Consider the following 115,343-nt stretch of genomic DNA (forward strand, 5'->3'; position numbering starts at 1 on the left):
AACCAGCGCCGGTCGCGAAACCGCTCGATACCTCGCCCCAGCCACCAGTTGAACAGCGAGCCGAGGACATTGCCCAGGGTCGCGACCGCCAGCAGCGACCAGAGCCAATACTGCTTGTTGAGCAACAACCCCACCAGCAGTGCTTCGGACTGCAACGGCAACAGGGTCGCCGCACCGAATGCGGCGAGGAACAGGCCGATGTACGCACCGAACATCAATGGGCAGCGTAGTCCGCCACCACCACATCAGTGCCGTCCTTTTTCAGGCCGATGACCTGATAAGCATCGCTCATGCCGTCCATTTCCATGCCCGGCGAACCCATCGGCATGCCCGGGGCCGCCACACCTAACAGGTCATCGCGCTTGCCCAAGGCCAGCACCTGATCGGCCGGGACATGCCCTTCGACGAATTTGCCATTGATCAAAGCGGTGTGGCAGGACGCCAGGCGCGGTGGCACGCCGTGCTGTTGCTTGAATTCGCTCATGTTGGCTTCAACGTGATCCTCGACCTTGAAGCCGTTGGCCTCCAGATGGCTGATCCATTTTTTGCAGCAGCCGCAGTTGGCGTCGCGATGGACTTCGATCGGGATCAGGTCGGCGGCCTGGGCCAGGGAGGAAATGAACAGGGCGCTCAGGGCGACCAGACGCAGGTGGGTTCGCATGGGCAATATCTCGACTCGGAGGATGGTCAAAAAAAGAGGCATTTTGACTGCTTTAGCCAGTAACGAGGCAAGAGATTGTTTCGAAGTGATACCGCCAGGCGGGCTTTTGTGGCGAGGGAGCTTGCTCCCGCTCGCCTGCGCAGCAGGCGCAAACCAGGTTGCGCGATTTAACTGCTAGCACCGCGTTGAATGCCAAGGCGGCCGCTTCGCAGCCCAGCGGGAGCAAGCTCCCTCGCCACAGGGAGCTGCGTTCACCCATCAGCGGACTTTGAACCGCCCCATAATCGCACTCACGCGACTATTGGCCTCCAGCAACTGCCGGGTATTGAGCTCACTCGCCTGACCGCTTTTCACCAATTCATCCACCATGTGGCGGATTTGCACCATGCTGCGGTTGATCTCTTCGGTCACGGCACTCTGCTGTTCTGCGGCGGTGGCGATCTGGGTGCTGAGGCTGTTGATGTGGCTGACAGAACCGGCCATTTCATCCAGCCCGGTGTTGACGCGAGCCGTCGCATCGGCCGCCGACTGGCAGCTGGCCTGAGTGTTTTCCATGGCACTGACCGACGAGCTCACGCCTTGGGTCAGGCGGGTGAGCATCTCGTTGATTTCCGACGTGCTGGCCTGGGTGCGAGCGGCGAGGGCGCGAACTTCATCGGCCACCACCGCAAAACCGCGTCCCTGCTCACCGGCGCGAGCGGCTTCGATGGCGGCGTTGAGGGCCAGCAGGTTGGTTTGCCCGGCGATGGCGCCGATCACCCCGAGAATCTCGGTGATGCGCTGGGCGTCCTGTTGCATGCTTTCGACTTTATGCGTGGCGCTGGCCACTTCGTCGATCAGCGCGATCACACTGCTGGAGGCTTCGCCCACGACCACCCGTGAACGGTCGGCGTTTTCGTTGGCGCGTTGGGTGAACGCAGCGGTTTCAGCCGCATTCTGCGCCACGCTTTCGGCAGTGGAACTCATCTCGGTGATGGCGGTGACAGTCTGGTCGGTTTCCGACGCGTGGCGCACCAGGATCTGGCTGGTGTGCGCGGACGTGCGTTGCAGGTTATCGAGGCTGGACGCCATGGCGCCGGTGGCCTGGGTGACTTCGCCGATCATGTTTTGCAGGTACGCGATGAAGGCATTGACCGAGTGGCCGATGGCGCCCAGTTCATCTTCGGCGCGGATGGTGATGCGTTTGGTCAGGTCGGCGTCACCGGCCGACAGCGCGTCGATATTGGCCTTCAGCGCTTTCATGCGCTGGATCAACTGGCGGATCGCGTAGATTTGCAGCAACACCAGCAGGATCACCATCGGGATTTGCAGCAGGCTTAGCGTGCTGAGCACGTCGTCGCGCTGGGCGGTGATCAGTTTGGTCGGCAGGGCGGTGGCAAGGAACCACGGCGTGCCTTCGATCGGGCGCATGAAGAAGGTGCTGGCTTCGCCGTTGTTGTCGAACTCGACGCGCTGCGATCGATCACGGTTTTGCAGGCCGGCCTTCACTTGGCTGGCGAAGGGCGAGTTACCGGCCAGTTCGCTGATGTTCTTCAGCACGATCGGCCCGCTGATGCGCGAGCTGTTGCTGATGATCTTGCCGTCGGACTCGACGATCAGCATTTCCGCGCCCAGGTCTTTTTCCTTGCGTGCCACCAGGTCATTGAAGAAACCGAGGGTCACGTCAATGGTTGATACGCCATACGCCGCGCCGTTTTTCTGAATGGCCATGGCGCAGTTGGTGCGCGGCTCGGCGCTGGCATCATCCTTATAGGCCGCGGCCCAGGCGCATTGTCCGCGCGGGGTCTGCATGCCGCCCTTGTACCAGGTCTGGTCGTAATAGTTGGGCGCCGCGTCACTGTTCCAGAAGGTGTTCACCGCCAGCTTGCCCGAGGCATCGCGGTGCCAGAAGGTGCTGAATTTGTTGCGCCCGGCTTCACGCTGGCCGGGCAGGGGCCAGATGCCGCCGCCGAAGACTTTCAGCTCCCCGTATTGATCGACCAGGCCCGGCAGAACGGTGTCGATGGCGGCGCTGTCGAGCAGAGGAATGGTCTGGGTAATGCTGCGCTGCTGCGCCTGAACCTTGTTCAGTTCGCCCTGGATTTGCTCGGCGACTTCAGCGATGCGATTGAGGGCCACTTGTTCTTCGGTGTGGCGAAGTTTCGGCGCTACCAATTGGCTGATGCCGACTACGGTGAGAATAGACAGCAGCAAAATGAACAGGACCAGAAACAGTGTGTAGCGAGCCTGAATGGTGCGGAATGCGGGCATGGAGCCGGGTCCTTTTTAGCAGCGTTCTTATTGGGAAATTTCGGCGCTTCAAAGGGCTATCGGCCTGCATATGCGGAGCTTTAGGTACGATCGTGCAAGCTAGGGGCGAGGTGACGGGCGGTGGAGTGACTGGCCCGTTCAGGCAACCGAACGGGCCAGGTGCAGATCAACGGTCCAGCAACTTCATGACTTCTTCGGGATAACGCAAACCGGCCGTGGCATTCGCCGGGAAGATGGCTTCCAGCGCGTGCAACTCTTCGCGGCTCAGTTTGACCTCCAGCGCCGCCACGTTCTCCTCCAGGTACTTACGTTGTTTGGTCCCCGGAATCGGGATCAGGTAATCCCCCTGAGCCAGCACCCACGCCAACGCGAGTTGACCCGCCGTCACGCCTTTTTCCGCCGCCAGGTCCTGAACCTGCTGCACCAGCAATAGATTTTTCGCAAAGTTGTCGCCCTGGAACCGTGGACTGAAACGACGGTAGTCGTCTGCCGCGAAATCATCCGGGCTTTTCAGTGCGCCAGTCAGAAAACCGCGGCCCAACGGGCTGTACGGGACAAAGGCGATGCCCAGCCGCTGACACGTGGCCAGACAGCCGTTTTCTTCCTGGTCGCGGCTCCACAACGAGTACTCGCTTTGCAGTGCACTGATCGGATGGACCTTGTTCGCCCGTTCCAGTGTCGCCGCCGAGGCCTCGCTCAATCCCAGGTAACGCACCTTGCCGGCCTTTACCAGTTCGGCCATGGCACCGACCGTTTCCTCGATAGCCACTTGCGGGTCGATACGGTGCTGGTAATACAAGTCCAGGGTCTCGACACCGAGGCGCTTGAGGGTGCCGTCGATTGAGGAGCGAATGTAGTCCGGACGGCCGTTGACCCCGCGGGCGCTCGGATTCGCCGGGTCGCGCACGATGCCGAACTTGCTCGCCAGGAACACGTGATCGCGCTTGCCGACGATGGCTTTGCCGATCAGTTCCTCATTGGTATGCGGGCCGTACATGTCGGCGGTGTCGAGCAGATTGATGCCCAGTTCCAGCGCCCGGTGCAGGGTGGCCGTGGCCTCGCGGGTGTCGACGCCCGTCGTGTAGAAATCGGTCATGCCCATGCAGCCCAGGCCGATGGCACTGACCTGTGGACCGTTCTTGCCCAGTTGACGTGTTTGCATGAAATCAGCTCCCTGTGAATGTGACGTCCATTGTCGACCTCGACAGAAACGAGATAAACCGGCTAAAACTGCTATCACTATTCATGATTTCTAAATAATCAGTCGGTGCAAACAACAATGGATCGTTTCAACGCCATGCGCGTGTTCACCCGAATCGTCGAACTGGGGGGCTTTGCCAAAGCGGCGGACAGCCTGCAAATTCCCCGTGCCTCGGTGACCGTTCTGATCAAGCAACTGGAAAGCCATCTGGGGGTGCAACTGCTGCAACGCACCACGCGGCAGATCAGCCTGACGCTCGACGGTGCCGCCTATTACCCGCGTTGCGTGCGGTTGCTGGCAGACCTTGAGGAAACCGAAGCGGTGTTCTCCGCCGCGCGGCACAACCCCAAAGGTCTGTTGCGCGTGGACATGCCCGGGGGCATCGGGCGGTTGGTGGTGATCCCGGCATTGCCGCAGTTCACCGCCCGCTATCCCTTGATCGAACTGGAGATCGGTTTGAATGACCGGCCTGTCGACCTGATTCGCGAAGGTGTCGATTGCGTATTGCGCGGCGGCGCGTCGCTCGATGATTCACTGGTGGCGCGGCCGCTGGTCATGCTGGACCAGGTCACCTGCGCCAGCCCCGATTACTTGCAGCGTCATGGCACGCCACAGGGTTTGGCCGATCTGGCGGGGCATCAGATGGTGGAGTACGTCGCCAGCAACGGCAAACGCTATGGGCTGGAATTTGTCGTCGATGGGCAGGTACAACCGGTCAGTCTGCCCAGGCAGGTCTCGGTCAACAGTGCCGATGGTTACCTGGCGGCGTGCGAGGCCGGATATGGGCTGGTGCAGGCGCCGTACTATCACGTGGCCCGGCGTATCAAGGAAGGTGGTTTGATCGAGGTGCTGAGGGAAGTGCCGCCACCGGGGATGCCGCTGACGGCGCTTTATCCTCCCCACCGTCAGTTGTCGCGGCGGGTAAGGGTGTTCGTTGACTGGATGATCGAGCTTTGCGCGCAGCCGGGAAATGACTTTTTCAGCCATCCATCAGCTCGCTGAAAATCCTCAGCGATGCTGGTAGTACCCCGGTCCGCCACGGCCGTCGTAATGGTGGCCGCCGTGCCAGCCGCCGTGGGGGAAAATAATGCAGCCGCTCAGGGAAAGCAGGGCAAGCAGGGGAATCAGCAGTGTGATTCGACGGAACATTTCGAAATCCTCATGGTTATCGCCGCTATGAAGCCAAAAGGCTTCATCGGCTGTAACATGAGACCCCGTTTGCAGCGCCGCATCCCCGAAAAACGGTAGGGGCTTGGCATGCATCCGGATACAAACCGGATACATTTTCAGGTTCACGTTCAGGCTTATGTTTAAGCTTTTTGTTAAAGGAAAAGGGCAATGACCCAGTCGCAACGTTTGAAATACTCGATTCTGATCTCCCTGGTGGTGCTGGGGATCATGTTTGGCCTTTCGTATTTGCAGAATGCCGGCGTCATCAGCGAAAAGCTGTTTCAGTACATCGCCATTGGCGTGGCGGTGATCGTGGTGGTGATCAATGGCGTGATGCGCCGCAAGGTCAAACCCTGAGCGACGCCCGCCGAAACGATTATTCGCCGTGCAGAGCGGCGGCAGCCTGTGGATGCAGGCTGTAGCTCTTGTCCGCGTTCAGCGTAATCACGCCTTCGCTGCACAAGCGCTTCAACACTTCGCGGACACTGAGAAAGGACAGGGGAATATCCAGCTCCAGCAAGTGGCTGTGTACACCGCGCACCCCCAGGCTGCGGTCGCTGTCGGCGGCGGACAGCAAGGCATCGATGACTTTCAGGCGGATCAGGCTGGTGCGCAGGCCAAAGCTCTTGAGCAGAACCCGGATCCGTTCGTTGCCGTGACGTTCGGTACGCTGAGTGAACAGGCTCGAGCCCATGGAAGTGCCCATTGGTGCAGTGCTACCGTCCGTTGGCAGTTGCGAGTTGTACATGCAAAAACTCCTTTTCAGAGCCTGAACCGGAAAGATGTGTTGGGTGCTCTTACTCAATAAGACGTACGAGCTACGCAAATCATGAAGGCTCGAATGTAGAAATTTTGTCGCCATCACGTCAGAAGCCTGTAAAGCCCTGCAGAAACACCCTCCAGCGCTCTAAATTTTTGTCCTGAATTTCGTTCCTGTAAACAGGCCTATCGCGTGTGACACGCTGGGTGTGACCTTCGTTTATTCGATCAGGAGCGAGCGTGATTATTACCAGGCAATTAACCCGATTGAGCCTTGCCGGTGTGTTGGTGGGCTTGAGTCTTGCGGCAAACGCACGCAGCCAGCCGGACCAGGCGACGGCCGAAATCCGCCGGACGAGCTTCGGCGTGCCGCACATTCGCGCTGAAAACGAACGTGGCCTGGGCTACGGCATCGGCTATGCCTACGCTCAGGATAATCTGTGCCTGTTGGCCAATGAGATCACCACGGTGAACGGCGAGCGTTCACGGTATTTCGGCCCGGAGCAGTTCACGGTCGAAGAGCGCGAAAACCAGGTCAGCGATGTCTTTTTCAACTGGCTTAATACGCCGCAGGCCGTCTCCGCGTTCTGGCAGGCACAAACGCCGGAAGTCCGCGACCTCATGGAAGGGTACGTGGCGGGCTACAACCGCTCGCTGGCGGAGCGTCGCGCGCAAGGTTTGCCGCAGCAATGCCAGGGTGAGTGGGTGCGGGACATTACCGCGCAAGACCTGGTCAAGTTGACCCGTCGCCTGCTGGTCGAAGGGGGCGTCGGGCAATTTGCCGAAGCACTGGCCGGCGCCATGCCTCCCAAAGCCGTCGCTCGCAACGCAAACGCGCCCGCGTCGTTCCAGGTCGCCGATGCACGCCGGCAGCGCTTCGCCCTCGATCGCGGCAGCAACGCCGTCGCGGTGGGCAGCGATCGCTCGTTCAATGGCCGCGGCATGTTGCTGGCCAACCCGCATTTTCCTTGGGTCGGCGGGATGCGTTTCTATCAAATGCATCTCACCATTCCCGGCAAACTGGACGTGATGGGCGCCGCGTTGCCCGGCCTGCCGATGATCAACATTGGCTTCAACCAACACCTGGCCTGGACCCACACCGTGGATTCATCCAAGCATTTCACCCTGTATCGCCTGCAACTCGATCCGAAGGATCCGACCCGCTACCTGCTCGACGGCAAGTCGTTGCCGATGAAGCAGCAGACCGTGACTGTGAACGTGAAACAACCTGGCGGGCAGACCCGTGCGGTTTCGCACGTGGTCTACAGCTCCCGGTTCGGCCCGATTGTGCAATGGCCTGGAAAACTGGATTGGGACAATCAGTTTGCCTACAGCCTGCGCGACGCCAACCTCGATAACGACCGCGTGCTGCAGCAGTGGTACGCGATGAACCGCGCGGTCAGCCTCGAGGAATTGCAGGCGTCGGTCCACAAGATCCAGGGCATCCCGTGGGTCAACACCCTGGCGGCGGACGATCAGGGCCAGACGCTGTACATGAACCTGTCGGTGGTGCCGAACGTCAATGCCGACAAACTGGCCAAGTGCAGTGATCCGCGAGCCGGACTGGAACTGATCGTGCTCGACGGTTCCAACAGTGCCTGTGCCTGGGACATCGACCCGACGGCGGCACAAAAAGGCATCTATGCGTCGGACAAGTTGCCGCAACTGTTGCGCAAGGACTTCGTGCAGCACTCCAACGATTCGGCATGGATGGCCAACCCGGCGCAGCCGCTCACCGGTTTCTCGCCGTTGATCAGCCAGGACGGTCAGCCGTTGGGCCTGCGTTCACGCTTTGCCCTGGATCGCCTCGGCACGTTGAACAAGGCCGGCCCGATTGCGGCAGCGGATCTGCAACGGATGGTGATGGACGATCAGGTGTATCAGGCGGCGCAAGTCATGCCGGACCTGTTGCAATTCTGCGCGCAGGACCTTGGCGCCGATGCGCCGCTGCTGACTCCGCTGTGTGCGAGCCTGAAGGCCTGGGATCGCAGTGCGAATCTGGACAGCGGTCTTGGTTTTGTCCATTTCCAGAACGTCATGGAATCAGTGCAGGACACGCCGGATGTCTGGCGCGTCGCGTTCGATCCGAAAGATCCGCAACACACCCCGCGCGGCCTGGCGGTTGATCGCCCGGCGGTTGCGAAGGCCTTGCGCGAAGCGATGCTGGCTTCGGCGGAAGTGGTCAGCAGGTCGGGGCTCAGGACCGACAGCCATTGGGGCGATATCCAGGTGGTGAGCAGCGGCGGCCAGCAGACGCCGATTCATGGCGGTCCAGGCACACTGGGCGTTTACAACGCCATTCAGAGCGTGCCGAGAACCGATGGCAAACGTGAAGTGGTCAGCGGCACCAGCTATTTGCAGGTCGTGACTTTCGATGACAAGGGGCCTCAGGCCAAAGGGCTGCTGGCGTTTTCGCTGTCCAGCGACCCGGCGTCGAAACATGCCAATGACCAGACCGTGGCGTTCTCGAAGAAACAGTTGAGTGTGTTGCCGTTCACCGAACAGCAGATCACTTCGGACCCGCAGTATCAGGCGCAGACGATCCGTGAACAGGATGAAAAAGCCGGGAAGGTGGCCAAAAAGTAAAACGCTGCTTGAGCGATGAAGAAAGGCCGCACCCCGCAAGGGTGGCGGCCTTTCAGCTTTTCGGGGGTTGTTGCGGAATGGAGTTGAGGACCGGATTGCCTTCCTTGTTTCGAGTCAGGTAGACCGGCAACACCCTGGGCAGCGTCGCCACCAGGTTGTGGAGTTCCTTGATGTTGTAGATGCCGCCGAGGCGGATCGCGCCGGTGCTGTTGTCAGCCACCATCACGGGGTTTTCCAGATAGCGATTGATCAGGGGCAGGGCTTCGGATAACGCCAGGTCATCGAGCACCAGTTTGCCGTGGCGCCAGGCCAGTGACGTGTCATTGGCGTAGGTCTGGCTGATTTGCGGCGTGAAGTCGCCGTGTTTATAGCGCGCCTGCATGGATGGCTCCAGACGCAAACCATCGCCCGGCAGGTCATCGTTGCTGCTGACCAGTACCGAACCTTCGATCAGATTCACGCGCACCTGATCCTCATACATCCAGACGTTGAATTTGGTCCCGGTGACCCGAATCCTGCCGTCCGCCGCCTTGACGACAAAGGGGTGGCTGGCGTCATGGCTGACACTGAAAAACGCTTCGCCCTTATCCAGCGAGACCCGGCGCTGGTCCTTGTAATTGCTGAAGGTCAGTTCAGTGCCCAGGTTCAACTCGACTTGGCTGCCATCGCTCAGGGTGACCTGGCGGATCGCATTGCTGGCTTCGAAATGCTGGTACGAATTGGGCAGCAAGCCCAGATTCCAGCCACTGTACGCTGCCAGTGGCAACGCCAGGGCACAAACGGCCGCGGCAATGCCGACGGTGCGCCAGGGCGTTACACGCTTGGCCCGAGTGATGGGCACGACAGTCTCGAGGCGCGGCAAATCTTCCGCGACTTCCCAAATCTCCAGCATCGCCTCGTATTCGAACGCATGCAGCGGATGAGCATCGCGCCACTGCTCGAAGGCTTGACGCTCCTCGGCCGTGCAGTCGCTGGCGTGCAGACGCATGCACCAATGCGCAGCGGCATCGGTGACAGCGTCATAGTCGGCTTGTGAGAAAGGGCTGTCGGTCATTGACTCATCCTGATTTCCTGCATTCTAACCTTGAGGGCAGTCTGCGAGAACAGGCGTCATGGCATTTACCCATCAAACGTCTGTTTATTTTCCGCCATCAAGGTGTATTGACGTGTAACTGGCGGCCGAGATGACTGATTAACCAGGCCACGCTGTCGGCATTGCCGAGTTGCACCGCCAGGCGAGTCAGGGAATCTTTTTTAAAGGTTTCGCGAGCACCGCTCAGGTTTTCTGCGCCGGTCAACGTCAAAATATGCGCTTTCACCCGATCCGTATTTTCATAAGTGGAATTTCCCGGATCTTCCCACACCCCGGTGTCTGGATCCCGGGTCATGAACAGTTGTGTGTAAGGGGTCTTGATCGACAGTGCGGTGTCCTGGATGTGGGTCAATGCATTTTTGAGGTCGGTGGCTGTCACGCTGGTTGTGCCAATCAGGTCGGCAAAGGGCCTGCCAGGGTCCAGGTAGGAAATGTCCTCGGTTTTACAGACAAGGTGCGAAAGCTCATGCAAAAGGGTCACCGCCCGAGCATGCGTGTTGATCGGGAATGCTGTATCGGAAAGATGTTGGCGGTATAGGTCGAAACCCGGATTGAAGAACCTTTCCGCCAGATAAATCTTCCGCTTGGCGTCATTCGGGACGATAAAGGCGAATGTGCTGTAGGCATCCTCGATTACCCGGCCGACGACAAAACGATTGGACTTGGTCTTTCTGAGTGTAGGGTCCAATAACGCGGTAAACAGGTCGCCCACGATTTTTTCCAGTTTCTCGACATGCGCGGGCAGCACTTGCGGCACATCGATGAAACGTTTGATGAGTCGATGCACGGGGGTTTCCGCGTCATCGGACGCCTTCAGCAACTGCAGGTTTCGAAAGCTGTTCCAGGCATAGGTCGTTGCCTGGTCCAGCGCTTCGTCGATCTGACGAACCTTCTGTGGGAAACACCGGCGTATCTGCGGCATCCCATGGGCATCGATGTTCATGCCACCCCAGGCCGCTGCCGCCGCATCCAGCCGATCCATGAGGCCGAATTGCGGAGGCGGTGCATTCCGGTCGATTACCCATTGATTCGATGCGTTTTGTCGCAGATAAGGGCCGAGGGTCTGTGTATCTGCGATGCGCCAGCGGCTGCCGCGTTTTGTCACCGGAAAAACTTTGCCTTCAACCGGCCCGTAAAGCTGTTTCGTCGTGGGGTGCGCGTAGAGCCCGGGCGTCGAGTCGGGCTTCAGCGCGTTCAGGTGGACATGGCGGCTTTCATGACGCTTCAAGGCTGTGCGCTCGGGGGCGGTGACCTTGATGTCCTGCCATTTGCAGGCGGCATCGGAGTTTGCTGGTGCCGGTGCGACTGGCGTAGCCGTCGGTGGCGCGTGGGTGTCCAACGACTGGCGCAGCGAAGCGAGCTGTGCGATCCCGCTGATGAATGCCCTGATGGCCGCGCCCCATTTGTGCGTCTGCAGGTCTTCGGCGGATTGCTTGATGTCACGGTAACTGTTCCACACCGTGACGGGGTAAGCGAGTTTACCCATGAAAAACGAGTACGCCTCGTGCAGGTCTTCACCCAGTACGTGCTTGATGGTTGCCCACTCACTCTGCTTCTTGTCATCGGACTGACAACCGAGCAATCGGCCGAGCAACGCGGCATTGTCGTTGAACAAGTGCCCGAACAGGTGACCCTTGATGGGATTCGACGCCAGGGTAACTTCCTCCTCGGGGGCGCCAGGAGTCTCCGGCGTGGCTCTCGCGACCCGGCTCGGGGGCGTCGCCATTCGGGTCTCCAGCAGGATCCGTTCAGGGTTCTCCAGGTTCATGAGGACCCAGTCGAGCAGTCCGCCCTGGGTCTTCAGTTCTGCTAGCAACTGAGTTTCGCTTTCGTATTCTTTTATCCCGTGCCTGGGGCTGTGCGGTGCGAGCAGCACCTGCGGTGCCGTGCTATCGGCCGATGAGCCGATCAGATAGACGCCAGGCACTTTGACGGTTTGCCCGCTCCTGATACCGAGGAACTCCAGGGGGCGGATGATCCCATGGGCACCTTCGACTGCCGCACGGGCGATGGCGTCGGGCATGTCCATGACCTGGCGGATCAGATCAAACCCGGTTTCGCTGAGGCGTTCCTGCAGTTTTTCTGCGTGGGCGTGGTGCATCAGTTGCCAGGGCAACTGTGTGTAAAAAAGCTTCCTGCGTTCCGCGTTCACCGAGGTGTCTGCCAGGGCGTCGCTGACTATTTGCTGTTGATGCACACCCGGTTTCAGGTCGCGTATCAGGTCTTTGATATAGCGTTCGTCCATGCCCTCTGGAATGGCTGTGTTATCCAGGGACGTCAGTTTGAGGAAGACGGCGTCCAGGTCCTTGAGGTGAGTCAAGGCAAAGTCGGTCAGGGTTTGGGTGCTGGACGCAGACCTCGGGCTCGCGCTGATCTCGACCCGGACCTTGTCCGGATCAATGTTGAAGTCGTCTGCCTTGAGTTGTTTTTCCAGCTCATGGTGCGCGGTGCGCTGCAATGAGCGGATGCCGGTGAGGTAATCCTGGTCGTCTTTGACGTTATGAAGGTATTGCTGAAGCAGTTCGCCATGCAGGATCAGGTCTTTGATTGGCGCCTTGGCCAGCCAGGCCGGGAGCTTTTGCTGGGTGGTCAGGGATTCGGCAATATCGGTTGCACGGCGCAGCCCGGTCATCGGTTCGCGCAGGGCCACCAGATTCAGCAGGCTGGCCAGCGGTGCGGGAGAGAGCGGGGTGGTCAACGCTTGGGTGACGCAGGTCTGGTCGAGATCGACAAAGGGCTTTTGCAGATAATCGAGGAAGTGCCCATGGACCCGTTGCAGTGGCGCCAGGGTGTAAGCCTTGCCTGGCGACCGCTCGCTGCGGCCGAGGTTTTCCAAGAGCATTGATCGATGATTCTCGTCCTTGAGGCGTCGCTCGAGTTGCTCCAGTAGCGGCGTCAGTGTGTTGAAGGCTTCAAATCCCAGTGCCGGCGTCCACAGAATGGCTTTGCCCGAGTGCACCGGATCCAGGCCTCCCCGTTCAGTGAGGACAAAGCAACTGGCCAGTTTCAACGGGGGCGCGGTGGCGCCGGTCTTCAATGCCAGGGAAAAGACCTCCGGAAAAAAACCGTTCAATGCCGCCCGTTGCAGGTGTATCGGGGTATCGAGCACGGTTTTGATAATTGCCTGTTCCGTTGCACCCAGGGTGCGCGAGACGGAGCGAAGCTTCAATTCACTGCGCAGTGCCGTTGACAGGGTATGGGTAAAACTCGATTGCAAATTCGCCAGGGATATACTGACGAGGCTGTGCGCATCGGTGAATGTGCGGGTTTTGATGGGAATGACCGGGTGTTTTTCAAGGAGTTGATCGAGCGCCTGTTCGACCGAGTTCAGCAGCGACAGCTCCTGTCTGGCCGACTCGGCACGCACGGTGGCCGGTCTCGCGCTGACGCGGCGGTCCGGGCGCGTGCTCCAGCGTCCTGCGGCCTCAGCCAGGAGCAGGCGGTTATCGATCAATCCCCGGACGTCCAGGGCATTGTCGAGCAAGGCGTGAGGGTCCAGCGTACCTTCGCTTTCACGGTAGCGGCTCAAGGCATGGCTGAGGTTTTGCCGTTGTTTCTCCACGATGTCGACCATCATCCGTTCAAACGCCGGGCCGATGACCGGCTCTCCCACAACGACTCGATCGTCCGGTTCCAGCCCAAGAAAAGTACCGCGTTCGTCCAGCGACATGAAATTGAGCAGTGTGTCTTCATGCCCCTCGCTTTTGAGCATGTGCAGCGCGATTTTTTTCACCGCGGGCAGGTTGCTTGTGGCCTCGATGCCTCGGGTCGGGTTGTACAGAAAACTCAGGGTGCTGGTGCCCCCGATCATCAAGGTCGAGGCAAGCTCCGCAAAATGTTTGAACGGGGCGGTGACCCGCACTTTTTCGATGCGAAGGGGATTGTTTGGGGCAGGCGCGAGGCTGACATTCATCAGTTGCAGATATTCCTGCGTCGTTAAAGTGCCCTGCTGGCGTTGATGTAAAAGCCGCGTGTGAAACGTGTCGCGCATGCAGTCGCTGAAAAAACTCAGGCGCGACAGGCCATTGCTCATGGGCGTGTTCCAGAACGTCTCAAGCAGGCTTTGCAGGTGAGGCGTAAAACTCTGCGCGATCTCCTTTATGGCGCTTTCCCATGCCTGGTTGTCGATATCGCTGCTGACGCTGTGCTCGGGATGGGTAAACACCCTGGAATCGCCTGTCGGCCACTGGTTCGTCAGGTAAAAATGCAGGAGGGCCTCGCTCAGTGACATCGAGGAAATCGTGTGCGCCTTATCACGGTCATCGAACGCGGAGCCTGTACTGACAAAACTCTTCAGCCGAGTCAGGCGCTGGTCGAGTGTGGGGAATGGCTTGAGCAGCGCATGCTTGAGGGTATCGTCGAGCATCGATTGCAAGGTGGGTATCTTGACCAGCTCACCCGCCATCGCCTGGATGTTTTCTTCTTGCTGTTGCTGAAGGACGAGTTCCTGGTCTTCGAACACCGCACCTTCGATGTCGCTGGTGGCAATGTCGAGTGCAGGGGCGGCGGCCAGGGGCAGGCGTTGTTCGATGGAGACGAAACGCAACAGTTCACGTTTTCCGCTGGCGTGCGCCAACCACTCTTTGAGCTTGCTTTTGAGGTCGTCCATGTCCGCGAATTTGATCAAGCCCTTCCACGGCGTGTAGAGCGTGACCTCGCCATCGTTGGGCCGACTCATGGCAAAAGCGCCGGCCAACGGGATGCCGGTCTCGCCCGGCAAGGACAACAGGAGCCGGTAGGCGTGCATCGGTTTTACATGCGTTTTACGGGCTGACTGGGTGGGTCGATAAACCGTCTTCAGCCAGTTCAGATCGTCCAGGCTAAAGCTCAGCGCGTTTTCCCGTTCGCCGGGTTGCCTGGCGGCGGATGCGCGTTCTGCTTCGTCAAAAAAATACGGCAGTGCAGGCGTCGTCATGATGTTTCCTCGATGGGCTGCGACGGTGTTCAGTGCAGGTCGTTGGGTCGAGGGGCAACAATAGAGGCCGGAAAAAGGCGGGGTGCGGTACATATTGCTTGCGCGAGAGACTTGACAGGACGCCGGTAAGAAAGCGCTTAATCGACCTGTCGCCCGTCTCTAAAAATAACACTGGAGCTTCAGATGACCGCTTCGCCTGAAATGGCAGTCAGTTCGGCCAACTCAACCCTGGATTTTGATTCTCTCGTCCTGTTGCTCGAACGCATTTTCGTTCGCCATGGCACCTCCGCCGAGGTCGCCAGGACACTGGCTCTCAACTGCGCGGGCGCCGAACGCGATGGCGCCCACAGTCACGGCGTATTTCGCATTCCCGGTTACGTCTCGACGTTGAAGAGCGGCTGGGTCAATGGCCAGGCCGTGCCGGTGGTAGAAGACGTGGCGTCGGGTTTTGTCCGGGTCGACGCCGGCAACGGTTTCGCTCAACCGGCGCTCGCCGCTGCCCGCGCCTTGCTGGTGGAGAAGGCCCGCAGTGCCGGTATCGCGGTGCTGGCGATTCGCAATTCCCATCACTTCGCGGCGTTGTGGCCCGACGTCGAACCGTTCGCCTATGAAGGATTGGTGGCGTTGAGCGTGGTCAACAGCATGACCTGCGTGGTGCCGCATGGCGCCGATCGCCCGCTGTTCGGTACCAACCCAATTGCTTTCGCCGCCCCGCGCGCGGACGGTGATCCGATAGTCTTTGACCTGGCCACCAGTGCCATCGCCCATGGCGATGTGCAGATCGCTGCACGCAAGGGTGAGCGTTTGCCGGCGGGCATGGGCGTGGATAGCCTCGGTCAGCCGACCCAAGACCCGAAAGCGATTCTTGAAGGCGGGGCGTTGCTGCCGTTTGGCGGGCATAAAGGTTCGGCGCTGTCGATGATGGTGGAGCTGTTGGCGGCGGCGTTGACCGGCGGCAACTTCTCGTTCGAGTTCGACTGGAAGAACCACCCCGGTGCCAAAACACCATGGACCGGACAGTTGTTGATCGTGATCGATCCGAGCAAGGCCGCCGGACAGAATTTTGCCGAGCGCAGCCAGGAACTGGTGCGGCAGATGCACGGTGTGGGGCTTAAGCGATTGCCGGGTGATCGTCGTCACCATCAGCGGGCCAAATCCAGCGTGGGTGGCATTCAGCTGGATGCGGACACGCTGGCGAATTTGCGGGAGTTGGCCGGCGCCTAAAAATTGGAACGCAGACCTGTGGGAGCGAGCAAGCTCGCCCCACAGGGATTTCATTTCACTAATGAATTATTGATAGGCGGGCTTAACGGCGGCCCAGCAACAACCCGACAACCAAACCAAAACCGGCGGAAATGGCCACGGTTTGCCATGGATGCCCGCCAATGTAGGTTTCAGTGGCTTCGACCGCCGGGAGGGTGCGGTCGCGAACGCTGGTGACCGAGTCCCGTGCCTGCTGGAGTTTCTGGGCGATCTGTCCGCGAAGCGTGTCTGCTTCTTCACCGACCAGCGACGCGCTGCTTTTCAGCAGTTTTTCCGACTCTTCGATCAGCGCCTGTAGATCGCTGAAAGCCTGGTCCTTGATTTGGTCTTCAGCGACTTGTGCGGCAGTTTTCCGGGCCATTGAGGTACTCCTTGCAAGTGAATAGGCAGTGAACAATGGAGTCTGCCACGACGGAAAAAGTTGCAGTGATTTTGCGCGGCACCGTCATCCTGTAGAAAAATCCAGCGCAGGACATTTCTTCCTACAGTGTAAGATGTCGCCTATTTACGCAGCAGGTAACTCCCCATGAGCTTCAATCTGGCCGACAAACCCCTTGCCGAGCGCGCGGCGCTTGAAGACGAGAAATCCCGTCTGTTCGAACTCTGGCAAAACAACCTGGGCAAAGCCAAGGGCGAAGCCGCACGGTTGTTCGGCGAGCGTGCCAAGCGCAAAGGCAAATGGGCCGAATGGGTCCGTTCCGAACTCGACGGCATGTCGCCTCCGGAGTTCGCGAACATGGTGCGCAGTGAAGTCAATCGCTTGATGGCGGCCAAGTAAACCCCTGCCTGACACTACCCGAGTAGGCGCTGCCTGCGGCAGCTCCTACGGGCTTGCAAAAATCGCGACAATTGCCTCACGCACTTTCAACACCACCGGATCGAGCTGAGTGCTGGTGCGCCAGCCCAGTTCGATCGGGTAACGCGGCAACGCCAAAGGGCAGGGCAGTAGCGCCAGCCCGGTGAGCGCTGCAAGGCTTCGAGCGGCATGCGCCGGAATGGTCGCCACCGCCTGACTGCCCTTGAGCAAATGCGGTAGCGCCGCGAAATGTGTGGTCGAAGCGCATACTCGCCGGCTCAGGCCCAACGCGGCCAATCCTTCGTCGGTGATCCCGATAAAGCCACCCGATGACACCAGAATATGTTCACGGGTGACGAATTCCTCAAGGTCGATGGCCTGCTGTCCCGCGACCAGGCTGATCGGGTCTACCAGACACAAATAATCACCTTCGCCCAGCACCTGACGACTCAGCAATCGCTCGGCGAACCCGCCGGCCGTGATCGCCAGATCGATGCTGCGCTCCATCAACGCCTGCGCGACGATCTGACTGTGAGTCTGGCGGAAGATCAGCCGCAGCTTCGGCGCGCAGCGGGCGATTTCCTCGATCAAGCGACGGCCGTAGGCGATTTCGAAATCATCTGACAAACCGACCGTGACCGAGCGGCCATCGTAGTGATTGGCGGTCGGATCGACCATCGCCAGGCTTTGGCGGCATTTGTTCAATGCGTCGCTGACCACCGGTTTCAACTGATTGGCCTTGAGCGTGGGTGCGAGGCCTCGTCCCGTGCGTACGAACAATTGATCGCCGTAGACCTCGCGCAGCCGGCGCAATGCCGCGCTGACCGCCGACTGCGTGACGCCCAGGCGCAACGCCGCACGGCTGGCGCTGGACTCTTCATGCAAGGCTTCGAACACTTTGAGCAGGTTGAGATCGACGGTGGCGATATTCATTTGGTTCATATCATTCAGCAGTGGATGGGGCTTTATTGATGATCCCGTGACGCCTGAGAATGAGCAACACCTGATGTGAACGGAGTGACCGCGATGCCCAAGTCAATCGTAGCTGCACTGCAAATCGGCGCCTTGCCCGGCGGCAAGGCCGAGACCCTGGAACAGATTCTCTCGTTCGAAAGCGCCATCCTTGAAGCCCGCGCGGCGCTGGTGGTCATGCCCGAAGCGCTGCTGGGCGGATACCCCAAAGGTGAAGGTTTTGGCACCCAACTGGGTTATCGGCTGCCGGAAGGTCGTGAAGCCTTTGCCCGTTATTTCGCCAATGCCATCGATGTGCCTGGGGCGGAAACCGAAGCGCTGGCTGGGCTGTCGGCGCGTACGGGGGCGAACCTGGTGATCGGTGTGATTGAGCGCGCTGGCAGCACGTTGTATTGCACCGCGCTGTATTTCGATCCGCAGGCCGGGCTGGTGGCGAAGCACCGCAAGCTGATGCCGACCGGTACTGAACGGCTGATCTGGGGCAAGGGCGATGGCTCGACGCTGCCGGTGATCGACAGCCAGGTCGGGCGGATCGGCGCGGTGGTGTGCTGGGAAAACATGATGCCGCTGCTGCGCACCGCGATGTACGCCAAAGGCGTGGAGGTGTGGTGCGCGCCAACGGTGGATGAACGGGAGATGTGGCAGGTCAGCATGCGCCATATCGCCCATGAAGGCCGCTGCTTTGTGGTCAGTGCCTGTCAGGTTCAGGATTCGCCGCAAGCCTTGGGCGTGGAAATCGCCAACTGGCCGGCGGACCGGCCGTTGATTGCGGGGGGCAGTGTGATCGTAGGGCCGATGGGCGACGTACTGGCGGGGCCGCTGCGGGGAGGGCGCGGTTTGCTCAGCGCTGAAATCGACACTGACGACCTGATCCGCGCGCGTTACGACTACGATGTCGTCGGCCACTATGCGCGCCCGGATGTGTTCGAGTTGAGCGTGGATGAACGCGCCAAACCGGGCGTGCGGTTCAACACATAAGCAAAACTGTGTGTGAGTTTTTGTGGCGAGGGAGCTTGCTCCCGCTCGGCTGCGAAGCAGTCGTAAAGCTTTTGGGGCCGCTTCGCGCCCCAGCGGGAGCAAGCGCCCTCGCCACAAAAGCTCGCTCTCACATTGGATTATCAGCGTTGGTGCATTTACCAGGTGCCGACTGTCGATCCCGGCAAACTGAGCTTGCCGCTGTCTGTAAATCGCATCGTGCCGAACAAACCGCCCGCCAGTTTGCCGCGCAAGACATAAGGCAGGTTGTTCAACGTTTGGGTCTGGCTCAGGCCCAAAGTCTGGCGCAGCACCGAGAACGCCGAAACGCTCACCGGCACGCTCAGCACTGTCTCGGAAAAGCGCCCGATCGAGCCCGACTGATCACTGACGCCGGAGGCGAGGGGCTGGCCGTTGACTGACAGGTCCAGCGCCACGCCGTTGTAGTCGATCGCGGTTTCATTGGGATTCTGTACGCGGATTTTCACTGCGAAACGCACTTCCATGTCCTGGCTTTGCAACGGCTCGAAACCGACCACATTGATGTTCAGCGGGTCGCGATTGGGAAACAGGGCGCAGGCGCTCAGGGACAATAAAAGGAGGCAAAGGACAACGGCGTGGACACTGCGCATGGACATGCTCTCTTGAAGAAAAGGCCGAACCGCCCTTGGCTCGGCCTTGAGCGTGCCTAGCGGTTCAACTGTGCGACAACCGCAGGCGAGGCGGGTTCACCTTTGGCCGGCACATCCGGGTTTTCCATGACCTGGAGTATCGAGGCTTCCGGATCGAAATCGTCTTCTTCCAGCTCGATGAATTCTTCGGGCAGGAAGATATTCAGCACGATAGCGCACAACGCGCCGACGGTGATCGGCGATTCAAAGATGTTGTGCAGCGCTTTCGGCAACTCGCGCAGCACCTCCGGCACAGCCGCCACACCAAGACCCATGCCGAGGGAAATCGCCACGATCAGCATGTTGCGCCGGTGCAGGCCGGCTTCGGCGAGGATCTTGATGCCGGCCACCGCCACGGTGCCGAACATCACCAGTTCAGCGCCACCGAGTACCGGTTTGGGCATCAGTTGCAGCACGGCGCCGATCATCGGGAACAACCCCAGCACCACCAGCAGACCGGCAATGAAAAAAGCCACGTAACGGCTGGCCACGCCGGTCAGTTGAATCACGCCGTTGTTCTGCGCGAAGGTCACCATCGGCATGCTGTTGAACACGGCTGCCATGGCCGAGTTGAGACCGTCGGCGAGCAGGCCGGACTTGATCCGGCGGAGGTAGATCGGGCCTTTGACCGGCTGCCGGGAAATCATCGAGTTGGCGGTGAGATCGCCGGCGGCCTCCAGCGGCGACACCAGGAAAATCACCGCCACCGGCACGAACGCCACCCAGTCGAAGTTGAACCCATACTTGAACGGCACCGGCACGCTCATCAGCGGCACGTCGGGCATGCTGCTGAAATCCATGTGGCCCATGAGCCAGGCGACGACATAACCGAAGGTCAGGCCGATCACGATCGCCCCGAGACGCAGGAACGGCACATCCACCCGGTTCAACACCACGATGGTGCCGAGCACCAGCGCTGCCAACCCCAGATGGCTGGCGGCACCGAGGTCGGTCGCGCCGAAGCCGCCGGCGATGTCGGTCATGGCGACTTTGATCAGCGACAGGCCCATCAGCGTGATGATCGTCCCGGTCACTACCGGCGTGATCAGCATCCGCAGTTTGCCGATGAACTGGCTCAACACCACCTCAATGAACGCGGCGAAAAAACACACGCCAAAGATCGTCGAAAGAATTTCATCGGTGCCGCCGCCGCGCGCCTTGACCATGAAACCGGCGCTGAGGATCACGCTGATGAACGAAAAACTGGTGCCTTGCAGGCACAGCAAACCGGAACCGATCGGGCCGAATCGGCGTGCCTGGACAAAGGTGCCCAGGCCTGAGACAAACAGCGCCATGCTGATCAGATAGGGAATTTCGCTTTGCAGGCCGAGGGCGCTGCCCATGATCAGGGTCGGGGTAATGATGCCGACGAAACTGGCGAGTACGTGTTGCAGGGCGGCGAAGACCGTGGCGGTCAAATGCGGGCGGTCGTCGAGGCCGTAGATCAGGTCGCTGTGGCGCGGGGCAGGGGCTTTTTCAGAGGCGGTCATGGTGGTTTGCGTGCCGAAAGGCGGGCCGGGGCAGAAAATGGAGGCGCAGGATGCCAGAAAGACAGGTATGTCGAAACATTAACTCGGGTTTACACCGGGGGATTCAGGCAAACGCTGCCAGTAGATCCTCTTCAAACGCTTTCTGTGCATCCCCCGGCACCTGCGCCCGATGGCGGGCAAGATGGAAGGCCACGTCGAAACTCATATCGCTTTGGCGCACGGCCTTGAGCAACCCTTTGTCTTCCCAGCTGCGGGCGAAATGACTGGGCAGATAGCCGACATGCTTACCGGACAGAATGAAAGCGAGGGTGCCCTCGACCTGTTCCGAGCGCGCCGAGCACCGCTTGCCCTGGAAGGGCTCATCGCTGCGTAGAAAGCGGTAAGGGTGATCCACCCGGTCGCAGGCCTGCAACGCCTGATCGTCTGGCGCATCGTCAGTGAACAGCGGATGGCCGGGGGCGCAATACAAATGCTGGGTTTCGCTGAACAGTTCGCGGTAGTCAAACGCACTCTGCACCTGTGAGAAATAACCGATCGCCAGGTCCAGCCGTTGTTGCAGCAGCAAGCGCTCCATCTCGCCGGGCATGGCGCTGATCAACTCGATGCGCACCGACTCATCGCGCTCGCGAAAGCGGCGGATCGCCTCGGCCACCCGCTGCAGCACCGATTGATCCACGGCTTCGGACAGCCCCAGACGCACCTCGCCGATCAGCCGGCCGGCCACGCCATTGGATTGATGACGGAACGTTTCGATCGACTCGAACAGCCCCCGCGTCGCGATCAGCAGTTGTTCGCCTTTAGGTGTGATCCTGAATCCGCCCTTGCCGCGACTGCACAGCCGATAACCGAGCCGGGTTTCGAGCCTGGCCATTTGCTGGCTGATGCTCGATTGACTCAGGCCCAGTTCTCCCTGGGCCGCACTGAAACCGCCACATTCCACCACGCTGACAAACAGACGCAGCAATTGCAGATCCACATCGTGAAGCTGGCCGAGCATCAAACATTACTCCGCAATAAAGTCAGGATAATTGACTTGGTATTTTTTCAATGTATCCGACGACGCATGCTGCAGCCACTTCCTCTGGTCAGGTGTTCGTCATGGGTCCTTCATTCAAGCTGTGTTTACCCGCACTGTTCCTTTCCATGGCGGTTTCGGCTCAGGCCGAGGAAAACGTCGTCAATCTCTACAGCTGGGCCGATTACGTCGCGCCGGACACCCTGCAGCGCTTCGAGCAGGAAACCGGCATTCATGTGCGCTACGACACCTTCGACTCCTCGGAAGTGCTGGAAACCAAGCTGCTCACCGGCGGCAGTGGTTATGACGTGGTGGTGCCGTCGTCCAGCGTGCTGGCGCGCGGGTTGGCGGCCGGCGCGTTGAAGGCGATTCCCCACGAAGGCCTCAAGGGCTACGCCAATCTCGATCCGGACTTGCTGGAAAAACTCGCCGCGGTCGATCCCGGCAACCGCTACGGCGTGCCCTATACCTGGGGCACTTTGGGGCTTGGGATGAATGTCGAAGCGGTGAAAAAGCGTTTGCCTAATGTGCCGCTCAACAGCCTCGATCTGTTGTTCAAACCCGAATACGCCAGCCTGTTGAAAGACTGTGGCATTGCCATTCTCGATTCGCCACAAGAGGTGATCGGCCTGGCGCTGCACTATCTGGGTAAAGATCCCTACAGCACCGACAAGTCTGATCTGTCAGCGGCCGAGGCCTTGTTGCATCAGCTTCAGCCGAATGTGCTGTACGTCGCCACCGGGCGGCAGATCAGCGATCTGGCCAATGGCAGCGTTTGTCTGGCGTTGACCTACAACGGTGACGCCAGCATGGCTGCCGATCAGGCGCGCAAAGCCGGCAAGCCCTACGAAGTGGCGTACCGGATTCCCAGGGAGGGCACGCTGGTCTGGCAGGACAACCTGGCGATTCCCAAGGATGCACCGCACCCCGAAGCTGCCCGTGCCTTCATCGAGTTCATGTTGCGCCCCGAGTCCGTCGCGGCGCTGACCAACACGCTGTTCTTCGCCACGGCCAACCAGGCCGCCACGCCGCTGGTGGATGAAGCGGTGCGCACCGATCCGGACATTTACCCGCTCGCCGATGTGCGCGAACGGCTGTACGCCGACCGCAGCATGAGCCTCAAGGACATGCGTCAGCGCACCCGTTTGTGGACCACTTTCCGTAGCCGCCAATAACTAAAACAAGGAGAAACCGATGGACGTCCCAGTGCAAAACGATCAGGCCATGACCCGCGACAGCCTTTACGGGACTGCCGCCGAAAGTACCTACGCCGGCATCACCAGTTTCATGCGTCGTCGCTACAGCCGTGACTTGCGCGGTGTTGACGTTGCCGTCAGCGGCGTGCCGTTCGATACCGCCACCAGCAACCGTCCCGGTGCGCGTTTCGGACCCCGTGGCATTCGCGCTGCATCCACCGGGATTGCCTGGGAACGCCACTGGCCGTGGGCGTTCGATCCGTTCGATCACCTCGCCGTGATCGACTACGGTGATTGCGACTTCGATTACGGCTCGCCTCATTCGGTACCGGAAAGCATTGAAGCCCACGCCGAACGCATTCTGAATGCCGGTTGCGCGATGCTGACCTTCGGCGGCGATCACTTCATCAGTTACCCGCTGCTCAAGGCCCACGCCCGTAAACATGGGGCGCTTTCGCTGATCCATTTTGACGCGCACAGCGACACCTGGCCGGACGAAGAGGGCAAGCGCGTCGATCACGGCACGATGTTCTGGCATGCGGCCAAGGAAGGTTTGGTGGACCCGTCGCGCTCGGTACAGATCGGCTTGCGCACCACCAATGACGATCATCAGGGCTTCCAGGTACTGGATGCGCGGCAAGTGCATCGCCGTGGAGTCGAGGCGATTGCCGAAGCCATTCGGGCACGGGTCGGCGGCAACCCGGTGTACCTGACATTCGACATCGATTGCCTCGACCCCGCCTTCGCCCCCGGCACCGGAACGCCGGTGTGCGGCGGTTTGAGCACGGTGCAGGCGCTGGAAATCCTCGGCGGGTTGCGCGGGATCAATCTGGTGGGAATGGATGTGGTAGAGGTGGCGCCGGCCTACGACAGTGCGGACATTACCTCACTGGCGGCGGCGACGTTGGCGATGGAGATGCTGTGTTTGTATGCGGCTAAACATAAGGTGGATCGATAGTCCGTGATCAAAATGCGGGAGCAAACCTCCGTGGCGAGGGAGCTTGCTCCCGCTGGGTCGCGAAGCGGCCCCAAAGCCTTGCGACTGCTTCGCAGCCGAGCGGGAGCAAGCTCCCTCGCCACGGAGGTTCTTTCCTGCAATCTGGTGGGTGTCAGGCGACCGGAATTATCGGCGGATCCAGGGTTTCACTCCCGCCAAACCGTGCAACAGAACCGGCAATGGACTCATGTGGCACACCCATCGCCACGGCGCTGACCCCATCCAGCCGCGCCAACTGTTCCGCGCTCACCTGCACATTCAACGCGCCCAACGTCGCATCCAGCTGCTCACGCGTACGCGAACCCAGAATCGGAATCAGCGCGGTCGTCGAGCGCTTGGCTTTTTCCCGCAGCCAGGCAATGGCTACGTGCGTCGGGCTGGCGCACAGTTCTGCCGCGACGGCGAGCAAGGTGTCGAGCAGGGCGGTTTCGCGGGCGCTTTTCTCGGCGTGCACCAGCATGCCCAGTTTAGCGGCGCGGTTGTTCTCGTCGCTGGAACGGTATTTGCCAGTCAGGAACCCGCCACCCAAGGGCGACCATAAGGTCGCGGCCAGCCCCAACGCTTCGGCCATCGGCAGTTGTTCGCGTTCGGCCGTGCGTTCGGCGAGGCTGTACTCGACCTGAATGGCGGCAATCGGCGCAAAACCGCGGACTTCGGCCAGCAGGTCGGCCCGGGCGATGCGCCACGCCGGGAAGTTCGACAGGCCGGCGTAGTGAATCTTGCCGGCGCGCACCAGATCATCGAAACCCCGCAGGATCTCTTCCATGGGTGTGACACCGTCACTCATGTGCGCCCAGAAGAGGTCGATGTGGTCGGTCTTGAGCCGTGCCAGGCTTTCTTCCACGGCGCGAACCATGTTCTTGCGGTTGTTGCCGGTGTGGGAAATGCCCGCGGCCGGCGTAGTTCCCAAGGTGTATTTGGTGGCGATGACCAGGCGATCACGCTCCGGGGCGATGAACTCGCTGAGCATGGCTTCCGACTGGCCACCCTGATAACCGTTGGCGGTGTCGATGAAATTGCCGCCGGCCTCCAGGTAGCCATCAAATATGCGTTGGGCTTCATCGCGTTCGGCGCCATGGCCCCAACCCGTACCAAAGTTACCCGCGCCCAACGCCAGTTCCGAAACACGCAAGCCGGTTTTTCGGCCGAACACTTTGTAATGCATGGGATCACTCCTGGAGGGAATAGTCGGTGACTGATTATAAATGTCGTATGACATGTATTAAAGATGATAGCTGTCATGTATTTCGTCAAGGAGCTTTTTCAAACGCGGCAATAAGGCCGGCCACCGAGCGTTTCGCTACTGCCACTTTCTGACAGGACCCTCTGCTAAGCTCCGATCACTTTTCCGGAAAGAGCTCGCCAATCGTGTCTCGCACCACGCGTTTACTGACCCTGTTGCAAGTGCTGCGCGGCAAGAGTCGCCCGGTCACGGCGGCGACCCTTGCCGGTGAACTGGAGATTTCCGAGCGCACGCTATACCGCGATATCGCTGAACTGACCGCGCTGGGTGCGCCGATTTACGGCGAGGCGGGCATCGGTTACGTGCTGCGCAGCGGTTTGTTTCTGCCGCCTTTGATGCTCAACGCCGACGAAACCGAAGCCATCGTGCTGGGGCTGCGCTACGTGGATCAGCGCGGTGATGAGGTGTTGAGCAAGGCGGCAGCCGATGCGCTGGCCAAGATTGCTGCGGTGCTGGCGCCCGAGGCGCTGGACGCCTTACGCAACCCGACGGTACTGCCGGGCCCGCCTGGTTATGGCTTCGCAGCCAATGCCGTGGCGTTGAATGTGTTTCGCCAGGCGATCCGCAATCAGGCCAAGTTGCACATCGACTATGCGGACGCCCAACAGGTGCCGAGCCAGCGGTTGATCTGGCCTTTGGCGCTGGGGTTTCTCAACGAAGTGCGAATCATCGTCGCATGGTGTGAACTCCGCGGCGCCTATCGGACGTTTCGCACCGACCGGATTTCGGCGGCAGACGAGCAGGGCGAGCGTTATCCGGGGCGCCGTGGTGACCTGTTGCGCACCTGGCGCAAGCAGATGCAACTGGATGAGGCGGGGCGTTTCACTCCTGACAAGAACTGACACAGGCATGTTTTAGCATGGCTCCAGAATCAACCAACAAGGAGTTATAAACATGTCCAGTTCCGCCTCTTCGCTGGCGCCCGCCATCGCCGCTTACCTGGCTGCCGCCAATGCCCGCGACACCTCGAGGGTCGCCAGTTTCTTCGCTGAGGATGCCAATGTGTTCGACGAAGGCCGGCATCAGATCGGCGCCCAGGCCATCGCCCAGTGGATGCAGGACACTGCCCGGCGTTATCAGCCAAAAGTCGAAGTGCTCGACGTGCAACTGCGCACGGGCAAGGTACTGGTGCATAACCGGGTGTCCGGCACGTTTCCCGGCAGCCCGCTGGAATTGCGCTACATGTTCCGTCTGAACGAGCAGGGCAAGATCGCTCGACTGGACATTTCACTGTAGAGACCGCGCCGCGATGGCATACTGCCGCGCATGAATGTCGACTCCCCGTTAAGCGCCTGGCAACACGCCATCGAACAGAAGGGCTTCGTCCAGGACGAAGCCCAGGAGCATGCTGTCTGGGCGTTGCAAAAATGCTACGAAGCGCTGCATGAAGGTCGCGCGCAGGTGATGGGCGTTTACCTCTGGGGCCCGGTCGGGCGCGGCAAGACCTGGTTGATGGACCAGTTCTACCAAAGCTTGCAGGTCCCGGCCCGACGCCAGCACTTTCATCACTTCATGGGCTGGGTGCATCAGCGCTCGTTTCAGCTGACCGGCACTGCCGACCCGCTGAAAGCGCTGGCCCGGGAATTGAGCGAAGAAGTGCGCGTGCTGTGTTTCGATGAGCTGTTCGTCAATGACATCGGCGACGCGATCATTCTCGGGCGCTTGTTTCAAGTGATGTTCGACCAGGGCGTGGTGGTGGTCTGCACCTCCAATCAGCCGCCGGATCTGTTGTACGCCGATGGCTTCAACCGTGACCGCTTCGTGCCGGCGATCGAGGCGATCAAGCGCCATATGCAGGTGATTGCAGTGGATGGCGGCGAAGACCATCGCTTGCATCCCGGCGCAGGTTTGCAACGCTATTGGGTCGCCGCGCCCGGTCAGTCTGGCGCGCTGGGCGATGTGTTCAAGGCGTTGACCGCCGGCCAGTCGGTTTTCGTCGAGCCGGTCAAGGTCGGCTACCGTTCGCTGAAGGTGGTGCAGGCCAGTGAAACCGTGCTCTGGTGCCGTTACGCCGACCTCTGCGAACAACCCTTTGCCGCCATGGATTTCATGGCCCTGTGCGACACCTACAAGGCTATTCTGTTGAGTGAAGTGCCCAACCTCAGCGCGCAAAAGCGCGAAGGGCGCATCGCCCGTGGTACCGAAGACGGTGTCGAGCGGGTGGTGGCGGGCGATCGCGAATTGCCGCAATTGTCGGTACACGACGATGGTGTGCGGCGTTTCATCGCGTTGGTGGACGAATGCTACGACCGCAAAGTGCCGCTGTACCTTGAGGCGCAGGTGCCGATGGAATCGCTCTACACCGAAGGCTATCTGGAATTCCCGTTCCGTCGCACTCTCAGCCGCTTACAGGAAATGCAGCTGCAACGTTTCGCCGACGCTTGAACCCAAGGAGCCGCGAACATGAATCAGCCCTTGTCCCATCATTTGCTGACCATGGCCTATCAGAACGCCTGGGCCAATCATCGACTGGCCAAGGCCTGGGGGCAGTTGAGTCCGCAGGACCTGGTGGCGCCGCGAGTCAGTTTCTTCCCCAGCCTGCGGGCGACCCTCAATCACATCCTGACCTGCGACTGGTTTTATTTGGATGCGCTGGAACGGGAGTTGCGCGGGGATGCGCCGCACCCGGATTGCTACGTGTTTTTCACTGACGACGAGCCGTTCACCGCCGCTGCGGACCTCAAGCGCGAACAGGCCCAGGTGGATCGTCGGTTGATCGCTTACTGCGAACAGATGCGCGACGCGGACCTGGGCAAGATCGTGACCATCGCCCGGGACACGCCGCAACACGAGAGTCGGCTGCGCATGCTGTCGCACCTGTTCGAGCACCAGATTCATCACCGTGGGCAGATTCACGCGATGCTCAGTGGAACGTCGATCGCACCACCGCAGCTGGACGAGTTTTTCTGTGTCGGTGAGTCGGGCCTTCGGGCCGCGGACTTCGCCGAACTGGGCTGGACCGAAGCGCTGATCTGGGGCACTTCCGGTTAAAGATTGCAGGATGAGCAGCACTCGCGATAGGGTCGCTGGACCTTGCGGTGCGGTCTGCGCGCCGGGGCTTTTTATGTGTGATCGAGGATGGAAATGGAATCCGCAGAAATTCTTGTGCTTCAGGCCAGCTACACCAACCCGGTGCATGCCGAGGCTGTACGCCTTGTGTTGAATCATTACGCCGAAGATCCGATGGGTGGCGGTCATTCATTGCCCGCCGAGGTGCTGGAGCACCTGCCGGAAGAACTGGCCAAGCGTCCCCATGCGTTCAGCGTGCTGGCTTTTGTCGGTGGAGAACCGGCCGGGCTGGTCAATTGCTTTGAAGGCTTTTCGACGTTCGCCTGTCGTCCGTTGGTCAACGTGCACGACGTCGTCGTGATGAAGGCGTTTCGTGGATTGGGCCTGAGCCAGAAGATGCTGCAGAAGGTCGAGGAAATCGCCCGTCAGCGTGGCTGCTGCAAAATCACCCTGGAAGTGCTGGAAGGTAATGCCGTGGCCCAGTCGTCCTACGCCAAATTCGGCTTCAGCGCCGGCATGTTCGATCCGGCGCACGGCCGGATGCTGTTCTGGACCAAGGCTCTGTAGCATCGCGCTCTGCTTTTTGCGGGAGCCGGCTTGCTGGCGGTTGCGATCTTCAAAACGCCGTCGCCAGCAAGCCGGCACCTACGCCTCCGAGTCTTGCCTCGCTCGGTTCATTGTTTGTAATGCTCCGTCACCTGCGCCGTCTGATCGTCCGGAACCCGGACTTGAGCGGTTTGCTGGCTCTGATTCTCCTGCTGGCTCAGCCGCAGGCTCTCGTAGTAATAGCGCATGCGTTCCGCGCCGCCTTCAGCAAATGCGCTGGCCGAAACGAACGTCATCAGGCCGGCAACGATCAAGGGTGTACGTTTCATGGTTCGCCTCCCACATCGGATATCGGGTGCCTTTCTTCCATGAAGCAATGTCGCGCGACCATTATCTGCCGATTTCGTTAATTGGGAATTAACTGCACATGGGCTTCCCCGTCCCGGTTTGGGACGGGCAAGAAAAAGGGGCCGGAAACGGCCCCTGAAAGGTTTACTGCAAAACGACGTTCGCGGGGTTTGGTTTCGCCTTCGGTTTGATCAGGCTGAAGTCGATCAATGCCTTCTGCTCGCGCTCATAGGGATTGCCGATCATCAGTGGGCGTGGTTTGAAACTGTCGCTGACCAGGCTCTTGCTGCGATCGAGCTCATCGAAATTCAACCCCGCCAGATCGGCCCAGGTATGGATCAGGTGCGAGCTGCTGTACGGCCGCCCGAGGTCTTCGGCGAAGCGCCAGTCATGGCTTTCGCGCCACTTCGGCGAAGCCCAGGCCATGAACGGAATGGTGTACATCGGCGCCGTCGGCTTGGCCTCGTTGCGACCCAGTGTGCTGTGGCCGGGCGAGTCGAAAACGTCTTCACCGTGGTCGGAGAGGTACAGCAGGAAACCGTTCGGATCGGACTTGGCATAGTCCTTGATCAGGCTCGAGACCACGAAGTCGTTGTACAGCACCGCGTTGTCATAGCTGTTGTAGGTCGGCAGTTGATCGTCACGCACGCCGGCGGGCACGCCATTGCGGTCCTTGAACTTGTCGAATGTCGACGGATAGCGGTACTGGTAGCTCATGTGGGTGCCGAGCAGATGCACGACGATCAACTTGCGTGGCGCCGCATCAGCCAGGGCCTTGTTGAACGGTTCGATCACATCGCCGTCGTACTGGGCGGCGTTCTGGTTACGGTTGTTGTTCAGGTACACCTGCTCGTCGGCCTGCTCGGAGAAGGTCGTGAGCATGGTGTTGCGTTTGGTCATGGTCTGCTGGTTGGTGATCCAGAACGTTTTGTAGCCGGCCTGTTTCATCATGCTGACCAATGACGGGGTGGACAGGTACAGGTCCGGGTTTTCTTCGTCGGCGAAGGTCAGCACCTGCTGCAGCGCCTCGATGGTGTAGGGGCGTGGGGTGATGACGTTATCGAAGACCGCCAGCTGATCCTTGAGCTTGTCCAGTTCCGGCGTGGTTTCACGCGGATAGCCATAGAGGCTCATGCGCTGACGGTTGGTGGATTCACCGATCACCAGCACCAGCGTGGCCGGCTGGTTGGCCGTGGCATCCTTGAGGTTGTGCAGCGGAGGAATCTTGCTCGCACTGGCGAGCATGTCCTGCATGCCGGCGAGGGTGTCGAGGTAACGGTGATAAGCCACTGCCATCTGCCATGGCACTGCCGGTTCGATACGGGTTTCGAATTTTTCGAAACCGCCGGCGAGGCTGCCGGTGCGGGCGGTCTGTTTGATCATCGGATAGCCGACCACAGCCACCAGAATGGCCGTCGCCGCCACCACCGCGCGACCGCGGGGCATGTATACCGGGCGCAACCGTGTCCACAGGAAATACGCAAAAAGGGTGTGGGCGAGGAACGCTACAATCATCCACCAGGCGAAATACTGGGTCATGTACTCGCCAGCTTCAGAGATGTTCGACTCGAACATGATGAAGATGACGCTCTGGGAAAATTCCTGCTGATAGATGAAGAAATAACCCAGGCTGGCCATGGAACAGGCCCATAGCACCACGCCTATCAGTGCGGCCAACACACGGGTTTGCCGGGGAAACATCAGCATCGGGGCCAGCCAGATGGCGCTCATCACAAAGGCCTGGCGGAATCCGCTGAATCCGGAAGTGCCCGTCAACTGGATCAGCAGCTGGGTGATGCCGGAAAAATACCAGAAGAACACAAACAGCCACAGAATCCCTGCCCAATCGAATCCTTTCGCAGACAAACTGCTGCTGCGTTGAAACAAAGCCATTGCGCGCTCCAGCCAGAATCACTTTTCACCGCCGGGACTAAAAAGTCGCCGACGAACGGGGGCCGCGCGGACACCGAGCGGCCATATTGGGGCCGGAGTATCAACAAGGGGGTGTGAAAGTTTTGTGAGCTGGGAACGCTGGCGAATCGAAAAGACATATCGGAAACAGCGCAGGGCTGCTTCCGAATCAGGCGAGGGTCAGGCGTGGGGAGCTCGCAACGTGACAGGCTTCGGCTGAGCCTGGATGCCTTGAGTCAGCAGGCGCAATTGCTCGACTTCCTGCTTCAGTTGGTCGCGCTCGTCTTTCAACTGGCGCAATTCATCGCGACGGATCGTGACGTAAAGGGTTTGTGCTGGCCGTGCTGCTTGTACTGTGCCCATTGCTCACCTCGCAAATGGCTGTCTCAACTGTAAATCCGCCCCGACATCGGTGCTTATTTACTATCGGCACCGATTTTGATTTCTTTTGCCCCGCAAGGGAACTTTTTTATTTTTCATGGTCGTTGTGTCTTTGGCACGATTCCAGACGTTATCAGTCTGGATCGGGCACAATGCCCGGAAACTTCACGCCAACGCTCTGGACTAACCCTCATTAGTCGCGTTGGGCTATAACCTTTGACACACATTTATTTGTAGTAGGGAGCATCAGCACATGCAACTCGGGATTATTGGACTGGGCCGCATGGGCGGCAATATTGCGCGGCGCCTGATGCTCAACGGGCACACCACCGTTGTTTACGACCGCAATACCGCCTTCGTCGACACCCTGGCTGCCGAAGGCGCCAAAGGCGTCATCGACCTGCCGGCCCTGGTCGCTGGCCTGGCCAAGCCACGAGCGGTCTGGGTCATGCTGCCGGCCGGCGCACCGACTGAAGACACCATTGACACCCTGAGCACCTTGCTCGAACCCGGTGACACCATCATCGACGGCGGCAACACCTTCTATAAGGACGACATCCGCCGGGCGAAAACCCTGTCGGAAAAAGGCCTGCACTACGTCGACGTCGGCACCTCCGGCGGCGTCTGGGGCCTGGACCGCGGTTACTGCATGATGATCGGCGGCGAAGCCGAAGTGGTGAAACGCCTTGATCCGCTGTTCGACAGCCTGGCGCCGGGCATGGGTGATATCCCGCGCACCAAGGATCGCAAGTCGGACGACGATCGTGCCGAACGCGGTTACATCCACGCCGGTCCCGCAGGCTCTGGCCATTTCGTGAAGATGATCCACAACGGCATCGAATACGGAATGATGCAGGCCTTCGCCGAGGGCTTCGACATTCTCAAGACCAAGGCCAGCACCAACCTGCCGGAAGATCAGCGTTTTGATCTCAATGTCGCCGACATCGCCGAAGTCTGGCGCCGCGGCAGCGTCGTGTCGTCCTGGCTGCTCGACCTGACGGCTGACGCCCTCGCCAGCGATCCGAAACTCGACGGTTACTCAGGCTCGGTGGCTGACAGCGGTGAAGGTCGCTGGACCATCGAAGCCGCCATGGAGCAATCGGTGCCCGTGCCGGTGCTGTCGAACTCGCTGTTCTCCCGCTACCGTTCCCGCGGGCAAGGCACCTTTGGCGACAAGATTCTCTCTGCCCAGCGCTTCGGCTTCGGCGGCCACGTGGAGACTGCGAAAAAATGACCCGCTTGATCCGCAATAAATCCAAGGCAGAACCCGCACCACCGACCACGCTGTTCCTGTTCGGTGCCCACGGAGACCTGGTCAAGCGCTTGCTGATGCCGGCGCTGTACAACCTGAGTCGCGACGGTCTGCTTGGCGATGGACTGCGGATCATTGGCGTTGACCACAACGCCATCACCGATGAGGCCTTTGCGCAGAAGCTCGAAGATTTCATTCGCGCTGAAGTGGCGAGCAAGGTCGGCAAGGGCGATCAAGCCCTTGATCCGCAGCTGTGGGCCAAACTCGCCAAAGGCATCAGCTACGTCCAGGGCGATTTCCTGGACGACAGCACCTATCAGGCGCTGGCGGCGAAAATTGCCGCCAGCGGCACCGGCAACGCGGTGTTCTATCTGGCCACCGCGCCACGTTTCTTCAGCGAAGTGGTGCGTCGCCTCGGCGCCGCCGGTTTGCTGCAAGAGACACCGGAAGCCTTCAGGAGGGTGGTGATCGAAAAACCGTTCGGTTCCGATCTGCACACTGCCGAAGCCTTGAACGCGTGTTTGCTAAGGGTCATGACGGAGAACCAGATCTACCGGATCGATCACTATCTGGGCAAGGAAACCGTGCAGAACATTCTGATCAGCCGGTTCTCCAACAGCCTGTTTGAAGCCTTCTGGAACAACCATTACATCGACCACGTACAAATCACCGCCGCGGAAACCGTCGGTGTGGAAACCCGTGGCAGTTTTTACGAGCACACCGGCGCTCTGCGGGACATGGTGCCCAATCACCTGTTCCAGCTATTGGCGATGGTGGCCATGGAACCGCCGGCCGCCTTTGGCGCCGATGCGGTTCGCGGCGAGAAAGCCAAAGTGGTGGGAGCGATCCGGCCCTGGTCCACCGAAGAGGCGCGAGCCAATTCGGTACGCGGCCAATACACCGCCAGCGAAATCGAGGGCAAGCTGCTGCCAGGTTATCGCCAGGAAAACAACGTAGCGCCCGACAGCACCACCGAAACCTATGTCGCGCTCAAAGTCATGATCGACAACTGGCGTTGGGTCGGCGTGCCGTTCTACCTGCGCACCGGCAAGCGCATGAGCGTGCGCGACACCGAGATCGTCATCTGTTTCAAACCGGCGCCTTATGCGCAGTTCCGTGATACCGAGGTCGATGAGCTGCAACCGACCTACCTGCGGATCCAGATTCAGCCCAATGAAGGCATGTGGTTCGATCTTCTGGCCAAGCGGCCTGGCCCGGCGCTGAAAATGGCCAATATCGAACTGGGTTTTGCCTACAAGGATTTCTTTGAAATGCAGCCGTCCACCGGCTACGAAACCTTGATCTACGATTGCCTGACCGGCGATCAGACGCTGTTCCAGCGCGCTGACAACATCGAAAACGGCTGGCGCGCCGTGCAACCTTTTCTCGACGCCTGGCAGCAGGACCCGAGCCTACAGACCTACGCGGCTGGTGAAGACGGCCCGGCGACGGCAGAAGACCTGCTGGCTCGCGACGGCCGCGTCTGGCATAGCCTCGGATGAGTGGTGAAACGCAACAACTCATTCGCTTTTTGCTCAGTGACATGGACGGCACGTTGTTGCTGCCGGACCACAGCCTAAGCCAGCGCACCATAGAAGCCGTTCGTTCGTTGCGCGACGCGGGTGTTCTGTTCAGCCTGGCCACTGGCCGGCCGCCGAAAGCCATGTTGCAGCAGATCGAAGCGCTGGGCGTGGACTTGCCGACGGCGGCCTTCAATGGCGGCACGATCGTCCATCCCGATGGCAGTTTGCTGGTCGCGCATTATTTGCCGGCCACGGCCGCACTGACCACGCTGACGCTGTTTGCCGATCTGCCGGACATTGAGGTGTGGGTATTCAGTGGCGGCGACTGGCTGGTGAAAGACCCGACCGGGCCGATGGTGCCCCGGGAACAGCATGGCCTGGGCTATCCGCCAGTGGTGGTGGAAAGTTTTGAACCGTATCTGGAACACATCGACAAGATCGTCGCGGCGAGCAATAACGCGCAGCTGTTGATTGAGCTGGAGGCGCAATTGCTGCCCATGGTCGAGGGTCAGGCGCAGGTCTCGCGATCGCAACCGGTTTATCTGGATGTGACCGCGATGCAGGCGAACAAGGGCTCAGCGCTGGCGACACTGGCCGAGTTCCTGGGTGTGCCGATCGAGCAGACGGCGGCCATGGGCGATGGCGGCAATGACCCCGCCATGTTTCACCGCGCAGGCCTGTCGATTGCCATGGGGCAGTCGGAAGAAGCGGTGAAGCGTCAGGCTGACGTGGTGACCGGGGCCAATACCGAAGACGGTGCGGCGCAGGCGATCGAGCGGTATATCCTCCCTCGCTAGCGACACAAAACCAATGTGGGAGCGAGACCGGCTTGCTCCCACATTGTTTATCGGGTGTTTATAGCCAGTAACTCACCGCGTACCACCCGAGACCACCCATCACCACCGTATAAGGCACCGCCATCCACACCATCCGCCCATACGACAGGCGAATCAGTGGTGCAATCGCCGACGTCAGCAGAAACAGAAACGCCGCCTGACCATTGGGCGTCGCCACACTCGGCAGGTTGGTGCCGGTGTTGATCGCAATCGCCAGTGTCTCGAAATGTTCACGGCTCATTTGCCCGGAGATGAAGGCCTGTTTCACTTCGGTGATGTAGATGGTCGCGACAAACACGTTGTCGCTGATGGCCGACAGCAAGCCGTTGGCAATAAACAGCATGCCCGGTTGTTGATCTGCCGGCAGCGCCAGCACCCAACGGATCAACGGGGTGAATAACTGCTGATCGTGAATCACCGCCACCACCGCAAAAAACACCACCAGCAGCGCTGTGAACGGCATGGCGTCCTTGAACGCACTGCCGAGGCGATGCTCGTCCGTAATGCCAGTGAACGCGGTGATCAGTACGATCACCATCAAGCCGATCAGGCCCACTTCAGCCACATGAAAGGCCAGGCAGCCAATCAGAATCAGCGCCGCCAGCCCCTGAACGATCAGCGCCGCGCGTTGGCGCGAGGTGCGTTCGGCGTTGTCTTCGGCGGCATAGTTGGCCAGCACGGCGCGCACGTTGTCCGGCAGGAGTGTGCCGTAACCGAACCAGCGCAATTTCTCCAGCAGCACGCACGTCACCAGGCCTGCCACCAGCACCGGCAGCGAAACCGGGGCGACTTTCAGGAAGAACTCAGCAAAGTGCCAACCCATTTCGTGGCCGATCAGCAGGTTCTGTGGCTCGCCAACCAAGGTACAGACGCCGCCCAGCGCGGTGCCCACGGCGCCGTGCATCAGCAGGCTGCGCAGGAAGGCGCGGAACTGTTCGAGATCTGCGTGATGCAGCTTTGGAAGGTGCTGGTCATCGCCATACTCACTGTCCTGACGCGGATCATTGCCCGAGGCCACGCGGTGATACACCGAGTAGAACCCCACGGCTGCGCTGATGATCACGGCGGTCACGGTCAAGGCATCGAGAAAGGCCGAGAGAAACGCCGACAGGAAGCAGAACATCAACGCCAGCAAGGCCTTGGAGCGAACACCGAGCAGCAGGCGCGAGAACATAAACAGCAGCAGTTCTTTCATGAAGTAGATACCTGCCACCATGAACATCAGCAGCAGGATGACCGGGAAGTTGTGCACCAGTTCGTCATACAGCGCCTGGGGCGTGGTCATCTTCAACAGCAACGCTTCGATCAGCAGCAAGCCACCGGGCATCAGCGGATAGCACTTGAGCGCCATGGCCAGGGTAAAGATGAACTCCAGCACCAGCAGCCAACCGGCGGCCACCGGACCCACGGTCCACAACACCAGGGCGTTGAGAATCAGGAACCCGAGAATACTGGCCTTGTACCAGCGAGGTGAGTGCCCGAGAAAATTATGCGCGAACGCTTGAGCCATTGAGCCAGACATCGGCTGCTCCTTGTATTAAGAAGCGCGCAAGTTGCCGTAAGCCGAAGGGAAGATCAAGCGTCGGATAGGTCGGAGTGCCTATCCCAGATACCGTGCGACGACTGCCCGGTAGTTACCATCCAGCGAATGGCCGCCTACAACGATGTTGCCATTGGACTGCACGGCCAGCGAGGTCGCGGTATCCGGGCCGCGGCTCAAACGGGTGCGGACCCAACCGCTGCCATTGCCAAAGCGCCCATCGAGCTGTCCGCCGGGCAGGTGCCGGGCCAGAATGAAATCAGCTTCGATGCCCCCGGCTGTAGCGCCGACGGTCAGCACGCTGCCGTCCGCCAGAACCTGGGCGGCGGTCCACTGGCAGCCGTTGTGGCCAATTTCCAGTAATTGCGGTTGGCCGCCGTTGCAGTGAATGTCCGGGCGACCATTACTATGGACTTTCAGGACCATGCACTGCATAGGGTCGCGGCTGCTGCCAACACATTGCAGGTCGCCACTGTGTTGCTGGACGATCTGGCTGACCTGAGCATGACGTCCCTGCGCCATGAAACCCATGAAACCATCCACGGCGAAACTTTCGTCGAGGCTGCCGTTGCTGTGATAACGCGCCAGCAGGCCTTCTTCAGGAAAGTTGATCGAGCCGCCGACCAGAATCCGTCCGTCAGGTTGCACCAGCAGGCTACTCAGCCAGGTGTTCATCAGCAGATGCCTGACCAGCACGAAGCCGCGTCCGTTGAAGGTATCGTCCAGTGAGCCGTCGGGGTGAAGCCGTACCAGAACGCCGACATGATCGGCCAGTTCGAAATGGTGATTGGCCAGCAAAAGGATTCGCCCGTTGTCCTGCACGCAGACATCACACGCTTCGGCGCCCGGCACGCCAGGCGGCAACCAGGCATCGCGCACGCCTTGGGAAAGATTGCCCGGCAGGCGCACGATACAGCGTCCGTTGTCGCCGAATGACTGGACCGGTTTACCCTGCTGATTGAAAAGCGCGAAGGCGGGCAGGGTTCGGTGCGCATTCTCATAGTGCAGGCCGGCCAACAGGATGCGCCCATCGGCCAGTAGCAGGACTTTGCCGCCCATGGCTTCAAAGCCGGGTTTGAACTGGCTGATGACACTGCCTTGTTGGCCGAAGGCCAGGTCCGCCGAGCCGTCCTCGAGCAGACGTGCCAGGCCAAAGCGGCTGCCGCCCGGGGTGCCGACTTTTGCGGCTATCAGCAGCCTGCCCGCGGAATCAATCGCGACGCCATTGGCCATGCTGGAGGTGCTGCCAGCGAAATACACTTGGGTTTTGCCGGAGCCGGCAAAGGACTCATCAAGTTTCCCTGCATCGTTCAGCGCTGCGGGTAAGGCTAAAGCGCTCTGGATTGACATGCACGCGTCTCCTTGCGAGTCGTCGTGATCCAGGAATAGGCGGTGGCGACTGGGGAAACATTCAACGCCTGAATGACCGGTTCCACAACTGAGAGAACTAACAAGCGGAGGGTCGCTTTGTGCCAGAACAGTGTCTTTTCGAACCACTGAAAAGCCAGCCAATGAATTGGCCTTGGGAACTTCGAATAAACGGACGTCGAAAGTGTGTTTGGCGCAGAAGGCCAGCAAACTAACGATTGAGGGGTAGGGGCGGATTACCGGAAGTAATCCGCAAAACGCTTTAGTGCGGCATCGACCACGATTGCAGCGCGTAACCTTCCTGGCTCAGCTCTTTACGGGCTTCTTCCAGAAACTGTTCAAGTTGTGCCGGATCGGTATAGGCACTGCTTGGAATCTGTTTGCGGCCAATACGGGTATTGGTGCGGTCGATGACGGTCAGGCTGAGTTCGCCGTTGCCGTCTTGTGGGGCCCAGGCCACGCATTGAAATGGCTGGAATGCGCGGTCGGCAATCAAAAGAGCTTCGTTGATACGGAGCGGGGCGGTCATGGGATCTTCTCTCTGTATGCCCAATCAAGTGATGTGCCGTCGGTTGGGCTTACCGTTCGGCTGGTTACTTGTACTGATGCCCGCAACCGGGGGGTGGGTCACATACAATTAAAAGAAATTTCAACTTTCTTTCTTCGGTTCAAGGTGCTTGCAGGCTTTGAAAGGTAAATGAAAGGTTCGACTCGTTAGGTAACTAACAAAGTTAGTTCTTATAACTGCTTCCGCGACAGTCCTATAGTCAATCGGTACAAGCAAATGTCAAATTATTGCTAATGTTACAGTCAGGTCTGCCAAATGACTGTTTTTAATAATATTTCCTACAATTTGGCGCCAAGGAACAGTCATGATCGAAGCGCCCGCTTTACGACGCCTGTTAGTGGTGGACCCGTGTGACGACTGCCATCGTCTGCTGCCGGGGTTGCGCGCTGTAGGTTGGGACGTTGATAGCTGCACACTGGAAAATGCCGCCGACCGAACCTGCGACGTTGGCCTGTTGCGTCTGCAGCCGTTCCATCTGGAACGCCCAGAGGCCGTCAAGGAGCTGATCAGCCGCAGCGGCACCGAGTGGATCGCCGTGCTCAACCAGGAAGTCCTGCGGCTGCAAAATGTCGGGGACTTTGTCTGCGAATGGTTTTTCGATTTTCACACCTTGCCGTTCGATGTGTCCCGGGTTCAAGTGACACTCGGCCGGGCGTTCGGCATGGCGCGCTTGCGTGGCCAGGGCACGGTTCACATCGATCAGCCGGAACACGAGTTGCTCGGCGACAGCAAGCCGATTCGCGAGCTGCGCAAACTGCTGAGCAAGCTGGCGCCCACTGAGTCTCCGGTGTTGATTCGCGGTGAGAGCGGAACCGGCAAGGAACTGGTCGCCCGGACCCTCCATCGACAATCCCAGCGGCACAGCAAACCCTTTGTCGCAATCAATTGCGGCGCGATTCCGGAACACCTGATCCAGTCCGAACTGTTTGGTCACGAGAAGGGGGCCTTCACCGGCGCCCATCAACGCAAGATCGGACGGATCGAAGCTGCGAACGGCGGAACCCTGTTTCTCGACGAAATCGGTGACCTGCCTCTGGAGCTTCAAGCCAACCTGCTGCGCTTCCTCCAGGAAAAACACATCGAGCGCGTGGGCGGCAGCCAGCCGATTCCTGTGGATGTACGGGTATTGGCGGCGACACACATTGACCTGGAAGCCGCCATCGAGAAGAAGCGCTTCCGCGAAGATTTGTACTACCGCCTCAATGTGCTGCAAGTGGTCACTGCGCCACTGCGTGAACGCCATGGCGATCTGTCGATGCTGGCCAACCACTTCTCCCATTTCTACAGCCATGAAACCGGCCGTCGTCCGCGCAGTTTCAGTGAGGACGCGCTGATTGCCATGGGCAAGCATGACTGGCCGGGCAACGTGCGTGAACTGGCCAACCGGGTGCGCCGGGGGTTGGTCCTGGCCGAGGGGCGGCAGATCGAGGCCCGCGACCTGGGGCTGATCAGCCAGCAGACCATCGCCGCACCGATGGGCACCCTCGAGGACTACAAGACACGCGCCGAACGCCAGGCATTGTGCGATGTATTGAACCGCCACAGTGACAACCTGAGCGTCGCCGCCCGGGTGCTGGGCGTGTCGCGGCCAACCTTTTACCGACTGCTGCACAAGCACCAGATCCGCTAGGGCGGGGCGAAACGAAAAGGCCCGCTGCGATGAACTCGCAGCGGGCCTTTTCCATTCAGGTGAAGCGGTTAGAAGTAGTACGGGAATTTCAGGCTGAAGGAAAAGTCTGGCGCGTCGTCGGTTATGCCGATGGCCAGGTTGGGAACGATCGTCAGGTTATCGGAGGCTGCCAGCGTCATGCCGATGTTGAAGTTGGCCGCGTTGTAATCGCTGTTGGAAATCGATTGCCAATCGCCGCCGTCCGGTTTGATCTTGCTCTTGCGGGCGAACTGATCGGTGAACGAGAACGACATACTCATCTTCTCGTTCAAGGCGAATGCAATGCCTGCGCCGACTTGCCAGGAATCGCCCAGTTTCACGTCCCCTTTCACCTTGGAGCCGACCTGAGGGCTGATGTCGCTGAAAGAATCCTCCATGTTGTAGGTGTAGGCCAGGGAGCCGAACAGCACGGCCGGGTCGAAAGTCTTGACCAGCGAGATACCCGGGGTGATCGACCAGACACCGTTGCCGGTCGGCAAGTCCTCGGGGACCGCGAGGTTATCGTTGTTCGGGTCCTCGATCAGCTTGATGCCGTAAGGATCCTTGCCGGTCGGTGCCTTGATGCGCAAGGTAGCCACCGCGTCGGGCAGGCTGGCCGACTCATCCAGAAACTTGTAAGCCACGCCCACGTTCACATCGCCGATGGTCGGGTCGCGGGTCACGGTTGCGTCCGACGTCACCGGGCCTGCACCACCCGCGCCGCCTGAGGAATACGTTGATTCGCGATAAACCACGGGAACGTTAACGTCGAACTGCCAGCGTTGCGCCACGTTGTAGCGGGCGGTCAGGTCCAGCGTCCAGTTGTCAGCCTTGATTCGGTCGAGGTTGATGTTGCCAAGGAAAATCGAGTCCAGTGCCAGAAAGCCATTGAGCGTCAGCGCACGCGTATCGAAGTGGGTGTAGGTCAGGCCGGTTTCGACACTGAATTTGCCGCCACCGAAGAAACCGCTGGCTTCGTCATACAGGTTTGAAACGCTTTGCGCAGGTTCGGAATCATCCTTGAGCGATTGGCCGTATGAACTGCCGGTGGTTCCCGGCGCACCGGCCGCCACCGCCTGGCCACCCCTGGACGGTTCGGCAGGGGATTTGGTCAGGCGCTTGGGCGCCGGTGTCGCAGGTGTTTCTTCGACCTGGCGAACGCGCTGCTCGAGTACCATCAGCGCGTTCTGTTGTGCTTCGTAACGCTGTTTCAACTCCATGAGTTCTTGTTTTAGTGCTTCAACCTGGGGATCCGGAGCTGCGTACAGCATTGTTCCCGGTGCCAGGCTACTCAAACAAACGATAGCCCTGAGCGTCAACGATCGGTGCATGGTTAGCCGTCCCTTCTGAGTGCATCTGATGAGACTGAGCGTAGATCAGAATCCGAGAGCGCGAAGACCTTTAAGTTGATCCAGGTTGCCATTCAGCGAACTGGTCGACGGCAGGTTATCGCGCAGTACAACGTTGATCGTCATCGCGTTGTTGACCTGGTTGCCACCGCCAAGCAATGTCGCGTTTTGCATAAGCCCACCTTGGGCGAGGCGCTGCGCGATGCTCCCCTGGTTGTTACTGGCCACGATGTTGAGCTGCACGCCCGAGCCGGAAGATGAAATGCTCAGCGCCCCGGCACCATTGGCATGGGTCAGGGTTGAACCCGCGGCCAACACTTGTCCTTGGTTGTCCATCTGTGGCGCCTGGCCACCTTTTTGGACGTTGAGATTAACGTTGTTGTAAGCGCTGTTGTTGTCGCCGGCGGCGCGCACCACTTGAGTGACGCCCTGGGTCGTGCTCAAACCGTTACCGCCGCTGACGGTACCGGTGCCCTGGGAAACCGCCGAGCCATTACCTGTCTGGTCGATCATCGACACATAGAACTGTGGCTTGATGGTTGTTTGCTGAATTTGCATCGAGGACGTTGCCCCGATCACTTGGCCGTTGGCATTTTGCCAAGTGCTGGTCATGACAATCCCGAAACTGACGATCCGTCCAGGCATGACATAGCGGCCTCGCAGGCTCGCCAACTCCTGATCATTCAGTTCGATGGGTTTCAATATCTGTGCCTGGGTTGGCAGGCTGGCGGCCAGGCAGACTACGGCCAGCCAGATTGGAGTCTTCATTGGATGCTCCCGGAGCGTCGTGCTCCATTGTTATTAGAAGAAGTCGCTTCGGATAAATCCGAAGTCCAACAACTCTGCGTCTTGCACCGGGCTGAAGGTGTTGATGCGGTTCTTGGCGGTCAGTGGCAGGGGTGGGTCGAGCAGCGCATTGGCTTTGTCATAGCCCTGGCCAATGACGGCAAAGATGATGCCGTTCCAGCCTTTGACAAAGTCGTCGACTTTGAAACGTTTGTGACCCAGCACCGGATCTCCGATATAGACCCAGCCGTTATGGACTTTTTGCAGCACTACAAAATGTTTGTAGCCACGAATATCCAGGAGTACCACGACCGGAATTTTGATATCGCTCAACGTTTCCGCCGCTACCCGGTAGCCACGGGCCCGCATGCCGATACTTTCCACGTAACGCTTCATGTCGAGCATGGAGAAGCCCTGGACGCGGACAATGTCTTGATCGGCGTGGGCCAGCATGCCTTCGATGATCTGATCTTCATTCACGTCCAGCCAATAGGCCTGGCGCAAGATGGTCGCCAGCGCAGCTGCGCCGCAACTGAAGTCGGTTTTCTGTTGTACCAGGTCGGCAAATTTACGCTCGCGTACGCTCTGGATCGGCTTGTAAATCACCGCGCCGCCCGGCAGGACGGAAAGCGGCAGTTGTGCAGCCTCGATCACACTGGCCACGCAAAGCAAAACTGCCAAGGCGATAATGCGCATGGTGGGACGCCCTCTGGTTGTGTTGAAAAAAGGCCCCCGTGAGGGGGCCTCCAGAGTCAGCCATCAGAACGATTGGTTGGAAATGGCCAGCGAGTTGCTTTGTTGGTTGCCCACACCGGCAGCCACGTTCACGCCGAGGTTGCCACTGCCGCCATTCACCGAACCACTCAGGGTTGCAGTGTTGGTCACAGGGTTTGCCCAGCCATTTGGGGTCAGGATTTGATAGGAGACGGTGTTGCTCAAATCCCAAGTATTGCTTTCGCTGTAGCCCTTAACTTCGTGCTTGGTAGAAGCGGACGATTGCTCGCCTGATTTGTCGTACGAAGAGTCAAACGATTTTGTAAACGAAGAATCGAACGCTTTTTCGAACGAAGAGTCGGTCGAATTGGAGTGCTCTGTATCGACAGATGCATCGAGCGATGCGTTAAGCGATGCGTCGAAAGAAGCGCTGTGAGTGCGATCTCCATGGCCATAATTAACGGTAACGGATTTGGAACCATCCGCCGCTGCTTCCAGGGAAGCGACTATAGAAGCATGGCTGGTAGCGCTGCTATCGGTGCCTTTTGAACCGCTTGCATCGAAGTGACTGGCACCGCTGGCGTCATAACTGCTGGCACCGCTCTTGGCCCAGTTGCTGGAAGCGCTCTTATCAATGTTCAGCTCGGAGTTATGGCTGAAAGAGGCACTGCCGCTTTTGGTTGTGGTCAGCGTCACCGTAGTCAGCGCGACGTTCTGATCCGCCCTGTTGTTCACGACCAGACCAGGACCATTTTGTTCAGCAGAGGCGGTGGCTGTTGCATTGCCAAGCGGAGCATTGGAGTTGGCAATTGCCATGGTGTTTTTCTGTTGGTTGAGGTCGCCACCAGCAATGTTGATCCCCATGTTGCCGTTGCCGCCATTGCCCGACTGGCTCATCACCGCAGAGGCTGTGGTGTTGTAGTTGTCGACCTTGTTGTTGTTGCTGTACTGCTTGACGGATGCAGTGGCAGTGGCAACGCCGAACACGAAGGAGTTATCGAGAGCGGAGGTGGCGCCAGCGTTCGCGATGGCAGCAGCGTTGTCCTGTTGGTTGCCGGCGCCTGCCGCGACGTTGACGCCGACGTTGCCGCTTGCGCCTGTGGCAGAGCCGCTCATCTCGGCGTTGTTCACAGTCCCTTGGTTAAGGATGCGGTTGCCGGTGCTGCTCTGTTTGTCGTTGGCATTGGCAGTCGCGTAGACAGGGATTTTGGTTGGAGGAGGGGTGTGGTGACCGTTGTTATTATGGCCATGGTGGTGGTCATCGTTACGACGATCGTTGCCAGCTTGTACAGCAACAGCCATGAGCGCAGCAATTGCGAAAACCAGAGGCTTGAGTGCCATCGAAGGTTTCATGGTGATTCTCCGTACTTATTTTAGGTTAAGTGTTGTAACTACCTTTTTTGGGTCAGTCCGCGACCCGTACGCTCAGGGTATTGGCCATTCGGTTTCCTACCCCGGCGCTCTGATTCAACTGGATCACCCCACGGCTACCGGTGAAAGCCTGGTCACTGGTAGTGACCTGGCGGAGGCCTGGTGCAGAGGCAGTTGGATCGGAGTTGTTGAGCAGCGCCACGTTCTGTTGCATGAGGACGCTGTCGTCGATACTTTGCGGTTGTTTACTGATGCTTATCCGCAGGGCATTGGCTTGCTGGTTGCTGGCACCCGCGCTCTGGTTTACGCCCAGAACACCGTTGCCATGGCTGAAGGAGTCGCCTTGAATGCTGGCTCGAGCATCCATTCTGGGGTCGACCTGCGTATTCAGCCGTTGGCGAATCTGAGTGGTCGCGCTGGCCGCATCGCCAATGGCGATGGCCCGGGCGTTGGCCTGTTGCTGCTGATCGCCCGCGGCCTGGTTGACCGCGAAGTTGCCTTGGTACTGACTACCGGACCCGTTGATGTCGGCGTTATTGATGATGGGTGGTTGAGCAAAGCTCGACGCACTGCAAAGCATGGCGACAATCAGCAGTTTGCGATTCATCTCATTGGCCTCCCGTGATGATTTTCAGACCGCCCAGGCCTCGCTGAACGCTTGAATTGACCAGGTTGGAGATGCCGTTGCCCGAACTTCCCCGTCCGGCGGGGAGGTTGGAAATCTGATTCTGGGTGGTGATATTGCCGCCCAGATTGGTGTTGTTTAAATTGACCAGGCGTGTGATACCCGCACCACTGGCGACGTTGGCAAAATCGCCGTCGTTCAGCTCGCTCGTCTGATTGAGAATTAGCTTGGAGGGGTTGGCATTGGCGGTCGTGGGGTTAGGGTCGGGAGCTACCGGCGCTTGCACTGCGTTTCGCGTCTGGACATCACGTTTGATAATAATGATGCCGTTGTCCGCCTGAACGGGGCAGACGCTTGAGCCGAGTGCGATCAGCAGGAAGCTATAGATGTTGTTATGAAATTTCCCCACGGCGGCAATTCCTTCTGTAAGAACGCTGGCCCTTGTCAGGGTTGCGAGGAAGAGAGCAGAAGGTGTGCCGGTTTTTGTTTTTCTTTAAAAAACAATTACTTGTATTTAATTGTCGAGGCGGTCAAAAAAAATTTGTAACGCTGCTGAGACACACCCACGCAAAATCACCGTCCATTGCTGGCGCAATTGCTCGTTACGGGGTGTTGTAGGCAATTTGTATCAGTGGCGTAACATTTTCTTGGAGGCGGGCACGGGCAGCTTTAGCCCGCGGGTTTTCGCAGGGGAGAGTGTTTCAGGAATGGACATATATGACGCCTGTCAGGGACTGAGCAAGCGTGTCACAGCCTCGAATACCGCATCCTTGCGTTGATTCCAGTCACCTTGCACAACCTGGTAAGGCTGACGATGCAGCTCAAGCCACTGGTGGCTGGCCTGGAAAAACGCCTTGCGTTCTTCCAGCTGCGGTTGGCAACGCTGGCCATCGTCATGCCAGGGCACCGATTCGGGGCTGAGCAACAAATGCAGGTCGTAGTGCCTGGCCAGCAATGCTCGCTCGACCCACGTCGGGCAAGCGTTAAACAAGGTGCGGCTCCAAAGGATATTGCTCAACAGATGCGTATCGAGAATCAGCAGTCGCGGTTGTTTGGCTCGTGCTTCATCTTCCCAAGTCAGCTGGCCAAGTGCTATTGGCGTAATATCGTCGTAGCAAGTTACACGGGCTTCAGTATCGATGAAATGCCGAACATACTCGCCGACCAAAATGCCGCCAAAGTTGGCGCGAATCTCACTCGAAAGCCAGCTCTTGCCGCTGGATTCGGGCCCGGTCAGTACCAGGACTTTCATGTGCGTAGCGCCGGGTCGGCGCGCCATTCACGCCAGCCTTGCACGGCAATCACGGCGAACAACCCATAGAGCCCGACGGTCAGGTACATGCCCTTATAGATGAAGAGCCCGACGAAAATCACATCGAGGGTGATCCACAGTGGCCAGCATTGAACGCGCTTTTGCGCCATCCACACCTGCGCCACCAGGCTGAAGCCAGTCAACGCCGCATCGAGCCAGGGTTGAGCGGCATCGGTCCAGTGCGCCATGGCCGCGCCGAGCATCAGACTGCCGACGGCACCAATGGCCAGGCCTGACACGACCGATTCTCCCTTGAGCTGGCTAACCCGCCGCCCCTGTCGCGCAGCCCCCGCGCGCGTCCATTGCCACCAGCCATAGAGTTGCAACGCGGCGTAGATCACCTGCAACAGCATGTCCGAATACAGCTTCACTTCAAAAAACACCCAGCTGTAAAGCGACACCATGACCAGGCCAATCGGCCAGCACCAGGGGTTCTGTTTGACCGTCAACCAGACGGCAATCACACCGAGGGAGGCGGCAAACAGTTCAAGCCCGGACATGGAGGTTCCTTGGGGAAATCGTAGAGGGGGGCGGATTGTACCGGGATTGTGGCGAGGAGGCTTCTGTGGCGAGCGAGCTTTTGTGGCGAGGGGACTTGTCCCCGTTGGACCGCGGAGCGGTCCCAAAAGATCGACGACTGCTTCGCAGCCGAACGGGGATAAATCCCCTCGCCACAGAGATTGGTGTCTGGATTACACGCGGAACTGCTTGAGCAAACCGTTCAACTGCTCGCTCAGATCCTTGAGCCGCACGCTCGCCATACTCGACTGTTCCGCCGCCAGCGCCGTGCTGTGGGACAAACCGGCGGCCTGGGTGACGTTCTGGTTGATGTCCTCGACCACGTGGGCCTGTTGCAGGGTGGCGCTGGCGATGGAGGCGTTCAGGCCGTTGAGGTTGCGCAGTGCCTGGCCAATGGCATTCAGGCTCGCACCGGCCAGGCCGGCTTGTTCGATGGTCAGCTGCGATGCGCGACTGCTGTCGCCAATGACCTTGACCGCCGCTTCGGAGTGGCCTTGCAGGCGTTCGATCATCGACTGGATCTCGGCGGTGGACTTCTGCGTGCGCTGGGCCAGCAGACGCACCTCATCCGCCACGACGGCAAACCCGCGACCTTGCTCGCCGGCCCGGGCGGCCTCGATGGCGGCATTGAGGGCGAGCAGGTTGGTTTGCTCGGCGATAGAGCGGATCACTTCCAGCACGCTGCCGATCTGGGTGCTTTCGGTGGCGAGCGTACGGATGACTTCCACAGCCTGATCAATGGTGCCGGACAACGTGTCGATCTGTTGCAGGCTGCTGTCGATGTTGACCTGGCCCTGCTGCGCCTGGGATTCGGCATCGCGCATTTCGCTGGCCGCTTGCTCGGCATTCTTGGCGACATCCTGCACGCCGTACGTCACTTCATTGATGGCCGTGGCCACCAGCTCCATCTGCTGGGATTGCTGCTGACTGCGTTGCTGGGCTTGCGCGGCGTCGTTGCCCAGCTCGCTGGACGACTGGCCCAAAGCGCTGGCGGACACCTGCAATTGACCGATCACCAACCGCAGTTTGGCGGTAAAGGCATTGAAGTGGCGGGCCAATTGCGTCACTTCATCCTGGCCATGGGTATCGAGGCTGCGGGTCAGGTCACTTTCACCGCTGGCAATGTTGGCCATGGCGTTCACGGTTTCCTGGAGCGGGCGCACGATGCTGCGGGCAATCAGGATCACCAGCAGGGCCATGATGGCGGCAATCACCAGCCCGACGACGGTCGCTTTCCAGACCTGGGCCATGAACTCGGCTTGCATGTCATCGATGTACACGCCCGAGCCGATCACCCAGCCCCATGGCTCGAACAGTTTGACATAGGACGTTTTTGCCACCGGCTCGCTGGCGCCCGGTTTCGGCCAGCGATAGTCGATGGCGCCGGCGCCCTTGGCTTTGGCGAGGGCGACCATTTCGTTGAACAGCGCAAACCCGTCCGGGTCGCGAATCGCCGAGAGGTTCTGGCCATCGAGTTTCGGGTTGGCCGGGTGCATGATCATCACCGGCGTCAGGTCGTTGATCCAGAAGTAGTCGTTCTGGTCATACCGCAGGCCGCGAACGGCGGTCATCGCCTGTTTCTGCGCGGCCTCGCGTGTGAGCGTGCCGGCAGTTTCCAGGTCATGGTAATAGGTCAGAATGCCGCTGGCGGTCTGCACCACGTGTTGGGTTTTCTGCGCCTTGGCGTGATAAAGGTCTTCGTGGATCTGCTTGAGCATCAACACGCCTAACGTCAAAAGCATCATGACGGCCACGATCAAAATGAGCCACAAGCGGCGGCTGATCGACATATTTCGCAAGCTGTTCATAACGCTGTCACCCCGGTTTCTTTTTCTTGTAATAAATGATCGCCGGCATCCAACCACACTTTGCCGATCGGGCATATCCGACCCAAGTCCAATAACGTGGCAGCGTTATTCAGCCTTGTCTGATAGGATTTCGGCCCCGCACGGAAAAACCTGAATCCAAGTCGATGTTTCACGGAATTTTTACGGTTCCGTCCGGATTCTGTGCGCGCGGGTCTTTTGGCTACGCTGACTGTTCTTGAAAAAATATTAACGGGGCATGCCGTTGCGCATCGCCTTTTGGGGGATTGATGGATCTTTGGACCGCCTTGCAGGCATTGATACTTGGCGTTGTAGAAGGGTTGACGGAGTTTTTGCCGATTTCCAGTACCGGACACCAGATTATTGTGGCCGACTTGCTCAATTTCGGTGGTGAGCGGGCCATGGCGTTCAACATCATTATTCAGCTCGGCGCGATTCTCGCCGTGGTCTGGGAATTCCGGCGCAAGATTTTTGATGTCGTCATTGGTTTGCCGACGCAGCCAAACGCCCGGCGCTTTACTGCCAACCTGCTGATTGCCTTCCTGCCGGCGGTGGTATTGGGGGTGATCTTTGCCGACCTGATCCACCATTACCTGTTCAACCCGATCACCGTGGCCACGGCATTGGTCGTGGGCGGCATCGTGATGTTGTGGGCCGAGCAGCGTCAGCACGAAGTACACGCCGAAACCGTCGATGAGATCACCTGGAAAGATGCCTTGAAAGTTGGCTTCGCCCAGTGCCTGGCGATGATTCCGGGCACCTCGCGTTCAGGCTCGACGATCATTGGTGGTTTGCTGTTCGGGCTGTCGCGCAAGACCGCCACCGAGTTTTCGTTTTTCCTCGCGATGCCGACCATGGTCGGCGCGGCGGTCTACTCGGGCTACAAGTATCGCGACCTGTTCGTGCCGGCTGATTTTCCGGTGTTCGCCATCGGTTTCATCACCGCGTTCATCTTCGCGATGATTGCCGTCAGAGGCTTGCTCAAGTTCATCGCCAGCCACAGCTACGCGGCGTTCGCCTGGTATCGCATTGCGTTTGGTCTGGTGATCCTGGCCACCTGGCAGTTCGGCTGGGTCGACTGGACTGCGGTCAAGCCATGAATGATGCCGGCAGGAGCAGCAGCCCCGGACGCAATTCCGGAGGGCAGATCCAGAACCCCAGGCTGAAACTGCTGGTGTTCGCGGCCGTGTGCGCGCTGCCGTTGGTGGGCTCGTTGTCGTTCTGGCTGCGCGGGATTTCGCTGGTACCCCTGGCGGCCTACGGCATCGTCAGCGTGTTGGCGTTCTTCCTTTATTGGAGCGACAAGCGCAAGGCCCGCACCGACACCTGGCGTACGCCGGAGAACGTGCTGCATGCAGTTGAACTCGCCGGTGGCTGGCCGGGCGCCTTGGTCGCCCAGCAGGTGTTCCGGCACAAGACGCGTAAAGTGTCGTTTCAACTGCTGTTCTGGATGATCGTGTTGCTGCATCAAGTGTTCTGGATTGATCAGCTGTTCCTGGGGGCAAACCTGTTGGCGCTGTTCTAAAGCAGCAGTCCGACCTGCGTGCGCTTGGGCAGCTTGCTTACCACCAGTTGATGGGAACGTTGCAACAGGCTTTGCAGTTCTTCGGCGCCCAGCGGGTAGGGCGTTTGCATGATGATCCATTGGGCCCGCGCCAGGTACGGCGCCGGGTGAACGCCCGGGCGGTCGCAATGCCCCAGAAACAGGTCCTTGTCGACCTTGAAGGCGAGGGATTCGCCCCGCAGGTTCTGCAGGGCGAACATCTTGTTCCCGGCAATCGAAAACACCCGCACGCCACCCCACTTGTAGTCTTCCCGCGCCCCCGGCAGCGCCAGGCAGAACTGCGCGACATCCTCTTCGCTCATGCGTCCAGCCTTCATATCAATCGGTCCCCACAGGCATTGAATGATTCGATCAAATGGTCGAGCCAGGCGCGCACCGCCGGCATGACCCCGCGTCGGTGAGGGTAGACCGCTTGCAGCCAGCCGCCAGGCAACGACCAGTCAGGGAGCAATTGCACCAGCGCGCCGCTTTGCAGTTCCTGCTCGCAATACATCATCGGCAGCATGGTAAAGCCCTGGCCGGCGAGTGTGCAGGCCTTGCGCACGATGAAGTCGTCGATGCCCAGTCGGGCTTCGAGCGCAAGTTCATGGCTTTTACCCTGTTGATCGAGCATGCGGATATGCACCATGCGGTCGGCTTCAAGGGCGCCAAGCACCGGCAAGCCCTTGAGCTCCTCGGGATGATTGATCGCTCGCCCATGGAGAAAGTCCGGACTGGCCACCATCAGCATCTGCGCCTGACGCAGGCGTCGGGTGACCAGCAACGGGTCTTCATCTCCCAATTCACGCACCCGTAGCGCGACGTCGACGCCCTCGGTCACCAGGTCGACCCGGCGGTTGAGCAGCATCACTTCCAGTTGAACCTGCGGGAATTTTTCGAGAAACCGACTGATCACCGTCGGCAGCATTTCGTGAGCCAACCCGACGGGGCAGGACACCCGCAAGCGTCCGCGGGGTTCGCTGGACATGCTGGCCACGGCTTCATCGGCCATCTCGGCTTCCAGCAGCATGGCCTGGCAGTGCCGCAAATAACGTTCGCCCACGGCGGTCAACTTCAGTTGCCGGGTGGTGCGTTGCAACAGGCGCGCGCCAAGGCGTTCTTCCAGCTCGGCGATCCGCCGCGACAAGCGCGACTTGGGAATCCCCAGCACACGCCCGGCTGCAGCGAAACCGCCGGCTTCGACCACCTTGGCGAAGTAGTAGAGGTCATTGAGGTCTTGCATGGTGTTAACCCGATTGTTCTATCAGTGAGACGAACTATCGCATTGTTGCAGTCTAATCAGCTATTGGTTTCGTCTGTAGGATTGTCTCCATCAGATCGCCCCGTGGCGATCCTCACCTGGAGATCCCACATGAAACTGCTGCATATCGATTCGAGCATTCTTGGTGACAACTCGGCTTCCCGTCAGCTGAGCAGTGAAGTCGTCAAAGCCTGGCAAGCCGCCGAGCCGAGCGCCGTGGTGACTTACCGCGACCTGGCCAGCGATGCCATCAGCCATTTCTCCGCCACGACCCTGGTCGCCGCCGGCACCGCCGCCGAACTGCGCAATGCCGCCCAGCAGCACGAAGCCGAACTGAGCGCCTCGACGCTGGCCGAATTCCTCGCCGCCGATGCCGTAGTCATTGCCGCGCCGATGTACAACTTCACCATTCCGACCCAACTCAAGGCCTGGATCGACCGCATCGCCGTTGCCGGTCAGACCTTCCGCTACACCGAAGCCGGCCCTGAAGGCCTGTGCGGTGGCAAGAAAGTCGTGATCGTGTCGACTTCCGGCGGCTTGCATGCCGGTCAGGCGACTGGCGTGGCTCACGAAGAGTATTTGAAAGTGCTGTTCGGCTTCATCGGCATCACCGACATCGAATTCGTCCGTGCTCACGGCCTGGCTTACGGTGACGAAGTGCGCACCAAAGCCATGAGCGACGCTCACACGCAAATCAGCGAGCAACTGTTCGCTGCCGCGTAAGGCTTGCGTAAAGGTGTAAATCAGCTCGAGCAACACCCCAAAAAACTCTGTATTCTGAACACGCAAGTGTCAGATGCGGAGTTTTTTGTTTCTGACTATTTCTACTGGCTTTTTCTAGTTGTGTCTTCAATCGTTCAAGTTGTGGCCCAGGTTATGCAGTCGAGGGTTGATGTCCCCGTTCTGTCACGACCAGGGTGGCCGCCATTGCTGGTACAAGGCCGCTTCCTCGGTAGTCGATGGAGAACGGGCTTTCCGGTCAAGTAACAAAGGTGGGGCATCCCATGGTGCGTCTTTGTGCAACGTTACTGATTTGCCTGCTCAGCAGCCTGAATTCAGTGCACGCCGCGCCTGCGCCACATCCTCACTGGAGCGTCGGCTTCCATGAGATGAGTTTTCTCGACCCGCTGGACCTGCAACCGATGCGCGCCATCGCGTTCTACCCCTCCAGCGACCGGGAACACACCAGCCAACTCGAGGGCTACACGGTCGAAGCGGGCGAAGACACCCGCGTCGCCATCGGCCGTTTCCCGATGCTGATGCTGTCCCACGGCAACACCGGCACGCCGCTGGCCCTGCATGACCTCGCCACGTCGCTGGCGCGCAAGGGTTTCGTGGTGGTGGCGGTGATTCATCCCGGCGACAACTCCAAAGACCACAGCCGCCTCGGCACCTTGAGCAACCTGTACGGTCGGCCGATCCAGATTTCCGAAGCCATTACCGCCACCCTGGGCGACCGCATGCTCGCGCCGTTCGTCAATGCCGACCAGGTCGGGGTGATCGGTTACTCGGCGGGCGGGGAGACGGCGCTGATTCTGTCCGGAGCGACGCCTGATCTGGACCGGTTGCGTCGCTACTGCCAGGAACGCCCGGACGACCGCGATGCCTGCAACACCCAAGGCGAGTTGATCGTCGACCGCGATGACCTGCAACCGGTGGCGGACCCTCGGGTTCACGCGCTGCTGCTGATGGCGCCGCTGAGCCTGAAGTTCGGCCGTCACACCCTGGCCGACGTGCATGTGCCGGTGCTGCTTTACAGCGGCGACGGCGACAAACTGGTGGCCTTCGACAAAAACGCCGCGGCGCTGGCGCGCAAACTGCCGATCGCGCCTGACTTCAAGTTATTGGCCGGGGCAGGGCACTTCGTGTTCATGGCGCCGTGCAACGAAGAACAGATCGCCGCCATGCCGGCGCTGTGCACCGATGCCGACGGCGTTGACCGCGAAGACATTCACCGAAACATGATTTCCGAAGCGGGACGGTTCTTCTCCCATGCGCTGGGCGTGCCGACCCGTGCGGGGATGCAAACTGCTGATCAATGATCTACCCAGTGGGAACCAGCCCCTGTGGCGAGGAAGCTTGCTCCCGCTGGGTCGCGAAGCGGCCCCAAAAGCTTTGCGACGGCTTCGCAGCCGAGCGGGAGCAAGCTCCCTCGCCACAGGGGCTGTTCCACACTGATTACGGGTGTCAGGCCATTGCCCGACGTTTCAGCAACAGGGTCAAACCCAGGCCAGTGATCGACAGCAACGCGGCACTGAAGAAAATCCACGAATACCCCAGATTCAACGCCACCGCGCCCATCACCGGTCCGGCAATCGCCAACGCCAGGTCGAAAAACACCGCGTAAGCACTCAACCCCGCACCGCGACTGGAATTGGGCACCTGTTTGATCGCCTCTACCCCGAGCGCCGGATACACCAGCGACAAACCGAACCCGGCCAGGCCGGCACCGACCAGGGCAAAACCGGTCGAAGGCGCGAGCCACAGCAGCACCAGCCCTGCCGTTTCAATGCTCATGCAGGCAATCGCCGAGGTGAATCCACCGAAGCGGCTGATGGCCGAAATAAACAGCAACCGCGCCAGGATGAAGCAGATCCCGAACACCGTCAGGCAGTAGGCGGCGCCAGTCCAGCCACGGCTGAGGTAGTACAGGGTAATGAAGGTGGTCAACGTGCCGTAGCCGATAGACGCCAGGCTCAGGCTCGCGCCGAAGGGCGCAATGCGCCCGAACACCGCCCAGAACGGCAGGCGTTCACCGCGTACCACCGGCACCGACGGTTTGTTGCGGATGAGCACCAGCGCCAGCGCTGCCAGCAAGGACAACGCGATCCCCAGGCTGGCAAAACCATATTCCGCAACCATCACCACGCCCAGCGGCGCGCCAATGGCGATGGCGCCGTAGGACGCGATGCCGTTCCAGGAAATCGAGCGTGCGGTGTGTTCAGCGCCCACTTGGCCCATGCACCAACTGATGGTGCCGACGCCGATCAAGCCCTGTGCGATACCCAACAACAAGCGGCCGGCGATCAGGATCAACAGACTCGTCAGCGGAAAGCTTTGCAACAGCGTCGACACCAACGTCAACACGCCGCTCAACACAATCCCCGACAACCCGTAAACAATCGCTCGCTTGGTGCCGATGTTGTCCGACATGCGCCCGGCCATCGGGCGGCTGAGCAGGGTGGCGAGGTATTGGGAGCCGATGGTCAGCCCGGCCACGACCGCACTGAACCCGAGCTGCTCATGGACATACCCCGGCAACACCGCAATCGGCAGGCCGATGCAGAGGAAGGCAATAAAGGTATAGAAAACGATGGAGACGATCTGCAGGGTGATCGCCATGGAGCTTTGCGGTGGCAGTGGCTGCGCAGACATGGGGGCTCGTTCGCGGGCGGCGGTGGGAGTACAGCATCATGGCGCGGGCTGCGAATAAAAGGAAGCAGGCTAACGATAACATCAAAAGATCGCAGCCTTCGGCAGCTCCTGCATTGGAATACGTCCCCTGCAGGAGCTGCCGAAGGCTGCGATCTTTGATCTTCAGGCAATAAAAAGCCCCGTCACCAGGACAGGGCTTTCCATTGTCAGCCGGTGTTTAGAACACTACACCTTGGCTGCGCAGGTAATCATCATAAGTACCGCTGAAGTCGATCACGCCGCTGGCGCTCAACTCGATGATGCGGGTCGCCAGCGACGACACGAACTCACGGTCGTGGCTGACGAAGATCAATGTGCCCGGATAGTTCTCCAGCGCCAGGTTCAGCGCCTCGATGGATTCCATGTCCAGGTGGTTGGTCGGTTCGTCCATGATCAGCACGTTCGGCTTTTGCAGGATCAGCTTGCCGAACAGCATGCGACCTTGCTCACCACCGGAGATGACCTTGACCGACTTGAGGATCTCGTCGTTGGAGAACAGCATCCGGCCGAGGGTGCCGCGAACGATTTGCTCGCCGCCCTGAGTCCATTGGCCCATCCAGTCGAACAGGTTGCAGTCGTCTTCGAAGTCGTGCGCGTGGTCCTGGGCGTAGTAGCCCAGTTCCGCGGCGTCGGTCCACTTCACGGTGCCGGCGTCCGGGGTCAGTTCGTTGACCAGGGTGCGCAGCAGGGTGGTTTTACCGATACCGTTCGGGCCGATGATCGCCACGCGTTCGCCCGCTTCAACCTGGAAGCTGAAGTCCTTGAACAGTGTCTTGCCGTCGAAGCCTTTGGCCATGCGCTCGACGATGACCGCCTGGCGGTGCAGCTTCTTGGTCTGTTCGAAACGGATGAACGGGCTCACGCGGCTGGAAGGCTTGACCTCGGCCAGCTGGATCTTGTCGATCGCCTTGGCGCGGGAAGTGGCCTGCTTGGCTTTCGAGGCGTTGGCCGAGAAGCGGCTGACGAACGATTGCAGTTCCGAAATCTGTGCCTTCTTCTTGGCGTTGTCCGACAGCAGTTGCTCGCGGGACTGGGTCGCCACGGTCATGTACTCGTCGTAGTTGCCCGGGAACAGGCGCAGCTCGCCGTAATCCAGGTCAGCCATGTGGGTGCACACGCTGTTCAGGAAGTGACGGTCGTGGGAGATGATGATCATCAGGCTGGAGCGCTGGGTCAGAATGTTTTCCAGCCAGCGGATGGTGTTGATGTCCAGGTGGTTGGTCGGTTCGTCGAGCAACAGCACTTCAGGATCGGAGAACAGTGCCTGAGCCAGCAAGACCCGCAGCTTCCAGCCTGGGGAAACCTCGCTCATCGGGCCAAAGTGTTGCTCGATGCCGATACCCAGGCCCAGCAACAGCTCGCCAGCGCGGGATTCGGCGGTGTAACCGTCCATTTCGGCGAATTCGGTTTCCAGCTCTGCCACGGCCATGCCGTCTTCTTCGGTCATTTCCGGCAGCGAGTAGATACGGTCGCGCTCGGCCTTGACCTTCCACAGCTCTTCGTGACCCATGATCACGGTATCGATCACGGTGAATTCTTCGTAGGCGAACTGGTCCTGGCGCAATTTACCCAGGCGCACGTTCGGCTCGAGCATGACCTGGCCGCCGGACGGCTCGAGGTCGCCACCGAGGATTTTCATGAAGGTCGATTTGCCGCAGCCGTTGGCGCCGATCAGGCCATAGCGGTTGCCCGCACCGAATTTGACCGAAACGTTTTCGAATAGCGGCTTGGCGCCGAACTGCATCGTGATGTTAGCTGTAGAGATCAAAGGTTTTTCCTGCGAAGCATTCAGAGTAGCTAGGGTTGCGGCAGTACCGATTCAGTACCCGTTTCCGGTATTCGAACCACAGGAAATGCATCCCGGTCAGAAGCGGAAGGTCCATCTGGCAATAAGTGGACAGCAGCATGTGGAGCGCTTGGCCCGAGTCGAAGTGCGCTGAGACGGGGTTCATTCCCGTCATCAACCAAGGGGGGCGCGTAATGTTTGGCGGCGATTGTACTGGTCTGGCTCTTTAAACGATAGGGCATTGAGGCCGCACGGGTGCTTTGGCGGTACCAGCGGACAGATTTTCACATCTGAACGTTAACTATTGGTTACAAATCGTGGCTAAAATGCCATCTTTCGAACTGATGCCGACAGGCACGGACGCAGTTTGTTCACTTCTGACGTGTGACGATTTCCGTGAAACTCATCATTGCCGCTGTTTATGCTGTATCGATTGCGTACGTGCACCTGCGCGGTCGGGTGCGCCACAAGTTGGGCCGCCAACTGAGCGATCACTCGACGTTTCTGGCGCCGATCAATTGCTTCCTTTATCTGTTCTCGAAAATTCCCAACAAGCCTTACCTCGATCCAGCCGACTTCCCTGACCTGAGCCCGTTGCAGACGCATTGGGAAGAAATCCGCGCCGAAGGCCAGAACCTGCTCCGGGCGGGTGAAATCAAGCGTTCGAACCAGTACGACGACGTCGGCTTCAACTCGTTCTTCAAGACCGGCTGGAAACGCTTTTACCTCAAATGGTATGGCGACAGTCATCCTTCGGCGATGAAACTCTGCCCGCGCACCACAGAGCTGGTGCAGAGCATCGGCTCGATCAAGGCCGCGATGTTCGCCGAGTTGCCACCGGGTTCGAAACTGGTGCGTCACCGCGATCCGTATGCCGGTTCCTACCGTTATCACCTGGGCCTGGAAACGCCGAACGACGCGGGCTGCTACATCAACGTCGATGGCGAGAATTATCACTGGCGCGATGGTGAAGCGGTGATATTCGATGAAACCTTCATCCATTACGCTGAAAACACCACGCAGCAGAACCGCATCATTCTGTTCTGCGACATCGAGCGACCGATGAAGTACCGCTGGGCGGCGGCGTTCAACGGCTGGTTCAGCCGTCACGTGATGTCGGCGGCGGGCGCACCGAACGATGTGGGTGACAAGACCGGCGGGATCAATCGCCTGTTCGCCAGAATCTACAAGATTCGCCTGCGCGGCAAAGCGTTGAAGAAGCGTAACCGCAAGCTGTATTACCTGGAGAAGTGGGCGATTTTTGCCGGGTTGCTGGCGGTTTTTGTCTGGATTTGAATTCAGCGTTGCCGCTCATTACGCCATCGCCAGCAGGCTGGCTCCCACAATGAAATGCGTTCCAACTGCGGGAGCCAGCCTGCTGGCGATGAGGCCGGTAGATTCTCCGAAAAACGCTCAGTCACCCTGTCATCGATCAACCACTTGACCGTTTCGTAGCTTTTTTCGCCGCCGCCGGTTTTTCCGCTGACTTCGATTTGGCAGCCGCTTTTCCACCAGCCTTGCCCCCCAAACTGCGCTTGAGCAACTCGGTCAAATCGATAACATCCGCCGTCTTGCGCTCTTCCTCGCCGGTCGCTGTCTCGACATCCTCGATCTTTCCTTCATTCGCCTTCTTCTCGACCAGCGCCATGATCTTGTCTTCGAAACTGTCGCGATAATCGTCCGGGCTCCAATCGCCGCTCATGTCCTGCACCAACCGTTTGGCCATGTCCAGCTCACCCTTGGCCAATTCCGGTTTGGTCACCTCACTGCCCAGTTCAAGCGTATCGAGGCTGCGTACTTCCGCTGGCCAGCGCAGCATCACCAACACCATCGCCGAGTCCAGCGGCATCAGCGCGGCCAGGTGCTGACGGGTATGCAGAACGACATGGGCGAGGGCGACCTTGTTGGTTTTGCTCAGGGTTTCGCGCAGCAACGCATAGACTTTGCCACCGCGTTTGTCCGGCGCAAGGTAGTAGGGCGTGTCGATGTTTTGCAGGGGAATCTGGTCGGCGTCGACAAAGGAAAAGATATCAATGGTTTGCGTGGATAGCGGATGCGCCGACTTGATCTCTTCCTCACTGAGCACCACATAGCGACCCTTTTCGTACTGCACACCCTTTACGATGTTTTCCTTGGTCACTTCCTTGCCGGTGACCTTGTTCACCCGTTTGTAGCCCACCGGCTCCATGCTGCGGCTGTCGAGCCAGTCGAAATCCACCCCTTGCGAAGACGTCGCCGAGACCAGCGCTACAGGGATATGCACCAGCCCGAAACTGATTGCGCCTTTCCAGATTGCACGTGCCATGGTCGTCTACTCGCGAGTGATGATCAGGTGACCCGTGGCCCGGCTCAAAAGTTTCAGCGGCGAGTGGCCCAGCCCCGCCGGGGAATCAACTTCGTGTTACATCTTGTCGGGGAGGTTTTGGTTAACAAATCCGAACCCTGGGCGTAGCGTGCTATCGAAAGCGCTATCCACGTAGAGAGGCTGCCCATGAACCGATTAGTGCCTGGCATCATCGCGATGGCTTTGAGTGCCGTACTGAGCAACGTGGCCCTGGCTGAGGGTCCGTCGCCTGCATTCCCTTTGCTGTTGGCCCAGAGCCCGACGGGCGCCGCCAGCAATCCTTACAACAGCCCGATCCGCCGGGCCAACCCCAACAGCATGCAAGGCACGCAACCCAGCGCTCCGGTCATTCGCGGGCCCAACACCGTGCCGGTTCCGCGGCCGCCGACTTTGGACAACGGTGGCATCGGCAACCGCTATCCCCAGGATCGCTCGGCGCCTGTCAGCCCACCGAAGTTCATCCCCAATCCGCCGCACCGAGACGCAGACACCAGCAACCGTTGAGCGGCAGGACGTTAATCCTGCCAGCCATCCAGACGACAAAAGGAATCGTGCATGTTGCGAACATCCCTCCTGGCCACAATCTGTGCCAGCGCATTGATCACCGTCGCGGCGCCTGTTTTTGCCGCGTCCGTACAGGAGCTGAAAAGCGAGCAGGGCACCCTTGAGGTGACGACGATCGTCAAGGGGCTGGACCATCCGTGGGCCTTGGCTTTTCTGCCTGACAGACAAGGGATGCTGGTCACCGAACGGCCCGGCAACCTGCGCGTGGTCAGTGCCGATGGCAAACTCTCCGGGCCGCTCAGCGGCGTACCGACCGTCTGGGCCAAGGGCCAGGGCGGTCTGCTGGATGTGGTGCTGTCGCCGGACTTCAAGCAGGACCGCACCGTTTACCTGTCCTATGCCGAAGGCGGGGGTGAGGGCGGCAAGGCCGGTACGGCGGTCGGTCGCGGGCAATTGTCGGAAGACCTGACCGCCCTGAGGAATTTCAAAGTGATCTTCCGTCAGGAGCCGAAACTTTCGGTCGGCAATCACTTCGGCTCGCGCCTGGTGTTCGACCGCGATGGCTATCTGTTCATCACCCTCGGCGAGAACAACGACCGGCCTACGGCCCAGGATCTGGACAAGCTGCAGGGCAAGGTGGTGCGGATCTACCCGGACGGCAAGGTACCCGACGACAACCCCTTTGTCGGGCAATCCGGCGTACGCCCGGAAATCTGGTCCTACGGCCAGCGCAATCCGCAAGGTGCGGCGCTCAATCCCTGGACCGGCGTGCTCTGGGAAAACGAGCACGGGCCGCGAGGGGGCGACGAGGTGAATGTCATCGAGCGCGGCAAGAACTATGGTTGGCCGCTGGCGACCCATGGCATCAACTACTCCGGCCAACCGATTCCGGAAGCCGAGGGCAAGACTGCCGAAGGCACTGTCGCGCCACGGCACGTCTGGGAAAAATCCCCTGGCCTGAGCGGTATGGCGTTTTATGACGCTGACCGCTTCAAACCCTGGCAGCACAACGTGTTTATCGGTGCACTGGTGACACAGGAGCTGATTCGCCTGCAGTTCGACGGCGACAGAGTGGTTCACGAAGAGCGCTTGATGGGCGAGCTCAACAAACGCATTCGTGATGTGCGGCAGGGGCCGGACGGGTATTTGTACGTGCTCACCGATGAGGACGACGGCGTGTTGTACAAAGTCGGATTGAAATAACACACACAACCCCTGTGGCGAGGGAGCTTGCTCCCGCTCGGCTGCGCAGCAGACGCCTGCAAAAGAAAGGGGCGCTTCGCACCCCGGCGGGAGCAAGCTCCCTCACCACAAGGTTACTCTCGGCGATACAGAATCACCGCCGCCCGAAGTTTTCCCCGCCCGAAACTGCTCATCTTCTCGAACTCCCCATGGCTGACCGGCAGATGCTGGCAGTCCATGGGCTGACGATGCTGGCTATGGTCGACATCCGGGTCATGCAGGTAGACAAACTCTTCATCACAATCGGTGACGACCACCCAGTGCGGCGATTTGGAGCGGGTCAGCCGATAACTGCTGATCAGCACCAGCGGCTGCCCGCCATCGGCCAATAATCGCGGCAGGTCCAGCGTCCCGCCGAGCACCTGTTCGACGTCAGTGGCGTCCAACTGTGCCGCGAACTCATCGTGCACCAGGCGCATGACGTCTTTTTTATGCTCATCGCGCACGCCATCGAGAAACAGCGGCCCCGCCATACTCACTTGCAAACGCACGCGAAACCCGCGCCGCGCTGCCGCCAGTGCCAGACCTTGAGGGCTGCAACCGCCGTGGCCCGAGGTCATGAACACGGTGGTCGCCTCGCGCCAGATCTGCAGTTCTTCACGGCGCTCCAGCCCGCGATCGGCGTGCAGGGCGCCCATGGCCATCAGCAGGCACGCCGGGCCGCAGGTGAAGTCGGTGGTCTGCGCATACCACGGCACCTTGATGCTGCGGGCATCGCGATGCTGAAGAATGCGTTTCTCCAGGCGCAACGCATCGGCGTGGTCCTGATAATAGTCGTGGATCAGTGCGAAACGTCGATAACCGTTGCGCTCATACAGGGTAATCGCCGAGGGGTTGTCGATGCGCACTTCCAGTCGCAAGTAAGCGCAATCATGCTCAAGGGCGCACGCCTCGATGCGCTCAAGCAATTGCTTGCCCAGCCCGTTACCGCGAGCCTGTTCAGCAATGGCAATCGAGTAGAGCCGCGCCAGTGACGTGCCTCGGTGAAACAGCACCACCGCGTAACCCAACAGTTGCCCGTCGCGTTCAGCCACCAGCAGCTGTCCGTGAGCCCGCGTGATCATCCACTGAAAACTGCGGCTGGTGAGCTGGTCCGTGGTGAAGCATTGCTGTTCGAGTGCCAGCAATGCAGGTAAGTCTTCAACTACCGCCAAGCGAAAGACAGGGTTCATATGACCGCCGTAAAAGTTGCGTAACGAAACGGGACTTTCGAAAAAGTTCGTGCTTAATAGGAAAGGTCTTGTTCTCCAACGGATCAATCACTATGTCAGCGGTACAGGGTCATTGGCGCGAAGTATCCGAGCAAACTTTGCCGGCGGCAACTTATTTAAATGACACGGTTAGAACTTCCAGCCAGTTGATTATCATCGTCGAACGCAAGGAAGACTGGGCGTCCTACTTTCCCAGCGAAGACATCGTCACGGCTCAGGAATACCTCGAACAGACCCGCGACAGCGAGCAGGGAAAACGGGTCCAGGTGATCAACCTGTGCCGCAGCTACAAGTACCTGGGGCACGGCTATTACTGCTCGCTGCTGGCCGAGGCGCGGGGGCACAAGGTCATTCCGTCGGTGCGGACCATCAGCGAACTGACCAAGAAATCCCTCTACGGCCTGGCCCTCGATGATCTGGACAAACCGCTGGAAAAAGCCCTGAGCAATCATCTTTACAGCGATACCGAAGGCTTCACGCTGACACTTTACTTTGGCCGAACCAATATCGAACCGTTACAGGATCTGGCGCGGCAGTTATTTGAAGTATTTCCGTGCCCGATATTATTGGTGGAGTTCCGTCGAACTAATGGCTGGCACATTGAAGGCGTCAAATCAGGTGCACTGCACAAGTTGCGCGAAGATCAGGAAGATCAGTTTGCCAACTCGCTGGACAGTTTCAGTCGCAAGATCTGGCGCATGCCCCGTTCGCGACGCTTGGCCCGCTATGACCTGGCAATTTTGCACGATCCGCAGGAAGCTCTGCCGCCGTCCAACCCCAAGGCGCTGGACAATTTCGTACGCGTCGGCAAGACATTGGGCATCGACGTTGAGCTGATCGAGCGCAAGGACTACGCGCGCATTGCCGAATACGACGGCCTGCTGATCCGCGAGACGACCAGCGTCGACAACCACACCTACCGCTTCGCCAAGAAAGCCGAGAGCGAAGGGCTGGTGGTCATGGATGATCCCGCGTCGATCCTGCGCTGCACCAACAAGGTCTACCTGACTGACCTGCTCAAAAGCCATCAGCTGGGCATGCCCGCCACCGAAATCCTCTACAAGGAGCGACCGGAAGACTTCGAACGGGTCGGTGAGCGGCTGGGGTTTCCGCTGGTGTTGAAGATTCCCGACGGTTGTTTCTCTCGCGGCGTGATCAAGGTTGAAAGCCAGCAAGCCTTGCTCGAGGCGACAGCCGAGCTGTTCGAACATTCGGTGTTGTTGCTGGCTCAGGAATTTTTCTACACCGAGTACGACTGGCGCATCGGCGTACTCAACCGCAAACCGATCTTTGCCTGCCAGTACTTCATGTCCAAGGGGCATTGGCAGATTTACAACCACAAGGCCAAGGGGCAGGACATCAACGGCGAATGCCGCACCCTGGCAGTCCATGAAGCGCCGCGCGCCGTTGTGGAGCTGGCGGTGAAAACCGCCAACCTCATCGGCGACGGCCTCTACGGCGTCGACCTCAAGCAGTCCGGCGACAAGGTGGTGGTGATCGAGGTCAACGACAACCCGAACATGGACGCCGGCATCGAAGACGCCTACTTGCAGGACGATTTGTACTCGCTGGTACTGGAAGAGTTCGTCCGACGCCTGGAACTGAAACGTCGCGGTCAGGCCTGGTGACCGGCCGATGATCAAGAGCTTTCAACTGACCCACGGTGCGCTGCAGGCGGTCGAACGCCTGGACGCCGAAGTGATGCTGTTCAGCAACCCCGACGCGGCCGAGCGCGACTTGCTGCACAGCCATTTCAAGCTCGATGAACACGCGCTGGCCTCGGCGCTGGACCCGGACGAGGTGTCGCGGATCGAGTTTCACCCCGACAATTTGTTCCTGATCTGGAAGCGTCCGGAAAACTATTCCGGCGCAGGCAGCCTGGCGTTCGAAGTGTCGTCCTGCGGTTTGCTGTTTTGTGACCAGCGTTTGCTGGTGATCGCCACCGACGATTCGCCGCTGCACGGGCTCGGCACCCGGCAGAAGTTGAACACGCCACTGGATGTATTGCTCGACCTGCTGTTCAACAACATCCATCACTACCTGGGCCACCTCAAGGTGATCAAACTGGTCGCGCGGGAGTTGCAGCAAAAATTCAACGCGTCGATGCAAAACCAGCACCTGATCCAGATGTTCAACCTCAGCGAAAGCCTGATCTATTACATCAACGCGATCCACAGCAACGGCGCGGTCCTGACCCGGCTGCGCAACCACGCGGAAAAACAGCGTTTCAGCGCCGAAGCCATCGGCCTGATCGACGACCTGATCATCGAAAACAACCAGTGCTACAAACAGGCGGAAATCTACTCCACGGTGTTCTCCGGGCTGATCGATGCCCGGGGCAACCTGATGAACAACAGCATGAACAACCTGCTGCGCAAACTGACACTGATCAACGTGGTGTTCCTGCCGCTGAACCTGATTGCGAGCATCGGCGGCATGTCCGAGTTCAGCATGATGACGGCGGGCACGCCGTGGTGGGTGTCGTACCCGTTGTTTCTGACGGCGATGATGCTGGGGGCGGGGGTGATGGTGTTGGGGCTCCGGCGGTTGGCGAAATGAACTTGGCGTCAGGGATGCCGCCTTCGCCGGCAAGCCGGTCTCCCACAGTCGTCGGGGTGATAAACACAGATCCCCTGTGGGAGCGAGCCTGCTCGCGATAGCTATTTCATTAACCCCACGAATCCCGAATCAGGCCACTTGTTCGGCGTCGACAGACTTTTTTCTGTCCTGCAACCCACGAACCACGAGATACAACAACGGCCCAACCGACACAAAAACCGCAGTAAGCAAAAGATAGGGAATGACGGACAATGCCGACCGCCCGCGTTTACGCGCATCCGTGTACATCCAAACCCCGGCCAGCGTCGCCAGCAGGTACAGATCAACCACCACCTGCGCCGTATCAGGCCGCGACATCAGGCTGATGCCAAACTCGATCAACGACTGTTCGGCCTGGAGCATCACCGAAACGGTGTAGCCGGCGAAAGCGAGCAGGGCAATCAGGGGCAGGGCGACAGCCTTCATGGTTTCCTTCCTTGGACAATGAGCAGAATCACGAGCCTACAGAAGCCGCAGGAAATTGACCATTGACTTGCCCTCGGCGCCCGGCTAATTTCCAGACATGACTTCCACCGTATTGCGCTGCCAGCCAAGCATTATTACCGCCATTCCTCATTTGGCGGGCTAGCTCACGACTGCAGCACCCAACCCGCCCTAGAGGCGGGTTTTTACTTTCTGTCTCCAGGGTTTTAAACCAACACACGGCGTAGGAGCTGCCGTGTCCAACAGGAGACGACCATGGATAGCACACCCGCCCAGCAAACCCTGCTGGAGCACTACGTCAAAAAGATCCTTGCTGCGCCCGTGTACGAACTGGCGGTGCGCACGCCATTGCAAGCGGCGCCGGCATTGTCGGAAGCCTTGGGCAACCAGATCCTGTTGAAACGCGAGGATCTGCAGCCAACCTTTTCCTTCAAGATCCGTGGCGCCTACAACAAACTGGTGCAACTGAGCGACGCGCAAAAGGCCCGTGGCGTGATCACCGCGTCTGCCGGCAATCATGCACAAGGCGTGGCGCTGGCAGCGCGTGAGTTAGGGATTGCCGCGACCATCGTCATGCCCGCCACAACGCCGGAATTGAAGGTGGTCGGGGTCCGCAGCCGGGGCGCCGATGCCGTGCTGCACGGGGAGAGTTTTCCGTTTGCCTTGGCTTACGCCTTGAACCTGGCAGAGCAGACGGGCCGCACCTTCGTCTCGCCCTTCGACGACCCGGACGTGATCGCCGGGCAGGGCACCGTCGCCATGGAAATCCTGCGCCAGCACCAAGGGCCGCTTGACGCGATCTTCGTGCCGGTGGGCGGTGGCGGTCTGATCGCGGGCATCGCCGCGTACGTCAAATACCTGCGCCCTGAAGTCCGCATCATCGGCGTCGAGTCGGAACATTCCGCGTGTCTGTTGGCCGCCCTACAGGCCGGCGAGCGTATCGTCCTGCCGAACGTAGGCACATTCGCCGATGGCGTCGCCGTGGCGCAGATCGGCGCTCATGGTTTCGAAGTCTGCCGGTTTTGCGTCGACGAGGTGCTGACCGTCAGCAACGACGAACTCTGTACCGCGATCAAGAACATCTACGACGATACCCGCTCGATCACCGAACCTTCCGGCGCGTTGGCCGTGGCGGGCATTAAAAAGTACGTGGCGCAGACGGGCGTGCGTGGTCAAACGTTGGTGGCCATTGATTCCGGCGCCAACATCAACTTCGACAGCTTGCGCCATGTCGCCGAACGCGCCGCATTGAGCGGCGCCCCGGCGTGAGCGGGCGCAGGAGGCCAAGCAATCACCCAATCTCCCACAGGTTTTGCATTTGATGGTTATTCCTGAACAGCCTTTTCGACCTTGCTGGACGCCGACCAGACCCGATAACGAACCTCAACGTCCTTGGGCACATAAAGCACGATCGGCAGCTTACTGTTGTAGCGCAACATGAAGCCGTCGCCGACCACCGGGACGAAGTCCTGTTTGCTTTTGCCATCGGGACAGGCCATCAGCGTACTCATCGGGCCGATCACTTTTTCCAGGCGGTAGAACGGGTAGCCCCATCCCTCGAGGTTTTTCTCATCGAGCATGCCGCCCAGGCGCTGACGATTGCAGTCCACGGTCAAGGTCTTGCCGGCAAGAATCTCGACCTGGTAGTTGCCTTCCTGCTCCTGTGGCGCCAGGTGAATGACTTGCCGTGTAAAGCCGCTTTCGGGCTTGGGGAAGGGGGCAACGTCTTCAAGTTTCGCCGCGTGAGCGACGGTCGATAGTCCGGCAACTATCAGCCCAACGGTAGTGATGCAGGTCAATGAACCCATGATGCCTCCTTGCGTGTGAGTAGGGTCAGCGGATACTGGATAAAACGGCCGCATTTTTACTGTCGTGCGTCGTCAATGCAAACCGGTCCTCGCCAAAATTGCAATTTGCATCGCCCGAAACCGGCTTTCTTGCATATTGCATGAGGCTGTTTGCAGGCGAGTTGGCTAAACCATTGATTTGCCGATGAGCTGCAGGGCGAAATACCAGGCATGTTTTATGCTGTAGCTGTTCCTTAAAGCTGACCGGTTTTTTTACAGAGTCAGTGTTCGCTGTTTGATGGGCTGTCTCACACTCAGGAGAGGGTCACCATGTTTCTTTCTGCCTTGGAACTCCGCAACATCGTAGAAAGCAGTTTTCTGCCGAAACGTTGTCAATGCACGCTCTCGCCGGACCTGAAAATGACCGTCAAGGTGTATTCGGACGGTGAAACCGATCAATTGGAACTACTGAAAACAGGCATCGATGCCAATTCGCTCAATGGATGTCGGGAAATAAAAGACCTGATCAATGAATTGCGCTCCGACATGGAGCATCAGGCCAACACCCAGACGCTGCACCCCGACAGGCAAGCGCTTTAACTCGCCGTCGTCACATTCCGGGTCTGGCAATAACGCCAGACCCGCGCTCGTTGTTTCCGATCAATTCTGATAACTGCACGCATCGGACAGTTTGCGATACGTGATCTCTGCGGGTTTGCCTGCCGCATCGATGTACTTCATGTCCGCCGTGATGACTTTGCATTCCAGGGTAGAAGGTTCGGTCAGCGCAACCACCTTGGTGACGTGCAGCGGCATGCCGTATTCATAGGGCACCGCTTGCGAAGAAGCGGTGGTGTTGGCCTGGGCCAGCCCGGCAAACCCGGTGCAGGCGAGGGCGGCGGTAACCAGCAAAGTGCGCATGTTCATGAGCGATCTCCAGTGCAGACGGAAAGTCAGCTCGACGTAACGGGCGTCGAGCCTGCCGCACTGGGCGTCAGAAGAACCTGAGGGCGTGCGGTCCAGTAAAGTTTTGGACCGCAGCGTTAAGCGATGGTTAACCGGGCTGAAGGCCGTCTGTCGTGTGTAATGCTTTCACTTAAGAAAATTTTCAGGCAGACAAGAAACAGAAAATCTTCAGGCAGGCAAGAAACCTGTGGCGAGGGGATTCAGCGAAACGTCGCACCGCCCCGTTGGGTCGCGAAGCGGCCCCAGCATTCCGGCCAAAAGACTGGATTGTTCGGATTGGCGACTGCTTCGCAGCCGAACGGGGATGAATCCCCTCGCCACAAATGTGGGTACCCGCGCTTGAGTGAACAATTTTATCCGTCCTGTAGGGATATCCTGTCAGGCGATTCGTTGGGGTAAGAATCGTTGATAGCTTCGGCTTCGTCCTACAAGGATGGATGCTTTGTCGACTTTCGGCTCATGGGGCGTTGCGATTACTGTTTGGGCTCGCTGCAAAATCAGCGAACAGGTTTGGTCACCTGATAACACTTGTGCATAGATGTGCGATCATTCGCGCCGCGGACTTTTGAGTCTTGCAGTGCGTTGCAATGGTGGCTGTGTGCAGGACGCCTTCGGGCGAGCCGTTTGAGTGTTACCGGTTGACCAAGCCTGTACACAGCCGCCTCCATCGTTTGGTCACGGTGCTGGCGATTACTAACTAATACTCGAGTAATTACTATGCCAACGATCAATCCTTTCCCCGATCGCTACCGTCCAATCAAAAGCAGCGTCACCGCCTCATCCCCCTTGATCATCGACACCGAAGCCAACCCCCAAGACATCCTCGAAGCCGCCCTCCAGCGCATCCGCGCCTCCAGTGATTTACTGGAAACGCTCCATATCCAGTGTTTCAAAGACGGTGACGTGCAAGACATTCCGCACATCACCCACGCGCTTTATCTGCTGACGCAGGACGGTTGCGATTTACTGAAGGTTGCGCAGCAACGAATGCTGAGCTGGAAGGCGCCTGCCTGACGTCGCACCTGCAAAATGAGCCTGCCTCCTGTGGGCAGGCTTTGAATCTAGATGTCCGACAGCGGCGTAGTCGAAGCAGTGAAGCTCCTGGCGTACTCAACCAGATCCTTGGGATAAACCATGTGATCAATTTTGCTGTCGTCTATGCCGTATAAAAAGGCAATGGCACCGGCCTCGATAGCCCAATATCCAACGTAGTTACCGTCCTCTCCTTGGAGATGGGTGTCGTGCCAAGGTGCTTGCTCGAAGGCTGAGTACCACTGTTCGCAATACTGCTGAAGCAGATTTGATGCCTTTTCTTTATCTTCGATGTAGATCGCCTGAACGAGAGGCGAATATACATCGTGATACCACTGGTCTACATCGTGTCTGTTAGGCAGTATTTTGCAAAGTAAATCTTCATATAACGTGTCGTCGCCCACATAGCCTGCATTGTCGATTAACCTTACGAATCGCTTAAGCAGATCAGCGCGATGTAATAGGGCGCAAAAGCCAATGACTTGTACGCACTCTTCATATTCGTGTGGCCAATCGTCTATGGAGAGTGGCGATATGTCAGGAGATTGTTCAGACTTTGCTAGTTTTGCCTGTCTGATTTCATACTTATCAACTAGGTCCTCAAGCAGAAAGGCTAGAGATGGTATTTCTTCTCCTGCGGTGTATGCCGCCAAAAGCTTGCGAAGAGCTAATCGTTGAAAAAATCTTGAGCGAAGTGTGGCCTCTCCCTCGGGGGAGTCGGATTTAAAAGTTTTAGTCGTGAAAAACTCAGTCGCCTCGTCATGTTCTTTTAAAAAGATTTCGTAACGGTTTTCACTAAAATATCGTTGTCTGGTTTTCATCGTTTCAAGCGTTGATCCATATAAATTGTGTTTCTCTCCTGCCGCAGCGGAGACCATCTGCGCGATGGGCGGCTTTCCGCCCATCTGTCTTAGCTCTACACAAGCGATCGCGAAAATTATTCTTCAGCCGACCAATACCAAATAGTGTCGCCCCAATGGGAGTCACTGAACCCCGGCATTACCTCGCCTTGATTGAAGTAACGGCGAGAATCAGATTTTGCTGGAGTAAACCAATAGCCTGTTTTACTGCACGGTTTTCCCGCTTCGATACGACCAATTTGCGTTGTAGCGGACTGTGAGTTAACCCGGGCATACTCCACCAGATCCTTCGGGTAGACCAAATGATCCAACTTGCTGTCATCAATGCCGTACAAAAAAGCAGCTGCTGCGGCCTCAAAGGCCCAATAGCCGACGTAACTTCCATCGTCGTCTTCAATATCTAAATGACTGTCGTGCCAGCTGGTTTGCAGTTTTGCAAAGGCGGGATACCACTCCTTGCAATATTGCTTTAGTAAGTCGCTGGCCTCTTCTGGGTCGGTTGCGTAGATCGCTCTGATAAGCAGTGTGTAGTGATCGTGATACCACTCGTCTAAATCTGCGCGTCCAGGCAGATGCTTGCGCAGCAGGTCTTCGTAAAGGGTATCTTCCTTGGCATACCCTGCACGGTCTAACAATGCGACAAAGCGAGTCAACAGGTCCGTACGATGCAACAGAATGCAAAGGCTTATTACTTGAACGCACTCTTCATACTGTCCAGGCCAGTCGTCGATGGCCAATGGTGAAATATCCGGTTCACCTTCCTCGTCAGCAAGTGCTTGCTGATAAATTTCGTAGTGTTTTATAAGTTTTTCTAGTCGAGGTATAAGGCTCTCAATGGGTTCTCCAGCGGTATAACTGATCTGTAAAGCGTTAAAGGCTGCATCTTTGAAGTATCCAGTACGTAAGGATTTCTCTTGGGCTGGAGAGTCTGCCTGCATTGTTTTACCAATCCAACGCAACTCAGTCGTATCGTAAAGATTTATAGAATTTTGATAGTAAGAATCAAAAATAAATTTTTGTCGTCTGTTCATGCTGTTCGTTTGGCCTCTTCCTTAAGAATATCCAATTCACCAAATTTCTTTCTGAGCGAAGCCAGCCGCTTGTTGACGGCCACACGTACTTCCTCTTCGTCGTAGTGAAAGCCGGTATGTTCACGGTGTGTTGCTTCTGCTGCACTTGCTAATTGTGCTTGTGCATGTGCTTTCGGACTTAAACTAGAATGATAAAGTGGTGTGAAAAAAAGATGTCGATTGTACGACATCATAATTTCTTCTTTTAAAACAATATCCTTAATTGCAAGCGGCAATTTGTCATTGATCCACACACGACTCATCTGCACAAAATACTTTTTCTTTTTGCCGCTTTTTTTAGCGCCATTCGCGAGGGCTGACGCGGCTTGTGCGGATTCCCAGGCGTAGGTTGAAACGCTTGATTTCCGGCTTCGCGACCGACAAAACTGAGTACCTGAAGGTCAACGGAAACGCCTTCCAGCGTGAGGGAAATATGGGTTGCGTTTGCGTCCAGCATGCCTTGAATTCCGTCCTTTGGATAAGCAAATGCGGATGGTGCAGAATTAGACTGCCACGTTCAAGGCGCAATCCCGTGTACCCAAGCCTCTAATGATCTGACACCGGATCCTGATTTTAAGGCGGAATCGGACGAGGTTCCCCCTTCGCATCCAAGGTACTTAAAGGGCCAGCTCTGACCTACTTCCAAGAGTCGTACGGCACACCAAACTTCTCGACATAGGCTTTGGAAGCCGCTGAAAGGGGCCGGTGGTGACCGCCAGACTTACCTTCATACGGGCCGCGCGGATCAATCACGGCTTTTACCGTAGTTACCTCGATCGGTGTCATGCAAGGGCCGCCTACCCAGACTCTGGCGATACCTCCGGGGACCAGCCTTATGCCGATTGAATCACGATAACCTGTGATCCATTTCCCATCGGCCGCGCAGAACACTTTCTCCCCCTTGCGCATGATCTCTCGAGTGGCTTCGGGGATTTTTATCACCATCAGGTAGGTTTGCGGTTCGACCAGCGATTGCCAGCGGACATAGATCTGTTGGGGCAAGTCCGCCCCTGTCACACGTTTTCCGCCTCCGGCAGGCCCTCTTTTCGGCCAACCACGTGGATTGCCGGCGTTGTTGGGAGGTGCTTGCATTGACGCGATGCCACTCGCCGCACGTTGAAACACATGGTCCTGAATGTCGACGACATCGGCTGTTTCGATCCAGACCTCCATGTAATCAGGAGCCGAGAACCCCAGAGTCCATGCTTTGTAAGGCATTGAACTACTGCTAGCAAATGTACAACCACTGAGCAGAAAAACGACAAGAGCGATACGCATAAAATTACTCATTAGGATGCACCGTGCGCACAGAGTTTTCATCTGGTCGATTAATGAAGACGATATTCAGATCGCTATTATTTCGACTTTTAGCGGCGTTCCAGTTATCGGAGATATGAACGTAGCGTTGGAACAGCAGTTCCTCCTCCTGCGGAGTCAGCCCTGTTGTTTTGCTTTTCCCCTGAGCGTAGTCCATCATTTTTTTGGAGATGGGAACAAGTTCCGCAGGCAGCGCTAGTCGCGGTTCGCCTTCGTCAATCTCGCCAAACGGTACTCCGTTTTCCACAGCCAGTTCGCGCATGATCCGAAAGTAAATCAAGGACAAATCACTGCGGACTTCGCGTTGGCTGCTGACTGCGGCATAAACGTGTTTCATGTTTTTGCGATTGTCTTTGTCGGTGCTACGAAACGGCACCTCCCAAGTCCGGATCTCCAACGAAAGATTATATTGGGCCAGTTGATCTTGAAGCCGACTCAAGTCTCGCTGGGCACGTTTGTAACTGTTGGCTTCAGCGAAAGACGTCCTTTCTTCGACCGCGCTTTGACGCGGTTTACTGAGCAGGATGCGCTCCATCGCTTTGGGTAAATAGCCGCCACCCAGGTCCGAATGCACACCAGGCAGGACAATATCGGCCGACCCAAGACTGTTGAGGGCAAAGTTATAACGCCGTTCATTTCGAGCGACCAATTGAACGACTTTCTTAGCCGCATCTGGCGCCAGATGGATATTGATCCCTGGGTTATAAGCGTTATTACCAGTCCAGTCCCCCACCAGCGGATTGGCAATAGCCGCAACCGTGTCGTAAACGCCAATGAAATTTATGGACACATCAGAATGCGGCGTCCAGGAAAAGCTGTCCGACAATATCGGAGTACCCATCGGCAACACTTTTGCGAGGATACTTTGGTTCCCCTTTAATACCTCATTGGCAAAATCCCTTGCCGCTGCGGAGCCACGGCTGAAGCCGAAAATATCGAATTCGATTTTCGCCACGCGCTTATCGGGATTGTTGTCCTGAAATGTTTGGATAGCCTTGAGAATAAGCGGCGGTGTTTCTTCCACTCGCGCCCGGACGCCCTGCACACCTATACCTGTGCCTTGCGAAAAAGTGGAATCTTCTGCGGTACTGCTGGTACCGATGCCATCCACATAAACTCGCAGGCTGGCCGTCTTGGCATCGATTGGCCTCGCTATGTTCGAGTGGTCTTCATAAAGTTCATAGAGCCGGGCCACGTTGCTGACATCATTGCCATAGCTGTTGTCCGGTGAACTCCCCTTGCCGTCATAACCGTGAGCCGCACAGAACTGACGAATATCTTCAGCTGCTTCCTCCAGGTTCACGTCCGGCGCAAAGCAGCCAAACACACGCTCGCTGTTGTTGCGGTTGTTGCCCGTCCCATCGAAGAACATCCCAACCCGTAAGGTGATGTCTTCCAGCTCGACCTCTTCTTCCTCTTCCTCAAGCTCCTCTTCCACCGCAGGTGGCGCCGAATCAGGGGCGGCGTTAAATTTTCCAACCGGTGGGCTGCTCAATAGTTGCCCCGCAATGGCGGCTGCAGCTGCACCTGGGATAATCGGAGTGAGGATTGCGATCCCGGTCCCCGCACCCGGCGCACCCCCCGAGTTGGCTTTCACCTCAGCCCCGCTGATGGTCACGCCACCCGCATCGACCTTGACGAAACTCCCGCCAGCCTTGGCCGTCAGTTCCATCCCGCCTTCAACCACGACCTTATTGCCGGCGTTATAGTGAATCTCCTGCCCAGCTTCTACGAACTGCGCCGTCCCCACCTTCACATGCTGGGTTACACCAACAGTAAGGTGATCATCCGCCCGCGCTTCGGTCTTGCGATCCAGGTGCGTAATCCGGTGCTCCTCCACCTTGAACTCGCTGAAAACCTTCGCCTCAACCGTGTCATGCCGCTCGTTGCCGATGCGGATTTTCTGGTCGTGCTCTATGTTCTCATCCCAGTCGCGCTGGGCGTGCAGGTAGATCTGTTCCGCGCCTTTTTTGTCTTCGATGCGAAATTCGTTGTAGCCCTTGCCGCCCGGGGAGCTGAGGGTCTTGAAGGTGCTGCGGGTTTTGTTCGCCGGCAGGTCGTAGGGGACGACGTTTTCCTTGTGGTACAGGCAGCCGGTGATCAGCGGTTGGTCGGGGTCGCCTTCGAGGAAGGTGACGAGCACTTCCATGCCTACGCGCGGAATGGCGATGCCGCCGTAGGCGCTGCCGGCCCAGCCGGTGGCGACGCGCAGCCAGCAACTGGTCTTGTCGTCGGCCTGGCCGTCGCGGTCCCAGTGGAATTGCACTTTGACGCGGCCGTACTCGTCGCAGTGGATTTCTTCGCCGGGCGGGCCGGTAACGATGGCGGTCTGGCTGCCGAGGACTTGCGGTTTCGGGTGTTCGAGGGCAGGGCGGTAGTGCGCGTCCCACGGCGTGGCGAGGAAGCGGTTGCGGTAGCCCTGATGGAAATCGTCTTTGTTCTGGGTGACGTCGCTGGTGACGTTTTCGCCCAGCACTTGCGGTTGTTTACCTTCGTGGACCACTTCCAGCAGCAGCCAGAGGTCGTTCCATTCGGCGCGCGGGTGTTCGCTCAGGGCCATGAAGTGGCCGCTGACCAGTGTCGGTTGATCGCCTTTGCCTTCCGCGAGTTTGTAGTCGCTACGGTGGCGCTCAAGGGCGCGGGTTGCCAATTGCTTGCCGCGGGCACGGTCGGTGAAACGGCCGGGGTAGTCGTAGTCTTCCAGGTCCGGGGAGAATGCGCTGGAAGCTGCGCCTTCCGGGAGGATGCGGGGTTTTTCGAAATCGTAATCGCGACGGCTGACGCGGGTGGTGCGGGTTTCCAGGCGCAGGTTGAAGCGCTTGATCACCGGTTTCTCGGCGGCCATGCCCGAGTCTTGCTGATAGGCCACGGGCGCCAGTTTGCGGAACACCGTCTGGTCGTCGCCGAACACCAGTTTGTGGCCGCTGTTGCTGTGCTGGAAATGGAAGTGGATGCCTTCTTCTTCGCACAGGCGCTGGATGAAATGCAGGTCGGATTCGTCGTACTGCACGCAGTAGACGCGCTCCGGGTAGATCGCGCCGAGCTGGAAGCTGTAGGCGTCGGCGAGGATGCCACGGGCTTCGAGCACCTGGGCGATGATCTTCGGCACCGTCAAGTGCTGGAAGATCTGCTGGTCATGGTTATGCCGCAGGTACGCCAGTTGCGGCACCAGGCTGATGCTGTAGCGGGTCAGGCTTTTGCCGGAGTCGCCTTGCTCGATGCGATAGACCAGCCCGTGAATGATGCCTTTGCCGGTGGCGCCGAAGGTCAGGCAGCCGCGCTTGTGCAGCAACTCTTCGAGCTTCAGGTCGGGGCGTGCGCTGACCAGTTCGATGTCAAAACAGAAGGGCTGATTGAGGGCTTCGCGACCGACGAAACTGAGTACCTGAAGGTCAACGGAAACGCCTTCCAGCGTGAGGGAAATATGGGTTGCGTTTGCGTCCAGCATGCCTTGAATTCCGTCCTTTGGATAAGCAGATGCGGATGGTGCAGGATTAAACCTGCTGGTTCAAGGCGCAAATGCCGTAGGCGGTGAGGCAGGGCAGCATCGGGGAAACCCTTAATGGCGCAGTTCAGGCCAATGGAAACGGGCGTTTTCGTTGGCCGGGCGGGCGAACGCTTCTTTGCCGGTGCACGCATTCGTTTTCAGCGCCTGACAGAAAGCCATCGCTAGCAGCTAGCTCCCACAGTAGATCTTCGGTGAACACAGATTTTGTGTTCGGCATCGATTCAATGTGGGAGCTAACCTGCTAGCGATGAGGCCCTCACATTCAGCGCAAATCCAACTGCTGCCGATACGGCAAATCCGGCCCGGTCTTGCTGCACGTCAGCGCCGCTGCCTGCACCGCGAACTTCAACATCCCGTCGATCTGCTCGCGCGCAAGCGATTGCACACCTTCCACCGAATCCAGATGATGCTCGGTCAACCACGTAATCAACGCCGCCTGGAACGTATCGCCAGCCCCCACGGTGTCGGCAATCTTCACCGAACAGGCCGGCACCGACCACGAGCCATGGTGGCGGCTGAACACCGTCGCACCCTCGCCACCACGGGTCAGGAATACCAACTGACAGCGATGCTGCAACCAGCCTTCAATCACTCGCTGCGGATCCTGCTCGGGATATAACAGGCTCAAGTCCTCATCGCTGACTTTGATCAGGTCGGCCAGCACGACCAGCGTGGCCACGCGCGTACGCCAGAGATCGATGTTCGGTTCAGGATTGAGTCGCACGTTGGGATCGAGACTGATCAGACGCTTGCCACTCTCGCGCTGGACCAAGGCCAGCAACGTGTCGGCAATCGGCTGCACCACCAGCGAGAACGAGCCGATGTGCAAGCCGCGCACTTCCGCGCCCAGTTGCGGCAGATGTTCCGGTTTCAACTGTCGGTCCGCGCAGCCTTCGCCACGAAAACTGTAATGCGGCGAGCCATTGGCGCCGACCGCGACCATCGCAAGGGTGGTCGGTGCCGCGAAATTCACCAGGTAATCCGCACGTACACCTTCATCTCGCAGCACTTGCTGCAAACGCCGGCCAAGGTAGTCGGTCGATAACCCGGCAAACAGCGCCGCATCCACGCCAAGGCGGCGCAAACCGACCGCAACGTTGAACGGCGAGCCACCGGCAATCGCCTTGAAATTCACTGTTGAAGCCAGGCCGCTGGCGTCGTCTTCACTGAAGAAATCGAACAGCGCTTCGCCACACACCAGGTACATAGTTGTTCACTCTCTAAAGGGTTGCGACATGCTGTTGATAGCGTTCATAGGCCTGCTGACAGGCTGCCACGTTTGCTGCGATCGGCAAGGTTTCGCTGGCGAGGTCGAGCTTCACGCAACGCTCGCACAGGTCCGCCAGGCTGTCTTCGTGGCCGTTTGCCCAGGATTTGCACCACGCGGCCTGAATCGCCGCGCCGAGGGCGGCGGCTTCGCTTTGTTCGGTGCAGATCACAGGGGTGTTCATGATGTCGGCGACGATCTGCCGCCATACCGGACTTTTCGAGCCGCCGCCGATCAGGCAGATGCGCAGGCTTTGTAAGCCATTCTGGCGCAGCAGGTCCAGCCCGTAACGCAAACCGAACGTCGTGCCTTCGACCACGGCGCGACACAGGTTGGCTTGCGTCAGGTTCGTCATGGTCAAGCCGAGCAAACTGCCGGTGGCATGGGGCAGGGCGGGGACGCGTTCGCCGTTGAGAAACGGCAGCATGCACACGCCTTCGGCGCCGATCGGCGCTTGCGCAACGAGGTGGTTGAATTGCTCGATATCCAGCGCGAACAAATCTCGAATCATCCCGGTGGCGTTGGTCAGGTTCATGGTGCAGATCAGCGGCAACCAGCCACCGCTGGAGGCACAGAACGTCGCGACCGAGGCGTCCGGGCTGACTTTGGGTTGATCAGCATAGGCATACACCGTGCCTGAGGAACCGAGGCTCATGGTGATCGCGCCGGGTCGGATGTTGCCGGTGCCGATGGCGCCCATCATGTTGTCGCCACCGCCGCTGGACACCAGCGCCTCGGGGTTGATGCCCAAGTGTTCGGCGATGTCCGGCAGGAGCGTGCCGACCGCTTGATGGGCGTCGATCAGCTCCGGCAGCGCGGCTTGCAAACGCCCGCTGGGATCGATGTCGCGCAACAGTTGCAAGTCCCACTGGCGAGTGCGCACGTTGAAATAACCGGTGCCCGAGGCGTCGCCGTACTCGCTGCAACTGCGGCCCGTGAGCCAGTGGTTGAGGTAGTCGTGGGGTAACAGGATGCGGGCGATCCGGGAAAAAACCTCCGGGTACTGTTCTTTGGTCCAAAGCAGTTTTGACACCGTGTAACCTGGTGCGATGACCACGCCGAGGCGTTCCAGCGAGCCTTTTTCGCCGCCGAGATGAGCGAGCAGGCGGTCGTTTTCCGCGGTAGTTTCTGTGTCGCACCAGAGTTTGGCGGGGCGTAGCACCTGGCCTTGATCGTCGAGCAGGACCAGACCGTGTTGCTGGCCGGAGACGCCAGTGCCGAGGATCTGCTGGCCGTCGACGTTGGCAGCAAGCAAGGCTCGGCGAGTCGCTGAAGTGAACGCTTCAAGCCATTGCGATGTGTCCTGCTCGCGGCGGCCATTGGTGCCGCTGATCAACGTATGCGCGGCTGCGCCCTGGCCGAGGACCCGACCGCTGACCGCATCGAGGACGATGGCCTTGGTGCCTTGGGTGCCGCAGTCGATGCCGAGGAATAATTGTTGGTTTGCCATGGGCGGTCCTTGCTGTGTCAGTTCGATATCAGCGTATTCAACATGTCGGGGGCTGTCAGGCAGCCATCGAGGGCAGTGGTTTCACCATCAAGCCAGCACCCGCTCCAGCGTCCGCGTCACACCCACCTCTCGCAAGCTATTGCAGCACCATTCAAACGCCGCCACAAACTCGGCTGAATGCGGAATCGCCGAGCCAAAAATTTCCTCCACCGCCAGTAACCGCTGGGTAATCAACGCATCATCCGCCACCAGCGCCTGGCAAAACGCGGCGCGCGGATCGGGAATCGAGTAGGTATCACCATTCTCATCCACCCCCTTCAAATACAACGCCCAGGCCGCCACGACCAACGCCGCACGTTTGGTCTCCCGGCCATCGGCAATCAGTCGGTTGATCGTCGGAATGGTGAACTTCGGAAACTTCGACGAACCGTCCGAACATACCCGCTCCAGCTGATCGGCAATCGCCTGATTGGAGAAACGCTCGACCAGTGTGTTCTTGTACTCGGTCAGGTCGATCCCGGGAACGGACGACAGCTGCGGTGTCACGTCCAGGTCCATGTAGGCGCGCATGTAGCGCACAAACAGGGGGTCGTTCATGGTCTCGTGAACAAAGCGATATCCCTTCAGGAACCCGAGATACGTCAGTGCCAGGTGACTGCCGTTGAGCAGTTTGATTTTCATCTCTTCGTACGGCGTCACATCATCGGTGAATTGCACGCCGACCTTCTCCCAGGCCGGACGCCCGTTGACGAACCTGTCTTCCAGCACCCACTGCACAAACGGCTCGCAGACCACCGGCCAGGCATCGTCGACGGCATGCTTGTCGTGCAATTGCAGCTTGTGTTCGGTGCTGGTCATTGGCGTGATGCGGTCCACCATGGCATTCGGAAAGCTCACGTGCCCGGCGATCCAGTCGCGCAAGTCCGTATCGCGTAAAGCGGCGAAGGCCAGCAGGGCTTTGCGAGTGACCGCGCCGTTGTGCGGCAGGTTATCGCAGGACATCAAGGTGAACGCCGGGATGCTGGCTGCGCGGCGTTTGGCCAACGCGGCACAGAGGAAACCGAACACCGTTTTCGGCGAGTCCGGGTGCGCCAGATCGTGCTGGATCTGCGGCAGGTGGGCCATGAATTCGCCGTTGCTGTCGTCGATGCAGTAACCGCCTTCGGTGATGGTCAGCGAGACGATACGGATCTCGGGACTGGCGAGTTTGTCGATCAGCGCTTGCGCGCCGTCCTCGGCCAGCAGCATGTCGCGGATCGCGCCGATGACCCGGACTTCGGTGTCGTCGGTGTCACCGAGTTCAAACAGGGTGAACAGGTAATCCTGCTCCTTCAGATCATCCCGGGCGCGGCGATCTTCAGCGCGCAGGCCGACGCCGCAAATCGCCCAGTCCAGGCCTTCGCCCGTGTTCATCAAGGCGTCGGTGTAATACGCCTGATGGGCGCGGTGAAAACCGCCGACGCCGATGTGCGCGATGCCTTGGCGGGTGTCGCTCAGGGCGTAGGCGGGCAGGACCACTTCGGGTGCGAGGTGCTGCAGGTTCTGTTTATTGAGTTTCATCACAGGCTCTCTGAAGTCAGGCCGCAGCGCGCAACGGACGGGTCAACGCCACGCCGTCGGCATCGAATAAATGGCAGTGCTCGGCGTCCAGGTGCAGGCTCAGGGTTTCGCCGTAGCGGCTGGCGAGGTCGCCGCGAACGCGCATGGTCAGCGCTTCACCGGACGCGGTCAGCACGTGGCAGAAGGTGTCGCTGCCCAGGCGCTCGCTGACGTCGGCGGTGACTTGCAAGGTACAGTCGCCGGTTTGCGCCAGTTCCAGATGTTCCGGGCGAATGCCCAGGGTCACCGCGCCGCCGACGCTCAGGTTGGCGCCGCTCAATGGCAAGGTGATGCGGGTGCCGGCATCGAGCGCCACTTCGCAGCTATTGCTGTCGACACGGGTGACTTTGCCCTTGAGGAAGCCCATTTTCGGCGTGCCGAGAAAGCCTGCGACAAACAGGTTGGCCGGCTGGTGATACAGATCCAGCGGCGAACCGACCTGTTCGATCTTGCCGCCATTCAACACCACCACTTTGTCGGCCATGGTCATGGCTTCCACCTGGTCGTGGGTCACGTAGATCATCGTGGCTTGCAGCTCCTTGTGCAGGCGCAGCAGTTCCAGACGCATCTGCACGCGCAGGGCAGCATCCAGGTTGGACAGCGGTTCGTCGAACAGGAAGATTTTCGGGTTGCGCACGATGGCGCGGCCGATGGCCACGCGTTGACGCTGGCCGCCCGACAGCTGTTTAGGTTTGCGCTCCAGCATCGGCCCGAGCTCGAGAATACGCGCCGCTTCGCCGACTTTTTTCTCGACTTCGGCTTTGGGTACGCCCGCCAGATCGAGGGCGAACGACATGTTTTTGCGCACGCTCATGTGCGGGTACAGGGCGTAGGTCTGGAACACCATCGCCAGGTCTCGCTTGGCCGGGCTGACTTCGGTGATGTCGCGGCCATCGAGTTCGATGGTGCCGCCGCTGACTTCTTCCAGGCCGGCGATCAACCGCAGCAGCGTGGATTTACCGCAGCCTGACGGGCCGACGAAGACCACGAATTCCTTGTCGTTCACTTCCAGGTCGATGCCTTTGATGATGGAAAAGCCTTCGAAGCCTTTTTGCAGATTCTTGATTTTCAGGTTGGCCATGGTGGTGGGCCTCCGCTTGTTATTTTTAAGATCAAAAGATCGCAGCCTGCGGCAGCTCCTACAGGAGATTTATGCCGATACGACGTCCCGCGCAGGAGCTGCCGAAGGCTGCGATCTTTTGCTTTTCAATGTTCATTTCACTGCACCAAACGACAGGCCGCGGACCAGTTGTTTCTGGCTGATCCAGCCGAAGATCAGGATCGGCGCGCAGGCCAGCGTGGACACCGCCGACAACTTGGCCCAGAACAGGCCTTCGGGACTTGAGTACGAAGCGATCAGCGCGGTCAGTGGTGCGGCTTTCGACGAGGTCAGGTTCAACGACCAGAACGCCTCGTTCCAGCACAGGATCAACGACAGCAGCACTGTGGAAGCCAGACCGCCCTTGGCGATCGGCAACAGCACCCGGACCATTTCCTGCCACAGCGTGGCGCCGTCGAGGCGTGCGGCTTCGAGGATGTCTTTGGGGATGTCCTTGAAGTAGGTGTAAATCATCCAGACCACGATCGGCAGGTTGATCAGCGTGTAGATCACGATCAGCGCGATCCGCGTGTCGAGCAGGCCAAAGCTCTTGGCCAGCAAGTAGATCGGCATCAGCACGCCCACCGGCGGCAGCATCTTGGTGGAGAGCATCCACAGCAGTGTGCCTTTGGTGCGCTGGGTTTCGTAGAACGCCATCGAGTAGGCCGCAGGCACCGCGATCAGCAGGCACAGGGCCGTGGCGCTGAAGGAGATCACCACCGAGTTCCAGGCAAAACTGAAGTAATCGCTGCGCTCGTTGATGTGCAGGTAGTTCTCCAGCGTCGGCGTGAAGATGAACTGCGGTGGCGTGGCGAACGCGTCGATCTCGGTTTTGAAGCTGGTCAGCACCATCCAGAAAATCGGGAAGAAGATCAGGATCGCGATGGCCCAGGCCAGGGTGCCAAGCAGCAGGCTTTGCAGGCGACGGGATTGTTGAAGGGTCATGGCGCAGGCCTCAGGCTTTGTCTGTCAGGTTTTTGCCGATCATCCGCACCAGCACGATGGCCGCGATGTTGGCGATCACCACCGCAATCAAACCGCCGGCGGACGCCATGCCGACGTCGAACTGCACCAGCGCCTGGTTGTAGATCAGGTAGGCGAGGTTGGTCGAGGCATAGCCGGGGCCTCCGTTGGTGGTGGTGAAGATTTCGGCGAACACCGAGAGCAGGAAGATGGTTTCGATCATCACCACCACGGCGATGGGACGCGCCAGGTGTGGCAGGGTCAGGTGCCAGAAGATCGCGATGGGCCCGGCGCCATCGAGGCGCGCGGCTTCTTTCTGTTCCTGGTCGAGAGACTGCATGGCGGTCATCAGAATCAGGATCGCGAAGGGCAGCCATTGCCACGAGACAATGATGATGATCGACAGCAGCGGGTAATGCGCCAGCCAGTCCACCGGTTGTGCACCGAAGAGTTTCCAGACGTAGGCGAGAATCCCCGACACCGGGTGGAAAATCAGGTTTTTCCAGATCAGCGCACCGACGGTGGGCATGATGAAGAACGGCGAGATCAACATCACCCGCACGATGCCGCGACCGAGAAACTCACTGGCCTCCAGCAATGCGCTGATCAATACCCCGAACACCACGCTGATCAACAGCACGCTACCTACCAGCAACAAGGTGTTGGTGGCACCGGGCATGAAACCGGAGTCCGTCAGGAAGTAGGTGAAGTTCTCAAGTCCCACGAACTCGTTTTCACCAGGATTGAGCAGGTTGTAGCGGATCATCGAAAAATACAGCGTCATGCCCAATGGCACGATCATCCACAGCAGCAACAACGCCACCGAGGGGCTGACCAGAAACCAGCCGGGATTGGCCAACCGGCTTTTACGCACCGGCTGGGGAATGTCCATGTGAGCTTTGGCAGTTGAAGTATTCATGGCGTTAAAACCGATTGGGAACAGACGATGAAGATCAACTGTGGGAGCGAGCCTGCTCGCGATAGCGATTTATCAGCCAACACTGATGTTGAATGTCATGGCCTCATCGCGAGCAGGCTCGCTCCCACATTGAAATGGTGGGGTTACTTGGGATAACCCGCGCGCTTCATCTCACGTTCGGTGGTTTGCTGGGCGGCGGTCAGGGCCTGATCGACCGTGGTCTGGCCGATCAGCGCGGCCGAGAACGACTTGCCAACCTGGGTGCCAATGCCCTGGAACTCAGGAATGGTCACCAGTTGAATGCCGATGTACGGCACGGGCTTGAGCGTCGGTTTGCTCGGGTCCGCCGCTTTCAGCGATTCCAGGGTTACCTTGGCGAACGGTGCGGCGCTCATGTAGGCGTCGCTGTAGGTCGAGGTCCGAGTGCCTGGTGGCACGTTGGCGATGCCGTCCTTTGCTGCAACCAGTGCGCCGTATTCCTTGGAAGTCGCCCAGGCGCTGAAGGTTTTTGCCGCGTCCTTGGCCTTGGAGCTGGTCGGAATTGCCAGCGCCCAGGAATAGAGCCAGGCCGAGCCTTTATCGGTGGTCTGGTGCGGCGCGTAGGTGAATCCCACGTGCTCGCTGACTTTGCTCTGGGTCTTGTCGGTGACGAACGAGCCGGCCACGCTGGCATCGACCCAGATCGCGCACTTGCCACTGTTGAACAGCGCCAGGTTTTCGTTGAAGCCGTTGCTCGACGCGCCCGGCGGACCGGAATTCTTCATGGTGTCGACGTAGAAGTTCAGCGCGTTTTTCCACTCGGGGCCGGTGAATTCAGGCTGCCATTTCTCATCGAACCAGCGTGCGCCATAGGCGTTGGCGATAGTGGTGATCAGCGCCATGTTCTCGCCCCAGCCGGCCTTGCCGCGCAGGCAGATGCCGTACTGCTCTTTGTCTTTATGGGTGAGTTTGCCGGCGAATTCGCCGATCTGTTCCCAGGTCGGACGCTCGGGCATGGTCAGCCCGGCTTCCTTGAACAGGTCGGTGCGGTAATAAGTGATGGAGCTTTCGGCGTAGAACGGCAGGGCATACAGCGAACCCTTGACCGACAAACCTTCACGTACCGACGGGAAAACGTCGTCGAGATCGTAAGTGGCGGGCAAATCCTTCATCGGTTCCAGCCAACCCTTGGCGCCCCAGAGTGCCGCTTCGTACATGCCGATGGTCAGCACATCGAACTGCCCGCCCTGAGTGGCGATGTCGGTAGTCAGGCGTTGGCGCAGGACGTTTTCTTCGAGCACCACCCAATTGAGCTTGATGTCCGGGTGCTCGGCTTCGAAGGTCTTCGAGAGCTTTTGCATGCGGATCATGTCGCTGTTGTTGACGGTGGCGATGGTCAGGGTTTGCGCGCCGAGGCTGACGCTGCTGAGGGTCATGCAGGTGAGGGCTAGCAGAGCTTTTACCGAAGGTTGCATCGTGCACTCCTTTTCTGCACCCGGTGGGGACAGAAGGACAGTTATTGTTTTTGTGTCTTCCGAGGCAGGAAGAATGTGCGCTGATTACAGCCTTCAATTGAGGATGAGACAAATCATTCATCGCACTTGAATCGATACTTTTTTGCACTGGCGTTTGCAGAAGCAAACGAAGGGAAGGGCTTTTCAGCGCTCTGGCGCTATCGAATACGTACAGGTTCTGGCTTCAACGCCGCACCCACAGGGTTGCATGTGCTAGCCCAGATTCTGCTCGGTCAACCGCTGCACCGCCAACCGCCGATAGTGCGAGGGCGTCATGCCTTTCAATTGCTGAAAGCGTCGGTTGAAATTGGAAATGTTGTTGAAGCCCGACTCGAAACACACATCGGTCACCGGTTTATCGCCATCGGCCAGCAGCTCGCAGGACTTGCTGATGCGCAGGCGGTTGACGAACTCGATGAAGCAGCGCCCGGTGGCCTGTTTGAACACGCGGCTGAAGTACGTCGGCTTCATGCCCAGGTGCTCGGCGACTTCCTCCAGCGGCAGTTCACGGGCGTAGTGGGCAAAGATGTAATCCACCGCCCGGTTAGTGCGGTCGATGTTGTGTTCGTCCGCCAGTTGCGGGGTTGTCGCACCGGACAGCAGTTGGTAATCGTCGGAAGCGGCGAGCAACTCCAGCAAAATGAAAAAGTGCCCGAGCCGGGTGACGCCCTGGGTGTCGGCAATGCGCTGCATCAAGGTCATGGCCTGGCGGATGGTGCGTTTGCAGCGAAACTCGATGCCGTATTGGGCACGCTCCAGCAAGGGCGCAAGCGACTTGAGCTCGGTAAACACCTGATGGCCACTCTCGAACAACTCGTCGGTGAAATTGACCAGCATGTCGCGCTTGGGCACCACTTCGTCCTCGGCCACCTGGCTGATCCAGTTGTGGGGCAGGTTGGGGCCAGTGAGAAAGAGTGTTTCCGGGTAGAAATTGCCAATGTAGTCGCCAATGAACACCTTGCCGGAACTGGCGACGATCAGGTGCAGTTCGTATTCCTTGTGAAAATGCCAGCGCACCAAGGGGCAGGGGAAGCCGTGCTGGCGATAGATGATCGACAACCCGTTGTGGTCGTCCATCAGTTCGTAGGAAGGATCGGTGACTCTGGCAGTCCGGGTCATATCAGGGCGCTTTTTTTGTTATTGCGCCCTGATCATGCCTCTTTAGGGGCCGACATTACCAGCTTGCGGCATGTTGACCCGTGTCATGCCCCCACGGGCTCATGCAAGGCGCTGCCATAAACCGCCTTCATGCTGGTGGCGCTCCAGCAATAACGCACGATATCTGACTCGTCGAAAAAGTCGGTGCTGATGAGGCTGCAACGCGTCACCCAGTCCCGGGTCGGGTTGAACCAGTCATTGATGTGGTTCTTGATGTCCTGAGGCCCGCCCAGAAAACCGTAACTGGTGGCCGACAACGACCAAAGAAAGGTCTCGAAAGGCGCGTCATGCAGGGTGCTGGAAATGTGGCGTTGCAGTTCCGTTGTGTCAGTGAAGCGATCGCCGCTCCATTTGTGCGGAATGCGCGGCCAGAAGTAATCATCGTCCAGCCCCGTCACTACGTGCGCTGCCAGTACCAGTCTGCGGCGGGTACTGATGTGTTTGAGTTCTCCCACCGTTTTCCTGGCGTCGGAGGGCGGTATGACTCGCTGATGGAGCCGATTCACCAACAGATCATTCAGTTTCCTATGGTCAAAGCGCTTTGTGCCGTCGCCCATTTGGTGAAAGTCGAAGACGATGAACTCATCCGGATTTTGATCAAGGAACGTCAATGTCGCGTCGATCAGCTCATCGAGAACGCGATGGGACTGATAGCCATTGTGATGAAAGTAGAAGATCGATTGATCGTGCCCTTCGGTGTAACCGAGACGGATATCAAATGCCCGTGCCCCGTTGGCCAGCTGCCATGCAAATGAATCGTTTTGACACGTGGTCCAGTTGCCAATCAGAACATCATAGTTGGGGGCTTTTTTGTCCATGCCGCTGTTATGAGTACAGGGCCAGATCAAGTCGGTCAACTTCAGACGGTCAATGTCGAGAACGTTGCTCATCCATTTCTTTTTGTCGAGAATGCCTTGTAAAACTTGGGTCATTGTCTTTCCTGATAGTAACTTCAGCCCGTCCGTGGGATGAAGTGGATATATGTAATTTCAAGCATAGAAGTGCGGTCCGACATTGCCAGTGACGGAAACATTTGCACAAGTTAATGGCTGTAGGCGTTTGCCTTGATCAGGTTGGCCGTCCGGCAATGGCCTACCAGATTCGACGTTTCAAAAAAATCCGCATTGATAATACTGCTCTTCAGAACCCAATCCCTCGCCGCAGGGTCGAACCATTGATCAAGCTGCTCGCGGATGTTCACCGGACCGCCCGCTGCATGGTAACTGGTCGCGGAGAGTGACCACGGCAGATTGCCGGATGGCGGGTATTTCATCACCCGAGTGATATGCGCGTTGAGCTCACTGATGCTGGTCGTCCCGATCCCGCTCCATTCGTGCTGGATGGACCGACTGAACAAGGTTGCATCGAATGCCGGGTGATATTCGGCCGCAACCAGCACACGCTGGGCATGACTGGCCCGTTTCAATTGACCGAGGGTCAGGCTCGCATTTCTGTAAGGAATTATCCGATCACCCAGATGTGTCATCAGCAGGCGGTTGAACTCCTGATAGCCAAGGCGCTGGTCGCCTGTATTCAGCTGATGAAAATCGAGAACGATGAATTCTTCGGGATTTTCCTGCAGAAACCGGATCACGCTCGTGATCAGGTTTTCCAGAGAGCGGGAAGAGCGAAAACCGTTGTGCTGAAACCAGAATGTTCCGACACCATTGCTGCCGATTTCATACTCAAGCCGCAAGTCGAGCGCACGTGCGCCGTGGGTCAATTGATAATAAAACGAATGGGTCTGACAAGCGGCCCAGTGACTGATGCCCGGCGCCGCATAGGAAGCCTTTTTATCCACGCCGGCATTATGGGCGCCGGGCAAAACCAGTTCCGCAAGCGAAAGTGCATCAATAACGGGAAGTTGGGTCATCCAGTTGTGGGCTGTGAAATATTGAGTGTCATAGGGAAAGGCGGGCAGAAGTCGATTCATATCGTTATTCATAGTGCGTCCTTGCACAGTGGGTTAATCGTCAGATGAGACGATTCTAACGATCAAGTGTCTTCTTTAGTTCGATTTTTCGCTTCAATCCATTGCGCCATGTATTGAGTGCTTTTGTGTTGATGGTGACGCAACATGCTGCCGGTAAAGTTGTCCCGTCTAAGTTGCGCCAAATGCTGTTGGCAATACTCGAGTCGTGCAATCAACGCCGAACCGTGAGTGTGTACCTGGTAACGGTCGGCGAGCAGTTCCAGGCCAACAGTCTGGGCGTTCGACCATTGCGCCTGGTCTTTATAGAGTTGCACCGCACAATCAGCGAACTCGCGCGCCGTACGGGTCACCGCGCCCGGCCAAGGGCCGTTGCCATGCATGGCTTCGGCGCCGATCGGTGTGGTGACATTTGGCGTACCGCAGATCATTGCATCGACGATCTTGCCTTTGATACCCGCACCGAAACGCAAAGGTGCCAGGCATACCCGCGCCGCCGACATCACTTGCAACGCATCTTCCGCCCAGTTCATGACATGGAAACCCTGGGCCGCATTATGCAGGGCCGTCGCTTTGGGCGGCGTATAGGCCCCGTAGATGTGCAATTGCGCAGTGGGCAACTGCTCGCGAATCAGCGGCCAGATCGTGGTTTTCAGCCAGAGCACCGCATCCCAGTTGGGCGCATGGCGAAAGTTGCCGATATGGATAAAGTGCCCGCGATCTTCGAACGGTGCGGGCGGGCTGTCGGGTACATCGACCATCAGCGGGCACCAGTGCAACAGGTTGCGTGGCACGTTGAACTGCTCGACCAACAGCTCGATTTCCACTTCGGAAATCATCAGGTTCAGGTCGCAGCGATACAGCGCCGCAATCTCCCGTTTGGCCAGGTCGGTATCGGCCATCAGCTCGAATTCTTCACGCAAGGCCGGCGCGAACAGTTCACTGAAGTCAGTGTCATTGTCACTGGCTTTCAACCGGTCCTTGAGTCGTTGATGCCGCGCATGGCGCAGGCTCTGCAAATCCTGCGTGCCGAGCACACGCAAGGCATCAGGGCAGTGCTTCTCGACACGCCAGCCGAACTGTTCTTCCATCATGAATTGTTCGAACAGCACGATATTCGGTGCCAGTTCGCGGACAAATGTGTCGAAACTGCTGTTGTTCAGTTCGATAGGCACTTCACGAATGCCCAGCGCCGTCAGATCCTCCTGATGCTCGCCAGCACCGGCCGGGCTGCTGAATGTCACGTCCCAGCCTTGTTGCAGGAAAACTCCGAGCAGTTGCATCACATACCCGCCGGCGGCTGAAGAGCGAGGCTCGGGCCAGACGTAGCCGATAACCAGGACTTTGGTGGCGCGGGGGGGAGTCATGAGGGGTGTTCCTTGAGGCAGGTAGAGAGCAAGGTGTACGAGGGGCAGTAATTAAACCATAGGCCATGTGGTTTCGGTGTTTGAAGCGTACTGAATGGGTGGACGCTCCCGAGCAGGAGCGTCGTGCTGGACAATATTGGCAGGATGTTAATTAGCCGTCTTTACGATTACGCGGTTTTCAGCCCGTTGATGGCAGCAGTCCATAGTGGACCCGTTGGGTCCGCCCATCCTGTGTTGGGGGGCGTCACACTGTTGTCGGTAGTGATGATCATCTTACCTTCGTTTGCCCAGGTCGCCATTTGGGCTTTGAGTTGCGTTGTGTAATCACGTGCACGACAACTGATTCCTGCCCATGAATCGGTGATATACGCGTTGTCGAACTCAGGCTCGGTAAAGTGGCGCGTTACAGGAGTAGGCCCCGACGGTCCGCCTACCATTGTGAAGGCATGGCCGTTCATGTGCCAAACTCTGGCGGCCCCGCCATTCCTCTGAATGATCTCCATGGACACTTTGGCCATATGGTCACAGTTTCCGGCACCGGTTTTGAGTAACACCTCAACAGTATCGGGTTTACCCCACCTGGAGTACTCCCATAAAACGACCGGCTGGGTGAGCTCCACCCGCTGTACATCAATGGGATCGCCGGAGTTGCGCTGATTAAACGGTCCAAGCCCGGTCGCCTCAACTTGTTTGAGCACCTGCTCTTTTGCGAAATCCGCGTATAAACGGTTTTTACTGGCTTGCGCTAACATGTTAAAGGCAGGAGGCTTGAGCATCGTTTCGATTTTTATCGCTGGAATGACAATCTCGACATTGAAGTTTCCGATATTATTTTTCAAGGCCGTCACGACAAGGTCACGCTTTTGTTCATCTGTTAATCGTAACATTTTTCTTTTGAAATCTGCCAGATCTGCAGGGCTTAGTCTGTTGGTTGCCTCCAGGTCGCGATACAATGAATCTATAGTTGGCAATAGGATGAAATCGTTTTTAGGCAGGAGTTGGCCATTAGGCAGGAGCTTGGCTGCGGCCTCAATAAAAGGGTCCTTGAGTTGGTGATAGTCCGTAATAAGGGCCTTTCCAAGGCCCGTATCTGAGTGGCTGATACGTGTAAATACGACGTTGTTGGTTGTCCTTCCGTCATATTTGCAAAAGTAAAATAGCCCAGTGTCTACTTCTGCCACTAAGTAGGTGTTCTGGCCACGTACAAAAAACGCTCTTACTTCACGAGCATCAGAAAGTCCATGAATAATATCGTTAATTTTGACGACGCGGGTCGCAGCGTTAACGTCGTTATCGATATATGTGCCTGCAAATCCGAAGTGGTCATTTTTAATGATGCTGCCTGTAGTGGTCGCTTTGAATTGTAGAGGCACTGTCAATTCTTCTGGTCTGCAGTCCGTGTAATCGTAATTACACTTGTATATACGTCGCTCATGAACTACCCGGGGATCGACGCCTTGTTCTGCCGGTCGCGGATACAGACGCTTATGTTCAAGCGCTTGTGCTCTTTTTCCCGCGACGGAGCGGACGCTGGAAATCATTTTTGAGAAACAGTTACTTGTTGCTCGCTTGGATCTACCCCCACTGCAAATCGCCTCGAATCCCTCAAGGTCCTTGAAATAAGCCGGTGATGCTATGTCGTTCAGGGCTTCGGGATGTTTCGGGTCAAACCGATAAACCTTATCGCCCACCACAACATCAACCCCCGTTGTACGCTGTATGACGTGCGATTCGGTGTCGAAAAGTCTTGAAGGTGTGAGAGGGTTTGTCCCGTCGCTGAATGTTGTACGTTGCAACGGGATGGAGCTGTCGGGCATGAAGTTTTCCAGCGGTGGACCGTAGGGCCGGCTGCGGGTCGTATCAAACGCGTACCATTTGCCGTCTTTAAATAGCGCCGTGATGGGGGCGGCCTGACTTCCGGATGCTGCGGCTTTGAAGGTTCCGCTGGTAATGTCCGCGCGTTTTGACAGGTCAGCCGAGTTTATGGCCTTTGAAATGCCGAAGAGTTTTCTGCTCTGACCTATTCCTATTCTGGCTGCGCGATAAGCGTCCACACCCAATTGACACACCGAGTTTATTGCGGTTCTTGCGAGTTTCCCTAGACCATCGAACGGATTCGCCGAGGAGACCAGGGTGCTGCTGGCAATCCAGGTGGTCTTCAGGGCTTTAGGAATGAAATTTGCGCCGGACTTTACAACTTTAGCGATTTTTCCAGTGGCGCCAACGCCTGGAATAACGAAGCCTAATACGTCTAGCTCGCAGTCCAGCACTGCGCCTCTAACGTTACCTTGCATTGCATTCTCGATGCATGATTTGAACGGTACCAAGCCTAAAAGGAACTCGTTGATCACGCGGTCCGTTTCAGCAATTTGCTCTGTGTCGGTGATGCCTCTGGCAAGTGAATACAGCTCTTCGCGCCCGGGCATGAAGTGTTCTTCAACCAATGTAGAAGCCATAAAGCGCACGTTAGTGTCAGAAGCATGCATGTTCGCTACGGTAGTCACGTCAAAGCTGCCCGGTTTGAACCACACGCGCTTTTCCTTGGGAATGAGTTCCTCTATTATGACGGCTGAGCTGACCCCACTCTGTGGGGGGGTGCCGTCTTTATAAGCGCTCCAGTCGAAATTTTGCGATGTTGCAACTTGCGCTTTTACAATTCTGGGGTTATTGGTGGCGTGTACGTTCTGTATCTTTCCATCCAGAGGCAAGTTATTAGGAAGGTCTGTTCGTTTACGGATCTGCCCCGCGGAGGGGAAAATTTCGTAGTAACAGATTTTTTGTCCGAGTTTGGCCTGAACCAATATTCCCTTGTGGGCTACCAGGGGTTTTATTATCTCTTCTGTTTGTTGGTTTAAAGGTACCGTCGCTGCGCTCCTCAACGTAAAGTAACGCTGTTTACCATATTGTAGGATCTTCCGGTCTTCCGACGGCAAATTGGAAAATAACTCCATAATTGCCGTTTTTGAGCCAGTGCGAGCATTGGTAAAGTAGTCAGTAAATTGTTTTTCAAATATTGGCCCAACCGGCTTCAGCAGGCTCAGCCTGGATCGGAATTGAGCGAACGGTAAATCGTCACTGGTGGAGTAATACTCAAAGGACGTCAGTTTTTCATTGATGTAAAGGTCCAGCATTGAATAATAAATTTCTGTTTCGGATCCCGGCCGATCGGCTTTTAAAAGCACTTTTTCTTCGAATGGATAGTCCTTGCCGAAAACCCGAATCAGTTCTGCCCGTGCGATCTCTGTTCTTGAGGGCATGGACGCTGTCAGGTATTCCTGAGCCTTGGCGAGTTGGTCTGTATTTGTCTGAAATTTTTCACGAGCAATTTCAAGTTGCTCTTTTGAATAGATATCAGTCGGGCTTTGCTGGATAACTCCTTGGGATATTGCCCAATCAATAAGCGGATCCACAGACAACATTTGCGCTGCGATTTCCTCACCTACGTTAATCGGCTCGGTTGCGCCATACGCCATGACTTGTGCAAAGGTCATTTCGGGCACAGTGCCGGGGCTGATCTGTTCAATTCTGGCTGCCGCCATCCGCAGCGTTGCCCAGGTGTGGGACCCGCAGACCAGGTTGTCAGGCATGCTCCTGACAAGAAATTCTGGTGCGTTGGCCAATAACAAGTGGTGCGCGGCGACGGGGGCCATTCTCGAGGTGACTTTGCCGCTGGCTGCAAGATGATTTGCAAGGCGGGTGACAACTGTCGACGGCTTTGTGCCCCAGTTGGCTTCCTGAGTCAGGTTGTATCCACCCACATGGTTACGCGGCTCGCCTGGCGTGGCATCCAGTTCAAGTAACAACGCTGTCAACACCCATTCTTTTTCGCTGGAGGGTGTCGTAATTGCCCCAAGTTTCGCCCCCAGCGCACGGCCCCACCTATCGGCGCTCTCGCTGTTCAGTAGCTGGTTCAATACGTGTGCAGGGTCGTTGACTGGCAGGCCTAGCCATAGATGGTCATACAAGCTGCCGACCAAGCCTGGCTTGAGCTGACTGGCCGTTTCGCTGATGAGTTGTCGTTGTGCAGGCGATGGAGGGACAGGGTTGTTCAGCGCGCCGCGGAAGTTACCATTCTCTGGGCCGGCAGGGAGGTTGAAGGTCACCACTTCAATCAGGTTGCGGACCTCCGCCACGGTTGTAGGCAGTTTCCATGGTATGTCGCTGATGAACCGGCGCACGCTGATCGCGCGTCGGGCTTCTGCCGGGTATTCATTGGCGAATGATGAATCTGGATGCACGGACATGGAACAATCGTTGAGGTCAAGGATTGTCCAATCAGTTTTGTCTTTAATAAGGGCAGCCAAGCTCCCCACCAGATAACTATGGGTGTACAGATCACCCAATTGTTGCTTCATGCGTTTAGATGATACTTCCGATCTGGGGTCGTCAGCGTTTACGGGCGAAAACGCCTGGGCGGCATTCAGTTCACTGATGCGCAGTCGTGCGTCAGTGACGGTCGGAGGCTGAGTTTCGCCATGAAAATCTCTGATAAGCGACAAGGGTGCTTGTGAAGATAATGGACTAAACATCCGTTCATTTTTTGGGTTAACGACTTTGATCGCCCTGAGTATTGGCCCGGCAACATCAGCCCATCCGGAGTGGTCAGTCAGCGAACACCCGTAAGCCGTGCCTTTTGCGACACCGGTCAGGGTACCGTCCATGGGGTTTACTCTGACTGTACTAACGTCCAGACCGACCTGAGTGACCCACTCTAAAAAAAACGGGTTCTGGAAAGCCCCGACAACATTCGACCAACACCGACCAAAGCTTGAATGACTCGGCACCGAAACGTGTGGGGCGTGAGTCGGCTCCTCAACAGAACGCAGCAACGCCTCGGTGTAGCGGGGAATCAGCTCCCTGTCGCCCGCGGCCCGCGAAGAGTCCATCCAGGTCACATTGCGTTTTCTGCGCAGCAAACCGATCACTTGCGTTGCAGCGTCAATCGGCGAATCCGCCGGACTGTTATCGACGGCTTCGTACGCATCGATATCCGGGTTTTTTGGTTCTTCCATCTTTTGAAGGTATTCAGTCAGACGCGCGACTTGAGTCGAATCGTTTTCTTCGAGGTCAAGAGTCGGTTCAACGTCATCGCCTTGAAGGTTGGCTGACACGAGCACCGCTTCTGTGTCGCGCTTGACTCTTTTAGAGCCCGACGGGGAATCTGCCTGAACAGGCGCCTCGTGATCATGGGTGGCTATCTGCGCGTCATGAATCAACTCGAAATAGGTTTTCTCGGGCGCCTGCGAGCTTGGCTGTTGCAACAACAGCGCAACCTGATTGATCAGTTGATCGTCATTGAGCAGGTTCTGCTCCGGGGATTCGTACATCAGCTCGAGGATGGCGTCTGACAGGGAGGGCTGCCCGTTGGCGACGGGTGCTTCCAGAATCCTTTCTACTTCATCCTCCAGCAACTCCTGATGCAAGGCTGGACTTTCAATATCGAGGGTGATTTCGCCAGGAGAATGGTCGGGGAACAGCTGACAGTACTGGTTATAAACAGCCGAGGCGGCCATAAAGGCGGCAGTGACGCTTGTCCCCGGGTTATCCCTGGCAAGTTGAGTGGCTGCCGCTCCAGCCCCGAGGGCATGAGTGGCAAATTGAGTTGCTGCAGCACCAGCCAATGGCGCATTACTGGTAATGAACTCAGAGACTCTTGAGAGTGCTTCGTAGAGGTATGGGCCGAGTTTTTCCCACAAGGAGGGGACAGACTCAACGGTTCGTCCATAGACGGCTTGTTGTCCCAAACTGGACAGCATCGCGCTCTGTTCTTCGGATAAGGTAATGACCGAATCTGCGGCCGCGGCTGACGGAAACACGAGGGGGTCTTTGATTGTCGCCAAGAGATCGCGAACCGTTTGAGTCAACTGCTCCAGCGTGCCCATCTCTGGCGCTGCGGAGGGTGACGCCGGGGATACATCAGGCGTGGGCGATGACGCAGAATCCGTCTCGACAGGGTTGCGGTCGTCTGAGCGGGAGGCGGTTTGGAGGTTCGAGGATGCGAAAAAGTCATTCACCTCAGCTGCGGCTTTTTCTGAGGTGGCAGGCAAGGGGGGGATGGATACAGGCTGAACGTCTGTCGGGATGATATCGCTGGGGGCGGTCGGCATTACCGGATCCGCGACCCGATTGAGCGCATAAGACAAACCTGCTCGAAGGGCTGTGTCTCCCCCAAGTCCATTAACTGCATTTAATGTATACACGAGTGCTTGCGCGAGACTTCCGTCATGGCTCAGCGGTGTGGTGCCTACGTCGTGATGAAAACGAGACTTCTTTTCGACTTCCTGCATGTCCAGGAGTAGCCGGGATTGCCGTGGCGCTACTTCGGAGCCTGGCTCAGACTCAACACCAAAGAGCATGTCACGAGCGGCCAGTAATCCGGAATTTGCGATGTTTACACCGAGTTTTCCGAGCTCGACAGTATTCTCAAGCCAACTCCGCTGAGGCTGGTTGTCGATAATTTCAATCGCCATTAACCGCTTGTGCAGCTTGTGTACTGCGCCCGGAAAGCTTTCCGACCAAACATGGCGCATGCCCGGGGTGGGTTCCTCTATTTCTTTGACAAACTCGGAAACGAATTTAGCCATCAACATTTTGACTTGCTGTGTCGAGGGGCGAGCCTCATTGAATTCCTCGAATGCCTCGCTCAGGACCTTCAACTTCCCCTCATGAAGGGACGAGACCGCTTCTTTCGTGAACGTTCGCAATGCCTTCCAAGTGTCATTGTCGAGCAATTCGCCGTCGGCGATTTTCTGATTTCGCTGCGACCGGGTTAATTCCAGTTGCGTCTGGATAAATCCATGAACACTTTTGCCTTTGGTGTCATGGGGGAAATTGAAGTTTTCTCCGAGCGAACCGGCCCATTTTTCAGGGGGCAGGCAGCAGATGGTTTCTGCGAAGTCTTCTCGAGAGAGCCCGGCCGCCGGGATGATCCAATCCATGACGGCCGGTACGAGCAGTGGCACCAGCGATTTACCCGTGTCAGTTTGCAGAATGCCGGATCGGAGTATTTGTATAAATTCTTTCTCAGAGACAGGTTGGTTTCGCAATTGACTCTGGATCGATGACCATTTCCTTTCAAGAGAAGACTGGTCAAATATTGAGCATTGTTTCAAACCCTCTGCGGTGCTGTTGGTGCCTGAGTACACCGGAGGTGGGATCGGAGCGTCCGGATCAATGGGGGGAGTACTCCCTGACCTGACTTGATCAAACGGTACTTCGAATGCTTTTACTGTCGGGCTGGACCGCGTTTTCGCTTCGGAGAATCTGTTGCGGGGCAGGGGAGGTGCTGTTTCAAACGGGGTCGCAGAAGTGGAGCGAGCTGTAGCGGTAGCATTGGCCGTGTGCATGAGGACTCTATCTATACGCGGAATGAGAAAAACCTGGACTGCCCTCGGTAACAGGCAGTCAAGGCATCGGGCCGCGAAAGATAGGCGATCTGTCTATTTGAAAAATGATGAGACTATTTGTGAATCATCGGGTTTTATCCATACGTGTTCTTCGCAATGAACACCGCAACGCATGGCTCAGCTCTTCATTTGCCGAGAATGCCTTTGACCTTGTCCCGCAACTGGTCAATGGAAAACGGCTTGCCGATCACATGCATCCCTTGAGGTACTTCTATGCTTTCGGCATAACCGCTGGCGAACAGGATCGGCAACTCGGGGCGAACCATGCGTGCCTGTTTGGCCAGTTCGCGACCATCCATCACCGGCAACCCGACGTCGGTCATCATCAGGTCGATGCGCTGATCTTCATCGTTGAGAAACTCCAGCGCCTGTTCGCACCCGTCAGCCTCGAGCACCTTGAATTCCAGTTCATCGAGGACATCGACTATCAGCATGCGCACGATGGCGTCGTCTTCGACGACCAGGATGATGGATTTATCGGCGGACATAAGGGGGCTCTCAACAGTTGAATTCGCGGTGGCCGGTCGATCAAAAACACCGGGCTCTAGCATGAGTAAGTGACGGAACCCGACAAGTTCCCGGCCACGCCATAAAAAGAATAGCCGCATACGGGCCGGCAAGGATAACCGCTCCCATGTGCTGGAGCAGCTGAATGTAGGATTTTGCGCGAAAACACGTCAGAAAAATGGATCAAACCGGCGGATTTGGGGCAAACTCCTTGGTTTTCAACAGTTCGACAAGGCCTCCCCATGACCACCGCGTCCTCGGTTGACGAGCAACGATTCCGTAAACTCCTGAGCCGCAACGTCAGCCTGCCATTGGGCGTCGGCGTACTCAGTGCGGTGTTCTTTGTTTCGCTGATCACTTATTTGCTGTCGGTGATCCAATGGGTCGAGCACACCGACCGGGTGATCAATAACGCCAATGAAGCGGTGAAGCTGACCGTTGATCTTGAAACCGGCATGCGTGGCTTCCTCCTCACGGGCGACGAGAAGTTCCTCGAACCCTACGAAACCGCCCGGCCGAGAGTCGCGGTGGCGGTCAAGACCTTGCTTGAACTCACTGCGGACAACTCGGTACAAACGGATCGGCTGCAAAGGCTCCAGGCCTTGCAGAATGAGTGGGCTACGTATGCGCAAAACATGATCGACCTGCAGCGCGCCGGCGGTGATTACCGCAGCGCCGTTCAGGCCGGGCGCGGCAAACGCCTGACCGACGAGATCCGCAAGCAATTCGAAGATGTGATCGACATGGAGCAGCAGTTGCGCACCGCGCGCAACGAAGAAGTGCGCCGCACCACGATCTGGAGCATTAGCCTATACCTGGTGTTCATCCTCGGTATCAGCGCGTTGCTGGCTTATATCGGCCGACGGGATTTGCTCAACCTGTCGCAAAGTTACAGCGCCACACTGGCCGCGCAACAAGCCAGTGCTCAGCGCCTGGAACAGCAGGCATGGCTGCGTAACGGTCAGACCGAGCTGGCCGAGCAGGTGCTGGGGCAATTGTCCCTGAATATGCTGGGTCGCAATATTCTGCAGTTTTGTGCGCAATACCTGGGCACGGCCGTCGCGGCTATTTATGTGCGTGAAGAACACGGCGGCCTCAAGCGGGTGGCGTCCTACGGCTTTTCCCGGGAGCAGGAAGAACGCAATCAGCAGATTTACAGCGATGAAGGGATTGTTGGCCAGGTGGCGCAACAGGCGCGCCTGATCCGGCTTGACCACGTTCCGAGCGACTACTTCAAAGTCACCTCCGGTCTCGGTGAAGGCCTGCCGCACAGCGTGCTGGTCGTGCCTACCAGCGATGACGATCGGGTCAACGGTGTCATTGAACTGGGCTTTTTGCGTCCGTTGAACGACCGCGACGTCGAACTCCTCGAGCTGATCGCCGGCAATATCGGCACTTCGATCGAGGCAGCACGCTATCGCCAGCGCCTGCAGGAGGTGCTGGCCGAAACCCAGCAGCTCAATGAAGAGCTGCAAGTCCAGCAGGAAGAGCTCAAGACGGCCAACGAAGAGCTGGAAGAGCAATCACGGATTCTCAAGGAATCCCAGGCGCATCTGGAAACCCAGCAGGTCGAGCTGGAACAGACCAACGAACAGCTCGCCGACCAGGCGCAGATCCTCGCCGAGCAGCGCGATGCCATGGACCTGAAAAACACCGAGCTAAATCAGGCCCAGACTCAGCTTGAAGAACGCGCCGAAGAGTTGCAGCGCTCGAGCAAATACAAATCCGAGTTCCTTGCCAACATGTCCCACGAACTGCGCACACCGCTGAACAGTTCGTTGATCCTGGCCAAGCTGCTGGCGGAAAACCCTCAGGAAAACCTCACCGCCGAGCAGGTCAAGTTCGCCGAGTCGATCTATTCGGCCGGTAACGATCTGCTGAACCTGATCAACGACATCCTCGACATTTCCAAGGTCGAGGCCGGCAAGCTTGAGGTGCGTCCGGAGAACACCAGCGTCGCCCGTCTGGTCGACGGTTTGCGCGGAATGTTCCAGCCGATGGCCACGGACAAGAAGCTGGATTTCCAGGTTGATCTGCAACCCGGCGCGCCGACGATGATCTTCACTGACCGTCAGCGTCTGGAGCAGGTGATCAAGAATTTGCTGTCCAACGCGGTGAAGTTCACCGAGCAAGGTTCGGTCAGCCTGACGGTGGCCAGTCAGCCAAACGAAGGCGTGGCGTTTATCGTCCGCGACTCGGGGATTGGCATTGCCGCGGATCAGCAGGAAAGTATCTTCGAAGCGTTCCGCCAGGCCGATGGCACCACCAATCGTCGTTATGGCGGCACGGGGCTGGGCCTGTCGATTTCTCGTGACCTGGCGGCCTTGCTTGGCGGTTCCATCAGCGTCACCAGCGAACCGGGGCAGGGCAGTGTGTTTACCCTGGTCTTGCCGCAGCAGTATGTTGAACCGGGCGACACGCCGATCGAGCCGATGAAGGCTTCACCGGTGGTCATGACGCCGAAAATCGCACCCGCTGCGCTGGCGCCGCTGATTGCCGAAGTCGACATCCCGCGCTTCAACGATGACCGCACGAATGCGCCGTTCACGACGCGCTGCATTCTGGTGGTCGAGGACGAGCCGAACTTCGCGCGCATTCTCTACGACCTGGCGCACGAACTGGGTTACCAGTGCCTGGTGGCCCATGGCGCCGACGAAGGCTACGACTTGGCCAGGGAATACATTCCCGACGCGATCCTGCTGGACATGCGCCTGCCGGATCACTCAGGTTTGACCGTGCTGCAACGTCTCAAGGAACACGCCGATACCCGACACATCCCGGTGCACGTGATCTCGGTCGAAGATCGCGTCGAAGCCGCCATGCACATGGGCGCGATCGGTTACGCGGTCAAGCCGACCACCCGCGAGGAGCTCAAGGACGTGTTCGCCCGCCTCGAAGCCAAGCTGACCCAGAAGGTCAAGCGCGTGCTGCTGGTGGAAGACGACGATTTGCAGCGCGACAGCATTGCCCGGTTGATCGGCGACGAGGACATCGAAATCACCGCCGTCGGCCTGGCGCAGGATGCGCTGGACCTGCTGCGCACGACGATTTTCGACTGCATGATCATCGACCTGAAACTGCCGGACATGCTCGGCAACGATCTGCTCAAGCGCATGTCGACCGAGGATATCTGTTCGTTCCCGCCGGTGATCGTCTACACCGGGCGCAACCTGACCCGCGACGAAGAGGCCGAGCTGCGCAAGTATTCGCGCTCGATCATCATCAAGGGTGCGCGCTCGCCTGAGCGTTTGCTGGATGAAGTCACACTCTTTCTGCACAAAGTCGAATCCCGGTTGTCCCATGAACGGCAGACGATGCTCAAGACCGCGCGCAGTCGTGACAAGGTCTTCGAGGGTCGCAAAGTGCTGCTGGTGGACGACGATGTTCGCAACATCTTCGCCCTCACCAGCGCGCTGGAGCATAAGGGTGCAATCGTGGTCATTGGCCGGAATGGCCGGGAAGCGATTGAGAAATTGAATGAAGTAGAGGACATCGATCTGGTGTTGATGGACGTGATGATGCCGGAGATGGACGGTTTTGAGGCGACGACCTTGATTCGTCAGGACCCACGCTGGCGCAAGCTGCCGATCATTGCGGTGACGGCCAAGGCCATGAAGGACGATCAGGAGCGCTGCCTGCAGGCCGGTTCCAACGATTACCTGGCCAAGCCTATCGACCTGGATCGCCTGTTCTCGCTGATTCGCGTGTGGCTACCGAAGATGGAACGCATTTAGTGGAACGCATTAGTTCAGTGGAGCGAAACAGCGAAATCGAATTGCGGTTGTTGATCGAGGCGATCTACCTCAAATACAGCTATGACTTTCGCGATTATTCTGGCGCGTCGATCAAGCGTCGCGTCCACCACGCGTTGAGCCAGTTCGAGTGCGCCACCATTTCGGCGCTGCAAGAGAAAGTGCTGCACGATCCAATGGCATTCATGCAGCTGCTGCAATTGCTCACGATCCCGGTCAGCGAGATGTTCCGCGATCCTTCGCACTTCCTCGCCATTCGCAGGGAAGTGGTGCCGCTGCTCAAGACTTATCCCTCGATCAAGATCTGGATCGCCGGTTGCAGCACCGGTGAAGAGGTCTATTCGATGGCGATCCTGCTGCGCGAAGAAGGCTTGCTCGATCGCACCATTATCTACGCCACCGACATCAATCCGCGTTCGCTGGACAAGGCCAAGCAGGGGATTTTCTCCATGGAGAATGTCCGCGCCTACACTCACAACTACCAGCAGGCAGGTGGCCAGCGTTCGTTCGCCGACTACTACACGGCGGCGTACGGCTACGCGATTTTCGACAAGAGCCTGTGTGAGAACGTGACCTTCGCTGACCACAGCCTGGCGACCGACAGTGTCTTTTCAGAAACTCAGTTAATTTCGTGTCGTAACGTATTGATTTACTTTAATAAAAAGCTTCAGGATAGGGCGTTCGGGTTGTTCCACGAATCCCTTTGTCATCGTGGTTTTCTGGTGCTGGGCAGCAAGGAAACCCCGGAATTTTCGGCCTTCGGCAACCAGTTCGAGCCTTTGGTCAAACAAGAACGGATCTACCGTAAATCATGAACAACGCAGCGCAGTTGTCTTCTGTGGAGGCTATCGTGATCGGTGCATCAGCCGGCGGCGTCGAGGCGTTGCTGAGTATCCTCAGCCCGCTGCGTGAAGGCTTCGTGCTGCCGATCATTGTGGTGCTGCACCTGCCCGACGAGCGTCGCAGTCACCTGGCCGACGTGTTTGCCCGACGCGTGGCCATGCGTGTTCAGGAAGCCCGTGACAAAACGTCGATCGAAGCCGGGACGCTGTATTTCGCCATGCCCGGCTATCACTTGTCGGTGGAGCAGGACCGCACCTTTTCTCTGAGCCTGGAAGATCGCGTGCATTATTCGCGGCCTGCGATCGATTACCTGTTCGAGTCAGCTGCCGATGCCTACGGCCCGGCGCTGGCCGCCGTCCTGTTGACCGGCGCCAACCGCGATGGCGCAAGCGGCATGGCCAGGGTCAAGCGTCGTGGCGGCCTGACCATCGTGCAGGACCCGGATGAAGCCCAAGTCGCGACCATGCCCTTGGCGGCGCTGGATACCCATCAGCCAGACCATGTTCTCCCCTTACGCGGCATTGGCCGTCTGCTTGTCGAGCTGGAACGAATAGCATGCTAAGTAACATCCAAGCCAAACTGCTGATCGTCGACGATCTGCCGGAGAACCTTTTGGCGCTCGAAGCGCTGATCAAGCGTGAAGACCGCATGGTCTACAAGGCCTTGTCCGCCGACGAAGCCTTGTCGCTGCTGCTGCAGCACGAATTCGCGATGGCTATTCTTGACGTGCAGATGCCTGGCATGAACGGCTTCGAACTCGCCGAATTGATGCGCGGCACGGAAAAAACCAAGAACATTCCGATTGTGTTCGTCAGTGCCGCCGGCCGTGAACTGAACTATGCGTTCAAAGGTTATGAAAGCGGCGCCGTCGACTTCCTGCACAAGCCGCTGGATATCCACGCGGTCAAGAGCAAGGTCAACGTGTTCGTCGACCTGTATCGCCAGAGCAAGGCCATGAAGCAACAGGTCGAAGCGCTGGAGCAGAGCCGCCGCGAACAACAAGCGCTGCTTGAACAGTTGCAGAGTACCCAGCAGGAACTGCAGCAGGCCGTCCGCATGCGCGATGATTTCATGTCGATCGTCGCCCACGAAGTGCGCACGCCGCTCAACGGTCTGATCCTCGAAACCCAGTTGCGCAAGATGCACCTGGCCCGGGACAACGCCGCGGCGTTCACCCTGGACAAGATGCACGCGATGGTCGACCGCGACGAACGGCAAATCAAAAGCCTGATCCGCCTGATCGAGGACATGCTGGATGTGTCGCGCATTCGCACCGGCAAGCTGTCGATCCGCCCGACACGCTTCGACCTGTCGGCATTGGTGCGCAACTTGCTGCAAAATTTCGCCCCGCAGATCGATGCCGCCGAATCCTCGGTCACGCTGGACGCCGAGCAACCGGTGCAGGGCAACTGGGATGAATTTCGCATTGAACAGGTGATTTCCAACCTGCTGACCAATGCGTTGCGTTACGGCGCCAAGAGCCCGATCAGCGTGAAGGTGTACAGTGAGAGCGATCAGGCGCTGGTGGAAGTGCGCGATCAGGGGATCGGCATCGATCAGGAAAACCAGAAGCGTATTTTCCAGCAGTTCGAGCGCGTGACGGCCAGGCATGCCGTGGCCGGGCTGGGCCTGGGGTTGTTTATTTCAGAACAGATTGTGACCGCCCATGGCGGTTCCATCACCGTCGAGAGCCGGATTGGCGAAGGCGCCTTGTTTCGCGTTTGTCTGCCGCTGTAGGAAAACAGCCGGATAAACGCAACCTCTGATCGACCCCGGGGTCGTATCAGCAGCTATTGACCGAACAAAGGCTTCCCATGAGTGAAGATGCACAAGACGTCGTACTGATCGTCGAAGATGACCCCTCGATTCTGATGGTGCTGTCGGCCTATCTGTCGGGTGAGGGCTACCGGGTGTTGCAGGCGGAAAACGGCGAGCAGGCCTTCGAGATCCTGGCGAGCAAGCCGCACCTGGACATGATGATCACCGACTTTCGCCTGCCGGGCGGGATCTCTGGCGTACAGATCGCCGAACCCGCCGTGAAACTGCGACCGGAACTCAAGGTGATTTTCATCAGCGGCTACCCGCAGGAAATCCGCGAGACCGACAGCCCGATCACACGCAAGGCGCCGATTCTGGCGAAGCCGTTTGATCTGGATGTGTTGCAGGAGATGATGCAGGAGATGCTCTCCTGAGCTCCTACGGTATCCCGTAGGAGCTGCCGAAGGCTGCGATCCTTTGATCTTGATCTGGCGTCAGCGCGATGTGGCCAAAGATCAAAAGATCGCAGCCTTCAGCATTCCCTGCATAGGCATGTCGGGGTATTCAGATCCGGATCATCTCCCGCACCTTCGCCGTCAACAGGTCGAAGGTAAACGGCTTGGTGATCATCTGCATGCCAGGATCGAGGAACCCGCCGCGCACCGCCGCGTGTTCTGCATAGCCGGTGATGAACAATACCTTGAGATCGGGCCGGTACTGCCGACCGATTTCTGCCAGTTGCCGACCGTTCATGCCGGGTAGCCCGACGTCGCTGATCATCAGGTCGATACGCTGTCCGGAATCCAGAATCGGCACCGCGCTGTCGGCATCGCCGGCCTCGACGAAAGCATAACCCAGGTCACTCAGCACTGTACTGACCAGCACCCGCACGGCCGGGTCATCCTCGACGATCAGCACTGTTTCGCCGTTCTGCGCGAACAGCGCGTGCTGCACGTCTGACGGACAATCCTGGGGCAGGTCACCACTGAAACGCGGCAGAAACAGACTCACCGTAGTGCCTTCGCCCACTTCACTGTGAATGGCGACGTGGCCGCGTGATTGTTTGCTGAAACCGTAGATCATCGACAAGCCAAGCCCGGTGCCCTGGCCGATCGGCTTGGTCGTGAAAAACGGATCGAAAGCGCGGTTGATCGTGCTTTGCGGCATTCCGCAGCCGCTGTCTGTCACGCTGAGCACCACGTAATCGCCGGGTTCCAGGTTGCTGTGGGCTTCGGTGAAATCGCTGTCCAGATACCGATTGCCGGTGCTGACCACCAGATTTCCACCGTCGGGCATGGCATCCCGTGCATTGATCACCAGGTTGAGCAGGGCGCTTTCCAGTTGATTGGGGTCGGCCTCTGCCACCCACAATGGCTCGCTGAGCTGCATGTCCAGGTGAATGCTTTCATTGATACTGCGCTGCAGCAACTCGCCCATGGACACCACCAGGGTGTTCATCGCCACGGGTTTGGAGTCCAGCGACTGACGACGGGAGAACGCCAGCAAGCGGTGAGTCAGGCCTGCCGCGCGGTTGGCGGAGGTCACGCCCAGGTCGATCAGGCTGTCCAGATCCTCGGTGCGTCCGCGTGCCAGGCGTCGGCGCAGCAGTTCCAGACTGCCGATGATCCCGGTCAACATGTTGTTGAAGTCGTGGGCTATGCCGCCGGTGAGTTGACCGACCGCTTCCATTTTCTGCGATTGGCGCAGGGCTTCTTCGTTGTGGCGCAACTGTGCGGTGCGCTCCTCGACCTGCTGTTCCAGGGTTTCGAGGGTGGTTTGCAGGCGCAGTTCACTTTGACTCAGATCGATCAGCCGATCCCTGGCTTCATACTGTCGTCGGCGACCGCGCAACGCGGTGGTCACCAGACTGATCAGCGTCACCGGATGAAATGGGCGTTCAAGGAAGGTGACGTTGCCCAGTTGCGGGCCGAAGCGTGAGGCGGGGTTCTGTTCGGGGCCGCCATGGTAGGTCATCAGCACGATGGGCAGGTCCGACCATGCGGGCTGTTGCTCGATCAATGCGAACAACGGTTCGACATCACTGCCCAGCAACGCCTCGGAGGAGATCAGCAACAACCCGGCGCCATGCTCCAGTTCGGCGCAAAGGCCGACCAGGTCACGGGTGATGACCCCGGCATAACCCGCTTCATTGAGCATCATCAGGGCAATCTGGCTGTCACGTCCCAGTGGCGCGAGGATGATCGCGCGTTCGGACGTCGCTTCCTGGACCATCACGGGATTTCATCCCCGAGCAAAGGATTGCTCGCACCCAGATAAGTCGGGACGCCGCGCAATACACCCTGGAACGCGTCCAGCGGTTCGCCGATGGTCATGCCCTTGGAGCTGATGCGGTATTCGCGAATGGTCGATTCATGGCTGCCGGTGCGTTTCTTGATGATCGAGATCGCCCGGCGGACCTTGCCCAGCGCTTCGAAATAGCGCAACAAAATGACCGTATCGGCGAGGTAGGTAATGTCCACGGGCGCTTGCATGTCACCGACCAGCCCATGTTGGGCTACGGTCATGAAGGTCGCGGCGCCCCGGCGATTGAGGTACAGCAACAACTCGTGCATGTGCAGCACCAGAGCGTTCTCTTCGGGCATTGCGGCTTGATAGCCATTGATGCTGTCGATCACCACGGTTTTGATATCGCGCTCATCGACGCACCGACGAACCCGGTAGGAAAGCTCGCCAGGGGACAGCTCGGCGGCATCGACTTGTTCTATATGCAGGTTGCCGGTGTCTTGCAGGGCCTTGAGGTCGATCCCCATGTTTTTCATGCGCTCGAACAGCAGGCCCAGCTCTTCATCGAAAATGAACAGTGCGGCTTTCTCGCCCCGGGCCACGGCGGCGGCGGCGAAGATCATCGAGATCAGTGATTTGCCGGTGCCGGCGGGGCCAAGGATCAATGTGCTCGAACCGGTTTCTATACCGCCGCCGAGCAGGGCGTCCATCTCCTTGATGCCGCTGGTCAACTGCTGGCGGATATACCCTCCACGGTGTTCGGCGGCCACCAGACGCGGGAACACATGTACGCCGTCGCCCATGATGGTGAAGTCATGGAAGCCGCCGCGGTATTTCTGGCCGCGATACTTCACCACGCGGATGCGCCGGCGCTCGGCGCCATAGTTGGGGGTCAATTCTTCCAGGCGAATCACGCCGTGCGCGACACTGTGCACGGTCTTGTCGAGGGACTCGGTGGTCAGGTCGTCCAGCAACACCACCGTGGCGTCATAGCGCACGAAATAGTGTTTGATCGCGAGGATCTGGCGACGGTAGCGCAGGGAGCTTTGTGCCAGTAGCCGGATTTCAGAAAGGCTGTCGAGCACGACGCGAGTCGGCTTGACCCGCTCGACCACTTCGAAAATCTGCTTGGTGGCTTCACCCAGCTCAAGGTCCGAGGAATACAAAAGGCTCTGCTGATGCTCGGCATTGAGCAGGCTTTCCGGCGGCGTCAGCTCGAAGATGTGGATGTTTTCATCCAGCTCCCAGCCATGGGACAACGCCCCTTGACGCAGTTCGCGTTCGGTTTCGGACAGGGTGATGTACAACGAGCGCTCTCCGGCTCTGGCGCCGGCCAACAGAAAATGCAAAGCGACGGTGGTTTTGCCGGTTCCGGGCTCGCCCTCCAGCAAAAACACGTGACCGCGGGACAATCCACCGGCCAGGATGTCATCCAGACCTTCGATGCCGGTGGCGGCTTTTGCACTGAACAACTCGTTAGATGTAGACAAAAAATGCCCTCTCATGACTAGGGGAAGCGAGGCAGCAGGCCTGAAGTGCCTGAATGGACTGCCTGATCACTTGACCATTGGCCGCGAAGAGCGTTCAACACTTTTTGGGGTGGGGATTGTGCAAAAGCAAAAGATCGCAGCCTGCGGCGGATGCGTTCATCCGCAGGCTGCGATCTTTTAAAGACCTTGTTGCAGTGCCGGGTCGTCGGGGTTGAGTTGTTCAAGTTGGGCCAACAGGATCTGCACGTTTTGCAGCTGCCCGCTTTCTTTCCAGTAGTTGATCAACAAGACCCGGGCCTTGCGGTCGGCGGGGTGGCGCTGGACGATTTCCTGCAATTGTTTCTGCGCCGCTTCAAGCTCTTGCTCGTCATGCAGCGTCGTCGCCAGATCGTAGCGATAATCCTTGTTGTCCGGCTCGAGTTCCACCGCCTTGGACAAGCCGAGCAGGGCGAACTCACTCTGACCGTGGTGCAGCAACCACATCCCCAGGGCATGTTGCAGGTAGGCTGACTCGGGCTGGGCTTTCAACTGTTTGGCCAATAGCAGCCGGGCGGCTTCGCTTTGTCCTTGCCGGTCCAGCACTTCGATCTGCATCACCAGTGCGGGCAGATTGTCGGGGGCCAGGCGCAAGGTGTTTTCAAGCGCCTGTTGCGCCGCTTTGAATTCAGCATTGTGCAGGTGCAACCGGGCCAGCTGATACTGGTTGTCGGCGCTTTCAGGCGCTTGGGTGAGCGCCTGTTCCCATGCATCGATGGCTTGCTGCAACGGTCCGAAATACAAACCGAGGTCGTCCGGCGACAACCCCAGCAGCGCGTTCACCGCGGCAAACCGGACACGTGGTTCGCTGTCATCGAGCAACGGGCCCAACAGCAGGCTGCGCTGACCGTTGGGGACCAGCCCGCTGATGCTTCTGATGGCGGCGATGCGCACATCGGCCGAGGGATGCTGCAGGTCAGCGTCCGCCAGTTTCAGGGCCACGGAACTGGGGTAGTTGGGCAGCTCGGCATGCAGCCATACGCGGCGTTTGGGGGAAATGTCAGGACGCCCCAGTTGCTGATAAAGCACGCGCGCGGCGCCCGGTTGACCAGCCCTGGCTTGCGTCAGTGCTTCGCTGTAACCACGCCTGATCGCTTCAGGCACCACAGGGGTCGTACTGCGCAGGAAGCCCCACGCAAGGCCGATGGCAATCAGTACGCAGAGGCTGATAAACAAATAACGGCGGGACTTGGGCATGGAAATCCGAGGCTGAGGCACTAGCAAATGAGTGTCAGCTTTGATCAGTCTGGGACGGGAGTCAAACCTTGGTCGGTTAAACGACTTAACAAATGTTCTGACCTCGCACACATACGGGCTTTTTTTACAAGATGTTTTCGGGGCGGCTATACATGCTTTGCGTCTGATCCAGTCGAGACGGAAAATCGTTCATGCCTCACCTGCGCAATGCAACACAAGTCAGTTCTGCGTCGCCGAAATTTCCATCTGCCAATGACGCAACGGTGAAAACACCAATCTCCACCGCGCTTCTGCTAGCCGGGAATAGTTCTCGGGTCATGGACAACCTCAGTTTATCTTCGGCAGCGCCCACTGCATCGAACGCAGATATTCCGCCACCGGTACTCGCGCGCGGTACATTCAGTTCATCTGCGAGGGCTTTTCTTGATCAGATCGATCTTGAGTGCCAGTGGTCCTTACTCAAAAACCAGCTGATGACGAAAACGCTTTCCGAGCAGGAAGCATTGGCGGTCCTGAGCAGCGGGATCTTGCAAACAGAAACTGGCAAAGCCATTGCCGGACTGTTTGCTGACGCGATGTTGCGTTCGGTCCGGCCACTTGGTTCGCTGGATGACGTGCGACTGAAAGAAATTATCGACGTGCTGTGCCACTTGCCACCCGACAAATGGCAGGCCGCTTTGGGCGAAAACGTAAGGTTTCCGAGTGGACAGAAAACCGAAGGAGCGACGGGATTCATCCAGTCACAGCTGGATCGCTCGAGTGAACTGCGGGACGAGCGGATTGCGAACGAAGAGATGCTTGCGGATGTTCACTGGGAAACCCTGAAAAATCTCACGGCACAGGGCCGGCAGTACATTCGCTCAAGCGATGGCGCACTCGACAGTGCGCTGATGATGCTGGAAGACGCGTCAGACCTGCGGCCTCCTCCACGGGATGTACATGCTCAGCTGGAAGCGTTTATCCGCCATCTCGAAAAGGGGGATGTAAAGCGAATACGTTGGACGGAGCACTATGTGACAGAGGTCAAAGCCCTGCGCGATCAAGTCAAACCCGGCGATGATGCAGAGCTGACCTGGCTGGAGTGGTTGGTCGGCCCCAGTTGGTTGGAAGGTGTGTTCGGACGCCCGATTTCGTTTTCAGCGTTGATGAACTCAACACACACGTCGGTAACGCCTCCCTTGTCTAATGACGGCTCGGATGGGTTGCTGAAGAGCCTGCAGAGCTTTGAGCGCAGCGCAGACTTCTACTCCAGCGTCACCGGAAACGGCCCGCGTGTTCCCGACAGCTTGGTCGGCAAACTTTTATATGTCTGCAATGCGCTGGACATCTTTAACGCTTTAAGACTGGACAGTAGCCATATTTCAACCAGCCGGCCCACCTTTGACGCCGTGAAGTTGGGCAGTACCCCTGTAACAGATCGGCCCGCTGCGGAGCCAGACAGTGGTGCCTGGAAAAATGGCGCGTCCGACTTTTCCAGATCGCCGCTCGAGCCAGGTCCGGAACGCCCGCCGGCCATCGCGCAGCTCGGACAGCTAGCGGCACAAGTGGACGAAATTCTGGATCAGTTCGCCCGAAAAGCAATGCCTTGGGGCAGTGCTTATGCCGATGAACAGATCGAGATGGAAGCCATGCTTGAACCTCTCCGGGTTTACCAGCCTACAACCGAAACCTTGAATGATCAGCCCGCGGGTTCGCCCGGCCCCTTCCTGTCCGAAATGCAAGTTGTCGGGGGGCAAATGGCGAGCTGGCTCGGCCGAATGAGCAGCAGTTTAATCAGCACGGGAGTTGCGGTTCTCGGTCAAACGGGTGACTTGATAGAGCGAAATCCAGGTCGGGCTACGGGCGTGTTTGCTGCATACGTGGCGATCAGTAACTTCTACGCAAGTTGGTCACTACCTGAACCAGAACAGGCGATTGATCCTTTACAGGGGGTTGAACTCGATCCGGGTGCTGTGCCGAATGAAGAAGCGGTGTTTGATGAATATGTTGTCGATGGTGTAGAGGATCTATTTGGGGATCTGCCGGAATTCGCAAATGAAGTAAAAAAATGGATCAGCGAGTCCGACTACCCTGATCCCGCCGACGATCCACAACTGGTCGAGAACCTTGAGGCACTTTTGCAGCGGCCTGTACCTGGCAACCAAAATGTGACCTATCAGGATTACCTCAATGAAGTCACTGTGTTGGCGGCATTAGATGCAAATGTTGAGTTTGAGGCCGATCCGGATAATGGATCAACGACCGAGGCCGCCGTTACTGCTGATGCCGCTCCATTAATGGGCGATATGCCGATACATGTTCGTAAGAGACGCAGTTTGGGGATGAGTTCCGAAATGCAGACCTCAGAAAGCGGCGTAACTGCGCATGCGTCAGCACACTGGCTCATTCAGGCGGGACAGCGCGCATTAGACGCCGAGATTGCCATAAAGCCGGGTGAGGAAATCGCACCCGGTGTCACGATCAGTCAGGCGGCAGATTTATTTATCAAGGATTATGTCGAACTGCAGTTAGTATTGGACCCGTCTTTGTTTGTTTTGTCATCTGTACAGCAGGTCGTCGTCGACTCGGATTTGCCTCCTGATTTGAAATCGAAAGTAAATCAACAAACAAAGTTCAGAGTTGACTACGACACGCCACGTCCGCTGGCGAGCAAGGGTAACTATTATCAAAAAGTAGCCAGCAGACATAAAATGTTCAGCTTGGCCGAATTGATGATGGGGCGACACGAGAAAGAAGCGCAATCACGCGAAGAGATGAAAATTAATTGGCCTTCTGGATTTACAGAAGGTTTCAAAAATGCCGTGAAGGAAAGTAACCTCTGGGAAGACTATAAAAGCCGTTCGGAAAAAGTTTTGTCTCAGCCAAAGTCTTTCGAGTTATGGAAGGCGAATCTTAAATACAAGTTGCAGCAGGTCGTCAGCGACTGTCTCGAAGGTGCGCACATCTCAGTGCAAGGCAAAGAAGTCGCCAATCAGTATATGCGCGGAGAAATCCCGATAAGGCCCATCGCTATAAAGCACGGTAAATACAGCGATATGCTTCCTGTTTCGAACGCTGTTTTTTTGTCCAAGGGGAGAGGCCCAGAGGGATTGTTTGTTTTCCTGAGCGGGAATGAAACGGTGATCGAGAGTCCTGCTGAACTGTTTGAAAAGGACGGAAAATCAATAGAGGAATTTCCGGAGTTAAGAAGTGAACTGTCAAAACGAATCCCCCTGAAAAACTTGTTGTCCCGTGATGATGATGATTTTCAGCACAGTCAAGGGCGATTTGTCTGGGGGTGGAATCCCTTGAATGTGTACAGCGATTATAAATGGCCTTATACGCCAATTATATTTGGCCGAAAGGACGGCGCCACCCGTTATGAGGACGAACACGATGCCTTTAAAGAATTGTTCAAGGAAGTGGTTGATAAAGCCAAATCTGATATGGATACGATGACTTCAACATTGGAAGAGCGGACAGTCGATAAATTGCTGGGTATTTTGGCGGATGCATTGGCTGGTTTTACCATCATATTGGCGATGCCAGGAGCTCCGGTCGCAGGTATTGCCTTTATCTTTATGATGGGGGCTAGCGCCTCTGGGGCTCAATACGTGCGGGGGGCGGTAAATGATGACCCTCTGGAAGCAAGTCGACATAAAGCCAATGCAATAAAGGGAATGATTGGCCAAGTCGCTGGACCGTATATCGGTAAAGTACTGGGGAAAATATTCTCCAGGGTGGTGGACTCCCGTATTGCTGGGAAAATTGGTGAGCGCTTGAAGTTTGACAAGGTTTTCCCTAAAGAGCTTTCCAGGCACTTTCCAAAATATGGGCGCCCGTCTTCACCGCTCTCGGCCAATGCTAAAAAAATAGAAAAATGGATTGCTCCCAGAGTCAGGAATCCGTGGATTATTCAGGACAAGGTAAATCGAAAGTTAACCAGTAATGTGGTTGTAGGTCGATTGAAGTCGTTGGGCAAAGGACCTGAGGTTGCACAAAGACTGATGGACCGTTCGCGTGTCTTGTATTTTGCCGGCCCTAAAGAAGGCTATGTGTATAGAGGATTTACCATGCGCGGAGACATGCGGTCGCCCCACGAGGTATTTGCCAAAGGCTTCAAGAGTGGAAACAATTCAGGGGTGAAAACATCAGGTTATTACGACAGCAATGGTATGGGTGCCTATCACCAGGGAGGAAAGCAAGGGGGGTATACCTATCTGATTGATGGCAGAACCAAGAGTGGGAGTGATGTTGTAAGAAATGATAATTGGAAAGCTGGCTCTCAATCACGGTTGGGTTCAAATCCGTATCAAGTCACTTATGAGAATAATATTCCGGGATCGAAGATACTAGGTGCCTACGATCGTGCTGGAAAATTCATACCCAATCCGAGCGCGCTGGATCGCGCCATCTTAAAAAGCATACCCAATCCCTTTGCGGAGTCGGTTCCTTTTCCGATAAAAAAACCTGTTCAAGATAACAACTCCAAACCTGCACAGATCAACTCCCCACACATGGAAAAAGAAGTTAAACAAAACAGTACAGCTCAAAGCTGACCGGGTGCTGCGCATTCTCACTGTTGATTGGATTGTGCAGCGCACAAACTCATCCGGCCCTCCCATCCAGTGACTACGCTTGCAGGAGATGACTCGATGAGCACTCCCATGCAACCGCTGCTTCAATACTTCAAGGCAATACTCAACCCTGGTCCGGGGGTAGTGCTGTTTGCCTTGAGAACCATCGCGGCCGGGCTGTTGACGCTGTACCTGGCGTTTCTGTTCGACCTCGACCAGCCCAAGTGGTCGATCATGGCCGTGGTCATCGTCAGCCAGCCATTGGCCGGGATGGCGTTGGCCCGCAGCTTCGGCCAGGTCATCGGCACGACCCTGGGCGCGATGGTGGCCGTGGTGATCATGGGGATCTTCCCCCAGGCGCCGCTGCCTTTTCTCATTACGCTGTCCCTGTGGCTGGCGCTGTGTACCGCCGGTGGCACCTTGTTGCGCTACACCAGTTCCCAGGCCTTTGTACTCAGCGGTTATACCGCGGTGGTGGTGGGACTCCTGGCGGTCCCTGATCAGGACGGCACCTTCCTGCTCGCCGTGACCCGCGTGACCGAAACGTTGCTCGCGGTGGCCTGCGTGTGTGTCGTCAGCCTTCTGACTGCGCGCCCGGAGGCCGTGGCCAAGGATTACTTTGCCAGGATCGATCAGGTGATCAAACTGCTGGCGACCCATGCCAGCGCTGCGATTCGTACCGAGGAAAGCGAGGCCGATTTCCATCTTCGGCAAATGCAGCTGCTCGGTCAGATCAGCGCACTGGAAGGGGTACGGCGGCATCTGTATTACGATGCGCCGCGTTTGCGCAGTGCCGATGACCTGGTGCAATTGCTCGGCAACCAATTGGTGCTGCTGACCGCTCGGCTCACCGCGTTGCGCCATCAGAGGCAGTTATTGCTCGAGCGTCTGGAAGGCGAGATTCCCCAGGAGGTTCAGCGTTTGCTCGCCGAAGAAGTGTTGTTCCTCGATCAACTGGCGCAGTTGGGGCGTGCGATGCCTAATGAGCAACGGCGCCAATTCGCAGCGTTGCAGAAGCGCTTCGATGATCTGGCCTACCGTTCGGAGCAACTCATCGAGCCGTTTTCGGCGACCTTGCGTTCGCTGTCGTGGTCATTGCGCTGGGAACAGGCGCGTCTGTTGCAGCAGTTTGAAACGATTCTGGAACTGAGCGATGCGATCCAGAGCGGGCGCAAAGCCAGCAGCCTCTATCGCGGGCAGAAGAACCCGCTGCACATGGACTACACCCTGGCGGCGACGAACGCGATCCGCGCCTTTTGCGCACTGATGGTGGCCGGTCTGATCTGGATCGAAACCGGTTGGGACGGCGCACGGGGCGGCATGATCGTTGCCGGGATTCTCTGCTCGCTGATGGCCACGTTTCCGCGTCCTCTGCTGGCCGCCCAGAGTTTTGCCCGGGGCCTGGGACTGGCGCTGGTGGTGTCGGCATTTCTGCAATTTTCGCTGGTGCCGATGATCAGCAGTTTCGAGCTGTTGGCGCTGTTACTGGCGCCCTTGCTGTATGCCGTCGCAGTGGGATTGTCCAGCCCGCCCACCACGGGGACGGGGATTGGGCTTGGGTTGTCGACCTTTCTGTTACTGGGCCCGCAGAACACGGGGCTGGGGCAAAACACCGCGACCCAGTGGTTCGAATTTGCCGGCTCGTATGTCTGCGCCGCCGCGTTGGCGTTGAGTGTGTATACCTTGATCTTTCCGTTCAGGCCTGTACTGCGCATTCGCCGGCTGCACCAGGAGAATTGCGAGCAGGTCTACGCCTTGCTGAAAATTCCGCCCACGGATCAAAACCAGTTTGCCTTCGAGAGTCGCATGGTCGACCGCCTGACCATGATGCTGGGACTGTTGCCGTCCATCCAGGACAAGCCAGCGCGTGACTTGTTCGATGTCAGCCTCGGTTGCATGGCGCTGGGCATTGCGTTGAACCAGCTCAGGCAACAGGGGCAGGACAACGCGTTACTGAGCCCGGAAGTGCAAAACCGCCTGTTCGCTACGGTTAGGGAAACCGGGCGACTGGTCGCCGGCCGGGCCGACGCTGAAGTGGATCGCGTGCTCGATAGCCTGCATGCCCTGGGCGATGAACTGGATGCGCTGCATTCCGGCGTCCATGAGCATTTGTGGTCGGTGTTTCGCATGCGCGTGGCGTTATTGATCGTGGTGTCGTTCCTGGAGCGTCACCGTGGCCACTTTGAACCCGCAACGCCCACAGCAGGAGTACCTGTCCTTGCCGATTGATATGGAAATAGGCGGTGTCTACCTGCCGCCGATTGCTCAGGCGCTGCTGCTGGGCTTGCCGATTTATCTGTTGCTGGACTGGATTTTGCGGCGCCTCGGCGTGTTGCAGTTCGTGTGGCATGAAGCCTTGTTCGAGGGCGCGCTGTACGCCTGCGTGTGTGCCACGTTGATTCTGCTGATGGGAGCCTGATGCAGTGAAGAAAATCCTCGCCCGACTCACGACAGTGGCCGTGGTAGTGCTGGCCTTTGTGCTTGGCTGGTTCGCCTGGGAACATTACACCCGTGCCCCCTGGACCCGGGATGCCCGGGTGCGTGCCGATGTGGTGACCTTGTCCGCCGATGTCGCGGGGCGCATCGTCAACCTTGGCGTGCAGGATAACCAGCATGTGGAGAAGGGCCAGTTGCTGTTGGAAATCGATCCCTCGCGCTACATCCTGGCCGTGGAGCATGCGAAGCGGTCGGTGGAAGTGGCGAAGGCCGCGCTGGGGCAATCCGAAGCGACCATCGT

97 protein-coding genes and 1 pseudogene (2 of these 98 only partly in view) are annotated in these 115,343 nt (G+C 58.1%); 38 read left to right on the forward strand and 60 right to left on the reverse strand.

Features of this window, described 5'->3' with window-relative positions:
* The 4 genes from ACM6I5_RS10325 to ACM6I5_RS10340 form a co-directional block, all read right to left on the reverse strand.
* Positions 1–215 carry the beginning of a YqaA family protein gene (locus ACM6I5_RS10325; RefSeq protein ID WP_414883762.1) on the reverse strand. It extends 220 nt beyond the left edge of the window, so only the first 215 of its 435 coding nucleotides appear in the window; the start codon lies at positions 213–215; its stop codon lies off the left edge, out of view.
* Positions 215–661: a DUF411 domain-containing protein gene (locus ACM6I5_RS10330; protein ID WP_017338649.1), complete on the reverse strand. Its 447-nt coding sequence runs from the start codon at positions 659–661 to the stop codon at positions 215–217. The genes ACM6I5_RS10325 and ACM6I5_RS10330 overlap by 1 nt, the downstream gene beginning before the upstream one ends.
* 258 nt (positions 662–919) lie before the next feature.
* On the reverse strand, positions 920–2,911 hold the full coding sequence (locus tag ACM6I5_RS10335) for a methyl-accepting chemotaxis protein (protein WP_414879151.1): 1,992 nt from the start codon (positions 2,909–2,911) through the stop codon (positions 920–922).
* 166 nt (positions 2,912–3,077) lie between these two features.
* A complete protein-coding gene (locus tag ACM6I5_RS10340; RefSeq protein ID WP_414883763.1) occupies positions 3,078–4,073 on the reverse strand; it encodes an aldo/keto reductase in 996 nt (331 codons plus the stop codon).
* Positions 4,074–4,190: 117 nt separating this feature from the next.
* On the opposite strand from ACM6I5_RS10340, the gene ACM6I5_RS10345 reads away from it, so the two are divergent.
* Positions 4,191–5,114: a LysR family transcriptional regulator gene (locus ACM6I5_RS10345; RefSeq protein ID WP_414879150.1), complete on the forward strand. Its 924-nt coding sequence runs from the start codon at positions 4,191–4,193 to the stop codon at positions 5,112–5,114.
* A gap of 6 nt (positions 5,115–5,120) precedes the next feature.
* Here the strand turns inward: ACM6I5_RS10345 and ACM6I5_RS10350 are convergent, their stop codons facing one another.
* On the reverse strand, positions 5,121–5,408 hold the full coding sequence (locus ACM6I5_RS10350; protein ID WP_144425255.1) for a hypothetical protein: 288 nt from the start codon (positions 5,406–5,408) through the stop codon (positions 5,121–5,123).
* Positions 5,409–5,450: 42 nt separating this feature from the next.
* Between ACM6I5_RS10350 and ACM6I5_RS10355 the strand changes: the two genes are divergently transcribed.
* On the forward strand, positions 5,451–5,639 hold the full coding sequence (locus ACM6I5_RS10355) for a hypothetical protein (RefSeq protein ID WP_008024801.1): 189 nt from the start codon (positions 5,451–5,453) through the stop codon (positions 5,637–5,639).
* A gap of 19 nt (positions 5,640–5,658) precedes the next feature.
* Here ACM6I5_RS10355 and ACM6I5_RS10360 read toward each other — a convergent pair whose 3' ends face one another.
* Complete coding sequence (locus ACM6I5_RS10360) at positions 5,659–6,030, reverse strand: fe2+ zn2+ uptake regulation protein (protein ID WP_414879149.1); 372 nt, start codon at positions 6,028–6,030, stop codon at positions 5,659–5,661.
* Between the two features lie 251 nt (positions 6,031–6,281).
* On the opposite strand from ACM6I5_RS10360, the gene ACM6I5_RS10365 reads away from it, so the two are divergent.
* A complete protein-coding gene (locus ACM6I5_RS10365; RefSeq protein ID WP_414883764.1) occupies positions 6,282–8,627 on the forward strand; it encodes an acylase in 2,346 nt (781 codons plus the stop codon).
* A 52-nt stretch (positions 8,628–8,679) separates the two neighbouring features.
* Here the strand turns inward: ACM6I5_RS10365 and ACM6I5_RS10370 are convergent, their stop codons facing one another.
* Positions 8,680–9,681 (reverse strand): FecR family protein, encoded by a 1,002-nt coding sequence (locus ACM6I5_RS10370; RefSeq protein WP_414883765.1) that lies wholly within the window; start codon positions 9,679–9,681, stop codon positions 8,680–8,682.
* A 97-nt stretch (positions 9,682–9,778) separates the two neighbouring features.
* Complete coding sequence (locus ACM6I5_RS10375) at positions 9,779–14,635, reverse strand: dermonecrotic toxin domain-containing protein (RefSeq protein ID WP_414883766.1); 4,857 nt, start codon at positions 14,633–14,635, stop codon at positions 9,779–9,781.
* A gap of 183 nt (positions 14,636–14,818) precedes the next feature.
* Between ACM6I5_RS10375 and ACM6I5_RS10380 the strand changes: the two genes are divergently transcribed.
* On the forward strand, positions 14,819–15,859 hold the full coding sequence (locus ACM6I5_RS10380; RefSeq protein ID WP_017338658.1) for an Ldh family oxidoreductase: 1,041 nt from the start codon (positions 14,819–14,821) through the stop codon (positions 15,857–15,859).
* An 82-nt stretch (positions 15,860–15,941) separates the two neighbouring features.
* Here the strand turns inward: ACM6I5_RS10380 and ACM6I5_RS10385 are convergent, their stop codons facing one another.
* A complete protein-coding gene (locus ACM6I5_RS10385) occupies positions 15,942–16,259 on the reverse strand; it encodes a DUF883 family protein (protein ID WP_017338659.1) in 318 nt (105 codons plus the stop codon).
* A gap of 165 nt (positions 16,260–16,424) precedes the next feature.
* Between ACM6I5_RS10385 and ACM6I5_RS10390 the strand changes: the two genes are divergently transcribed.
* Positions 16,425–16,676: a hypothetical protein gene (locus ACM6I5_RS10390; protein ID WP_007937833.1), complete on the forward strand. Its 252-nt coding sequence runs from the start codon at positions 16,425–16,427 to the stop codon at positions 16,674–16,676.
* A gap of 45 nt (positions 16,677–16,721) precedes the next feature.
* Here ACM6I5_RS10390 and ACM6I5_RS10395 read toward each other — a convergent pair whose 3' ends face one another.
* Entirely contained in the window at positions 16,722–17,636 is a 915-nt protein-coding gene (locus ACM6I5_RS10395; RefSeq protein WP_414883767.1) for a LysR substrate-binding domain-containing protein, read from the reverse strand.
* 84 nt (positions 17,637–17,720) lie between these two features.
* Here ACM6I5_RS10395 and ACM6I5_RS10400 point away from each other — a divergent pair, with 84 nt between their 5' ends.
* Positions 17,721–18,644: a carbon-nitrogen hydrolase family protein gene (locus ACM6I5_RS10400; RefSeq protein ID WP_017338662.1), complete on the forward strand. Its 924-nt coding sequence runs from the start codon at positions 17,721–17,723 to the stop codon at positions 18,642–18,644.
* 155 nt (positions 18,645–18,799) lie between these two features.
* On the opposite strand, the gene ACM6I5_RS10405 is transcribed toward ACM6I5_RS10400, so the two are convergent.
* From ACM6I5_RS10405 to ACM6I5_RS10415, 3 genes are all read right to left on the reverse strand, one after another.
* A complete protein-coding gene (locus ACM6I5_RS10405) occupies positions 18,800–19,273 on the reverse strand; it encodes an LEA type 2 family protein (protein WP_414879144.1) in 474 nt (157 codons plus the stop codon).
* 56 nt (positions 19,274–19,329) lie between these two features.
* Entirely contained in the window at positions 19,330–20,802 is a 1,473-nt protein-coding gene (locus ACM6I5_RS10410; RefSeq protein WP_414883768.1) for a nucleobase:cation symporter-2 family protein, read from the reverse strand.
* A gap of 103 nt (positions 20,803–20,905) precedes the next feature.
* Positions 20,906–21,799: a LysR family transcriptional regulator gene (locus ACM6I5_RS10415; RefSeq protein WP_414883769.1), complete on the reverse strand. Its 894-nt coding sequence runs from the start codon at positions 21,797–21,799 to the stop codon at positions 20,906–20,908.
* A gap of 101 nt (positions 21,800–21,900) precedes the next feature.
* Between ACM6I5_RS10415 and ACM6I5_RS10420 the strand changes: the two genes are divergently transcribed.
* Positions 21,901–22,992, forward strand: a complete 1,092-nt coding sequence (locus ACM6I5_RS10420) for a polyamine ABC transporter substrate-binding protein (protein ID WP_414883770.1) — start codon at positions 21,901–21,903, stop codon at positions 22,990–22,992.
* A gap of 19 nt (positions 22,993–23,011) precedes the next feature.
* Positions 23,012–23,971, forward strand: a complete 960-nt coding sequence (speB, locus tag ACM6I5_RS10425; RefSeq protein ID WP_414883771.1) for an agmatinase — start codon at positions 23,012–23,014, stop codon at positions 23,969–23,971.
* 151 nt (positions 23,972–24,122) lie between these two features.
* On the opposite strand, the gene ACM6I5_RS10430 is transcribed toward speB, so the two are convergent.
* Positions 24,123–25,175, reverse strand: a complete 1,053-nt coding sequence (locus tag ACM6I5_RS10430) for an aldo/keto reductase (protein WP_414883772.1) — start codon at positions 25,173–25,175, stop codon at positions 24,123–24,125.
* 203 nt (positions 25,176–25,378) lie between these two features.
* Here ACM6I5_RS10430 and ACM6I5_RS10435 point away from each other — a divergent pair, with 203 nt between their 5' ends.
* The 5 genes from ACM6I5_RS10435 to ACM6I5_RS10455 all read left to right on the forward strand — a co-directional run bounded on the left by ACM6I5_RS10435 (position 25,379) and on the right by ACM6I5_RS10455 (position 28,829).
* Positions 25,379–26,095: a helix-turn-helix transcriptional regulator gene (locus tag ACM6I5_RS10435; protein ID WP_414883773.1), complete on the forward strand. Its 717-nt coding sequence runs from the start codon at positions 25,379–25,381 to the stop codon at positions 26,093–26,095.
* A gap of 52 nt (positions 26,096–26,147) precedes the next feature.
* Positions 26,148–26,489: a nuclear transport factor 2 family protein gene (locus tag ACM6I5_RS10440; RefSeq protein WP_414879138.1), complete on the forward strand. Its 342-nt coding sequence runs from the start codon at positions 26,148–26,150 to the stop codon at positions 26,487–26,489.
* 30 nt (positions 26,490–26,519) lie between these two features.
* Positions 26,520–27,638: a cell division protein ZapE gene (gene zapE / locus ACM6I5_RS10445; protein WP_414883774.1), complete on the forward strand. Its 1,119-nt coding sequence runs from the start codon at positions 26,520–26,522 to the stop codon at positions 27,636–27,638.
* Between the two features lie 18 nt (positions 27,639–27,656).
* Positions 27,657–28,244 (forward strand): DinB family protein, encoded by a 588-nt coding sequence (locus ACM6I5_RS10450; RefSeq protein ID WP_414883775.1) that lies wholly within the window; start codon positions 27,657–27,659, stop codon positions 28,242–28,244.
* 93 nt (positions 28,245–28,337) lie between these two features.
* The gene (locus ACM6I5_RS10455; protein ID WP_017338673.1) at positions 28,338–28,829 is read left to right on the forward strand and encodes a GNAT family N-acetyltransferase; all 492 of its coding nucleotides are present in this window, start codon (positions 28,338–28,340) and stop codon (positions 28,827–28,829) included.
* Positions 28,830–28,936: 107 nt separating this feature from the next.
* Here the strand turns inward: ACM6I5_RS10455 and ACM6I5_RS10460 are convergent, their stop codons facing one another.
* The 3 genes from ACM6I5_RS10460 to ACM6I5_RS10470 all read right to left on the reverse strand — a co-directional run bounded on the left by ACM6I5_RS10460 (position 28,937) and on the right by ACM6I5_RS10470 (position 31,430).
* The gene (locus tag ACM6I5_RS10460) at positions 28,937–29,137 is read right to left on the reverse strand and encodes a hypothetical protein (RefSeq protein WP_017338674.1); all 201 of its coding nucleotides are present in this window, start codon (positions 29,135–29,137) and stop codon (positions 28,937–28,939) included.
* Between the two features lie 163 nt (positions 29,138–29,300).
* Positions 29,301–31,049: a phosphoethanolamine transferase CptA gene (locus tag ACM6I5_RS10465; RefSeq protein WP_414883776.1), complete on the reverse strand. Its 1,749-nt coding sequence runs from the start codon at positions 31,047–31,049 to the stop codon at positions 29,301–29,303.
* Positions 31,050–31,247: 198 nt separating this feature from the next.
* Positions 31,248–31,430: a DUF6026 family protein gene (locus tag ACM6I5_RS10470; RefSeq protein ID WP_017338676.1), complete on the reverse strand. Its 183-nt coding sequence runs from the start codon at positions 31,428–31,430 to the stop codon at positions 31,248–31,250.
* A gap of 271 nt (positions 31,431–31,701) precedes the next feature.
* Between ACM6I5_RS10470 and gnd the strand changes: the two genes are divergently transcribed.
* The 3 genes from gnd to ACM6I5_RS10485 are packed head-to-tail and all read left to right on the forward strand — an operon-like array spanning position 31,702 to position 35,020.
* Complete coding sequence (gene gnd / locus ACM6I5_RS10475; protein WP_017338677.1) at positions 31,702–32,682, forward strand: phosphogluconate dehydrogenase (NAD(+)-dependent, decarboxylating); 981 nt, start codon at positions 31,702–31,704, stop codon at positions 32,680–32,682.
* Positions 32,679–34,202 carry a glucose-6-phosphate dehydrogenase gene (gene zwf / locus ACM6I5_RS10480; RefSeq protein WP_414883777.1) on the forward strand — a complete coding sequence of 508 codons (1,524 nt, stop codon included), beginning with the start codon at positions 32,679–32,681 and terminating at the stop codon, positions 34,200–34,202. Before gnd ends, zwf begins: the two co-directional genes overlap by 4 nt.
* Positions 34,199–35,020, forward strand: coding sequence for a Cof-type HAD-IIB family hydrolase (locus ACM6I5_RS10485; protein ID WP_017338679.1), 822 nt, complete (start codon positions 34,199–34,201; stop codon positions 35,018–35,020). The genes zwf and ACM6I5_RS10485 overlap by 4 nt, the downstream gene beginning before the upstream one ends.
* Before the next feature lie 58 nt (positions 35,021–35,078).
* On the opposite strand, the gene nhaB is transcribed toward ACM6I5_RS10485, so the two are convergent.
* From nhaB to ACM6I5_RS10500, 3 genes are all read right to left on the reverse strand, one after another.
* Entirely contained in the window at positions 35,079–36,581 is a 1,503-nt protein-coding gene (gene nhaB / locus ACM6I5_RS10490) for a sodium/proton antiporter NhaB (RefSeq protein WP_414879134.1), read from the reverse strand.
* A gap of 78 nt (positions 36,582–36,659) precedes the next feature.
* A complete protein-coding gene (locus tag ACM6I5_RS10495; RefSeq protein WP_017338681.1) occupies positions 36,660–37,949 on the reverse strand; it encodes a delta-60 repeat domain-containing protein in 1,290 nt (429 codons plus the stop codon).
* A gap of 280 nt (positions 37,950–38,229) precedes the next feature.
* Complete coding sequence (locus ACM6I5_RS10500) at positions 38,230–38,496, reverse strand: hypothetical protein (protein WP_414883778.1); 267 nt, start codon at positions 38,494–38,496, stop codon at positions 38,230–38,232.
* A 343-nt stretch (positions 38,497–38,839) separates the two neighbouring features.
* Between ACM6I5_RS10500 and ACM6I5_RS10505 the strand changes: the two genes are divergently transcribed.
* Positions 38,840–40,165 (forward strand): sigma-54 dependent transcriptional regulator, encoded by a 1,326-nt coding sequence (locus ACM6I5_RS10505; protein WP_017338683.1) that lies wholly within the window; start codon positions 38,840–38,842, stop codon positions 40,163–40,165.
* A 68-nt stretch (positions 40,166–40,233) separates the two neighbouring features.
* On the opposite strand, the gene ACM6I5_RS10510 is transcribed toward ACM6I5_RS10505, so the two are convergent.
* The 9 genes from ACM6I5_RS10510 to ACM6I5_RS10550 form a co-directional block, all read right to left on the reverse strand.
* Positions 40,234–41,514: a hypothetical protein gene (locus ACM6I5_RS10510; RefSeq protein WP_017338684.1), complete on the reverse strand. Its 1,281-nt coding sequence runs from the start codon at positions 41,512–41,514 to the stop codon at positions 40,234–40,236.
* A gap of 45 nt (positions 41,515–41,559) precedes the next feature.
* Positions 41,560–42,300 carry a hypothetical protein gene (locus ACM6I5_RS10515; protein WP_414879131.1) on the reverse strand — a complete coding sequence of 247 codons (741 nt, stop codon included), beginning with the start codon at positions 42,298–42,300 and terminating at the stop codon, positions 41,560–41,562.
* Between the two features lie 33 nt (positions 42,301–42,333).
* Positions 42,334–43,014: a C39 family peptidase gene (locus ACM6I5_RS10520; protein WP_017338686.1), complete on the reverse strand. Its 681-nt coding sequence runs from the start codon at positions 43,012–43,014 to the stop codon at positions 42,334–42,336.
* Positions 43,015–43,077: 63 nt separating this feature from the next.
* Positions 43,078–44,385: a heme utilization protein gene (locus ACM6I5_RS10525; RefSeq protein ID WP_414883779.1), complete on the reverse strand. Its 1,308-nt coding sequence runs from the start codon at positions 44,383–44,385 to the stop codon at positions 43,078–43,080.
* Positions 44,386–44,437: 52 nt separating this feature from the next.
* Positions 44,438–45,010: a hypothetical protein gene (locus ACM6I5_RS10530; protein WP_017338688.1), complete on the reverse strand. Its 573-nt coding sequence runs from the start codon at positions 45,008–45,010 to the stop codon at positions 44,438–44,440.
* Position 45,011: 1 nt separating this feature from the next.
* Complete coding sequence (locus tag ACM6I5_RS10535) at positions 45,012–45,437, reverse strand: hypothetical protein (protein WP_017338689.1); 426 nt, start codon at positions 45,435–45,437, stop codon at positions 45,012–45,014.
* A 318-nt stretch (positions 45,438–45,755) separates the two neighbouring features.
* Positions 45,756–46,280: an AAA family ATPase gene (locus ACM6I5_RS10540; protein ID WP_414879126.1), complete on the reverse strand. Its 525-nt coding sequence runs from the start codon at positions 46,278–46,280 to the stop codon at positions 45,756–45,758.
* Positions 46,277–46,840 (reverse strand): nicotinamide riboside transporter PnuC, encoded by a 564-nt coding sequence (gene pnuC, locus ACM6I5_RS10545; protein ID WP_414883780.1) that lies wholly within the window; start codon positions 46,838–46,840, stop codon positions 46,277–46,279. The genes ACM6I5_RS10540 and pnuC overlap by 4 nt, the downstream gene beginning before the upstream one ends.
* A gap of 192 nt (positions 46,841–47,032) precedes the next feature.
* A complete protein-coding gene (locus tag ACM6I5_RS10550) occupies positions 47,033–48,667 on the reverse strand; it encodes a methyl-accepting chemotaxis protein (protein WP_017338692.1) in 1,635 nt (544 codons plus the stop codon).
* Between the two features lie 287 nt (positions 48,668–48,954).
* On the opposite strand from ACM6I5_RS10550, the gene ACM6I5_RS10555 reads away from it, so the two are divergent.
* Both ACM6I5_RS10555 and ACM6I5_RS10560 read left to right on the forward strand, forming a co-directional pair.
* Positions 48,955–49,785, forward strand: coding sequence for an undecaprenyl-diphosphate phosphatase (locus ACM6I5_RS10555; protein WP_414879125.1), 831 nt, complete (start codon positions 48,955–48,957; stop codon positions 49,783–49,785).
* The gene (locus tag ACM6I5_RS10560; protein WP_414883781.1) at positions 49,782–50,210 is read left to right on the forward strand and encodes a DUF1294 domain-containing protein; all 429 of its coding nucleotides are present in this window, start codon (positions 49,782–49,784) and stop codon (positions 50,208–50,210) included. Before ACM6I5_RS10555 ends, ACM6I5_RS10560 begins: the two co-directional genes overlap by 4 nt.
* Here ACM6I5_RS10560 and ACM6I5_RS10565 read toward each other — a convergent pair.
* Complete coding sequence (locus ACM6I5_RS10565) at positions 50,207–50,566, reverse strand: MmcQ/YjbR family DNA-binding protein (RefSeq protein WP_017338695.1); 360 nt, start codon at positions 50,564–50,566, stop codon at positions 50,207–50,209. The two genes, ACM6I5_RS10560 and ACM6I5_RS10565, sit on opposite strands and share 4 nt — an antisense overlap.
* Positions 50,563–51,471 carry a LysR substrate-binding domain-containing protein gene (locus ACM6I5_RS10570; protein WP_414883782.1) on the reverse strand — a complete coding sequence of 303 codons (909 nt, stop codon included), beginning with the start codon at positions 51,469–51,471 and terminating at the stop codon, positions 50,563–50,565. The genes ACM6I5_RS10565 and ACM6I5_RS10570 overlap by 4 nt, the downstream gene beginning before the upstream one ends.
* A gap of 129 nt (positions 51,472–51,600) precedes the next feature.
* On the opposite strand from ACM6I5_RS10570, the gene ACM6I5_RS10575 reads away from it, so the two are divergent.
* Both ACM6I5_RS10575 and ACM6I5_RS10580 read left to right on the forward strand, forming a co-directional pair.
* Positions 51,601–52,212 carry an FMN-dependent NADH-azoreductase gene (locus ACM6I5_RS10575; protein WP_414883783.1) on the forward strand — a complete coding sequence of 204 codons (612 nt, stop codon included), beginning with the start codon at positions 51,601–51,603 and terminating at the stop codon, positions 52,210–52,212.
* Between the two features lie 281 nt (positions 52,213–52,493).
* Entirely contained in the window at positions 52,494–53,531 is a 1,038-nt protein-coding gene (locus ACM6I5_RS10580) for an alpha/beta hydrolase family protein (RefSeq protein WP_017338698.1), read from the forward strand.
* A 145-nt stretch (positions 53,532–53,676) separates the two neighbouring features.
* Here ACM6I5_RS10580 and ACM6I5_RS10585 read toward each other — a convergent pair whose 3' ends face one another.
* Positions 53,677–54,864, reverse strand: a complete 1,188-nt coding sequence (locus ACM6I5_RS10585; RefSeq protein WP_414879122.1) for an MFS transporter — start codon at positions 54,862–54,864, stop codon at positions 53,677–53,679.
* 217 nt (positions 54,865–55,081) lie between these two features.
* Complete coding sequence (locus ACM6I5_RS10590) at positions 55,082–56,671, reverse strand: ABC-F family ATPase (protein WP_007949368.1); 1,590 nt, start codon at positions 56,669–56,671, stop codon at positions 55,082–55,084.
* Positions 56,672–57,085: 414 nt separating this feature from the next.
* Here ACM6I5_RS10590 and lpxO point away from each other — a divergent pair, with 414 nt between their 5' ends.
* Positions 57,086–57,985: a lipid A hydroxylase LpxO gene (gene lpxO / locus ACM6I5_RS10595; RefSeq protein ID WP_031318886.1), complete on the forward strand. Its 900-nt coding sequence runs from the start codon at positions 57,086–57,088 to the stop codon at positions 57,983–57,985.
* A gap of 136 nt (positions 57,986–58,121) precedes the next feature.
* On the opposite strand, the gene ACM6I5_RS10600 is transcribed toward lpxO, so the two are convergent.
* The gene (locus ACM6I5_RS10600; protein WP_017338703.1) at positions 58,122–58,994 is read right to left on the reverse strand and encodes a Ku protein; all 873 of its coding nucleotides are present in this window, start codon (positions 58,992–58,994) and stop codon (positions 58,122–58,124) included.
* Between the two features lie 186 nt (positions 58,995–59,180).
* On the opposite strand from ACM6I5_RS10600, the gene ACM6I5_RS10605 reads away from it, so the two are divergent.
* Positions 59,181–59,537: a hypothetical protein gene (locus ACM6I5_RS10605; protein WP_017338704.1), complete on the forward strand. Its 357-nt coding sequence runs from the start codon at positions 59,181–59,183 to the stop codon at positions 59,535–59,537.
* Positions 59,538–59,588: 51 nt separating this feature from the next.
* Complete coding sequence (locus ACM6I5_RS10610; protein ID WP_414879120.1) at positions 59,589–60,740, forward strand: PQQ-dependent sugar dehydrogenase; 1,152 nt, start codon at positions 59,589–59,591, stop codon at positions 60,738–60,740.
* Positions 60,741–60,853: 113 nt separating this feature from the next.
* On the opposite strand, the gene rimI is transcribed toward ACM6I5_RS10610, so the two are convergent.
* A complete protein-coding gene (gene rimI / locus ACM6I5_RS10615) occupies positions 60,854–61,951 on the reverse strand; it encodes a ribosomal protein S18-alanine N-acetyltransferase (protein ID WP_414879119.1) in 1,098 nt (365 codons plus the stop codon).
* 92 nt (positions 61,952–62,043) lie between these two features.
* Here rimI and ACM6I5_RS10620 point away from each other — a divergent pair, with 92 nt between their 5' ends.
* Positions 62,044–63,618 carry a RimK family protein gene (locus ACM6I5_RS10620; protein WP_017338707.1) on the forward strand — a complete coding sequence of 525 codons (1,575 nt, stop codon included), beginning with the start codon at positions 62,044–62,046 and terminating at the stop codon, positions 63,616–63,618.
* 7 nt (positions 63,619–63,625) lie between these two features.
* Positions 63,626–64,549, forward strand: a complete 924-nt coding sequence (locus ACM6I5_RS10625) for a magnesium transporter CorA family protein (protein ID WP_017338708.1) — start codon at positions 63,626–63,628, stop codon at positions 64,547–64,549.
* 129 nt (positions 64,550–64,678) lie between these two features.
* Here ACM6I5_RS10625 and ACM6I5_RS10630 read toward each other — a convergent pair whose 3' ends face one another.
* A complete protein-coding gene (locus ACM6I5_RS10630; RefSeq protein WP_017338709.1) occupies positions 64,679–65,014 on the reverse strand; it encodes a DUF2834 domain-containing protein in 336 nt (111 codons plus the stop codon).
* A 273-nt stretch (positions 65,015–65,287) separates the two neighbouring features.
* Here ACM6I5_RS10630 and ilvA point away from each other — a divergent pair.
* Positions 65,288–66,283: pseudogene (ilvA, locus tag ACM6I5_RS10635) on the forward strand (threonine ammonia-lyase, biosynthetic); the annotation flags it as partial.
* Between the two features lie 74 nt (positions 66,284–66,357).
* On the opposite strand, the gene eco reads toward ilvA, so the two are convergent.
* Positions 66,358–66,840, reverse strand: coding sequence for a serine protease inhibitor ecotin (gene eco, locus ACM6I5_RS10640; RefSeq protein ID WP_017338711.1), 483 nt, complete (start codon positions 66,838–66,840; stop codon positions 66,358–66,360).
* Positions 66,841–67,149: 309 nt separating this feature from the next.
* On the opposite strand from eco, the gene ACM6I5_RS10645 reads away from it, so the two are divergent.
* Positions 67,150–67,419 (forward strand): DUF1652 domain-containing protein, encoded by a 270-nt coding sequence (locus ACM6I5_RS10645; RefSeq protein WP_017338712.1) that lies wholly within the window; start codon positions 67,150–67,152, stop codon positions 67,417–67,419.
* A gap of 60 nt (positions 67,420–67,479) precedes the next feature.
* Here the strand turns inward: ACM6I5_RS10645 and ACM6I5_RS10650 are convergent, their stop codons facing one another.
* Positions 67,480–67,746, reverse strand: a complete 267-nt coding sequence (locus tag ACM6I5_RS10650) for a DUF2790 domain-containing protein (RefSeq protein WP_414879117.1) — start codon at positions 67,744–67,746, stop codon at positions 67,480–67,482.
* Between the two features lie 756 nt (positions 67,747–68,502).
* Between ACM6I5_RS10650 and ACM6I5_RS10655 the strand changes: the two genes are divergently transcribed.
* The gene (locus tag ACM6I5_RS10655; RefSeq protein WP_414883784.1) at positions 68,503–68,799 is read left to right on the forward strand and encodes a hypothetical protein; all 297 of its coding nucleotides are present in this window, start codon (positions 68,503–68,505) and stop codon (positions 68,797–68,799) included.
* A 47-nt stretch (positions 68,800–68,846) separates the two neighbouring features.
* Here ACM6I5_RS10655 and ACM6I5_RS10660 read toward each other — a convergent pair whose 3' ends face one another.
* From ACM6I5_RS10660 to ACM6I5_RS10750, 19 genes are all read right to left on the reverse strand, one after another.
* The gene (locus tag ACM6I5_RS10660) at positions 68,847–69,638 is read right to left on the reverse strand and encodes a PoNe immunity protein domain-containing protein (protein ID WP_414883959.1); all 792 of its coding nucleotides are present in this window, start codon (positions 69,636–69,638) and stop codon (positions 68,847–68,849) included.
* A gap of 116 nt (positions 69,639–69,754) precedes the next feature.
* Positions 69,755–70,708, reverse strand: coding sequence for a PoNe immunity protein domain-containing protein (locus ACM6I5_RS10665; RefSeq protein ID WP_414883785.1), 954 nt, complete (start codon positions 70,706–70,708; stop codon positions 69,755–69,757).
* Positions 70,705–71,010, reverse strand: coding sequence for a hypothetical protein (locus tag ACM6I5_RS10670; protein ID WP_414883786.1), 306 nt, complete (start codon positions 71,008–71,010; stop codon positions 70,705–70,707). The genes ACM6I5_RS10665 and ACM6I5_RS10670 overlap by 4 nt, the downstream gene beginning before the upstream one ends.
* A complete protein-coding gene (locus ACM6I5_RS10675; RefSeq protein ID WP_414883972.1) occupies positions 71,007–71,204 on the reverse strand; it encodes a hypothetical protein in 198 nt (65 codons plus the stop codon). Before ACM6I5_RS10675 ends, ACM6I5_RS10670 begins: the two co-directional genes overlap by 4 nt.
* A 179-nt stretch (positions 71,205–71,383) precedes the next feature.
* Positions 71,384–72,037: a DUF2931 family protein gene (locus ACM6I5_RS10680; RefSeq protein WP_414883787.1), complete on the reverse strand. Its 654-nt coding sequence runs from the start codon at positions 72,035–72,037 to the stop codon at positions 71,384–71,386.
* Positions 72,030–75,512, reverse strand: coding sequence for a type VI secretion system tip protein TssI/VgrG (gene tssI, locus ACM6I5_RS10685; RefSeq protein WP_414883788.1), 3,483 nt, complete (start codon positions 75,510–75,512; stop codon positions 72,030–72,032). The genes ACM6I5_RS10680 and tssI overlap by 8 nt, the downstream gene beginning before the upstream one ends.
* 322 nt (positions 75,513–75,834) lie before the next feature.
* Entirely contained in the window at positions 75,835–76,779 is a 945-nt protein-coding gene (locus ACM6I5_RS10690; protein ID WP_414883789.1) for a carbohydrate kinase family protein, read from the reverse strand.
* Between the two features lie 13 nt (positions 76,780–76,792).
* Complete coding sequence (xylB, locus tag ACM6I5_RS10695; protein ID WP_414883790.1) at positions 76,793–78,289, reverse strand: xylulokinase; 1,497 nt, start codon at positions 78,287–78,289, stop codon at positions 76,793–76,795.
* A gap of 87 nt (positions 78,290–78,376) precedes the next feature.
* The gene (locus tag ACM6I5_RS10700) at positions 78,377–79,849 is read right to left on the reverse strand and encodes a mannitol dehydrogenase family protein (RefSeq protein ID WP_414883791.1); all 1,473 of its coding nucleotides are present in this window, start codon (positions 79,847–79,849) and stop codon (positions 78,377–78,379) included.
* Positions 79,850–79,865: 16 nt separating this feature from the next.
* The gene (locus tag ACM6I5_RS10705; protein WP_414883792.1) at positions 79,866–80,969 is read right to left on the reverse strand and encodes an ABC transporter ATP-binding protein; all 1,104 of its coding nucleotides are present in this window, start codon (positions 80,967–80,969) and stop codon (positions 79,866–79,868) included.
* A gap of 132 nt (positions 80,970–81,101) precedes the next feature.
* On the reverse strand, positions 81,102–81,932 hold the full coding sequence (locus ACM6I5_RS10710) for a carbohydrate ABC transporter permease (protein WP_007936731.1): 831 nt from the start codon (positions 81,930–81,932) through the stop codon (positions 81,102–81,104).
* A 10-nt stretch (positions 81,933–81,942) separates the two neighbouring features.
* A complete protein-coding gene (locus tag ACM6I5_RS10715) occupies positions 81,943–82,869 on the reverse strand; it encodes a carbohydrate ABC transporter permease (RefSeq protein WP_017338727.1) in 927 nt (308 codons plus the stop codon).
* Positions 82,870–83,012: 143 nt separating this feature from the next.
* Positions 83,013–84,323, reverse strand: a complete 1,311-nt coding sequence (locus ACM6I5_RS10720) for an ABC transporter substrate-binding protein (protein WP_414883793.1) — start codon at positions 84,321–84,323, stop codon at positions 83,013–83,015.
* A 252-nt stretch (positions 84,324–84,575) separates the two neighbouring features.
* Complete coding sequence (locus ACM6I5_RS10725; RefSeq protein ID WP_017338729.1) at positions 84,576–85,481, reverse strand: AraC family transcriptional regulator; 906 nt, start codon at positions 85,479–85,481, stop codon at positions 84,576–84,578.
* An 83-nt stretch (positions 85,482–85,564) separates the two neighbouring features.
* Entirely contained in the window at positions 85,565–86,452 is an 888-nt protein-coding gene (locus ACM6I5_RS10730) for a phospholipase (RefSeq protein ID WP_017338730.1), read from the reverse strand.
* A 110-nt stretch (positions 86,453–86,562) separates the two neighbouring features.
* Positions 86,563–87,465, reverse strand: coding sequence for a phospholipase (locus ACM6I5_RS10735; protein WP_017338731.1), 903 nt, complete (start codon positions 87,463–87,465; stop codon positions 86,563–86,565).
* Between the two features lie 50 nt (positions 87,466–87,515).
* Positions 87,516–88,817, reverse strand: a complete 1,302-nt coding sequence (locus ACM6I5_RS10740; protein WP_414883794.1) for a glycosyltransferase — start codon at positions 88,815–88,817, stop codon at positions 87,516–87,518.
* A gap of 167 nt (positions 88,818–88,984) precedes the next feature.
* Complete coding sequence (locus tag ACM6I5_RS10745) at positions 88,985–96,163, reverse strand: hypothetical protein (protein ID WP_414883795.1); 7,179 nt, start codon at positions 96,161–96,163, stop codon at positions 88,985–88,987.
* Positions 96,164–96,348: 185 nt separating this feature from the next.
* Positions 96,349–96,711, reverse strand: coding sequence for a response regulator (locus tag ACM6I5_RS10750; RefSeq protein WP_414883796.1), 363 nt, complete (start codon positions 96,709–96,711; stop codon positions 96,349–96,351).
* A gap of 261 nt (positions 96,712–96,972) precedes the next feature.
* Here ACM6I5_RS10750 and ACM6I5_RS10755 point away from each other — a divergent pair, with 261 nt between their 5' ends.
* From ACM6I5_RS10755 to ACM6I5_RS10775, 5 genes are all read left to right on the forward strand, one after another.
* Entirely contained in the window at positions 96,973–100,464 is a 3,492-nt protein-coding gene (locus ACM6I5_RS10755; RefSeq protein ID WP_414879102.1) for a response regulator, read from the forward strand.
* On the forward strand, positions 100,464–101,297 hold the full coding sequence (locus ACM6I5_RS10760) for a CheR family methyltransferase (protein WP_017338736.1): 834 nt from the start codon (positions 100,464–100,466) through the stop codon (positions 101,295–101,297). Before ACM6I5_RS10755 ends, ACM6I5_RS10760 begins: the two co-directional genes overlap by 1 nt.
* Complete coding sequence (locus ACM6I5_RS10765) at positions 101,294–101,887, forward strand: chemotaxis protein CheB (protein ID WP_017338737.1); 594 nt, start codon at positions 101,294–101,296, stop codon at positions 101,885–101,887. The genes ACM6I5_RS10760 and ACM6I5_RS10765 overlap by 4 nt, the downstream gene beginning before the upstream one ends.
* Complete coding sequence (locus tag ACM6I5_RS10770; RefSeq protein ID WP_414879101.1) at positions 101,881–103,062, forward strand: ATP-binding protein; 1,182 nt, start codon at positions 101,881–101,883, stop codon at positions 103,060–103,062. Before ACM6I5_RS10765 ends, ACM6I5_RS10770 begins: the two co-directional genes overlap by 7 nt.
* Before the next feature lie 77 nt (positions 103,063–103,139).
* Positions 103,140–103,517, forward strand: coding sequence for a response regulator (locus tag ACM6I5_RS10775; protein WP_017338739.1), 378 nt, complete (start codon positions 103,140–103,142; stop codon positions 103,515–103,517).
* A gap of 130 nt (positions 103,518–103,647) precedes the next feature.
* Here the strand turns inward: ACM6I5_RS10775 and ACM6I5_RS10780 are convergent, their stop codons facing one another.
* The 3 genes from ACM6I5_RS10780 to ACM6I5_RS10790 all read right to left on the reverse strand — a co-directional run bounded on the left by ACM6I5_RS10780 (position 103,648) and on the right by ACM6I5_RS10790 (position 108,050).
* On the reverse strand, positions 103,648–105,315 hold the full coding sequence (locus ACM6I5_RS10780) for a response regulator (protein ID WP_414883960.1): 1,668 nt from the start codon (positions 105,313–105,315) through the stop codon (positions 103,648–103,650).
* A complete protein-coding gene (locus ACM6I5_RS10785; protein WP_031318901.1) occupies positions 105,315–106,817 on the reverse strand; it encodes an ATPase domain-containing protein in 1,503 nt (500 codons plus the stop codon). The genes ACM6I5_RS10780 and ACM6I5_RS10785 overlap by 1 nt, the downstream gene beginning before the upstream one ends.
* Positions 106,818–106,994: 177 nt before the next feature.
* A complete protein-coding gene (locus ACM6I5_RS10790; RefSeq protein ID WP_414880500.1) occupies positions 106,995–108,050 on the reverse strand; it encodes a tetratricopeptide repeat protein in 1,056 nt (351 codons plus the stop codon).
* 191 nt (positions 108,051–108,241) lie between these two features.
* Here ACM6I5_RS10790 and ACM6I5_RS10795 point away from each other — a divergent pair, with 191 nt between their 5' ends.
* The 4 genes from ACM6I5_RS10795 to ACM6I5_RS10810 form a co-directional block, all read left to right on the forward strand.
* Entirely contained in the window at positions 108,242–112,588 is a 4,347-nt protein-coding gene (locus tag ACM6I5_RS10795) for a hypothetical protein (RefSeq protein WP_414883797.1), read from the forward strand.
* Positions 112,589–112,684: 96 nt separating this feature from the next.
* Positions 112,685–114,835 carry an FUSC family protein gene (locus ACM6I5_RS10800; protein WP_414883798.1) on the forward strand — a complete coding sequence of 717 codons (2,151 nt, stop codon included), beginning with the start codon at positions 112,685–112,687 and terminating at the stop codon, positions 114,833–114,835.
* Entirely contained in the window at positions 114,825–115,025 is a 201-nt protein-coding gene (locus ACM6I5_RS10805) for a DUF1656 domain-containing protein (protein WP_031318903.1), read from the forward strand. Before ACM6I5_RS10800 ends, ACM6I5_RS10805 begins: the two co-directional genes overlap by 11 nt.
* A gap of 4 nt (positions 115,026–115,029) precedes the next feature.
* A protein-coding gene (locus ACM6I5_RS10810) for an HlyD family secretion protein (protein ID WP_017338748.1) crosses the window boundary here: on the forward strand, positions 115,030–115,343 show its 5' portion. The gene runs 652 nt beyond the window's last position; 314 of the gene's 966 nt are visible here — the first part of the coding sequence; its start codon is at positions 115,030–115,032; its stop codon lies beyond the right edge, outside the window.

It is taken from the genome of Pseudomonas sp. IT-P171, assembly GCF_949767765.1.
GTDB lineage: Bacteria > Pseudomonadota > Gammaproteobacteria > Pseudomonadales > Pseudomonadaceae > Aquipseudomonas > Aquipseudomonas fluorescens_B.

Coding starts and splice junctions, on each gene's coding strand:
- ACM6I5_RS10330 (WP_017338649.1), bottom strand. CDS start 661: ATGCGAACCCACCTGCGTCTGGTCGCCCTGAGCGCCCTGTTCATTTCC.
- ACM6I5_RS10335 (WP_414879151.1), bottom strand. CDS start 2,911: ATGCCCGCATTCCGCACCATTCAGGCTCGCTACACACTGTTTCTGGTC.
- ACM6I5_RS10340 (WP_414883763.1), bottom strand. CDS start 4,073: ATGCAAACACGTCAACTGGGCAAGAACGGTCCACAGGTCAGTGCCATC.
- ACM6I5_RS10345 (WP_414879150.1), top strand. CDS start 4,191: ATGGATCGTTTCAACGCCATGCGCGTGTTCACCCGAATCGTCGAACTG.
- ACM6I5_RS10355 (WP_008024801.1), top strand. CDS start 5,451: ATGACCCAGTCGCAACGTTTGAAATACTCGATTCTGATCTCCCTGGTG.
- ACM6I5_RS10360 (WP_414879149.1), bottom strand. CDS start 6,030: ATGTACAACTCGCAACTGCCAACGGACGGTAGCACTGCACCAATGGGC.
- ACM6I5_RS10370 (WP_414883765.1), bottom strand. CDS start 9,681: ATGACCGACAGCCCTTTCTCACAAGCCGACTATGACGCTGTCACCGAT.
- ACM6I5_RS10375 (WP_414883766.1), bottom strand. CDS start 14,635: ATGACGACGCCTGCACTGCCGTATTTTTTTGACGAAGCAGAACGCGCA.
- ACM6I5_RS10380 (WP_017338658.1), top strand. CDS start 14,819: ATGACCGCTTCGCCTGAAATGGCAGTCAGTTCGGCCAACTCAACCCTG.
- ACM6I5_RS10385 (WP_017338659.1), bottom strand. CDS start 16,259: ATGGCCCGGAAAACTGCCGCACAAGTCGCTGAAGACCAAATCAAGGAC.
- ACM6I5_RS10390 (WP_007937833.1), top strand. CDS start 16,425: ATGAGCTTCAATCTGGCCGACAAACCCCTTGCCGAGCGCGCGGCGCTT.
- ACM6I5_RS10395 (WP_414883767.1), bottom strand. CDS start 17,636: ATGAACCAAATGAATATCGCCACCGTCGATCTCAACCTGCTCAAAGTG.
- ACM6I5_RS10400 (WP_017338662.1), top strand. CDS start 17,721: ATGCCCAAGTCAATCGTAGCTGCACTGCAAATCGGCGCCTTGCCCGGC.
- ACM6I5_RS10405 (WP_414879144.1), bottom strand. CDS start 19,273: ATGCGCAGTGTCCACGCCGTTGTCCTTTGCCTCCTTTTATTGTCCCTG.
- ACM6I5_RS10410 (WP_414883768.1), bottom strand. CDS start 20,802: ATGACCGCCTCTGAAAAAGCCCCTGCCCCGCGCCACAGCGACCTGATC.
- ACM6I5_RS10415 (WP_414883769.1), bottom strand. CDS start 21,799: ATGCTCGGCCAGCTTCACGATGTGGATCTGCAATTGCTGCGTCTGTTT.
- ACM6I5_RS10420 (WP_414883770.1), top strand. CDS start 21,901: ATGGGTCCTTCATTCAAGCTGTGTTTACCCGCACTGTTCCTTTCCATG.
- speB (WP_414883771.1), top strand. CDS start 23,012: ATGGACGTCCCAGTGCAAAACGATCAGGCCATGACCCGCGACAGCCTT.
- ACM6I5_RS10430 (WP_414883772.1), bottom strand. CDS start 25,175: ATGCATTACAAAGTGTTCGGCCGAAAAACCGGCTTGCGTGTTTCGGAA.
- ACM6I5_RS10440 (WP_414879138.1), top strand. CDS start 26,148: ATGTCCAGTTCCGCCTCTTCGCTGGCGCCCGCCATCGCCGCTTACCTG.
- zapE (WP_414883774.1), top strand. CDS start 26,520: ATGAATGTCGACTCCCCGTTAAGCGCCTGGCAACACGCCATCGAACAG.
- ACM6I5_RS10450 (WP_414883775.1), top strand. CDS start 27,657: ATGAATCAGCCCTTGTCCCATCATTTGCTGACCATGGCCTATCAGAAC.
- ACM6I5_RS10455 (WP_017338673.1), top strand. CDS start 28,338: ATGGAATCCGCAGAAATTCTTGTGCTTCAGGCCAGCTACACCAACCCG.
- ACM6I5_RS10460 (WP_017338674.1), bottom strand. CDS start 29,137: ATGAAACGTACACCCTTGATCGTTGCCGGCCTGATGACGTTCGTTTCG.
- ACM6I5_RS10465 (WP_414883776.1), bottom strand. CDS start 31,049: ATGGCTTTGTTTCAACGCAGCAGCAGTTTGTCTGCGAAAGGATTCGAT.
- ACM6I5_RS10470 (WP_017338676.1), bottom strand. CDS start 31,430: ATGGGCACAGTACAAGCAGCACGGCCAGCACAAACCCTTTACGTCACG.
- gnd (WP_017338677.1), top strand. CDS start 31,702: ATGCAACTCGGGATTATTGGACTGGGCCGCATGGGCGGCAATATTGCG.
- zwf (WP_414883777.1), top strand. CDS start 32,679: ATGACCCGCTTGATCCGCAATAAATCCAAGGCAGAACCCGCACCACCG.
- ACM6I5_RS10485 (WP_017338679.1), top strand. CDS start 34,199: ATGAGTGGTGAAACGCAACAACTCATTCGCTTTTTGCTCAGTGACATG.
- nhaB (WP_414879134.1), bottom strand. CDS start 36,581: ATGTCTGGCTCAATGGCTCAAGCGTTCGCGCATAATTTTCTCGGGCAC.
- ACM6I5_RS10495 (WP_017338681.1), bottom strand. CDS start 37,949: ATGTCAATCCAGAGCGCTTTAGCCTTACCCGCAGCGCTGAACGATGCA.
- ACM6I5_RS10500 (WP_414883778.1), bottom strand. CDS start 38,496: ATGACCGCCCCGCTCCGTATCAACGAAGCTCTTTTGATTGCCGACCGC.
- ACM6I5_RS10505 (WP_017338683.1), top strand. CDS start 38,840: ATGATCGAAGCGCCCGCTTTACGACGCCTGTTAGTGGTGGACCCGTGT.
- ACM6I5_RS10510 (WP_017338684.1), bottom strand. CDS start 41,514: ATGCACCGATCGTTGACGCTCAGGGCTATCGTTTGTTTGAGTAGCCTG.
- ACM6I5_RS10515 (WP_414879131.1), bottom strand. CDS start 42,300: ATGAAGACTCCAATCTGGCTGGCCGTAGTCTGCCTGGCCGCCAGCCTG.
- ACM6I5_RS10520 (WP_017338686.1), bottom strand. CDS start 43,014: ATGCGCATTATCGCCTTGGCAGTTTTGCTTTGCGTGGCCAGTGTGATC.
- ACM6I5_RS10525 (WP_414883779.1), bottom strand. CDS start 44,385: ATGAAACCTTCGATGGCACTCAAGCCTCTGGTTTTCGCAATTGCTGCG.
- ACM6I5_RS10530 (WP_017338688.1), bottom strand. CDS start 45,010: ATGAATCGCAAACTGCTGATTGTCGCCATGCTTTGCAGTGCGTCGAGC.
- ACM6I5_RS10540 (WP_414879126.1), bottom strand. CDS start 46,280: ATGAAAGTCCTGGTACTGACCGGGCCCGAATCCAGCGGCAAGAGCTGG.
- pnuC (WP_414883780.1), bottom strand. CDS start 46,840: ATGTCCGGGCTTGAACTGTTTGCCGCCTCCCTCGGTGTGATTGCCGTC.
- ACM6I5_RS10550 (WP_017338692.1), bottom strand. CDS start 48,667: ATGAACAGCTTGCGAAATATGTCGATCAGCCGCCGCTTGTGGCTCATT.
- ACM6I5_RS10555 (WP_414879125.1), top strand. CDS start 48,955: ATGGATCTTTGGACCGCCTTGCAGGCATTGATACTTGGCGTTGTAGAA.
- ACM6I5_RS10560 (WP_414883781.1), top strand. CDS start 49,782: ATGAATGATGCCGGCAGGAGCAGCAGCCCCGGACGCAATTCCGGAGGG.
- ACM6I5_RS10565 (WP_017338695.1), bottom strand. CDS start 50,566: ATGAAGGCTGGACGCATGAGCGAAGAGGATGTCGCGCAGTTCTGCCTG.
- ACM6I5_RS10570 (WP_414883782.1), bottom strand. CDS start 51,471: ATGCAAGACCTCAATGACCTCTACTACTTCGCCAAGGTGGTCGAAGCC.
- ACM6I5_RS10575 (WP_414883783.1), top strand. CDS start 51,601: ATGAAACTGCTGCATATCGATTCGAGCATTCTTGGTGACAACTCGGCT.
- ACM6I5_RS10580 (WP_017338698.1), top strand. CDS start 52,494: ATGGTGCGTCTTTGTGCAACGTTACTGATTTGCCTGCTCAGCAGCCTG.
- ACM6I5_RS10585 (WP_414879122.1), bottom strand. CDS start 54,864: ATGTCTGCGCAGCCACTGCCACCGCAAAGCTCCATGGCGATCACCCTG.
- ACM6I5_RS10600 (WP_017338703.1), bottom strand. CDS start 58,994: ATGGCACGTGCAATCTGGAAAGGCGCAATCAGTTTCGGGCTGGTGCAT.
- ACM6I5_RS10605 (WP_017338704.1), top strand. CDS start 59,181: ATGAACCGATTAGTGCCTGGCATCATCGCGATGGCTTTGAGTGCCGTA.
- ACM6I5_RS10610 (WP_414879120.1), top strand. CDS start 59,589: ATGTTGCGAACATCCCTCCTGGCCACAATCTGTGCCAGCGCATTGATC.
- rimI (WP_414879119.1), bottom strand. CDS start 61,951: ATGAACCCTGTCTTTCGCTTGGCGGTAGTTGAAGACTTACCTGCATTG.
- ACM6I5_RS10620 (WP_017338707.1), top strand. CDS start 62,044: ATGTCAGCGGTACAGGGTCATTGGCGCGAAGTATCCGAGCAAACTTTG.
- ACM6I5_RS10625 (WP_017338708.1), top strand. CDS start 63,626: ATGATCAAGAGCTTTCAACTGACCCACGGTGCGCTGCAGGCGGTCGAA.
- ACM6I5_RS10630 (WP_017338709.1), bottom strand. CDS start 65,014: ATGAAGGCTGTCGCCCTGCCCCTGATTGCCCTGCTCGCTTTCGCCGGC.
- eco (WP_017338711.1), bottom strand. CDS start 66,840: ATGGGTTCATTGACCTGCATCACTACCGTTGGGCTGATAGTTGCCGGA.
- ACM6I5_RS10645 (WP_017338712.1), top strand. CDS start 67,150: ATGTTTCTTTCTGCCTTGGAACTCCGCAACATCGTAGAAAGCAGTTTT.
- ACM6I5_RS10650 (WP_414879117.1), bottom strand. CDS start 67,746: ATGAACATGCGCACTTTGCTGGTTACCGCCGCCCTCGCCTGCACCGGG.
- ACM6I5_RS10655 (WP_414883784.1), top strand. CDS start 68,503: ATGCCAACGATCAATCCTTTCCCCGATCGCTACCGTCCAATCAAAAGC.
- ACM6I5_RS10660 (WP_414883959.1), bottom strand. CDS start 69,638: ATGAAAACCAGACAACGATATTTTAGTGAAAACCGTTACGAAATCTTT.
- ACM6I5_RS10665 (WP_414883785.1), bottom strand. CDS start 70,708: ATGAACAGACGACAAAAATTTATTTTTGATTCTTACTATCAAAATTCT.
- ACM6I5_RS10670 (WP_414883786.1), bottom strand. CDS start 71,010: ATGAGTCGTGTGTGGATCAATGACAAATTGCCGCTTGCAATTAAGGAT.
- ACM6I5_RS10675 (WP_414883972.1), bottom strand. CDS start 71,204: ATGCTGGACGCAAACGCAACCCATATTTCCCTCACGCTGGAAGGCGTT.
- ACM6I5_RS10680 (WP_414883787.1), bottom strand. CDS start 72,037: ATGAGTAATTTTATGCGTATCGCTCTTGTCGTTTTTCTGCTCAGTGGT.
- tssI (WP_414883788.1), bottom strand. CDS start 75,512: ATGCTGGACGCAAACGCAACCCATATTTCCCTCACGCTGGAAGGCGTT.
- ACM6I5_RS10690 (WP_414883789.1), bottom strand. CDS start 76,779: ATGTACCTGGTGTGTGGCGAAGCGCTGTTCGATTTCTTCAGTGAAGAC.
- xylB (WP_414883790.1), bottom strand. CDS start 78,289: ATGGCAAACCAACAATTATTCCTCGGCATCGACTGCGGCACCCAAGGC.
- ACM6I5_RS10700 (WP_414883791.1), bottom strand. CDS start 79,849: ATGAAACTCAATAAACAGAACCTGCAGCACCTCGCACCCGAAGTGGTC.
- ACM6I5_RS10705 (WP_414883792.1), bottom strand. CDS start 80,969: ATGGCCAACCTGAAAATCAAGAATCTGCAAAAAGGCTTCGAAGGCTTT.
- ACM6I5_RS10710 (WP_007936731.1), bottom strand. CDS start 81,932: ATGACCCTTCAACAATCCCGTCGCCTGCAAAGCCTGCTGCTTGGCACC.
- ACM6I5_RS10715 (WP_017338727.1), bottom strand. CDS start 82,869: ATGAATACTTCAACTGCCAAAGCTCACATGGACATTCCCCAGCCGGTG.
- ACM6I5_RS10720 (WP_414883793.1), bottom strand. CDS start 84,323: ATGCAACCTTCGGTAAAAGCTCTGCTAGCCCTCACCTGCATGACCCTC.
- ACM6I5_RS10725 (WP_017338729.1), bottom strand. CDS start 85,481: ATGACCCGGACTGCCAGAGTCACCGATCCTTCCTACGAACTGATGGAC.
- ACM6I5_RS10730 (WP_017338730.1), bottom strand. CDS start 86,452: ATGACCCAAGTTTTACAAGGCATTCTCGACAAAAAGAAATGGATGAGC.
- ACM6I5_RS10735 (WP_017338731.1), bottom strand. CDS start 87,465: ATGAATAACGATATGAATCGACTTCTGCCCGCCTTTCCCTATGACACT.
- ACM6I5_RS10740 (WP_414883794.1), bottom strand. CDS start 88,817: ATGACTCCCCCCCGCGCCACCAAAGTCCTGGTTATCGGCTACGTCTGG.
- ACM6I5_RS10745 (WP_414883795.1), bottom strand. CDS start 96,163: ATGCACACGGCCAATGCTACCGCTACAGCTCGCTCCACTTCTGCGACC.
- ACM6I5_RS10750 (WP_414883796.1), bottom strand. CDS start 96,711: ATGTCCGCCGATAAATCCATCATCCTGGTCGTCGAAGACGACGCCATC.
- ACM6I5_RS10755 (WP_414879102.1), top strand. CDS start 96,973: ATGACCACCGCGTCCTCGGTTGACGAGCAACGATTCCGTAAACTCCTG.
- ACM6I5_RS10765 (WP_017338737.1), top strand. CDS start 101,294: ATGAACAACGCAGCGCAGTTGTCTTCTGTGGAGGCTATCGTGATCGGT.
- ACM6I5_RS10770 (WP_414879101.1), top strand. CDS start 101,881: ATGCTAAGTAACATCCAAGCCAAACTGCTGATCGTCGACGATCTGCCG.
- ACM6I5_RS10775 (WP_017338739.1), top strand. CDS start 103,140: ATGAGTGAAGATGCACAAGACGTCGTACTGATCGTCGAAGATGACCCC.
- ACM6I5_RS10780 (WP_414883960.1), bottom strand. CDS start 105,315: ATGGTCCAGGAAGCGACGTCCGAACGCGCGATCATCCTCGCGCCACTG.
- ACM6I5_RS10790 (WP_414880500.1), bottom strand. CDS start 108,050: ATGCCCAAGTCCCGCCGTTATTTGTTTATCAGCCTCTGCGTACTGATT.
- ACM6I5_RS10795 (WP_414883797.1), top strand. CDS start 108,242: ATGCCTCACCTGCGCAATGCAACACAAGTCAGTTCTGCGTCGCCGAAA.
- ACM6I5_RS10800 (WP_414883798.1), top strand. CDS start 112,685: ATGAGCACTCCCATGCAACCGCTGCTTCAATACTTCAAGGCAATACTC.